Genomic DNA, 91,010 nt, shown 5'->3' on the forward strand with positions numbered 1-91,010 from the left:
AGACCATCCTTATGCATTAAAACTAAAAGAGCGTGCTAATGTTTTTAAAACCGAAGCATTTAAGGACGGTTGGTTCGAGGTACAAGATGCTTCATCACAATTAGTGGCTGATTTCTTGGATGTAAAACCAGGCATGAAAGTTGTAGATGTTTGTGCAGGAGCAGGTGGAAAAACTTTGCATTTAGCAGCTTTAATGGAAAATAAGGGTCAGATTTATGCTATGGATATTTACGAAAGTAAATTAAAGAAGTTAAAGATTAGAGCACGGCGAAATGGAGTCCATAACATTGAAATGAAAGTTATTGACTCTACCAAACCCATTAAGAAACTTTATGGCAAAGCAGATCGCTTATTGATTGATGCACCATGTTCTGGTTTGGGAGTTTTACGAAGAAACCCTGATGCCAAGTGGAAATTGCAACCTGAGTTTATAGAAAATATCAAAAAAACACAGGAAGACGTTTTAGAAAACTATTCTAAGATGCTTAAAGATGGAGGGAAAATGGTATATGCGACTTGTTCTGTTTTACCATCAGAAAATGAAAAACAAATTGAAAAATTTTTAAATTCGGAAGCTGGTAAAAGCTTCAAATTGATAAAGGATAAAAAAATATTGGCTCATAAATCTGGGTTTGACGGATTTTATATGGCTTTATTAGAAAAAAATAATAATTAGGTATGAAACAAATTTACGCTTTACTTTTATTTATAACCTCGATTTCTTTTGCCCAGCAACCCTATTATGATGGTTTTGATTTTAGTCAGACTGGAGACGTTCTAAAAAGCAATCTAGGTCAATTAATAGATAATGATGCCAGTACAACTTATACTTACGGCGACGTGAGAGATGATTTTTTAATTATGGAGTTAGATCCTAATGACAATACTGACTCAAATGTATTGCTTACCTACGGTTATGTAAATACTTTAAGCTGCACTTCTGGTCAAACTGACCGCAGAATTAGAGATAAAAATGATTTTGGTGGAAACACATGCGAGTATAACAGAGAGCATGTTTTTGCGAGATCTAATGCAGATCCAACGATGGGAGATGTCAGTAACGGAGATACAGGGATTGCAGCAGATCCACATAACTTAAGGGCTACTGATGTTCAACGCAACGGAGAAAGAGGTAGCAGAAAATTTGGAGAAGACACCAATGACCCTAGTGCATCAGGTGTTTTGGGTAATGGTGATTACTACCCAGGCAATGAATGGAAAGGCGACATAGCGCGCATAATGATGTATATGTACACAAGGTATGGTGATCGTTGTCTGCCGGAACTTAACGCCAATGGTGCTAAACAAGGAACTACAGATATGCTACAAATTTTGTTAGAATGGAATGCTGAAGATCCTGTTTCACCTATTGAAGATGCTAGGAATAATCAATTAGAGATTGTTTACGAAAACAGAAATCCTTTTATTGACAATCCTTACTTAGCTACTGTTATTTGGGGTGGACCTGCCGCTGAAGACCGCTGGGGAACACTCTCTAGCACTTCAAACGAGCTGAATCAATTCAATATTTACCCAAATCCAACACAATCTGATGTTACTGTACAATTAAAATCGCCACAAAGAACAACGATTGAAGTTTATGATATTCTTGGTAAAAAAGTACTTCAAAAAGTCATTTATAATTCAGGAAAAATTGAAACGAGCAGATTAAAGTCAGGGGTCTATATTCTAAAAATAAGGCAGGGCACTTCTGAAGTCAATAAGAGATTGGTAAAACGATAAAAAAAGGAATTCTGAAAAGTGTCATTCTGAATGAAATGAAGAATCTCAATAATAATAAAGCTTTCTAGTTTTGAAAGACAAGATTCTTCGTCCGATCATGATATCTATCGAGATCGGGTCTCTGAATGACAAAATTAAACTTTTAGAATATTACTTTTTTGTTTAAAACCTGTTGAATAACTCTATGATTTGTATGCTTTTTTTAGAGTCTAAATCTCTAAAATCGATTACCTTTGTGTTTTCATTTTTTACAATAAATACAGCATTAAAATGATCCACTTCTTCGGAAACGTAAACAAAACGGTTTTCGCCGTTCAAACAGTAGAAGAACTATCCACCGAAAGCATTTCAAAATTAGTATGGCTATTTGCCGACCAGCCTAAACTAGAACAAGCATCAATCGATGCTTTTTTTGTTGGCCCACGCGCAGCCATGATTACACCTTGGAGTACAAATGCCGTTGAGATTACTCAAAATATGGGCGTTAGTGGAATTTTGAGAATTGAAGAATTCCAAAGTGTTGCTGAAGACTTTAAGGATTACGACCCCATGATTTCAGAAAAATTTAAGGGTCTTAGCCAAGATATTTTTACTATAAATATTCAACCTGAGGATATTTTAAATATTGAAGATATTGCTGCTTACAATCAACAAGAAGGCTTAGCGCTCAGCGACGAAGAAGTTAAGTACTTAGAAGGTGTTTCGGAACGTATTGGCAGACCTTTGACAGACTCAGAAGTTTTTGGGTTTTCTCAGGTAAACTCTGAACACTGTCGCCATAAAATCTTTAACGGAACGTTTATTATTGATGGAGAAGAAAAACCGTCTTCACTTTTCAAACTTATTAAAAAAACATCAGCTGAAAATCCTAACTCTATTGTGTCTGCATACAAGGACAATGTTGCATTTATTGAAGGTCCAAAAGTAGAGCAATTTGCACCAAAGCGTGCTGATATTCCAGATTACTATACTACAGAGGATTTTGAATCTGTGATTTCACTTAAAGCAGAGACTCATAATTTCCCAACAACTGTTGAGCCATTCAACGGTGCCGCAACAGGTTCTGGTGGAGAAATTCGGGATCGTTTAGCGGGTGGAAAAGGATCTTTGCCATTGGCAGGTACAGCGGTTTATATGACCTCATATTCTCGTTTAGAGAAAGATCGTCCTTGGGAAAAAGCATTTGAAGCGCGTAAATGGTTATATCAAACCCCTATGGATATTTTAATTAAAGCATCTAACGGAGCTTCCGACTTTGGTAATAAATTTGGGCAACCTCTCATTTGCGGTTCTGTATTAACGTTTGAACACAAAGAAGACGACTATAAAATAGGTTTTGACAAAGTCATCATGCAAGCTGGTGGTATCGGCTATGGCAAAGCCGACCAAGCCATAAAGGAGACACCAAAAGAAGGTGATAACATTGTGGTATTAGGTGGTGATAATTATCGTATTGGCATGGGTGGTGCAGCCGTGTCTTCAGCAGATACAGGCGAGTTCGATTCTGGTATAGAATTAAATGCTGTACAACGTTCTAATCCAGAAATGCAAAAACGCGCAGCCAATGTCGTTAGAGGCATGGTAGAAAGTGATGAAAATCATATCATTTCAATTCACGATCATGGCGCTGGAGGTCATTTGAATTGCCTGTCGGAATTAATCGAAGATACTGGCGGTAAAATTGATTTAGATAAGTTACCAGTTGGTGACCCTACACTTTCTGATAAAGAGATTATCGGAAACGAATCCCAAGAACGAATGGGCCTTCTAATTGCAGAACAGCATTTTGACACTATGGGAAAAATTGCAGAAAGAGAGCGTTCTCCATATTATGCTGTTGGTAAAGTGACTGACGATAAACGCTTTTGTTTTGAGTCTAACACTAGCGGCAATAAGCCAATGGACCTTGCTCTTATAGATATGTTTGGCAGTTCTCCTAAAACAGTGATGACAGACAAAACAGTAAATCGTCAATACGATGGTATTTTATACGATACTGATAAATTCTACGATTATTTAGACCAAGTATTACAGTTAGAAGCTGTGGCATGTAAGGATTGGTTGACTAACAAAGTTGATCGCTGTGTCGGAGGAAAGGTAGCAAAACAACAATGTACAGGTCCTTTGCAACTCCCTTTAAATAATGTCGCCGTAATGGCACTAGATTATAAAGGAAAGGAAGGAGTAGCTACGTCTATTGGTCATGCTCCAATATCTGGATTAATTAATGCTGCCGCAGGAAGTAAAAATGCGATTACAGAAGCATTGACCAATATTCTTTGGGCTCCATTAAAAGATGGACTAAAAAGTGTTTCTCTTTCCGCCAACTGGATGTGGCCATGTAAAAATGAAGGTGAAGATGCGAGGTTATACGAGGCTGTAGAAGCAGTTTCAGAATTTTCTATCGACCTTGGTATTAACGTACCAACTGGGAAAGACTCCTTATCTATGAAACAAAAATACCCAGATGGAGATGTTATCTCTCCTGGTACGGTAGTAATTTCTGCTGCAGGACACTGTAATTCCATTTCTAAGGTGGTTGAACCTGTTTTGAAAAAGAACAAAGGCAGTATTTATTATATCAATGTTTCCAAAGATGCGTTTGAATTAGGCGGTAGTTCTTTTGCTCAAATCAACAATAAAATTGGAAACGCTACACCAACGGTTAAAGACGCCTCTTACGTTAAGACCGTTTTCAATACAATTCAAAATTTAATAAAAGAAGATAAAATTGTTGCAGGACATGATGTAGCTTCTGGTGGATTGATAACAACCTTATTGGAATTATGTTTTGCCGATGTCAATATTGGCGCTGAATTAGACATAACTTGCCTATCAGAATCTGATTCTTTTAAAGTGTTGTTTTCAGAAAACGCAGGAATTGTTTTTCAGTCTGAAGACGATTCTGTTGAAGGTATTTTGTCGGAAGCAAATATAGAATTCCACAACATTGGTAACGTTACAGACAGTGATGTGCTATCAATTATCAATGGTTCAGATGTATTTACAATGACAGTATCACGATTACGCGATATGTGGTACAAAACATCTTACTTATTAGACCAGAAGCAAACTGCTAATGAATTAGCTACTGCTCGTTTTGAAAACTATAAGTACCAACCATTACACTATAAATTTCCCCAGCATTTTACGGGGAAGCTACCAGAAGTAAGAACTGGCGAGGCAAGACCCAAAGCAGCTATCCTTAGGGAAAAAGGAAGTAATTCTGAGCGCGAAATGGCCAATGCTATGTATTTAGCAGGATTTGATGTTAAAGATGTCCACATGACGGATCTCATTTCTGGACGTGAAGACTTAAAAGACATTCAGTTTTTAGGAGCTGTTGGTGGATTTAGCAACTCTGATGTTCTGGGATCAGCAAAAGGATGGGCAGGTGCTATTAAATATAACGACAGAGCCAATAAAGTCATCAAAGACTTTTTTGAACGAGAAGATACACTTTCAGTAGGTATCTGTAATGGCGCACAACTTTGGATGGAATTAGATTTAGTAAATCCGGAACATGATGTACATGGAAAACTAACATATAATGATTCCCATAAACACGAAAGTGCCTTTACTTCAGTTAAAATCCAAGAGAATAACTCTGTAATGCTCTCCGCTTTAGCAGGGAGTACTTTGGGAGTTTGGATTTCGCATGGTGAAGGTAAATTTAGTTTACCTCTGTCAGAAGACAAATACAACATCGTTGCTAAATATGGGTATGCACAATATCCTGCAAACCCAAATGGTTCGGATTTTAATACAGCAATGCTTTGTGATACAACTGGACGTCATTTAGTGACCATGCCACATATTGAGCGTTCTACATTTCAATGGAATTGGGCACATTATCCTGAAGGTAGAAAAGATGAAGTCTCACCATGGTTAGAAGCTTTTGTTAATGCTAAGAGGTGGATTGAGAAAAATTAATTTCTTCATTAATTACTTAAAGTAAAAACCAATTCAACAAACCCATCGTAATTAACCGTCGTACCTTCGGAAGTTAAAACGTTTCCAATATCTCCTACACGTTGATTTGATAATTGAAATATTATATTTTCACCATCAATTACTCCTTCATCACCTTCTATTTCAACTGAAGAGCCATTATCGTTAACAGAATAACTTGGCACTCCAACATAATCAAAGATTATACAAGATGTTTGTTGAATAGTATTATCAACATCTAATACTAGACTATATTCTAATACAAAAGCAGCTGAACCATCATTAAATGACAACTGGTTAGCGTTGATACATTCGACAGGCTCCTCTAATAAAAGATTAGTGGAAAATTCTCCATCATCGTTGAGATCTGCAGGAATAGCAATATTAAATTCAGTAAGGTTATAAGTACGACCTTCTAAAACACTATTTGGAGCGTTGTCATCTGAGGAGCAAGAACAACAGATTATAATAAGCATCAAGTATGGAGCAATAGTTTTCATTAATCAATTTTTTCTAAAATTAGCAATAACAAGTTTAGTCTTGCAAACATTAGTTAAATAATATGATATAATTATAATTTTCCTATTTTCGCAAATATTCCATTCAATTTTTGAAGATTTAGTTATGACAGAGGTTACAAGACTTTTTGATTTTCCCTATTACCAATTAAAAAATAATCCATCCAATTCAACATTTGTAACCAAATATGACGGAAAATGGACTCCCATCTCTACCCAAGAGTATGTCGATAAAGCAAATGCCGTAAGTCGAGCGCTATTGAAACTTGGAATTAAAAAGAATGATAAAATTGCCGTTATATCCTCTACAAACCGAACAGAATGGAATATTATGGATATTGGCATTCTTCAAACAGGTGCTCAAAACATCCCCATCTATCCTACAATTTGTGCCGAAGATTATGAGTATGTCTTAAACCACAGTGAATCTATTTATTGTTTTGTTTCGGACGAAGAGGTACTGGCGAAAGTCAATGCGATAAAATCTAAAACACAGCTCAAAGAAGTCTATTCTTTTAATCATATTGAAGGCTGTAAACACTATTCGGAATTATTTGAATTAGGTAAGGATGAATCCAATCAACCTGATGTTGAAACTAGAAAAAATGCAGTAAAGCCTCATGACTTGGCTACTATTATCTACACCTCTGGCACAACAGGAAAACCAAAAGGTGTGATGCTTTCGCATTGGAACATCACAAGTAATGCCTTAGATAGTGTGGATAGGCTTCCTGTTAAAGGAAATGATGTAAGAATATTGAGTTTTCTTCCGATATGCCACATTTTTGAGCGCGTTTTAATTTATATCTACCAGTACGCTGGTGTTAATATCTATTTTGCTGAAGGATTAGATAAAATTGGTGACAACGCCAAGGAAATTAATCCTCATTTAATGAGTGTAGTACCAAGGCTGCTAGAGAAGGTTTATGATAAGATTATGCTAAAAGCCGAGGATCTATCAGGTATAAAGAAGAAATTATTCTTTTGGGCCGTTGAACTTGGTGAAGAGTGGGAACCTTATGGAGCAAATGGTGCTTGGTATGAATTTAAATTAAGTATTGCAAGAAAATTAATATTCAGTAAATGGAAAGCTGCTCTTGGTGGCGAATTGCACACCATGGTTTCGGGTAGTGCTGCTTTACAGCCACGGTTATCCCGAATTTTCTGTGCTGCTGGGATGCAGGTCATGGAAGGTTATGGATTGACTGAGACCTCACCAGTTGTTTCTGTTGGAAAGTATGACAACCATATGTTCAGAGTAGGCTCAGTAGGAAAAGCCATTCCTAATGTAGAAATTAAGATTGCAGACGATGGTGAAATTTTGATAAAAGGCCCTAATGTAATGATGGGTTATTACAAAGACCCAGAAAAAACGGCAGAAGTGATGTCTGGTGATTATTTCCACACTGGTGATAAAGGTGAAGTTGACGCTGATGGGTTTTTGAAAATTACAGGACGTAAAAAAGAAATGTTCAAAACCTCTGGTGGAAAATACATCATCCCTACCCTATTAGAAAACGAACTAAAACAGTCACGATTCATAGAACAAGTTATGGTCGTTGGAGAAGGTGAGAAAATGCCTGGAGCCATAATTCAGCCAAATTTTGAATACATAAGGGATTGGATAGAACATAAAGGCAAAGACATCGGCAACTCTGAAACTGAGATTGCCACTTCAGAAATTATTATTAAACGTATTCAAAAGGAAGTGGATAAATGCAATAGTCATTTTGGTAAGTGGGAACAAATTAAGCGCTTTGAGCTGACCCCAGAAGCATGGACTATAGATGCAGGTCATTTAACCCCTACTATGAAAATGAAACGATCTGTGGTCTTAGATATGTACCAGGATCTTTATGATAAAATCTATCGTCAGTAGTACTATATTTACTATTTTTTGTGTTTTAATATGAATGATTCATATTTATAATGTTAAAATATTATATATTTAACATCACTAACTAATACAATCTTTTTTATGAACACAAAAACTTTTATTGTCGCTGGCATCGTCGGCGGTATTGTTAACTGGTTACTGGGCTGGTTATTTTATGGTATTTTACTGGCAGATTTCTTCCCTCAACCAGAAGAATCTACACAGATGATGGTATTTATCTTGCTAGGGTGTTTAACATACGGTTTATTCCTATCCTACATTTATAACCGGTGGGCACAAATTTCAACCGCAGCAACAGGCGCCAAAGCTGGTGCCGTGATCGGCTTGTTTATGAGCATATTTTACAATTGCTTTAATATGGCTATGACACCAGAAATGACTTATGAAATGTTTGGAGTCGATGTCATTGTTACTATCATAATGACTGCTATTACAGGCGCCGTTATTGGTGCTATTAGCGGTAAAATGGCATAAAAAGACCATCTTAAAAATTTAAGCGTTTCAGAAATGGAACGCTTTTTTTATTGTATAAATATTTTTAATAATTTACTATGCACGCATAGTATTTTTTTGTATATTTGACAATCAATTTCATCTCTTATGAAAGACAAAACCATTGATTACGTTTTAAGAACCACCTGGTTAGCCGTTAACAAGATGTATAATGAGGAAGCTTCAAAATTTGAAACTACAATGGCCACAGGATTTGCATTGCTCAGTATAGACCCAGAAAAAGGAACACCTTCCACATCTTTAGGACCTAAAATGGGTATGGAAGCAACAAGCCTTTCCCGAACTTTAAAAACCATGGAAGAGAAAGGGTTAATAGAACGTAAGCCAAATCCCGAAGACGGACGTGGAGTCTTAATTTATTTAACAGAGTTTGGACGAGAGAAAAGAGCATATTCAAGGGAGCGCGTACTAATATTTAATGACGCCATTAAAAATAATGTAGATGAAGAAAAACTACAACACTTCTTTGAAGTGACAGAGGTCATTAATAACATGATTTCTAACAAACAGATTTACAATCAAAAAGAACACATTTTAAAATAAGATGAGTAAACGAAGAATAAACAAAATAGCCATCGTTGGATCAGGTATAATGGGAAGCGGTATCGCTTGTCATTTTGCCAATATTGGAGTTGAAGTACTCCTATTGGATATTGTACCTAGAGAATTAAATGATAAAGAAAAAGCAAAAGGATTAACTCTAGAAGATAAGTCCGTAAGAAACAGGATTGTGAATGAAGCTTTAACTTCAGCCATTAAATCTAAGCCTGCACCACTCTATCACTCTTCTTTTGCGGATAGAATAACAACTGGTAATCTTGAAGATGACATTTCTAAAGTCAAAAATGTCGATTGGATTATGGAGGTTGTCGTTGAAAGACTTGACATAAAAAAACAGGTTTTCGAAAAGCTTGAAAAGCATAGAACACCTGGCACTCTTATTACTTCAAATACCTCTGGTATTCCTATTAAGTTTATGAGTGAGGGACGTTCTGAAGATTTCCAAAAACACTTCTGTGGAACACACTTCTTTAATCCAGCGCGTTATTTAAAGTTGTTTGAAATCATTCCTGGTCCAAAAACAGATGATGCCGTATTAGATTTTCTAAATGAGTATGGTGAGAAATTCCTTGGTAAAACATCAGTTGTTGCTAAAGACACTCCTGCTTTTATAGGGAATAGAATCGGAATATTTAGCATTATGAGTTTATTTCATGCTGTTAAGGATTTAGATTTAACGATTGAGGAAGTTGATAAACTAACTGGTCCAGTCATTGGACGACCGAAGTCAGCCACTTTTAGAACAGTCGATGTTGTTGGGTTAGATACCTTAGTTCACGTGGCAAACGGCATCTACGACAATTGCCCAGATGATGAACGTCATGATTTATTTAAGCTTCCAGACTTCATCAATACTATGATGGAAAACAAATGGTTGGGAAGTAAAACCGGGCAAGGATTCTACAAAAAAGTACGCAAAGATGACGGTTCCTCCGAAATTTTATCATTGGATCTAAACACATTAGACTACAGAGAAAAACAACGTGCTAAGTTTGCAACACTAGAATTGACTAAAACTATAGACAAGGTTGTTGACCGTTTCAAAGTTTTAGTTGGTGGAAAAGATAAAGCAGGTGATTTTTATCGTAAGAGTTTTGCAGCTTTATTTGCTTATGTTTCAAACCGTATTCCTGAAATCACAGACGATTTATACAAAATCGATGATGCCATGAAAGCAGGATTTGGATGGGAACACGGTCCTTTCCAAATTTGGGATGCCATTGGTGTAGAGAAAGGTATCGACATCATGAAAGCTGAAGGTCTAGAACCTAATGCTTGGGTAACAGAAATGCTTGAGTCAGGGAGTTCTTCTTTCTACACAGTCAAGGACGGAGCAACTTACGCCTATGATATCCCTAAAAAATCTCAAGAAAAAATTCCTGGGCAGGATAGCTTTATCATTTTAGATAATATTAGAACATCTAATGAAGTATTTAAAAACTCAGGTGTTGTTGTTGAAGATTTAGGTGATGGTATCCTGAATGTTGAGTTTCAATCAAAAATGAATACCATCGGAGGTGATGTACTCGCAGGGTTAAACAAAGCTATTGACATTGCAGAAAAAGATTTTGCTGGATTGGTTGTTGGTAATCAAGCAGCGAATTTTTCAGTTGGTGCCAACATCGGTATGATTTTTATGATGGCCGCAGAACAAGAGTATGATGAGCTCAATGGCGCCATAAAATATTTCCAGGACACGATGATGCGCATGCGCTACTCTTCCATTCCAACTATAGCCGCACCTCACGGTATGGCGTTAGGTGGAGGTTGTGAGTTATCTATGCACGCTGACAAGGTTGTCGCAGCTGCTGAAACTTATATCGGTCTTGTCGAGTTCGGAGTTGGAGTCATACCTGGCGGTGGTGGTTCTAAAGAAATGGCACTGAGAGCACAAGATACGTTTAGAAAAGGTGATGTAGAGTTAAACGTTTTACAAGAATACTTTCTAACTATTGGTATGGCCAAAGTGGCGACTTCTGCTTATGAAGCGTATGACTTAGGCATTCTTCAAAAAGGAAAGGATATTGTAGTAGTTAATAAAGATAGACAGATTGCCATGGCTAAATCACATGCCGTACTAATGGCAAATGCTGGTTATACACAACCACCAAAACGAAAAGACATTAAGGTTCTTGGAAAACAAGCTTTAGGTATGTTCTTAGTAGGAACGGACTCAATGGAGGCCAGTCACTACATTAGTGAACACGATCAAAAAATTGCAAATAAGTTAGCCTATGTTATGGCTGGTGGCGACTTATCTGAGCCTACACATGTGACGGAGCAATATCTTCTGGATTTAGAACGAGAAGCGTTTTTATCGCTTTGTACCGAAAGAAAGACATTGGAGAGAATTCAACACATGTTAAAAACTGGGAAACCTTTACGTAATTAAAAGCCCATCCCAACCTTCCCCAAGGGAAGGAGGCACAAGAGACTAAAAAATATGAATAATAAATAAAAAATACCCGTAATAATTTCTTCCCCTCTGGGGAAGTTAGAAGGGGCTTATTATGAAACAAGCATATATAGTAAAAGCATACAGAACAGCAGTCGGAAAGGCTCCAAAAGGGGTGTTCCGATTTAAAAGAGCTGATGAATTAGGAGCTGAAACCATTCAGCACATGATGAAAGAACTGCCTAACCTCGATGTAAAACGTATCGACGATGTCATTGTAGGTAATGCAATGCCAGAAGGTTCACAAGGTTTAAATATGGCGCGATTTATTTCTTTGATAGGTCTAAATAGCGTTGATGTACCTGGTGTAACCGTAAACCGTTTTTGTTCTTCAGGGATTGAAACGATTGGAATTGCCACAGCAAAAATACAAGCCGGAATGGCAGATTGTATTATTGCTGGCGGGTCTGAAAGCATGAGCTCTGTTCCAATGACAGGATTTAAACCTGAATTGAATTACGATACTGTAAAAGCAGGGCATGAAGAATATTATTGGGGCATGGGAAATACCGCTGAGGCAGTAGCAAATCAGTTCAACGTATCACGTGAAGATCAAGATGAGTTTGCTTACAACTCTCACATGAAAGCGCTTAAAGCACAAGCTGAAAACCGTTTTCAAGACCAAATTGTGCCAATTACTGTAGATCAGACGTATATCGACGAGAATGGTAAAAAAGCAACAAAGTCTTACACAGTTACTAAAGATGAAGGTCCTAGAAAAGGTACCAGTAAGGAAGCGTTGGCAAAACTAAGAGCTGTATTTGCCCAAGGAGGAAGTGTTACAGCAGGTAATTCGTCCCAAATGAGTGACGGTGCAGCTTTTGTTATGGTAATGAGTGAAGATTTAGTGAAAGAATTAAATATTGAGCCAATAGCACGTTTGGTTAGTTATGCTGCTGCAGGTGTTGAGCCTCGCATCATGGGAATTGGCCCTGTAAAAGCCATTCCAAAAGCACTAGAACAAGCTGGCTTAAAACAAGATGATCTTGGGTTAATCGAGCTAAATGAAGCTTTCGCATCGCAATCTCTAGCTGTCATACGTGAATTAGGCTTAAATCCAGATATCATAAACGTCAATGGTGGTGCCATTGCATTAGGACATCCACTAGGCTGTACAGGTGCTAAACTCTCTGTGCAATTGTTTGATGAAATGCGTAAGCGCAACATGAAAGGAAAATATGGCGCTGTAACCATGTGCGTTGGTACAGGTCAAGGTGCATGTGGAATTTTTGAGTTTCTTTCTTAAAAGAGATTAGAAATTAGAAGTTAGAGATTAGAGCTGAAAAAATAAATGAGTAGTAGAAAACGACATAACCATCGTAATTTAAAAATTTGGCAATTAGGCACAGAAATCATGAAAGACGTATATGATTTAACTGCCGTTTTTCCGAAGAGAGAAGATTACAGATTAACTTCTCAATTAACGAGTTGCGCGGTTTCAATGCCATCAAATATTGCCGAAGGGTCAGCAAGAACCGATAAAGCATTTAGCACATTTTTAGATTATTCATTGGGTTCTTCTTTCGAATTAGGAACTCAACTAATTGCCGCTCATCACGCTAAATATATTTCAGAAGAACAATTTGAAAAAATAAATAATAAAAACAACGAATTTCAAAGAATGACGATAGGTTTTATGGGAAAGCTATAGAAGTCTAACTTCTAACCTCTCACATCTTATTTCCCTTTAAGAAATTCAATAAAAAAGAAATAAAACTTTAATAGCTATGGCAGAAACAGAAAATAAATATATTCTACGAGGTGGTCAATTCTTAGTTAAAGAAACCAACTGTCAAGACGTTTTTACTCCTGAAGATTTTTCAGAAGAACAACGAATGATGAAGGAAGCGGTTATGGAATTTAACGACCGTGAAATCATTGCGCACAAAGATCGATTTGAAGCAAAGGACTATGCACTTACCGAAGAGGTAATGCGTAAGGCTGGTGAACTTGGGTTCTTGGGAGTAGCTGTACCTGAAGCCTATGGTGGATTAGGAATGGGATTTGTATCTACCTGCTTAACCTGTGACTATATATCTTCCGGAACTGGTTCTTTCAGTACTGCTTTTGGTGCACATACCGGTATTGGCACAATGCCAATCACACTTTATGGTACCGAAGAACAAAAACAAAAATATGTACCAAAATTAGCTACTGGCGAATGGTTTGGTGCGTACTGTTTAACAGAACCAGACGCAGGATCTGATGCTAACTCAGGAAAAACGACAGCTGAATTATCAGCAGACGGAAAGTCTTATAAGATCAACGGACAAAAAATGTGGATTTCAAACGCAGGGTTCTGTAGTTTAATGATCGTTTTTGCACGTATTGAAGATGATAAAAATATTACTGGGTTTATTGTAGAATACGATCCAGAAAATCCAAACGGAATTACTCTTGGTGAGGAAGAACATAAACTAGGTATTAGAGCAAGTTCAACGCGTCAGGTGTTTTTTAACGACACTGTTGTACCAGTAGAAAATATGTTGGCTGGTCGTGGAGAAGGTTTTAAAATTGCAATGAATGCTCTAAACGTTGGGCGTATAAAATTGGCTGCGGCATGTTTAGATTCTCAAAGAAGAATTTTAACTACTGCCGTTCAATATGCTAATGAGCGTAAACAATTCAAAACTCCTATTGCAGATTTCGGTGCCATAAAAATGAAGTTAGCTAAAATGGCATCTGATGCTTATGCTGGTGAATCTGCAACATACCGAGCTGCTAAAAATATTGAAGACCGCATTGCACTTAGGGAAGCCGCAGGAAATTCTCACCAAGAAGCAGAACTTAAAGGAGTTGAGGAATATGCTATAGAATGTTCAATTCTTAAGGTAGCTGTGTCTGAGGACGTTCAGAATTGTGCAGATGAAGGTATCCAGATTTTTGGTGGTATGGGCTTCTCTGAAGAAACGCCTATGGAAGCCGCATGGAGAGATGCACGTATTGCAAGAATCTACGAAGGAACTAACGAAATCAATAGAATGTTGTCTGTTGGTATGCTAGTGAAAAAAGCAATGAAGGGTCATGTTGACTTATTAGGCCCAGCACAAGCTGTACAAGAAGAATTGTTAGGCATTCCTTCATTTGAAACTCCTGACTATTCAGAATTATTTTCAGAAGAAAAAGCCATGATAGCCAAAATGAAGAAAGTCTTTTTAATGGTTGCTGGAGCGGCTGTTCAAAAATTTGGAACAGAACTAGAGAAGCATCAACAGTTGCTTATCGCTGCTGCTGATATATTAATTGAAATCTATATGGCTGAGTCTGCAATTTTAAGAACTGAGAAGAATGCTAAGCGTTTTGGTGAAGATGCACAGTCTGTACAAATAGCAATGTCTAAATTATATTTATACAACGCGTTAAACACGGTTGAAGACAAAGGAAGAGAAAGTATTATTTCTTTTGCTGAAGGTGATGAACAGCGCATGATGCTCATGGGTCTTAAACGTTATACGAAATATCAGAACTACCCTGATATTGTAGATTTAAGAAATGAGATTGCAGAAAAAGTTAAAGCTGAAAACAAATATTGTTTTTAGTTTACACCCTAAATTAATAGCAACTAAAAATCCGACACTTTTAAAAGCGTCGGATTTTTTTTTCACTATATTAGACTAAATTAATCCAACCGTATGAAAACCAAACTCATAGCACTGCTTCTCCCTTTAAGTCTTTTAGCAGTGGCACAGCCCGATACTGAAGTTTACCTTTTCGAAATAAAGGTCAATAATAGCCAACCTGAATTACGAAATGGCAAAAACATTTCCAACAATGCTGGCTATGATAATCAGCCTAACTTTTACAGTGATGATATTATTTTATTTGCTTCCACTAGAAATGGGCAAACTGATATTGCATCTTATACAATCAAAAGTGGTAAACTAGATTACATTTCTAACACAAAAAAAGGTGGAGAATATTCCCCTCAGAAAATTCCAAAAAAATTCGCCATCTCTGCTGTCAGATTAGATGATGATGGCAAGCAACGTCTTTATGAATATACATGGAGCGACGGTACATCAACTGAACTTATAAAGGACTTAGTCGTTGCGTATTATACTTGGTCTGATGAAAACACGGTAGTTTCAGCAGTTATTGAAGATGAAAACTTAAACTTATATGCATCCAATATTTCAAATGGCACTAACAGAAAATATGCTACCAAGGTCGGCAGGTCTTTCCATATTATTCCAGGGTCTAATTTAGTGAGTTACATTTCAAAACAAAATGATGCGCAATGGCAAATACGGTCTGTGGATCCAAGTACAGGTAATACCAGACTTTTGGCAAATACATTGAAAGATGTTGAAGATATATGTTGGTTAGACAATAGAACGATACTTTCTGCTAAAGGAAGCATAGTATACAAATTGACCTTGCAACAAGATAACAATTGGAAAAAAGTAGCTGATTTATCTTCACAAGGGATTAGCACCATCTCTCGACTCGCCGTTAACGGTAATTCTACACAATTGGCATTGGCTGCGGAAACGAATATTGATGAAAACACCTCAACTTCGAACACAAGCCAGTCCTCCACCCCATCGGAGGCGGAAGCCATCGTCCAGAAACAGTTAGACGCCTATAATGCTAGAGACATTGATGCGTTTATGGCGACTTACACCAATAATGTAAAGATTTTTAACTTTCCAAATACCTTGATGTCTGAAGGCCAAGCTGCCATGCGACCCGGATATGAAACCTTTTTTAAAAACACACCCGACTTACACTGTGAGATTTTAGAGCGCATTGTTATTGGCAATAAAGTTATTGACCACGAGTATGTTACAGTTAATGGTAACACGTTTAAGGCTGTTGCTATTTATGAGGTTGAAAATGGATTGATAGCTAAGGTTACCTTTATCCGCTAAGATTTGTGATTAAATTCTTCCTCCATATTTGTCAATCACATTCTCTAAGAAAAACAAGCTTTTTACTTCTTGTTTTATTAACACATAACATTTTCTCTCAAGAGCTTTCAGAAAATTATAAAGAGTTTAGTTACGCTGAATTTTTTAAAATGATTGAGGCAGAAAAAGATACCATCTTTAAGCTTAAGGATGCCATTATTAGGTATAATGTTAAAACAGATTCTCTTTTAACGACAGCCAAATATTCCTTTATGGATATAAGCCTCTTAGATCCTAAAAAAGAGAAAATGGTAATAGACAAGCATATTGAATTAAACAATATCCTTTTTTCAAATAAAAAAAGAACTAAACTTAACGAAAACGATCCCAATGAAACTGTATATTTCAGTGGATACTTGTTAAATATTCATTTTAAAAAAACAGTACGCTTCAGTAACGTTGGTGGAGCTGAAATATACCATTGTCGTTTTGATGAAGGACTACGGATCTTAAATTATGAAATTTTTGATTTAGAAGAAAAATTCACTAGAGAGAAAAAAGTTCAATTATCGATAGTCTTAGGTCATAATGCATTTTATAAAATGTGTAATGTCTCATTACGGAATAATAAAGAAAATATCTCATGGGATGGCTTAGAAGTATTTAGAAACACATTTTACACCAACTATGTTGAAGGTAACAGATCATTTCAATTTACAAACTTCAGTCTTTATAGTGTTCGTGGATCGACCATTTACAATAATCATTTTTTAGGAAATGGGTTTATTACATTAAATCTTAATAAACTTAAGTATATAATAATGGAAGGTAATACGTTCGTAAGCCCAAGAGTTACTTTGCGTGTTGATTTGCAGCATGAATCCTTAGTTATAAAACAAAACGATTTCATTAACGGGTTAAAATTGACCCTCAATAATTTAAATTCATCTGACTTAGTAGAATGGAAACAGTTTAACAACAAAATTTACTCCGACAATGCTTTCATGAATTATACAAACATGTTACCAGATGAAGAATTTGTAAAAATAAATACGGATTCATTTAATTCCTTTTACAAGGAAAAATTACGTTTTCAAAATGCAGAAGTATATGCCGGAGAAGCAGCACTTAGAGGCGGGTTATACCGACATTATCGAGATAATTTTGACATGGTAAGTGCCAACAAAGTGTATATGAATCTGAAAGATTTTGAAACCAAACGTTTGGAATATTTGTTTGACTCCAATCCCAGCTTTGATAGCTTTTTTCAATGGAAAGTGAATCAATTTTTAAAAGTGTTTTCAGATTATGGCACCAAACCTTCCAAAGCCATAACCTTTTCCGTGTATGTTATTTTTGTATTTGCCTTGATTTATCTATTCTTTCCTAATTCCTGGGACCGACATGGTAAAAACAGAATTCTAAACAGATACAGCTTCTTCTTAAAATACATGAATAAGCAGGCGGGTATACACGAAGTATATTTGTCCGACCAGAAAGAAGAATTGATGGGCTATGATGAGTATAGAAAACTCATTAAATCATCCGATAAAAAAGTACCAAAATTCTTCACCTCAACAGCTCTTCCAATATATAAATGGTCTATTTCTGGTACTAAACTATCTGCTGCCTTTTTAAGCAAGATTGATATAATGCAAGGCACTTGGAGTGAGTTGCCACACCATAAACGTTTTTGGAAATCCGTACTTTTAGTTGGTGCTTTCTTAGTATCTATAACCTATGACATATTTATAAAGATAATTAACGCCCTAATGCTCTCCATAAACACCTTTACTACTTTAGGTTTTGGAGAAATCCCAATTAAAGGTTTACCACGTTATTTAGCTATTATTCAGGGTTTTATCGGGTGGTTTATGCTCACTATTTTTTCTGTTTCTCTTATTTCTCAATTGCTTAACTAATATGATTAAATTCTTTAGACAAATACGCTACAATCTTATGGAACAGAACAAAACAGGTCGCTACTTTAAATACGCCATTGGCGAAATAATCCTTGTGGTAATTGGGATTTTGATTGCATTGCAGATCAACACCTGGAATACCACTAGACTAAACAACAATAAGGAGAAAGAATATTTAAACAATATTCTCGAAGATGTTAAGGCGCAGCAAGAGCTCGTAGAAGATCAAGTGATTCACAATACTCTAATGCGTCTAAAATGTGAAAAAGCCATAAAACACCTAAACTCCAATAACATAAATGCCGATAGTATTAATTATTATCTTACTGATATAACTCGTAAAACTTTTGTCGTTAGCGACCCGACGTTTCAGGATTTAAAAAGTTCTGGAAACATTCTACTCATAAAAAATAGCGGTTTAAGAAAAAAGATTCTTAAGTTTTACCAATACCTAGATTATAGTGCTTTGGTGATACAAATAAGCAATGAGAAAACGATAGCAGAATTTAGAGATTTGTTAGTAAAAGAGAATATCGTTGATATGAATTATACTGATAGCCTTACAGTAGCTGGTGGTGTTGACTTTTCTTTAAAAGCCACACCAATTCCTTGGGCCAAAAAATTACAAGAAGATAAATTTAAAAATAAAGACTTTTTGTTTATGGTTTTAAATCATATTGGACATAGAGGAAGAACAAGTAGTGTCAATTTAGATTTAATGGAAAGAATGGAACTTAGTATTAAAAATATGCAAGATGATATAGAAAACTATCTAAACCAATGATTAAATTCTTCAGACATATCAGAAAAAATCTTTTGGAACAAAACAAAACAGGTCGCTACTTTAAATACGCCATAGGCGAAATTATCCTGGTAGTTATTGGGATTTTAATTGCACTACAGATTAACAATTGGAATGAAAAATCCAAGACCGTAAGTTCAGCAAGGGAGCAACTTAGAATTTTAACTGAAAATGTATCTGATGATCTCATTCAACTAAAAGAACTAAATGCATCTATAAAAAATAAGATATCCGCTGCAGAACATTTGTCCGATCAATTTCAAGAAATAAAACCTTATGACAGTTTAACAACTAGTTACATTGTCGAAATGCTATTTGAGCAAAATTTTTACATCAACAGAACCGCCTATGACAAACTAATGCAAAGTGGAGAGTATTCTGTAATACCAACGGAATTACAGAACCACATATCTGAATATTATAGTTTGCTAGGCCGAGTAAAGGAACGTGAAGAGATTTCAAATTCCTTTATAAAAAAAGAATTAGAGCCTCATTACTTTGATACCTATAGTAAATATAACCGAAAAGGAAATTTACACCCCTTAATTAAGGATTATTATAAAATGGATAATAGGCCAACTTTGACCCCAGATATGGAAAAAATTAAGAATGATAGTAAAATGGAGGCAATGAATTTTGGAAGTCTTTACCAATCTCGCACCCAGCAAGAATTTTATAAGAAAGCTATCGAAAAAGGTAAACTTATTACGGAATTAATAGATGAGTATTTTAATGCTAATTCATAAATAGAGATGATTAAGTTCTTCCGCCAAATACGCTACAACCTCATGGAACAAAATAAAACTGGTCGATACCTCAAATACGCCATTGGCGAAATCATCCTTGTAGTCATTGGTATTCTGATTGCGTTACAGTTTAACAACTGGAATACCGACATGCAAACCAAGGAGGTACAAATAAAGTATCTCAATGAAATTGCCAATAATTTAAAAGCAGATTTAAAAGATGTAAGATTTAATATAGGTTTTAATGAAACAAGGCTTAATGCAAGTCGAATTGTTTTAAATAGTCTTGATCACAATGTTACATATTCAGATTCATTAGATGTCTATTATGGGAGTTTACTTTATACAACAAGATCTGTGGTTAACTATAGTGCCTATGAAACGTTAAAATCTAAGGGGTTAGAAATAGTTACTAATGACAATTTAAGAAAAGCAATTACAAAACTTTATTCTTTCTATTACCAAAATGTAATTGACTTTGAAACCCAAGATGACCATGCTATGCAATATCAGATTGTAATGCCAACTGTTTTAAGCAGAATTGAGGTCAGAAAAAAAGATAATAATGCCATAGCTGGCGAACAGTTAGGAAAACCAATCAATTTTGAGACACTTAAAAATGATGTAGAATTCAAAAATGCCATTGTAATGAATGAAGACCTGAGAGTCTATATGCTTAAAAACTATAGGCAGTTAGAGCAAAATATACTAGAATGTACTGCGCTAATCAATGATGAATTAGAAAATTTAAGATGATAAAATTCTTCCGCCATATACGTCAATCTATGATAAATCAAAACAGAACCAAAAAATATCTGCTCTACGCCATTGGCGAAATCATCCTAGTGGTCATTGGGATTCTCATTGCGCTTCAGATTAATAATTGGAACGAAGAAAGAAATACAAATGTCAATTTAAATAAAGCACTCAAAGCTTTAAAAACCGATTTGGTTCAAGATTCACTATTAATTACCAATCATCTACCAGACGTAAACTATCAATATCAGCTCAATGAATCGCTTAGAGAGCGCATAGCAAAGCCCAAAGCAACGGTTGATACACTGTTGCGAATTACCCGAAACGAATTCAACCCAAACTGGAACAATCCCATTTTCTATAATACCAACGCCTATAAAAGTTTAAACGATACAGGGCTCATTGATGTTATGAATGATTCTCTTAAAGCCCATATAAAAGATTATTACAATGGTAAGTTTTACCGCGAAGGAATGGTTGAAAGCGTTTCTAAAGATTACCGGGAAAAACTGGCGCAATATGTCGACACTTACACATTTGGTTCTACATCGCTTCACGATCAAGGTAAGCTTATTGATTCCTTAGTTTGGAAAGATATTGACTTAGCCCATTTGGCTGCAGCATTTCAAGGTATTAGCAATTTTAAGCGTATTCTTTTTAGACTGACCAAAGACGAAATGGAATATTCCTTAAGTCACTCAAAAGGGCTAATTCAACATATTGATCAAAACCTAGATGCTAATGATTAAGTTTTTTCGTAAAATAAGACAATCCATGATTAATCAGAACAGAACCAAAAAATACCTGCTTTACGCTATTGGTGAAATTATCCTTGTAGTTATCGGTATTTTGATTGCACTACAAGTCAATAATTGGAATGAAGAGCGCAAGAAAAAAACTCAAATCGATCAATTATTATTAGATATTGAAAAAGACTTAATAAGTAACTATAAGACCACCAACTACACATTAGATTTTTATCGCAAACAAGACTCTCTTGTGCGCCTTATAGCAGCTAAAAAGCTAACTGAAGAAGATTATAACGCTAATTATAATCTCAGGTATTTAGTGTCTAATTGGGAATATCTAATCCCTAAAGAAAAAAATATTAATCAGTTTGTAGAATCAGAAAAGATAATTAATGCAGAATATAAACCTATAATAGAAGCGATAAAGGATATACAGTATAATAAGTTTGCATTAGACGATACATGGTCTAACCTAGACGAAAATATTGAAAATAACGGAAAAACGTTATTTGTTTTTAATTGGTTTGTTAAAAATGACGCGATATCTAACGCAAAGGCCATAGACTATTTTCTTAATGATGAAAGTTATGAAGCACTAGCTTTAGCTTACTGGGCAAAAGTTCAAAATTATTACGACAAGGTAACACGCTACAGAGCACAAACTATGGCGGCGCTTGCAACCATTAAAAGAGTTAAATACGGTTATAGTAATAAAGCTATTATCGAGTTATTTCAGCAATTCAATATGCAACCTTTTGTAAACTATCGTTGTGATGTAGAGGCAGCTAAACTCATGGATCTAAAGAAACGTCGTGCTAGTGAATTGTATGCCAATTTTACAAACGAGACTCTGTATTTAAACATTACCAACAATTTCAGCCAACCTGTTGCTATTTTAGAAATTACACCAAATACCTTTAGAACCATCCCATCTTCAGGCTATTTTGGTCTAGATGGTGATAATAATAATCTCGTTAAAGTAATAGATGAAAGTGGTCATTGTATAAATGCATATGGCGCTGTAGAAAATGGTTATATGATAATTGAATAAAAATATAATGATAAAACTCTTCAGAAAAATTAGATATAACCTCATGGAACAAAACAAAACAGGCAAATATTTTAAATACGCCATTGGCGAGATATTATTGGTCGTTATTGGTATTCTCATTGCCTTGCAGATCAATAATTGGAATCAAAAACGTTTAGAGCGTATTGAAGAGAAATTGATATTGACTAATCTCAAAGAGGATTTTGAGAAAGCTATCACAGAGTTTGAATTTTTAAACGATATCCGAAATAATATAATTTCGGCTGCTACAATTATATATAACAAACAGCCAGAGGAGGTTACAAACTACAGTTCAAAAGATTTAGACAGTTTATTCTTCAGAACGATGAGTGCGCCAACTTATAATAACCAAGCTGGTTCTTTAAATCTGCTTTTAACCTCTGGTAAAATTAATCTAATTGCTAAAGAAAATCTTAAAAAGAAATTAATTCAATGGCCAGGAGATGTGGCTGATATGATAGAAGATGAAGTTGCTCATTTTGATTTGTATCTGCAATATTCAGCAATTTTAGATAACTACATTTGTTGGGACGACGTATTTAAGACGAAATTAGCTAATGATGTCGGACTTCGTTTTGGGGCAGAAAGAATTAAAAGCTTAAGCGAGGGAGATAGACTCACAAGCGATTATAAGGCTATACTAGAAAACAAAGTTTTTTTAAACATGTTAAACAGAAGAGCTGTTTTTTGCCAATTAACTAAAAGTGAAACTATAGAACTTATAAAAAAGGCTCAAGACATAATTTCTATAATAGACAAAGAACTTTCTAAATGATTAAATTATTCCGTCATATTCGTCGCTCACTAATTAACCAAAACAAAATGGGTAAATACTTTAAATACGCCATTGGCGAGATTATCCTTGTAGTCATTGGGATTTTGATAGCGCTTTGGATTAATAATCTAAATATAGCAAATCAACAAAACAAGGAAAGATCTATATTAATATCAAATCTTAAACAAGAACTTAACGAAAATTTAGATCAATTTAATAGAAGGACAAATCATCTCGCGATAACAAATAAAAACCTTATTGAAGTTTTAAATTTTTCTGCTAGTGCTAACACAAAAAAGTCTCTAGATAGTCTAAGGTCTTATGTCACAGATGCATTAGTTTTTGAAGTGGCAATACTTAATAACTCGAGATTAAGCAGTGCTAAATCATCAGGTAAATTCAGTTTATTATCCGAAGATATTACAACAGCACTTACGGATTACGAAACTTCAATTACTAATTACATTGAATTTATAAATCTTACAAACGCAACCTTTCAAAAAGACTGGTCGCAGTTAGTCATTAAATTTAATTCTTTAGAGAATTTTCACAACATGTCCTATCCAGATACCGATCTTGCCACGCACTCGGATTTCATTTTAGATGATGAAGCATTAGCTAAGTATTTAAAAGAGCCTGAAACTTATAAACTGCTTCATGAATATTATACAAAGTATATGGTGGAGAAGCTTTGGTTAAGAGAATTAAAATCTACAATTGAATCTGCTCTTGTAGCTATAGAAAGTAATAGTCATGATTAAATTCTTCCGTCAAATACGTTATAAACTTATGGAACAGAACAAAACGGGTCGGTACTTCAAATACGCCATTGGTGAAATTATCCTTGTTGTAATAGGAATTCTTATTGCGCTACAGATTAATAATTGGAATGAACAGCGGAAATTAAAACATCAAGAAGGTACGTATTACTGTAAAATATTTGAAGATCTTAGAGCAGATATTAATAATGTAGATAGTACTATTGTTTCTTTAGACAAACGGCAAGTCGCTGCTAAAAGGCTTCTTACTAATTTATTAAAAATACAAGACGATAAAGCAGTATTATTAGCTGACTATGTAGCTGCACTACGGTCGATTAAGTTTTTCCCAACAAAAGCGGCTATAAATGATATTACCTCATCAGGTAAGCTCGAAAACTTAAAAAACGAAAACCTAAAAAACGCTATTTTAGACTTCTATACCAATCAAAACTATGCCTTAGGTGTTGTTGATAGCAATAATCAAGAATTATCGGAGAAGGTTTTTAATAATCAAAATTATACAGAATTTGGTCTTCAAGAATTACCATTATACAAAGATATTTTTGGAGAGGAACTTCAAAAACTTTTAAAAAGTACTGAGTGGCAAAAAGACCCAAATAGTTTTTTATTTCATCATTTAAAAGATCATATGAATATGACAATAATTATCTGTGAAAGAGAAAAAGACTTACTACGGAGTATTCAAAAATCAGCTGTTGAACTTAGTCGTCTTATAAAACCATTTTGTAAAACCAAATGATTAAATTTTTCAGACAAATACGCTACAATCTTATGGAAACAGGAAAGACTGGAAAGTACTTAAAATACGCCATTGGCGAAATAATCCTCGTAGTAATTGGGATTTTAATTGCGCTACAGATTAACAATTGGAATGAAAATCAAAAAAAGTCTGCTTATCAAAAGAACCAGTTATCGAATTTACGTACTGAAATAATGGCAATGAGCGATTTTTTAAAAACTCAGATAGGTTATTTTGAGAAAGCCAAACTGGGAACCAAAAGTTATTTGAGCATTGCAGAATCAGAAACCCCATTAACAATTACACCCGACTCAGTAGGTACCCTTTTCAATTATGCATTAAATACAGATCTGGTAACTAGTGAAAGATTGCGTTTTGAAACTAAAATAGACTTTAAATCACTACCGAAGCAATCTTACCATAACCTTGAACAAAAATTAATAGATTGGCGACATTTTGCTGAAAAAATTGGAGCGGATTTTCAACATATTGAAAATAACAGGGAGAATAACCTTCAAAGGGCAATGTTGAATGCAGGTGTACCTGGGTGGCACACGCTTTATAATAGTTATGAGCCTCCCAACTTTCCGATTGATTATGACGCATTACTAAAAAATAGAGAGGTATATGCAGAAATGTATTATAGACACGGACGCATGTCGGGAATTGTAAGAGAAATAAATCTTGGTATTGACGACCTAAATACCATGCTTGTAGAAATTGACAAAGTATTGAACCCTTCTAAAACGAATTAAAAGCATGATAAAATTCTTTCGTCATATACGTTATAAACTTATGAATGAAAACAAAACTGGCCGCTACTTTAAATATGCCATTGGAGAAATTATTTTGGTCGTTATAGGTATTTTGATTGCCCTGCAGATTAATAACTGGAATGAACTTAACAAGACAAGACATACCGAAGTACAGTTACTTAAAGAACTTAAAGAGGACCTAGAAGAAACCAAACTCGATTTAATTACAGATATAGCTAAAGCAAAAAAGATACTTTTGATAACAGACACACTCTACAGAAAAATCACTGATGAAAACTATAACAATCCAATAAAAATTTCTACAAGTTATTTATTAGAAACATCAATGCTATTCCCAAAACTAAGTGCTTATGAAGCCCTACAATCCATAGGTATTACCATAGTATCTAATACACAACTAAGGAAAAATATAACCGACTTGTACCAATTACATTTAACAAGAATTACCGCGAGCGAATTATATACTGAAGATTTAAACCAAAATGTAATTAAGCCTTATTTAATAAGCAATTCAAAATTTGGGTCTAATTGTACTGATTGTAAAGATCTATTTTCACTCTATGGAACTCTTGAAAATAGGCGAAATAATTTTTATATAGTTTCTAACCCCGATGATAGATTAGTTCATCTTTTAAAAGAAAAGTTTGATTTATTTTATGAATTGAATAAAAGATATGAAGGCTTAGCATTGCGGATGGATGAAATTATAGCATTAATTGATAAAGAAATTAAAGCCTAAATATGATTAAATTCTTCCGTAATATCCGCAAAAACTTACTTATGCAAGATAAAACATCTAAATACTTTAAATACGCCATTGGCGAAATCATCTTGGTCGTTATTGGGATTTTGATTGCATTGCAGATAAATAACTGGAATGAAAACCAAACCATTAAAGGAAAGAATGCGATAATTCTGCAAAATTTAAATGATGAGTTTAATGAGAACCTCACAGAAATAAATAATGATATACAAAGATTAGATACTGTTATTGTAGCAATTAAGGAAGTGATGTCTATAATGACAGACAGTGAAGCCGAAATAACTCAAAAAGAATTCGATTTACTTTTAAGTAGAACCTTTACAACACCTTCTTGGTCACCAAGCTCATTTGTGCTCATAGAGCTTAAAAACTCTGGAGCATTAACCCAATTAAATGATAATGCTCTAAAAAAATTATTGTTCAAATGGGAAAGACAGTATAGTAAAATGAAACAAGTACAGGACGACTATGACCTTTATAGTGCAGAGTATATTGAATTTATTACTAAATACGGATCCGTAAGAAATCTGGATGCATTAATGGGCACTATAAAAACCTTGGAGCCATCATCAATAGCCATCAATCCCATTAGTTTTTTAAATAATCGAGAATTTGAGAACCGCTTAGAAAATTTTTATTTCTTGGCGTATAGACTCAGAAACGATTATAAAAGTCTAACACTTCTGATGAATGAAATAATTAAAGCAACAGAAACAAATGATTAAATTCTTTAGACATATTCGTCAATCCTTAATTATGAAAAACCAAAGTGGAAAATACTTTAAATATGCCATTGGCGAAATTCTCCTTGTTGTAATTGGTATTCTTATTGCCTTGCAGATAAATAATTGGAATGAAGAAAGAAAAGAAAACATTAAATTAAAAACGGCAATTCAGTCTGTATATATTGATTTAATATCTGACAGTTTGCTTATTAATAAAGAATTACCTCTTGTTTATGAAAGAAATGCTATAATTCCTAATTTATTGAGAAGATCTTATGCAACAGAAGCAAATCTCGACACTTTAGTTAAGATAATGAAAAATGAGTTTCCAATAAGATGGTATTCTTCACCAGCCTACAATACCAATACCTTTTCTAATTTAAAATCTACTGGAGCTTTTGATATTTTGCCAGCTAAGATTAAAAACCCATTATCAAACTATTATACGGTTATGGCATCCAATCAAGATTTAGTTGAAAAAACACTAGATCAATATCGAATCCATTTAGATGATTTTGTAAAGCAGTACAATATTATAGGCAGATTGTATGATGAAAATTATAATAATAGTTATTTATATAATCATACATGGACAAATATTGATAGCAAAGATTTTACGCCTAGAGTGGCCGTAATGCTAGCAGCTTATAATGTTTTATACAGAGCTGCAAAATCAGAATTAGAATCAAATCAGCAGAATATACGAGAAATGCTTCCGTTATTACAACCTTATTTAGACTAATACTAATGATTAAATTCTTTTCTCAAATAAACCAAAACCTAGTTATGAAAAATAAAATCTTTAGTGCTTGTTTACTCTCACTTCTTTTACTAAAATTTAATTGCAAAAACAAAGAAGAAAGCAATGCTATGGAAACTATAGGAAATGAAACAACTAAAACGGAAAAACAGTTAATTACTATAAATAAAGCCAAAGACATCATAACCATCGATGGTATAGCTGATGAACCTGTATGGCAAAAAGCTACTTGGCAACCTTTAGATCAAGTTTGGTTGGGAGACTCACTAACTTCTGATGATTTTTCGGGACGCTATAAACTAACTTGGGACAAAGACACACTTTATTTACTAGCAGAAATACAAGATGATACTTTAATAGACATATACAAAGACCCATTAAAGCAATGGTGGGACGACGATTGCCTCGAAGTGTTTATTGACGAGGATAATAGTGGCGGAGAGCATCAATTTAACCACAATGCTTTTGCTTATCATATTGCATTAGATGGCAATGTTGTGGATATGTCAACAGAACAAGAAGGTAAACTCTACAATAGCCATGTGGAATCTAAACGTATTACTGAAAATAATACCTCTACATGGGAGGTTAAAATTTATTTATACGATGATAGTTATGATGATGCTAATAATTTAAATGAGCCCGTCAAATTAACATTAAATAAAAAGATTGGGTTTGCACTCGCCTATTGTGATAACGACCACAGTGAAACCCGAGAACACTTTATCGGTTCAATACCCGTAGAAGGAGCCGATAAAAATCGTGGTTGGATTGATGCTGATATTTTTGGGACCTTATTATTGAAAGGAGATTAAACCTCAAAAAAAACGAGCTGACGAATTTTATGTCAACCTGCACACATACAAATTCAATTGTTTGATATAGTCTCTTTAACCTTTTCTTCTCGCGTCACATTAGATAGGTTAATAGCAGTTTCAATCAATGCCAAATGAGAATATGCCTGTGGAAAATTCCCAAGCAAGCGTTTGGTCTTAAAGTCTATATCCTCACTGAATAAACCTAAATGGTTACTATAAGATAAGAGTTTATCAAACTGCTTTGCAGCCTTCTGCTCCTCTCCTATTTTGTACAGACTATTGATAAACCAAAACGTACATATCGTAAACGATGATGATGGCAGACCAAAATCGTCTTTATTTTTATAACGGTACAATAAACCATCATAACACAGCTCGCGTTCAATCGCTTTCACAGTGCTTACAAATTTAGGGTGTTTGGCTTCAATAAATCCATAGGCCTCCATAAGCAATACTGAAGCGTCTAAATCCTTAGAGCCATAGGACTGTGTAAAGGCCTGTACGTCATCATTCCAAGCATTGGTCATAATATCTTCCCTAATCGTTGCCTCTAACAATTGCCATCGTGCCATTTTAGACGTTTTACCTAAAAGTTTTGCCACTTTTATGGCCTTGTCCACAGCAGTCCAACACAACACCTTAGAAAAGGTAAAATGCTGATCTCCTTCTCTAAACTCCCAAATACCCTTATCGGGCTCTTGCCAGTGATTTTTAACGACCCAAACAATCCCTTTGGTCATGGTCCACAGTTCCTCACCATGCTCAACATCATTTTTAAAGTTGACTAAAAGCTGATGAATTACATCCATTAAGATCCCATAAATATCATTCTGGCGTTGCTTGTAAGCAGCATTACCAACCCTAACAGGGCTTGAGTTTTTATAACCCGATAGATGGTCTAGAGTTTCTTCAGTCAGTTTTTTTTCACCATTAATGCCATACATTATTTGAAGCTTCTCGTCCTTATCTGGCATTAGGTTTATTATGAATTGTAAATAGCGTCGTGCAATATTTTTATGCCCTAATTGAGACATCACTTTTATGACCATAGAGGCATCTCTAATCCAACAAAAACGATAATCCCAATTACGTACTTCGCCAATAGTTTCTGGCAAAGAGGTTGTTGCTGCAGCTAAAACCGCACCTGTTTTATCATAGCTTAACAGCTTTAGAGTTATTGCACTTCTGGCAATGTAATCGTTATAACGGTTAAACGTTGGTGTACGCTCCATCCAATTTAACCAATACACCTTAGTACGCTCGTACTCTAACTTAGCGGATTTAATATTTGGTTGAAATAGCTTTTCATTATATCCAACCCAGAAATAGCAATCGGATGTTAATGTTACAGTATCGCCATTGACAACTTTAGCTTTATCTAAATTGGTATATAAAAACAACGTGTCATAGGTATCTTCATCATTGAGGCTTACAATAAATTCACTTTTAATATAGGTAAAGGTTTCTCCTTTGGCGTATTCAAGTTTAGGATCGTATTGTATTTTAAAAGTGGGTTTGCCAGAAATGTATTTTATATAGCGAATAAATTCTGGTGGAGAATTGTATCCACCATTCATTTTATAGTAGCGGGGCATAAAGTCAATAACTTCAAACACATCCAGGCCATTACTAAATCGTGTTTTTAAAATGGCCGTGCTCTGCATATATTCTTGTTTAATCGTATAGCTATCGTCAACATTAAACCCAAAAGAGCCACCATTATGTTCATCTAATAGTTTTGCAAATACTGAAGCAGAATCAAACTTAGGCAGGCAACACCAATCCATCGAACCCTTTTTTGATATTAAAGCGGCACTTTTACAATTACCAATTATGCCATAATGTAAATTATTCATTAAATTTTGATTTAAAATGAGGGTAAAACCTCTAATTTCTTTAAATTAACGAAAATCTTAAATCCCTACCAAGATTATATTATGAATAAAACAATAATTGTTTCTAATCGATTACCATTACAAATTTCAATCGAAGAGAATGATGAACTTAAAGTCGTTCCAAGTGTAGGTGGATTGGCTACAGGAATGAAATCCGTTCATGCAGATGGCAATGGCATCTGGATTGGCTGGTCTGGTATTACCGATGAAGATTTGGATGAAAGTCTCGAAAAAAAAGTTAATTCAAAAATAAAAGAAGCTAAATGTCGTGCTGTAGGATTGACGGAAAAAGATATTGAAGATTATTATCTAGGCTTTAGCAACCGCACCTTATGGCCTCTTTTTCATTACTTTACAGAATACACGGACTTTGAAAAAACGCATTGGGAAGCTTATAGGCGCGTCAATCAAAAATTTGCAGACGTGGTTGTTGATACCATCGAAGATGGCGATACAGTTTGGGTGCACGATTACCAATTATTATTGCTCCCTGCAATGATAAAAGCACAAAAACCAAATGTTACTATTGGCTTTTTTCTACACATCCCTTTTCCGTCTTACGAAATTTTCAGAACCTTTCCGTGGCGTGAGGAATTATTGACTGGTATGTTGGGTTCTGATCTTTTAGGCTTTCACACCTATGATTACGAGCGTCATTTTTTAAGCTCCGTAAAAAGGATCCTAAGGTTAGATGTTAAGTTTAATGAAATTTCATACTACGACCGCATTATCAAGGTAGACTCCTTCCCCATGGGAATCGATTATGAAAAATTCTATAATGCAGCACTTCAACACAATGATCCTAAAACGGAAAAGTCCGAACTACAAAAACGACTAGACACACACCTTAATGAAAAAGATGATAAAAAATTTATACTGTCTATAGACCGTTTAGATTATACCAAAGGTATTCCCAACCGTATAAGGGCTTTTGAATATTTCTTAAACGCCTATCCAGAATATAAGGAAAAAGTAAGGTTGGTCATGCTGGCAGTTCCTTCCAGGTCTGGTGTCCCTCAGTATCAAAAATTAAAACGCGAAACAGATGAATTGGTCGGACGAATTAACGGTCAATTTTCTACCGTAAGCTGGACTCCGATTTGGTATTTTTACAGATCACTCCCTTTTGAAAATCTAATCGATTTATACACGTCTTCAGATGTAGCCCTTATTACACCCGTTAGGGATGGCATGAATTTGGTAGCTAAAGAATACGTTGCTACACGGACCAACCAAGATGGAGTTCTTATTTTAAGCGAAATGGCTGGTGCTTCAAAAGAGTTAAATGACGCACTTTTAATTAACCCAAATAGCTTTGACGATTTTGCTACAGCACTAAATCGTGCATTGACCATGCCTTTGGAAGAGCAGAAAAGTAGAATGAAAATTTTACAAAAACGCCTGAAGCGTTACACGGTTGAAAAATGGGCAGAAGAATTCTTTAAATCTCTAGAGGCGACCAATCAAGTACAAGAGGTTGTGGTATCAAAAAAGTTTAATGTCACAGTTGAAAATCAGTTAATTACAGATTTCAAAAAAGCAAAAAACAGATTGATTTTGTTAGATTATGATGGTACCTTAGTTGGCTTTAAGGACAATCCACAAGATGCCAAACCAGATAAAGAACTTTATAGTCTTTTAGACGGTTTTGAAGAACAGGAAAACACTAACTTGTGCCTCATAAGTGGACGTGATAAAGAAACATTTGAAAACTGGTTTGGAAACAAAACATACGATTTAATAACGGATCATGGAGTATGGATGCGTCAAAAGAATGAATGGGAAGCTTTAGAGCGCTTAAAAACAGATTGGATGGAAAACATTAAACCCATTCTAATGAGTTTTGTGGATCGTACACCAGGAACATTCATTGAAATAAAGAAATACTCCCTGGCGTGGCATTACAGAACGGCAGATCCAGAACTGGCACAAGTTAGGACCATGGAGCTCAATACCGTTTTAACAAGTATGGTATCTAATAACGAGCTATCCGTGCTACAAGGCAATAAAGTCATAGAAATAAAGAGCAGTAACGTTAATAAGGGGCGAGCTGCCAACCAATTGTTTGTAAAAAACGATTATGATTTTATCCTAATTATGGGTGACGACTGGACCGATGAATACATGTTTGAAGCCGCACCAGAAATGGCATACACCTTAAAAGTCGGCTATGTTAAAACCAAAGCAAAATATCAAATTAAAGGACCTGAAAAGGTTAGAGAATTACTTCAAAAACTAAAATAAAAATGCAAAAATTATTATTAAGTCTCGGACTTGTATTAACCATGAGCCTATCTGCTCAAGTCGATCCTAAAATTTACGATATCATAGATGCTGTGTCAGAAGATAGGATTAGACATGATGTTAAAACTTTAGCTGATTTTGGTACACGACATACGCTAAGTGATACTATCTCTGAAACCAGAGGAATTGGTGCTGCCCGTCGTTGGATAAAATCGGAATTCGACAACATTTCAAAAGAATGCAACAACTGTTTAGAGGTCTTTTTTCAAAGTAATCTTATAGAAAAAGGCACTAATCAACGTATCGTCAAAGACGTTAATGTGGTCAATGTGGTGGCCATTCAGCGTGGTACAAAATTTCCCAATCGCTTTATTATCATGAGTGGGGACATTGACTCTCGTGTATCTAATCCAACAGACTTTACATCAGATTCGCCAGGTGCCAATGATAATGCTTCTGGTATGGCAGGAGCTATTGAAGCAGCAAGAGTACTTTCTAAATACACCTTTGAAAGTAGTGTGGTTTACCTTGGACTCTCTGGTGAAGAACAAGGTTTGTTCGGTGGGCAAGGGATGGCAAAATATGCGCAGGATAACAATTGGGAAATCATCGGAGTATTGAATAATGATATGATTGGTAACATTAAAGGAGTCGATGGCGTCATTGACAACCGAACCTTTAGAATTTTCTCAGAACCGATTACAACTGCCGAAAACGACCCTGAACAATTAGCAAGACAAGCGAGAGCACGTCGTTTTTATGGTGGTGAAGTCGATGGTATCTCAAGGCAATTGGCACGTTATGTACATAAAACAACCCAAACCTATATGCCCGAGATGAATCCTATGATGGTCTATCGTCTCGATCGTTTTGGGCGCGGAGGACATCACAGACCATTTAATGATGTTGGTTTTGCAGGAATCAGAATTATGGAAGCTCACGAAAACTACACGCAACAACATCAAGACATTAGAACCGAAAATGGCATCAACTATGGAGACACCTTTGAGCATGTTAACTTTGGCTACGCAAAAAAACTGACTGCTGTAAATGCCATTACTATGGCTAACCTTGCTTCTGCTCCACCTGCTCCAACTAATGTTGGCATTGGTGGTATTGTTGAGCCTTCTGCCAAATTGCAATGGAATAAATCTGATGGTGCAAAAGGCTATAAAATTTATTGGCGAGACACCACCTCACCAACTTGGGATCATAGTCGTTATGTCGGTGATGTTTCTGAGTTCACATTAGAAGGAATCGTTATCGATAATTTCTTTTTTGGCGTTGCAGCTGTAGGTGAAGACGGTCATGAAAGCATGGTTGTTTTTCCTAGTAGAATTGTAAGATAGTTGCCACATAAGAGGATGGTAAAACGTCTTTATTTAGTGTTTTTTATATGCACCTTGAGTTGTTCCAAGGATGTGAATAAACCTGGGTTTATTGAATTTGAAGAAACACCAGATTCACTCTTAGTTATTTATAAGAATAAATTATTCTGTCCGGTTTATGCTAAAATTAAACATAAGTCAACTCAAAATATTGAATATGTTCAGGTAAATCCTAAAAGTGATACGCAGATATTATCGTTTTTAAAATCAGAAAACGACACATTAAACATCTTGAAAAATTATCAATTTTCCGGGCATTATGGACTGTATGATTTTAAAACTTATGATACAACCTATAACTATGCGCTGCCATTTTTAAAGGATTATAAATCAAGTATCATTCAAGGATACAACGGTCAATTTTCGCATAAAGGACAATTTTCTTCAAAAACGTTGGACTTTAGCATGGATATTGGTGACACTATTGTTGCTGCAAGAGATGGAGTTGTTATATCGACCATAGTAAACCATAATAAACAAGGTACAACAGAAGACTTCCGTAAATATGGCAATTACATAATGGTTTACCATGATGACAATACATTTTCTCAGTACGTACATTTAAAACAAAATGGTAATTTAGTGGCGGTGGGAGACTCCATTAAACGAAATCAGCCTATTGCACTATCTGGGTTTACAGGATTAACCACGACTCCTCATTTACATTTTGGAGTGTACAAACCAACCCATACCGGGTTTGAATCTATTGATATAATTATCGATTCGATTCCAGCGAAAGAATTAAAAAGAGGACAAATTATCATAAAAGATTAAAAATGAAATTAAAACAGTTAATGAGTGTACTTGTACTACTATTTGTAGCAAGTGAAGGTATAGCACAAGAACTTATAGAAGAGAAAAAATTCACACGTCAGGACACGCTTCGAGGGAGTATTACTCCCGAACGAGAATGGTGGGATTTAACCTATTACCACCTCGATATTGAAGTAAAACCAGATGAGAAATTCATATCTGGTAAAAACACAATCCACTATAAAGTGTTAAAAGCTCATCAGGTCATGCAGATTGATTTACAAGAACCTATGCTCATTACTAAAGTGCTTCAAAACGGAAAAGAACTAGACGTAAAACATGAAGGCAATGCCCATTTCATTACTTTAAAAGACAATCAAAAAATCGGTGAAATCAATTCTTTAGATGTGCATTATAAGGGACATCCGCGCGAAGCCAAAAGAGCTCCTTGGGATGGAGGATTTTCTTGGAAAAAAGACAAAAACGAAAATCACTTTATTGCGACATCTTGTCAAGGTTTAGGTGCCAGTGTCTGGTGGCCAAACAAAGACCACATGTATGACGAAGTGGATAGTATGCTCATCAGTGTAACACATCCAAAAGGCTTAATGAATGTCTCTAACGGACGATTACGAAAGCTTGAAAAGCATGAAAAAACTGTGACATCGTACTGGTATGTTGATAATCCCATCAATAATTATGGAGTCAATGTTAATATCGGGGATTATGTTAATTTTTCTGAAGTGTACGAAGGTGAAAATGGTAAACTAGATTTAGACTATTGGGTGCTCTCATACAATTTAGAAAAAGCTAAAGAACATTTTAAAGACACGCCAAAAATGATGAAAGCCTTTGAACATTGGTTCGGTCCCTATCCGTTTTACGAAGATAGTTTTAAGTTGGTTGAAGTGCCTTACTTGGGGATGGAACACCAAAGTTCCGTGACCTATGGCAATCAGTATATGAAAGGGTATTTAGGCAATGATTTATCACGTACTGGCTGGGGATTAAAGTTCGATTTTATTATTATACATGAAGCTGGGCACGAGTGGTTTGCTAATAATATTACCTATAAAGATGCGGCGGACATGTGGATTCACGAAGGTTTTACGGCCTATTCTGAAAATCTGTTTTTAGACTACCATTACGGAACAGAAGCATCTGCCGATTATGTCATAGGTACACGAGCAAACATTCGAAACGACAAGCCGATTATCGGTCAATACCACGTTAATAATGAAGGTTCAGGCGACATGTATTACAAAGGTGCAAATATGCTGCACACGCTTCGCCAACTTATTGAAGACGATGAGTTGTGGCGAGATATTTTACGTGGGTTGAACAAAGAATTTTACCATGAAACTGTAACGACACAACAGATTGAAGATTATATCAGCAAAAAAACCGAGAAAGATTTAAGCGCATTTTTCAATCAGTATTTAAGGACCTCACAAATTCCGACTTTAGAATACAATTTTGAAGCTGGTCAACTTAAATTCCGCTATGTAGATATTGTAAAAGATTTTGATATGCCAATAGAAGTAAAAATTGGCGATAAAAGGGATTGGATATTTCCGAGTGCAGCGTGGAAATCCATAGAAACGGATGCGACTACATTAGAAGTCGATCGGGATTTTTATATACACTCGAAAAGAGTAAAAAATTAAATCGGAATTGTCATTCCTGCGAAGGCAGGAATCTTGTTAAGAATGCATAAAACAATCCATCAATATTATCTGTACATTATTACTAATAAGAAAAATGGTGTTGTTTATATAGGAGTTACAAATGATTTAGAAAGAAGAATGTTCGAGCATAAAAACAAGTTAGTTAAGGGATTTTCTTCAAAATACAATCTTGATAAATTAATGTATTTTGAAACTTTTCAATATATAAATGATGCCATTACAAGAGAAAAGAATATGAAAAAATGGAAGCGTGATTGGAAAATAAGATTAATTGAAGAAGATAACCATGACTGGAGTGATTTATCAAGTGATTGGTTGCATAAATGAGATTCCTGCCTTAGCAGGAATGACAAACAAAAAACTTAAATGACAGACCTACCAGAACTATACTTTAAATCCGATACCGAGTGGCGCAAGTGGTTACACGATAATCACAATAAAAGTTCTGGTGTACACCTTATCTTTTATAAAGTAGATCATCCTAGAGAATCCATGCGTTGGGAGGAGGCTGTTAGGGTGGCATTATGTTACGGTTGGATTGACTCTACTGTAAAAAGCCTTGGCGATGGCAAAAGGCGTCAATATTTCTGTCCAAGAAAGCCTAAAAGTGCGTGGAGTGCCGTTAATAAAAAGCATATTAAAGAACTGAAAAAAGAAGGTCTTATGCACACAAGTGGATTAGCTTCAATTAAAATTGCCAAGGCTAATGGCAGTTGGACAGACTTAGACGATGTTGAAAATGGTGTTATCCCAGAAGACCTAAAAGTGGCTTTTGATAAAAACCCTCTAGCTTTCGATAATTATAACGGGTTTGCAAAAGGCTATCAAAAAAGCTACCTCTATTGGTTACATAGTGCAAAGCGGGAAGCAACACGTCAAAAACGAATTGAAGAAATTATAAAGCTTTGCAAGGCTAATGTTAAAAGTCGTAATAACAGGTAAACAATATGCTGTCATTCCGAACAAAGTGAGTAATCTTATCAAAAGATGTCATCCTCATCGTAAAACAATTACATCCTACAGTCCACTAATAAAACTGCCATAAGGATCCTTAAACTGTAACCCTTCAGAATAGCGGTACTTACTTAACTTTTTAAATTGCACCAGACCCCAAAGGATAAACTCTTTTTCAAAATAGACATCTTGCTTATCAATATCTGGTTGATAATCTGCTAATAATGCATCTAAAGGTGTCACTTCATCTAGCTTAGCTTTATATGTGGCATCATCGAAATCATCTAATAACTCAAAACCTTCCCCATTAAAAAACCAAGAGATTAAATCATCGTAAGGAGTGTCTTCGCCTTGCTTTTCTAATTTTTCAATTTTTGGAAAGTACTTAGGGAATAATGTTTTAATGGCATTATTCAACAACTCGTTTGCCACAAAATCCGCTCCTTCTTGTTCACCCTCGTACACCAACTCAACTTTACCTGTAATTGCGGGAATAACCCCAATAAAATCCGAAAGCCTTACAGTTGTTTTATCATCACCAGCTATTAAAGCACGTCGTTCTGCTGTGCTTAATAAATTCTCATAAGCCGTAATACTCATACGGGCACTTACACCACTTTTTATATCCACATATTCACTGTCACGAGCCTCAAAGCTGATTTGCTCTAATAAATCTTTCGCCAAATCTGGAACATACACTGAACTGGATTGTTCCTCTACTAGTTTTGCTTCTTGAGAAGTAATGGTTCTGGCCGTGTCAATAGTTTCAGGATAGTGGGTTAAAATCTGAGAACCTATTCTATCCTTTAAAGGGGTAACGATGCTTCCTCTGTTGGTATAATCTTCAGGATTTGCAGTAAAGACAAACTGCATATCTAAAGGCAACCGCAATTTAAATCCACGAATCTGAATATCTCCTTCCTGCAAAATATTGAATAGAGCTACCTGAATCCGCGCTTGTAAATCTGGCAATTCATTAATAACAAAAATACAGCGGTTGGCTCGTGGAATCATTCCATAATGAATGACGCGATCATCCGCATAACTCAACTTTAAATTTGCTGCTTTTATAGGGTCAACATCTCCAATAATATCCGCCACAGTAACATCGGGAGTGGCTAATTTTTCTGCAAAACGGTCATGACGATGCAACCATGTAATTGGTGTATCGTCACCTTTTTCTGCAATTAATTCTTTGGTATATCTCGAAATAGGCTCTAATGGATCATCATTTATTTCTGAACCTTCTACCACAGGAATATATTCATCCAACAAATTCACCATCATACGTGCCAAACGTGTTTTTGCCTGACCTCTCAATCCTAATAAATTAATATTATGTCTTGATAAAATGGCACGTTCCAATTCAGGGATTACAGTATTCTCATAACCGTGAATGCCTTCGAATGTCTTCTTTTTGTTTTTTATGTTTTCTATCAAATTACCCCTTAATTCATCTTTTATAGATTTAGGTTGATAACCAGATTCTTTTAATTCTCTTAGTGTATTTATTTCTTTCATTTTCTAGCTTTTGGCTTTTGGCTTTTGGCTATTAGCTAACTCAACTTGAGCTAAAGGCTAAAAGCTAATAGCTTTTGTTTATCCTTTAATTCTTCTTTTTCTATTATTTTCGTAATCTTCAAATATCATTTCTCCCAAACCTTTTAACCCAGTAAAAAATGCCTTGCCCCTATTGGCTTGCGTAAATTCCTGAACAAATCGCATCAAATATGGATCTTCTGCAATCATAAATGTCGTTATAGGAATATGCAGACGTCTTGCCTGCTGTGCCATAGCATAACACTTATTTGTAATAAACGGGTCTAAACCATTACTGTTTTTATAATATTGACCATCTGGCATCCTTAAACAACTTGGTTTACCATCAGTAATCATAAATATCTGCTTATTGGTATTACGTTTACGTCGTAACATATCCATTGCCAATTGCAATCCTGCAACCGTATTGGTATGATAAGGCCCGACTTTTAAATACGGTAAATCTTTTATTTTTATAGGCCAAGCATCGTTTCCAAACACTAAAATCTCTAAAGTGTCTTTTGGATAGCGCGTGGTTATTAATTCTGATAATGCCATGGCGACTTTCTTGGCAGGTGTAATTCTATCTTCACCATACAAAATCATACTGTGGCTAATATCTATCATCAATACCGTACTCATTTGGCTTTTGTGAAGAGTTTCTTCCACAACCAAGTCATCTTCGGTTAAGTTAAAATTTCCTACCCCATGGTTGATCTGTGCATTTTTCAAACTCTCTGTGATAGACACCTTTTCTAATGCATCACCAAATTGATAAGCTCTAAACTCACCAGTATGCTCATCGCCCAATCCAACTCCTTTACTTCTATGGCTCCCTGAACCACTGCGTTTTATTTTTCCAAATATATGGTCTAAGGCCTGTTTACGGATGGCACGTTCAGTTTTAGCAGTAATGGTCGTTTTTCCTTTACCACCACCATTACCTGTTGGGTCAATCTCTTCTCGGATATACCCTTTATTTTTTAGGTCTTCAATAAAATCGTCTATGGTGTAATCTGGAGTGGTCAATTCATACTCTTTGTCCAATTGACGCAACCAATCAATCGCTTCATCAAAATCACCAGATGTATAGGTAATCAATTCCTTAAAAATCTCAAAGAGCTTTTCAAAAGGAGACTGGTTAGGAGCCTCGTAGGTTTTAAAAACAAATCCCGAAGGTCTTTTTTTCTTTGTCATAGCTGTATAAAAATACTCCTTTTTAAGCACACCCTAAAAGCATTAACATCTCTTTTAGAAATGGCTCATAAGTTTTAGTTATTTTTATACTTTATATTAACTAACCAATAATACAATGAAGAAATTTTTCTCCTTTGTTATGCTATTCTGTATAACATTTTTATCTGCACAAGAGTTTTCAATGGATATGGTCAAAAATATGACCCCGAGGAATATTGGTCCTGGAGGGATGTCCGGACGTGTTACTGCCATTGATGTTGTCATAGACAATCCTGACGTTATGTATGTCGGGACGGCATCTGGTGGTCTTTGGAAATCAACATCAGGAGGTATAACATGGGAGCCCATATTTGATGAAGAACTAACAGCCTCAATTGGAGCTGTGGAAATTCAGCAGTCTAACCCAAGTGTGATTTGGGTAGGCACAGGTGAAGGTAACCCAAGAAATTCATTGAATGGTGGCTATGGTGTTTATAAGTCGCTTGATGGTGGAAAATCATGGATGGCCATGGGTCTAGAAAAGACCAGACACATCCATAGAATTATTGTTGATCCGACCAATCCCGATGTGGTATATGTCGGTGCCATTGGTTCGCCCTGGGGAGAACACCCTGAGCGTGGTGTTTTTAAAACTACGGATGGAGGAAAAACTTGGAACAAAATCTTATTCGCAAATAATAAAACCGGAGTTGCAGATCTGATTATGGACCCTACGAACCCCAACAAGTTAATGGCAGCCATGTGGGAACACAAACGTGACCCTTGGTTCTTTAACTCAGGTGGAGAAGGATCTGGTTTACATATTACACATGATGGTGGTAACACTTGGAAAAAAGTCACTGAAGAGGATGGTTTTCCAAAAGGAAACCTCGGTAGAATTGGTATAGCTATAGCACCAGGTAAGCCAAATATTGTCTACGCATTGGTTGAAGCTAAAAAGAATGCTTTGTATAAATCTGAAGACGGTGGATTTAAATGGAAAAAAATCAATGATAAAAGTGATATTGGTAATCGACCATTCTACTATTCTGAAATTTATGTAGATCCACAAAATGAGAATAGAGTCTATTCAGTATTTACCTATGTTAATGTCTCTGAAGATGGAGGAAAGAATTTTGAACAGTTAATGCCAGCCTACGGTGTGGATAATGGGGTTCACCCGGACCATCATGCATGGTGGATACATCCAGATGATGGTAGTTTTATGATTGATGGAAATGATGGAGGTATGAATATTACCAAAGACGGCGGAAAAACGTGGCGTTTTATAGGAAACCTCCCCGTAGCTCAATTTTATCACATAGCAGTTGATAATGAATATCCATACAATGTCTATGGCGGTATGCAAGACAATGGGTCTTGGAGAGGTCCTGCTTATGTATGGAGGTCACAAGGCATTAGGAATAGTTATTGGCAAGAAATTAGTTTTGGTGACGGTTTTGACGTGGTACCAGATAGAGACGACAGTCGTTACGGATGGTCCATGAGCCAGCAAGGTTTTGTCAGTCGTTATGATTGGCAAACTGGAAATAATTACGGTGTGCGCCCAACACATCCAGACCCGGATGTTCAATTGCGTTTTAATTGGAATTCTGCCATAAATATTGACCCTTTTGATAATAGTACCATATACTTCGGAAGTCAGTTTGTACATAAGTCAACGGATAAAGGTGAAACTTGGACTGTTATCTCACCAGATCTCACTACAAACGACCCAGAAAAACAGAAACAATCCGAAAGTGGTGGTTTAACTATGGATGCTACGGGAGCAGAAAACCACACTACCATTTTAGTTATTGAACCTTCGCCAGTGGAGCGCAATATGCTTTGGGTAGGTACAGATGATGGCCGTGTTCATTATTCGCAAAATGGAGGAGCCAATTGGACAGACGTTTCAAAAAACTTAAAAGGCTTGCCAGAAGGCAGTTGGATTGCTCAAATAAAGGCATCAAATAAAAATAAAGGAGAGGCGCTTTTAATCGCCAATGATTATCGCCGCTTTAATTATACTCCGTATGCGTATCGTACTAAAAACTATGGTAAAACCTGGGAACGTATTGTCGACGGCAACGATGTTGAAAGTTACACCTTGGCAATTGTAGAAGATTTAGAAGAACCTAATTTAATGTTTTTAGGAACTGATGATGGTTTATATATTTCACTTAATGCAGGACAAAAATGGACCAAGTGGACGGAAGGTTTCCCTACCACCTCTGTTAAGGACTTAGTCATTCATCCTAGAGAGCACGATTTGGTTATCGGAACTTTTGGTCGTGCGGCATGGGTCTTGGATGATATTAGACCACTGCGAGAAATGGCGAAGAATCAGTCTGTGATGGATTCTAATATAAAATTATTTGATCCACCAACAGCTATTCAGGCGGCGTATCAACAACCAACAGGCAGTCGCTTTGGAGCTGATGCCATGTATCATGGAGAAAACCGTGGTGGTGGTGCGAGATTTACATATCTCTTTAATAAAAAGGATATGCCTAAGAAAGATGAGTCTGATGAAGACGAGGCTTCGAGTACCTCAGCCTCCGACGATGGTGATGATAAAGTTCAGGATGACAGCAAGAAAGCTGTCAAATGGGATTCACTTCAACTTAAAATCTATGATGGTGATCGTTTAATACGGACTTTGAAGCGTAAAGTACCAAAAGAAAACGGGTTGCAAAAATGGACTTGGTATATGGATGAAGCTGGAGTAGAGCGCCCTTCGAGACGTAATCGCGATCGTAATTTTGAGCCTAGTGGAGTTTCAGTAAAACCTGGAACTTATAAAGCGGTGTTACATTATGGCGATTTAATGTCTGAAACAACTGTAACGGTAGAATCTGATCCGAGATTAAATGTTTCTCAAAAGAATATCGAAGAAGTTTATGCAGCTGCTAAAAAATTAGAAGGCTATCAAGAAACCGCTGCTAAAGCCGCAAAACAATTGGTCACGAGCAAAGAGATTGCCGACAAATTCAAAAAAGACTTGACAACTTTGGATAAAGAAGCTTACAAAGAGCAAATAAAAGCATCCAAAGAAATTTCAAAATCCATAGATAGTCTTTTGGATAAATATTTTGGGAAGCGAGACGAACGCCAAGGTATTACAAGAAACCCGGAAGTGACTCCTTTACAACGTTTAGGTTTGGCCAATAACTATGTCTTTAACAGTCAAAGTGGATTAACCTCAACAGAAACAACTTTGATTAAAAATGCTAAAGATGCATTGAGTGAATTATTAAATGAAACCAATGCCTTTTTTATTGATGAGTGGCCAGAGTACAAAACTAAAATGGATGCACTTAAATTAGATCCTTTTAAAGAGACTGAAACATTTAAAATTGATTAGCTAAACCTTTTTGAAACAAAATAAGCAAAGAAGCATTAACATTATGTTTGCACGATTGTATTTATCTGCTTAACTTTAAGCAAAATAGAAAAATTATTATGAAATATTTTAAAATTGCAACATCTGTATTGTGCATTATGGCACTAACAGCTTGTAAAAATGATAACAAAGAAAAGGAAGTTGAAAAAGAAATAGAGGTCGAAGAAGTGGTTGAAAAACCAGACAGTATGGATGCTCAAAAACTCGAAATCACTTTAGAACCAAAAAGTGATACCGAAGTTTCAGGTACTGTGACCTTTAAAGAGACTAATGGCAAAGTCTATATGATGGCTAATTTAACAGGTCTGGATGAAGGAGATCACGCTATCCACATCCATGAAACAGCTGACTGCTCTTCCGCAGATGGCACTTCAACTGGTGGCCATTGGAACCCTACCGCGCAACCTCATGGTAAATGGGGAGCCGCCGAAGGATACCATAAAGGCGATATAGGTAACTTTACTGCAGATGCAAATGGTAATGGTGAAATTAGTATGAATACTACAGAATGGTGTATTGGTTGTGATGATGAAAACAAAAATATTTTGGGTAAAGCCATTATTGTACATCAAGGTACAGACGACTTTACCTCACAACCTTCAGGCGCAGCAGGAACACGTATTAGCTGCGGAGGCATTATTCAATAATATTATCTATATTCGTTTATCTTATAGACTCAAATCATAGACAATTATATGTCATTAGAAACTTTATTGCCAAAATTTAAAAACAAAGACGAAAAAGCCTTTGGTGAACTTTACTCTATGTACAGTGATAGTATCCATGGTGTTGTTTATAATATCGTCAGAGATACAGATATTGCCACAGAGGTGATGCAAGATGTCTTTATAAAAGCGTGGCACAAATCCGATACTTACTCTTCAAAAAAAGGGAGGTTCTTTACTTGGATTTTAAATATTGCACGCAATGCAGCCATAGATAAAACGAGATCTAAAGCTTTTAAGAACTCAAAGAAAAACCTCAACAGCGATTATTTCGTAGATATAATTGAGAGCAATGATAATCTGGATAATAGCACTGATGCTATTGGAATTAAAAAGTTTGTTTCCAAATTAGGCAAAAAGTGCAAAGCCGTTATTGAGCTCTTATATTTTAAAGGATTTACTCAAAAAGAAACCTCTGAAGAATTAGATATGCCGATTGGTACAGTTAAAACACGAAACAGAAACTGTATTAAGGAATTAAGAGAAATGGTATTATAGAATATGGATTTAAACGCCTACATAGAATCTGGAATTTTGGAACTGTACGTTGCAGGGCAACTCTCTGAAAAAGAAAATGAGGAGATATACGAATTGCTACAGCAGCATCCCGAATTGCTAAAAGAAGTTTTAGACATTGAAGCAGCCGTTATTAAATTAACAGCGTCTGTGTCTCCACATGCCGTAGATTTTAGTTCTTTCTCTGGCCGATTGACCAAGGACACTAAAGTGGTAGACCTCAAACCTAAGAAACCGAATTGGATATCTTACACAGGTTGGGCAGCTTCTATTTTATTAGCTGGTGGTCTTATTTGGACCATGAACAAAAATAAAGAGTTAGAAGCCGACCTCGAAGTTGTTAAAATGGACGCTATTGAGCTCGAATACGAAATTGAGAAGACCAGAAACAACCTTGAAGATGCCAATAGCGTATTAGCAGTAATGCGAGATAATAATGTAACTAAGGTGCCATTAGCAGGTCAAGGTAATTTTGAAGACACCTATGCCAATGTGTATTGGGACAAGGACAATAACCGTGTACTAATTGATGCTGATGGATTACCAGAAGCTCCAGAAGGTAAAGTTTACCAGGTTTGGTCTTTAACCTTAAATCCATTGACACCGACAAGCTTAGGTACTATTGATGACTTTAATACGGATGACAATAAGATATTTGCCATTGCCAACGCTAATGAGAGTGAGGCATTCGGTATTACTCTAGAGCCAGCTGGTGGTAGTGAAACTCCAACAATGGAACAATTACATACATTAGGTGTCGTTTCTACTGCACCGTAGTAAAAAACACAAAATAATGACAAAAAGCCATTTCAAATTGAAATGGCTTTTTTTATGCCTTGATTTTATGAGAGTTATATTTTTTATATTTACTATATGTCTTGAGCATAAAGACAATATTTGAATAATACATTTCTTTAAATAAAAACCAATAAAATAATAATCTCATGAAAACATTAGTAGTATTGATGATAAGCCTTCTAACATTGGGGGCTCAAGCTCAGAGCCTGATTGGAGCTTGGGAACGTAATTACACATCCGAAGATGGAGAGCAATTAAAAAGTGTCGTCATTATCTCAGATGGTTATCAAGTTTTAACGACCTATAATTCTGAAACAGGAGCGTTTATTCATTCCAATGGAGGTACTTGGAGTTTAGACGGAGATACTATGACCGAAACAGTAGAATTCCACACTGACAATTCTGAAATGGTAGGACAAGAGTTTAATTTTAAAATAATTCTAACAGACTCAGAATTAAAAGTTGTTGGTGATGGTGAGGGGATGAAATTTAGTAGAATTGATAATGGCAACCCCGGAAAACTAAATGGTGCATGGTTAATGTCTGAGAGAATGAGAAATGGGGAACTTCAATCCCGAGACACCAGCAGACCAAGAAAAACTATGAAAATTCTGTCTGGCACCCGTTTTCAATGGATAGCTTATAATACAGAAACCAAACAGTTTATGGGTACAGGAGGTGGAACCTACACAACTATCGATGGAACTTACACTGAAAACATAGAGTTCTTTTCAAGAGATAATACCAGAGTTGGAGCAAGTTTAGAGTTTGATTATAGCTTAGAAGATGGCGATTGGCATCATAAGGGCTTTTCTAGTAAAGGGGATCCATTATATGAGATATGGAGTATTAGAAAATAAGTTCCGGTTACAGACAATTAGATACAATTACTGTATCTACAGGTTGTAATTATAATTCATAAAACTATAGAGTAAAGTAACAAAAGTGTAGCCTATTCGTCATAAGGTAAAGCATAAAATTCACCATAATGACGACCAGTAAAACAAACCCAAGTAAAGCTAAAACTTTAGTTGTATTTATTCTTACCGTTATCATTGGTTATGGCCTATTTATTTTACCCGATATTTTCTTTGGCGTTACCAAACTCAACGGCGGTAAAATTGGGATAAACCTATTATTTATAGGGTTATTTCAGTTTGTTACAGTGTCACTATTGCTTCTTGTAGCACTAAAAATTTTACAAAAAGACTTTAAGGATATTGGTTTACAATTCTTAAATGTAAGAACAGATGCTCTTTTAGGCCTGTTATGTGGTGCGCTTTGGACTTTTGCACAATTTGCTATACTTATACCAAATACTGGTGGTAATGAAAGAGCTGACATAACTGGAATGCTTACACTATATGACGGAAGCATTACTGGTACCCTATCCTTTATTGCTCTGGGAGTCATTGGTGGAGGACTCACAGAAGAGCTATTTAACAGAGGGTTTTTTATTTCTATTCTTAAAGATGTTTTTAGTAATCCTAAAATAGGTCTTTGGGCTTCGGCAGTTCTTTCAATACTTATTTTTTCATTAGGTCATTTACCAACCAATACATTAGAGTGGTTCGATATTTTAATACCAACAATAATTTACACCTTATTATTTATTAAAACAAAACGATTGACTGCTTCCATAGTAGCCCACGGTTTGTATAATATGCTAGCCATTCTACTCACATACTATTTTTACTACTCATAAATTAAAAACGCCCATCCAATTAAGGACGGGCGTTTCACTAACAAAAAAACTCAAAATATATCGTGCTATACACGACATCAATCAACCAAAAAATCAATTGTCTTGCTAGTAATCATCAGTATCATTTGCTTCCCTCAAAATCAACTGATTTCTTTTAAAATCTATACGACACATTCCCCTTTATAAAAAATGGAGTCCCTGGCGTAAAGTGTATTTCTTCTACAGAATTAGCTTCGTTTTGTAAGCGCGATTCTGTTGCAAATTGTGTTTCGTTCCAATCAACATCAAATAGGTTTTCGATGGCAAACCCTATTGTCATGTTATTTTTAAATTCATAATTCATATTGAAGTCAAAAACCGTGTAGCCTTCAGCAACTATGCTATTATCTTCATTCGCTGGTCTATCATCCAAATAGCGGTAGCGGATGCCACCAGAAAACCCATTAAGATTGGTTACAGACAAACCACCGGCAATGGTCAAGTCTGGAGCTAACGGAATATAATCTTCACCTTCTGGGTCGTCAATACTACGAGCCTTTGTAAGTGTTGCATCTGTATCGGCGAATAACCAATCTGTAAATTGATAACGCAAGCCTAAATCTATACCGTAACGCTCTGTTTTTCCACTTGGCTCAACAATACCGGCATCACCCACATAGACAAACTCCTGTTCTAAAAATAGGTACCACAACGCTGTGTTTATGACCATTTTTGAGCTGGGTTTCCAAAGTGTACCAACATCGACTCCATAGCTTCGAGGCAAGGTCTTGTTTTCACTATTGACCACTACCCTTGCATCGTTGGAGTGAAATCCTAATCCAGATTTAACAAACAGTTGTATGTTATAATCCAAGTCGTAAAACAAGTTGAGTTTAGGACTTAGAATCGTTTGGGTTTTGGACTGCCGTTCATACGTTTCCTGCAATTGGTCTTGGTATAAAAATTTAAAATAATCTAATCGCAATCCAGGCACCAACTTAAAATCACCAAATTCAAATGCAGCATTAGCGAAACTATAGCCATTGGTCTGATTAATATCTCCAAGTTGAATATTTTCAAGCGTTGTTTGTCTATTTAAGGTTCTGGATAATTCCACATCATCAATAACATCGTATCGAAACCCTATTCCTGTTGAAATATCTACCGGTGTATCGCCCAAATTAGTTTCATAGTGCCATTTGGTGTTGACCCCAAAAATATCGCGTTGTTCTTGTTGCATGATCTGATCCCCATTAACGGGATCTTCTAAAAAGAAGGTAAAGTTTGAAAATAGTTTGAAATCATAATGAGAATAGAATACATTAGAACTGAAAGTTGCTCTATCAGAAATCACCTTATCGAACGCTACATTAACATTGGTACGTTGGGTATCGCCTCCTTCGGTGTCATCGATGGCACCAAATCTTGAAATATTTCCATTGTCCACCTCACGCTGTGGAATTTGACCTGAAGCATCCCAACGGCTTGTAAAGTGTGAAGCTGTTAACGAAAACTTTCCATCACCAGGAACAAACTTCACATATTTTCCGAAAAGATTGAGACGGCTAAAATTTTGAGGAGACTCAAAAGGACCATCGCTTTCTAAATGTTCAACGGCCACATAAGCACTTTGATTTTTAGTTTTACCTAGAAGATTAAACATACCGACAGTTCTCAAGGTATTAAACTGCCCAACAGATAAACTAATAGTGTTGTCGTTTATAAAATCCTTTGTGTTAAAATCTACATACCCTGCCGTATTAAAATCACCCTTATCAGCATAGTAAGCTCCTTTACCAAAGTCTATGGCTTTAATCGTTTCAGGGATAACGAAATGTAAGTCACTATACCCTTGTCCATGGGCATGAGACACCATATTAACTGGCATACCATCAACGTCAATAGTTACGTCGGTACCGTGGTCTACGTCAAAACCTCTAAGAAAGATCTGTTCTGCTTTACCTCCACCAGCATGTTGCCCGATAAATAATCCAGGTACTTTTCTCAAGACATCTTGAGAGGAATTCACTGGTGTAACGTTTAAGTCAAGACGACTTATGGTATTTAGGGCATTAAGACTTTCTTCTATAACCAATTCCTCTAGTTGAAAGATTTTCTCTTCTAAAGTTATTTTAAGTGCTGTGCTTATGTCCTCTACGATTAGGTGTTTAGGCGTATAACCTAATAAACCTATCCTAATGGAATCTCCGCGCTTCGTTTTATCGATAATAAAGTATCCAGAAGTATTTGTGTGCGCATGACTCCCAGAACTTGCGTTATACACATAAACACCTTCTAAAGGTTGGTTACGTTCATTAAGTACATTGCCTTTTAGACTTTGGGAATACATTTGTGTGCCTATTAGCAAAAATAGTATGCAATAAGAAATAGTATATTGAGAAATCCTGAACATATTATAGTGCCTTAATTTGGGCATCCATTGTTGGACCTAACTCATATAAACTAGACAACAATTCTTCTTTTAGAGGAGCCACTTTATCCTTAACACCATTAGCTTTATAAATCTCTGCGATATGATACAGCACGTCTGGTTCTGAGGTGTGTCCTATCACATTCTTTTCTAAGATTTCCAAGGCTTGTTTTGCATTACCTTTTTTGTAAACACTCCACGCCAAAAGATCGTAAGATTCTGGTGTTGGTCTATTATTTACTTCCTTTTGTGCAATAGCTAAAGCTTCATCCACATTGACCATGGCATCGGTATATAACAACACGTTATATTTATTGTACATATCACCGTAATGCTCATTTTCTACATGATTTCTATAGCTTTCTAAAGATTTTGATTTTAGACTTTGGTCTCCCATATAGTCTGCTATATCTGCTTTTAGCAAATCGTAATCTGGAGCATAGTAATACGTATTAATATCATCTAGTATGACTAAGGCTGCTTCGGGGTTTTTCTCGTAAGAGTATACTATCCAAGCAATGCCTTTTTTAGCATAGGCATTATCAGGATCTAATTCCAGTGCCTTTAAATAATGTTCGTAAGATTTTTTAATTTGCCCATCATGGCCATAAAAATCAGCCAAGTTGGTATAGGCCCAGATTTTTGTTGGCTTAAGATTAGAGGATTCGGCAATTGCGGTTGCTTTTTCCATGTTTTCTATAGCACCTTCAAGATTGCCCTGGTGGTCTTCCCACTTTGCCAAACGGATGAGATAGTCAAAATCACTAGTGTTTTTAACCTCATCTAAGTAACTTTTGGCGTAGATGTAATTCCCCAATTCTAAATGAACATCAAAAAGCATTTTTTTTGTGCCTTTTAAATTTTCACCATTCTCCTCGGCTTTTTTTAATAACTCTAAAGCTTCTTGAAATCGGTGTTGGGATATATAGTTAGATGCCAAAGCTTTTAAATAGCCTGCTTTGTCGTAGTTTGTGGCTTCATTGGCCGCAATTAAATCTTTTTCAGCAGCAATTAAATGGCTGATATCTCCTGTGGTATCAAAAACCTCACTATGAGCTCCTGCTCTTTTTACTAAATAAGGGAATTGATTTGGAGTGGCTTCTAACTTCTTAGTCCAGAAGTCAACGTCTGCCATTAATTCTGTTTGGTCTATTTCAGTGCCTAAATATGCACTGTAGTCTTTTGTGTGTGTCACCTTGTCATTATTGCAACTAAACAATAGAGCTACAAAAACAAGGGGGAAGAGTTTTTTTACTAACATGGTTAATACGTTTTTAATTAATTATTTGAGTTTTTTTAGTTAAAAATCTGAAGTGAACTTAATCTCTAAGTCCACTCCAGAATATTGGTTAATAGCCTACCAAGGTTGTGCCAGGTAAGGGAACGATGTTAAAAATGCTGTATCGTTACCATCTACATTATCATCTGTAAGACTTGGATTTTCAGTACCGTCTTCACCTCCGAATATCAAAAGTAATTCTACTGAAATAACATCATCAGCTAAGGCTCTACCAGTCAATACATTTGTACCATCAAAGAAGGTTGTAGTACCTTCTAAGGACACTGATAATACATCCGTTGCCAACAAGCCTGAAAAGGTTGCAGCATCTAATCCTAAAGCATTAGTGTCCGAAGGATCATTATATGCTGGGCTTACCGCCATTAGATTTGTTTGAAACATCGATTGAAAAGCAGCTCCTTGATTTGAAGGAGTTGTTGTATTAAATTGATCTTTACTTCCTGAGGATACAAATACTGTATTTACAGCTGGTCTAGCCATCTGATCTTGTTGTGCATAAGTTCCTGTAAAGTTAGGTCCTGTAGGACCTGTAGGTCTGTCATCGTCATTGCTACATGTAAAAGCCGTTAAAGAGGCCAACATGGCAATTGCTATAAGTTTTATTGAATTAAATTTCATCTTTATTAAATATTTTTAAGTTTATTGTTTTCTTTTAGATTCTACCCAAGTATTGATGTTACCCGATCCGCCAATCATGGCTTTTGGTACTTCTACTACAATAGACATTACATTAGTCCCTGCAAAAGTATCGACACCTGGATCGTTGAATCCTGGGGCATCACCAGCAATGATTTCATTATAACGTGTAAAATCCATAAAGAATGGATCATCTCGTGGTCCTGCGAAGAAGCTCATGCCATTGGCTGTGCCAACATTGGCTGAAGATCCATAAGCAGTAATATCAACTGTTCCCTGTGCTGCTGCACTGGTCATAATTGTACTGTTTAAGCCTGGACTCGCCGGGGCAGTTGGACCAAAGAAATACATCACTCCATCTCTAGGAGTCGCCTGTATCACTAAGTCTTCAACATTATCAGCATTGGTATCAATATTAAACTCTACCAATACGTCTTCATCGAAGGTTGCATTTCCTGTAGCTCCGGGACTTAGTAATCCTTGTAGGTTTGCCACAAAAACAATGTTGTTGGTGTTTTCGCCCTGAAAGGCATAAAAATCAGTGATATCACTTGTACCACCACTAACTGCTGGGGCATCAATATGATCCGCAGCGATTGCAACAAATGTTGCTATACCTAGTACAGCTGTTGCAATTAAGATTCTTGTTTTTTTCATAATAGTTGAGATTTTTGTTTAAATTTTTGGTTCTCACTTCTACTTACGCAATTGTCCGGAGGTCGGTTTTATTTTTTTGCTATTTTTTTTAAATTTTATGCATTTCACCCCATAAAAAGTATCTTTGAACCTTATACTCAATCTATGAACCCTTCTGCAAAAGGCTGGATAAAAAAGCTATTTAAGATACTTCCGGAGTCATTTTTTAATGACATGGACGATGATGGGTTCTATACAGCGCTGAAAGAAACAGGGTTTATATATGGTAGCAACCTTAGTATTTTAAAAGGTGCCGTTGCGTCAAAAGATTTTACTGAAGAAGAATGTTGCAAGGTCAATTTAATCTTAGCCCTGTATTACATCCACACAAAAAAGGAGTCTCAATTTGATTTTATAAAAACAGTCAGTGATTTTTACGCCACAACCGAAGACTATAAATCATCCTTTATTTCTGAGGTTTTTGGTTTTGGTAGTTCTAAGCCATCTTTAGAGGATATTATCCATAGAAGAATCCATATAGACGATAATATTATCACAAAGCATTTTAATTCCTTCTTAATAAACGCGTTACTTTTTGTAGATGTTTTGGCATACCAGCATTTTTTAGATGGTGACAAAAACCTAAAAGGCTATATCCTTAAGGTGGAAGCTATTATTGAAACGATAACTGTGTCTATATTAAGTTCTAAAAAACATAAGGCCGAATATGAAGCTCAATTGTTAAAATTGTTTGAAGCATCTTTGAGACACAAAGACAATAGCAAGTTAGAGATGAGTGACTTTACAAAGACCATTTCAACCGATTTTGAAAAGAAATATCTTATAGACACGACATGTATGGCGTCTTGGACAGATAAACATATCGATGATGAAGAATATGGATACTTAAAAAAGTTACAAAGTAACCTACAATTAGATCCGAAAATTATTACAGAGTCCATAGATGACCTAAATACATTCTATAAAACCAATAAGGATAAGATTGCTTTTTTAAGCGATAATACCTTGGCACAAAATTTTTACGAAAACAACAGTAAGCTCGTTATACGTCTTATAAAACGCAACAGCAAACGCCTTTTTAAGGAACTAACAGAAAGTAAAGAGGCCATGGTGTTATTGACCAAGTCCACACAGCGGAATTTAACGGACGAAGAACAAAAGAAAGTACAAGAGCAACTTCTAGATATTTTTAAGTCCATCCCAAGTCTAGCTATTTTTATGCTTCCAGGAGGAATGTTGCTGTTACCTCTATTTATTAAGTTTATTCCAAAGCTATTACCGTCCGCTTTTGATGATAATAGAATCGAGGAGTAATTTTAATCCAACCAATTCTTAAAATCCTTTACCCGCTCACGAGCCACAATAATGTCCTCTTCATCATAATGTTTTAAAATAATTTTAAGTCGTGAGTTTGTATAACTGATAATGTCCTTAATAGCATTTATATTGATAAAAAACTTACGGTTGACCCTAAAAAACACCTGTGGCTCTAGTTCATCTTCTAGCTGATCTAAAGTGAGGTCTAAAAGGTAGTTGCGTTTATCAGTAGTAAAAAGATAAGTGCCTTTGTTTTCGCTATAGACACATTCAATATCTTCAATAGGAATCAGTTTAATGTGCTGTCCGACCTTTACCGAAAAGCGTTTTTTATACTCACGCTCTATTGGGTTGACTAGCAACTTCTTTATATCTTCAAAATTGAGTGTAACGTCTTGTTTCTGGGGATTTCGTCCTTTAAACTTATCAATAGCGTTCTTTAAATCGTCCTCATCGATTGGTTTTAGGAGATAGTCAATACTGTTTAATTTAAAAGCTTGAAGCGCATACTCATCGTAAGCCGTAGTAAAGATAACTGCAGATTTTATATCAATAGCTTCAAATATTTCGAAGGACAATCCATCACTCAATTGAATATCCAAAAATATAAGGTCTGGGTGCTCATTATTTTGAAACCATTCAATAGATTCTTCCACAGAATGTAGCATGGTATTGGCTTCAAAATCCAAGGCAGTTAACATACGTTGCAATCGCCTAGCTGATGGTTTTTCGTCTTCTATTATTATAATATTCATAATCTTCTAGAATAATCTTGTGCATATTTAAAATTCTACTCCCAGGTCTTGTTTTTTTTACCCAAGAATTCCTCAAGCTTTTTGGCTTCCCATTTTTTACTAAAAAATAAGCGCTCTTTAAACGTATTAATGGCGTGAAAGACTATAAAAAACCCCCATATAAATATCGTTGAGTAATTTATTGCTAAAATGGAATCCGTATATGCTGTATCTTCAATGATGATAAGATTCCATATAACCAATCCTAAAACCACAACGTAGCCTGCTAGATGTATATAAAACCATCTTAGCTTATGGACTTTTTTCTGGGCCTCAATATAGAAGAATTCTTCTTTTTCCTTATCAGTCATAACTGTTATATTTTTGATCTTTTTGGCGTTCTTTTTCCATAAACTCTTCCATCTTTCTTTGCTCCCAGTTTTTACCCAAAATAAAGTTAAATCCAAAAACACCAATAAAATGAAATGCCAGTCCTATTCCCCAAAAGAAAGCAGTAGCATAAGGTCCAAAGCCTCTGAATCCAGTACTGGTATTCATAGCAATAATTAGAATTAAAAATATATTGACTATGATGTACGAGGTTAAATGCCAATAAAAACCAGAAATGGCTTCAACACGCTTCTTGGCACGCAAGTATGCTTCTTCTTTTCTGTAATCTCTTTCAAGAGGTTCGTTGTCTTGATATGGTTCTATATTATATTTTTCCATGATGTTATTTTTTACTATTAAGTTCATCCTGCATAAATCTTTCAATTTTACGTTCTTCCCAATCATAACCGAGTAATCTTGGCAAAACAAAAACGGCAAAAGCATGAATACATAATATAGAACCCCAAACTACAAGTGTACTTAGTGTATTAAAAGTTAATAGTTCTGAAACAAAACTGTCCCAACTATCTAAGCTACCCCACACTTTAAATCCTATAATTGTTACATTGATAATCGCAAAAATCGATAGGTGAGAATAAAAACCCTTTAAACGTTCTACTTTTCTCTTGGCACGATTATATTTCGAAATTGATTTTTGATGTTCCATGACTTTATTATTTAATTCCAACGGTTATTTTTTTCTTCCTTTTGCATAAACTCTCTGATTTTGCGTTCTTCCCAATTTGCTCCTAGTGCAGCATTATCAAAAAACACGCGATACGCTTGGAAACATAAGCTTAATCCCCAACCAATAATCGGAAACCAAAACCATTGAATGGTATCACTCGTGTATCTATGCCATATAAACACTAAGAACGGTATAACTAAGCAGTAGGAAACCAAACTACCATAAAAGGCTTTTAATTCCTCCAGACGTTTACGAGCCTTAACATAGCTCTCGTCTAATCTATTGTCTGGTAATTGAGATGTTCTCATAATTGATACTTGTTTTGTGAGCATTGGTATCCCAACAGCGAAATCCTCTGCTCGTTGATTGATGATGACTTTTTTATTGGTTAACAACTTATAGCGTTGCTTAATATTTTCTAAACCTACACCACTACTCTTTTTTACGATTTGTTTTATTTGCAGATTATTCAGGACTACGAGATAACCGCCATCTTCATAAATTTTAATATGCAGTGGTTTACTCGTGGTCACCATGTTATGTTTCACTGCATTTTCTAATAATAACTGTAACGATAGTGGTACGACTTTACTTTCGGGATTTTTTGCTTTATCAGGAATTTCGAAAATGATACTATCCTCAAAGCGCATTTTTAATAGCGACATATACGTCCGAGCGAAATCCAGTTCTTCATCTACTGTAACCAGTTCTTTATTTTTTTGCTCTAAAACGTAGCGATATACCTTAGATAAAGACGTTGTGAATTTTTGAGCATTCTTCGGATTTTCCTCAATAAGGCTCGTCAACACATTTAAACTGTTGAATAGAAAATGAGGATCTAATTGGTTTTTTAGAGCATCAAATCGTGCACTTGCTGCACCAGCTATAACTTTTTGCTCTTTAATTTTGTTTTTTTGATAGCGGTTATAAAAGAAGATGATATGAAACACTGATACTATAGTCAAAGTAATCCATACACCAAATGAATACCCGCTCCAAGTTTCATTCCCCAAAAACGTCTTCACAGGGACATTATATATAAATACTGATATGCAAAATCTAAGAACAAAAAGACCTATCAGGGTTATAATCGTCGTACCAATAATTCCATAAACAATTCTCTTAATCGTATCCCCCTTTTTCCAATTCCTCTTCTCCATATAGCTAAAAAAGGCCATATTAGAATACCCCAACACAAAAGAATACAGCTGGTAATAGAAAAAATCCCTTAAAAAATCATTGACATCTTTAAAGTCAAAACCACCGCCTAGAAAATTTCCGATTACAAAAATGATGCAACCAATAATAAAGGTGATAATGATATTTCTAACAGATTCTTTCATAAAATGAGTTTAAGAGCTTAGGCTTTACAAGATTCTAAAACTTGTTGTGCACGTTCAGTTCCCCAATTTGGGCTATACGTTTTTTCTGGTTTAAAGTTAGCAAAAAGTTCTATGGCGCGTTCTATATCCTTACAATACGGTGACGTATCTTTTCCAAAAAATTTGGCACTACCCATATCCCACTCTGCCTTACCGAAAACCACTCTAGGGTTATTTGGAGCAATCGCATATGCTTTTTGGTACAGTTCTGATATTTTTGGTGACAATGTCATACCGTACTTCATACCGTCAAAGGCAACCCAATTGGTATATACATAAGCTTGCATAACCAATAATTCAGGGTTATTGTCACTTAGTTTAAAAGCTTCATCGAGATGTGATTGTGCTTTATCCAGTTGTACCTTTAAAATGGCTTCATCCTTGATGTTCCAACTTTTCATGCTATTAATAAATGCCACATAGTAATGCGGAAGCCAAGATTCTGAATCTGCATTGGCAATGCGTTCAAATACATTTTCTGCCTCGTTCAACTGATTATTTTCCATAAGTTCAAAGGCTTTGGTCATACCCCTATCGAAGGCTGAATCAGTCTGTGCCCAGGAAGAAGTAATAGTGATGACCAAAAGGACAAATAATTTTGCGAGTGTGTTCATAATGCTATATTGATTTAAGTTTGAAGCAAATATCACATAGAGATACTGTCTTCTATAATTAATCTCACTGAACTGTCATTTTCTATGACTGAACTGTAAACTTTTTAATATTGAAGTAAAAGCGTAACTTTTCACTGTCCTTTTAGACCTATAGTTTTATAACCAAAACCAATCACAGATGAAACGATTTCTCCCTCTTTTAGCCCTTCTATTTACTTGTTTACTATTCGCACAAACTGATAAGCGTTTAAAAGGCATCAATGAAGAACTTCAAAAAATCTTAGAAGTTACAAAGGCACCTGGGTTTGCAGTTGCTGTTGTAGATAGCAGCAAAGTCCTTTATGCAAAAGGGTTTGGTTATCGGGATTATGAAAATAAGATTCCGGTTGATGCCAACACGCTATTTGCTATTGGCTCTTCTACCAAAGCATTTACTTCTGCTGTTTTAGGAGTACTTCGCGAAGACGAACAATTAGACTTTGATGATAATCCGAGAAAGTATATTCCTGAACTCGAATTTTATAATGGTGACCTCAACAATAACCTAATTATTAAAGACCTAATGCGGCATAGTACAGGGATTCCTCGTCATGATGGGGCTTGGTACTTTTTCCCATCCCATGACAAAGACAGCCTCATTGCAAGAATTAAATACCAAGAACCATTTACAGGCATCCGCCAACAATGGTACTACAATAATTTTATGTTCCTAGCGCAAGGCGTCATTGCAGAGAAAATCACTGGTAAATCTTGGGAGGAGAACATCCAAGATCTATTCTTAAAACCATTGGGGATGAATAGAAGTAATGTAGATATTGCAGCAATGAAATCAGCCGATAACGCTGCTTTTGGGTATGAATTAAAAGATGATGTCATTTCTAAAATGGATTATTATGACATTGCAGCAATGAGTCCTGCAGGCAGCATCAATAGCAGTGTCAATGATATGAGTAAATGGTTGATGATGTGGATTAATGACGGAAAGTATAATGAAAAAGAGATTTTACCGGCCAATTATATCAAAGAAGCTATGAGCTCGCAGATGGTCGTTGGTGCCAATACACCCGATGATAAATTCCCCGATATTCACTTTGCTAATTATGGCTATGGCTGGTTTTTACAATCGTACAAAGGGCATTACCGTGTTGAGCATGGAGGAAACATCGATGGCTTTTCAGCCAACGCTGCCTTTTTCCCATCAGATGGTATTGGCATTGTGGTATTAACCAATCAAAATGGTTCTGCTGTACCATCACTCGTGAGAAATACAGTGGCCGATTACGTGTTAGAATTAAAAAAATCCGATTGGGCTGAAAGACACAAAGAAAATCTTGAAAAAGCTAAAAAAGCACAAGAAGAAGCTGAGGAAGAGTCAGAATCATCCAATGTAAAAAACACTAAACCATCACATATTTTGTTAGATTATACAGGCTCATATAGTAATGATGGTTATGGGGAATTTCCTATTATGGTAGAAAACGACTCCCTTTTTGCACAATTTAAACTTCAAAAGCAATTTCTGAAACATGTCCACTATGATACGTTTGAACTTTTAGATATTAAAAATGGAAAAGTCGATACAACAGCAATAGGCAACAGTCTTAAAGTAACGTTCAACACAAATTCAGCAGGTGATATTGTTGAACTGACCACGGATATAGAACCAACATTAGACGCAATTGTATTTAACAGAACGCCAAATACCATTGATGTCGATACCGAAATTATGAACGCTTATGTTGGAGACTATGAATTGGCTGGTACTACAGTAAAGGTTTACATTAAAAATGAAAATACGCTCTATGTATTTGTGCCTGGTCAGCCAGAATACGAATTATTACCAACGGCAAAACACAGGTTCTCATTTAAGGCATTGGAAGGCTTTAAAGTTGAATTTATAGAAGATGATGATTTAAGCATAAATAAAGTGAAGTTTATTCAGCCAAATGGCACTTTTATTGCCAACAAAAAATAACATTGAGTTTAGGAAAAAAGGACATACACGTCAGCGACACGGCCTTTGTAACCTGTGGCTTTAGAAGACTTAATGAAAAGTTAAGTCAAGACATCTATGCCAAATTATGGCGGAACGACAAAGCGGAACTATTACTCAAAGACTATACAAAACATGTTTCCACAGAAGAAATAGAAACACATTGCATTAGAAATCGCTATTTTTTGGAATCATTGAGGCTATTAATTGAAAAAAATCAGATTGAAACCCTTATCAATTTTGGGGCAGGATTTAGTATGTATCCATATCTATTGGATGGCCACATCACACATATAGAAATTGACAAGCCAGAGGTTGTGGATTATAAGTCCAGTGTAACTAAAGAGTGGATTAAGGAAGGTGTTTTGCCGCACCGAAATATTGATTACATCGGGGTGGATTTTAGTACCGATTATCAGAATAGTGTATTGAATAAGATTCAAAATATTCAGAAGGATACATCGTGTTTTATATTAATTGAAGGGGTTCTGTTCTTTTTAAACAGAAAAGAAACCGAGTCTATTTTTGACTTTTTTGATACCATTCAATCCCAAGGAGATTTTATTGGTAGTGTGTCTTACACTGATGAAATTCTTGGCACAAGAGCCTATGATAGGCTTATTGATTATGCAAGTAAAGGTTTGGATGATGCCAGCGAAGGAGGGCTTCAATGTATAGAGAATAGTTTCTATGAGGGATTAGATCATTATAAGCTCATTGACCATCAGGACTATTTTTCGTGTTCAAAACAGTTTAACCATTCCCCAAAGTCTGACCCAACGGACATTCTGAATGAACATTTTTACATTCTTCAAAAAAAGTAATTATTCTTCCTTTTGTGAATACGCCTCTATATAAGCCTTAGCCCTATCGTTCCCTGTATTGAGTTCATACGCTTTTACATAGTTACTGTATGCTTTGGCACTATCACCACTTCTAAGATAAGCGTCTGCCAAACTATCATACACATTGTCGCTTTCAGGGAACAATGCCACATTCATTTTAAAAACACTGATGGCGTCATCGTATTTTTTATCCCTTAGGTATCGGTAACCTCTAGAGTTAAACTCACGTTCGTTAAAAAGCGTCGTTGTAGAATCTTTTGCTTTTATGGCTAAGAAACCTTCTTGTGCCTTAGCAAAGTTACCTTCTTTTAGATACGTACTAGGTGTTTTATAGTCATTAGAAACTTTAAGATAATCGTAGCGAATACTATCCGGGTTTTCTTTCGGAATTATAGAAAGGTACCGCTCACCAGTTTCTGGATGCTGCACAAAACGAAGTTTATCGTACATGTCAGCGACAAAAAACTCATTAGTATCGACAACTACAGGCTCCATAGTTCCACCACGCCATTTTAGGAATGGCTGATTATCGGTATAATACACTTCTATAACATCATCCATATTATAAAGGTACTTGCCTGAAGTTTGGTCTTTAAATTCTTCTGAAAATTCCACACTATTGGCACAACCTAAAATGCAAACACATAAAATGCTGAAAATATAAATCGTTCTCTTCATATCCTTAAAAATAAAAAAGTCTCATTACAAATGAGACGATTTTATATCAACTATGTTACGAAAAATATAACTTTCTATTTAATAGCCATAAGTTCAACATCAAATACGAGTGTAGCACCCCCAGGAATTACACCACCAGCTCCTGCATTGCCATATCCTAAATCACTTGGAATCACCAAACGCGCTTTGTCACCAACGTTTAATAAGCAAATACCTTCATCCCACCCTGCAATAACTTGGCCGACTCCAACCTGAAAGTCCAACGGTTGATTTCTTTTGTATGAAGAATCGAAAACTGTACCATCAGCTAGCTGACCTTTATAATGTACCGACACCATATCACCTTTATTGGCTTTTTTCCCATCACCTTTTTGGATGATTTGGTAACGTAAGCCGCTTTCAGTTTCTTCGAACCCTGCAGATAATTTTTCTAATTCTGCTTTGGCAGCTTCGCGTTCTGCAGCTACACGTTTTTCTCGTGCTCCCTCAAAGGTTCTAAAGGCTTCCACTGCATTAAAGTTTTCGGCTGCATCTCCTTGTCTTATAATTTCTAAGCTCTCAATGGTATCCCCTTGGGCTACAGCGTCAACGACATCTTGGCCTTCAACAACATCCCCAAACACAGTGTGCTTACCATCTAACCATGGGGTCTCTATATGTGTGATAAAAAATTGGCTTCCGTTAGTTCCCGGGCCAGCGTTTGCCATGGATAATTTCCCTGGAGCATCGTGCTTTAAATCTGGGTGGATTTCGTCATCAAACTTATAACCAGGATTTCCTGTACCTGTACCTTGAGGACAACCACCTTGAATCATAAAATCCGGGATAACACGGTGAAATTTTAACCCATCATAATAAGGTGTGCCTTGGGGCTTAGCAGAATTCTCTAAGTTACCTTCTGCCAAGGCGACGAAGTTACCTACTGTCCCCGGTGTTTTTTCGAATTCTAAATTGACTAATATGTCTCCTTTTGAAGTATTGAATTTTGCGTATAATCCGTCTTGCATTGCTTTATATTTTTATTTAAGGCTGCAAAGATAAGGATAAAGTTGGAAGTGGGAGGAGTATTTAGTGGACAGTATGAAGTATGAAGTATGCAGTGGGAAGTGGGAAGTGGGAAGTGGGAAGTGGGAAGTGTGAAGTTTGAAGTATAGTGAGTAAAATCCTAAATAAAATATAATTGCTCTTGTAAAAGATAGCATTTTAAAATTTATAATTCCAGATAACTGATTCTATTAAACCATATATCATATTTACTTTTATGACAGTAACCTAAGACAAAGTTTTTAGTAATTAAGTAGCTCAAAAGTATTTTTCAATGCTTGGTCTAAATCTTCTTGACTTCGTATAAGGGAATTCTGAAATCCATTCATTATACTAATTACAGAATAAAACTGACTATCTGGAATAAATTTTTCAGCTGTATTTATCGTTTTTTGTTGCATATATATTCCTACACCCGAACTATTAAAAAAATCAATAGCTGTGCCATTCCAATAAGCATCTACATAATTCATTGTTTTCTCAAGTCTATCGTAATTGAGTTTTAAAACTCGAAGCTGATCTAAATGTTTATCATCAGATATTAAAGCTCTTGAATTTGTCCCAAGAATTTCATTTAAAATAGAATTATCAATCCTATTACCCGTATAGCAAAATAACCCAATTATATCAGATGCTTTAGTTTCAAAATTAGAATTAGAAGATCCTTCTTTTATAATTGAGTTAGACCTTTCTGCACATAATTTATTAACCGATAGTGCTTCTTCTAATTTTTCAATATTACTTTCAATTTCCTTTGTTATTGCTGCAATAAGCTTCTGTTCCTCCTTTTTAAGTTTCTTTTCTTCATTCCAATTATTAATCGATAATGCAATCAAAATTCCAATGACCACGAGAATAATCTCTCCAATAGCGTATTTAAAGTACTTTCCTGCCCGCCCGACCGAGTCATTCGGGCTGGTTTTTCCCTCTGAAAGTAATCGCTTTCGAACATTTCTAAAAAACTTAATCATAGTTTCTGTTTTTTCCGTCCCGACGTTTACTGTCGGGAGCTATCTCAAATGGTATCCAAATAATCATTGATTAAAGATAGAGTTAACTTTATTTCTACTATAGTTTGGTTAAGCGAAAAGAGATTATCTTTTTTGACAAGAGCTAAGTAATCTAGAAGAATATCAAACTCGTCGTCAGATTTCATTGCCTCAAAATCCCGTGGTGTATAATATGCTAAGGCAGCATTAGATCCGTCAATGGATTTCATACTCTTAAAATACGATATGTATCTAGGACTAAAATATTCGTAGGTCCTCTGCTCAGCAAGTTCTTCTCTTTCTTTTAAAAATGAATATTCAGAGGAATACAAATCTGTTATGGATTTTCTAAGGCTATCATTTGATACTATTTGGAAACCTAGATTTCTAAGATTATCAAATCCACTTGTTTTAATGGTGTAGGTTGTATTGAAATCCAAACCTCCAAAATGAATGGCAAGTGAGTCGTTATAGGCTTGGTCACCGTTTAATGCATCGCGAATTATAGAAATTCTTTTGAGACCCCTAAGATTAAGCGCTATGTCATGTTCAAGCGATAATACATCGTATTGCAAGTCTGAAGCAATCTCTTTTAATGCCTCAATTTCTAGTACATCTATTTTATTTTGTTCGTTCCAATTATTGATCTGAAGTGCAATTAATATTCCAATAACAACTAGCACAATTTCACCCACAGCATAGAGAAAATATTTTGAAAACCGGTTTTCTTTAATCGTATTTTGCCGAATTTTACGGAAGAATTTTATCATATTCTATTTCCCGAGAAAGCGGGAATCTTATTAGTTGGTCATAGTTTCTATTCCAAAGCTTTAGCGTAGGAATAATAAATCACAACGTGTTTGGCTATGGTTTCGTTGCGTGAAAATCCGCGAGGATTTTCCGCCGTAAACCGAAGACAGCAAATTTGCGAGGACTTTCCGCGAGGAAAGTCAGAAGCAATGAACTATAGCCGGTGTTGTACAACGTTTTTTATCAAGGGTTTTACTTTTATTATATTCCTCTTTCTATTTCGTGTGTTTATTTTGAGGTTATTCCACATCACAGTCATTTTTCTACCCAATTTATCCATTGGCATTGGAATATCTTGTTCAGCATCTGACTTTAATTCAATTCTATGAGTTGCATTCTCAATTTTAACAATTATGAGATAGGCAAAATCTTTATAGCTTAATGTTTCTTCCGTCCATCCTTTAGTAAATAGACTGTCCAAAAATCTGTTTAATTTTTCTACGTTAGCCTTGTCATAAGTCAGAACGTAGTTTACATTTTCGTCAATCTCAAATAGTCTTTGTTTAACTTTAGTAAAATTCGGTGCGCTATTGTCAAACAAGATTTTATAGTCGCTGAATATTCCGTTATTATATGTCCCAAGTTCTACTTTATTAATAGTAGTCGAGTCTAAAAACTCTACAGTCAAATAAGATTCTTTGAAATAATAAGTTCGTGAAAATTTAGATTCAGCCTCTCGATTCTCAACATCCGTTGGATTCAATAGAGTTTGTTTTTGTTCCAAATATTTAAGCCAATTTTCGGTCATCTCAAATGTTGTACAACTAGTTATATCGCATTAAAAATTTACTTTATCCCATACCAATCCCAGGATAACAAAAGTCTTTATAGTTTTCGGAAAATAATGGCATGCATCAATTAGCCACCTCGCTCATAAACTTTATACGGTATAAACGGAGTTCTTCTTCTTCATAGTCGCCATCAAATTCGTCAATGGCAGCATCAATTTTATCGGTTTCAGAGTCCATAAAGTACTCATGGATTTCTTCTTGCTGATCTTCATCTAACATATCATCAATCCAATAATTGATATTCAATTTGGTGCCAGAAAAAACAATGGCTTCCATTTCTTTAACCAAATCGGTCATCTCCATACCTTTAGAATTGGCGATGTCCGTTAGTGGTAATTTTCTGTCCACATTCTGAATGATGTACAGTTTAATAGCAGAGTTAGATCCCGTGGATTTTACAACAAAATCATCGGGCCGCATCACATCATTGTCTTCAACATACTCGCTAATCAAGGCCACAAAGTCCTTACCGTATTTGCGGGCTTTACTTTCCCCAACTCCATGAACATTAGAGAGTTCATCAATAGTTATAGGGTATTTTAATGCCATATCCTCTAACGAAGGATCTTGAAAAATCACAAATGGTGGTACTCCTAATGTTTTGGCATTACGTTTTCTTAAGTCCTTAAGCATCTTCATCAGCTGTTCATCTGCCGATGCTCCACCTCCTTTGGTATTGGTGATAATATTATCGTCCGAATCCAAATCATAGACATGATCTTCGGTCATCATAAACGAAGATGGTGAGGCTATAAAGTCTCGACCTGCGTCGGTTAAACGCAAAACACCATAGGTTTCAATATCCTTTTTTAGTAGTTTGGCGACCAATACTTGGCGAATTAATGCCATCCAATAGCGCGGTTCCTTGGCTTTTCCTATTCCAAAAAACGGTAAAGTATCTGTCTTATGCGACCCGATAAGGGCATTGGATTTACCAACGATAACCTGCACCAAATCTTTGGGTTTGTACTTTTCGTTGGTTTTATCGACAACATCTAAAATAATCTTAACATCATCCTTGGCTTCAACCTGCTTTTTGGGGTTACGCACATTATCATCCATATCGCCACCTTCGCCAGTTTCATTATCGAATTCTTCTCCAAAATAATGTAGGATAAACTTCCGTCGAGACACCGAGGTTTCTGCAAAAGCAACGACTTCCTGTAAGAGGGCATTACCGATCTCCTGCTCTGCCACAGGTTTACCGGACATAAATTTTTCTAACTTTTCGATATCCTTATAAGCGTAGTACGCCAGACAATGACCTTCGCCTCCATCTCGACCAGCACGGCCTGTTTCTTGGTAATAACTTTCAATACTTTTTGGGATATCATGATGAATGACGAATCGCACATCAGGTTTGTCAATACCCATACCAAAGGCGATTGTGGCTACGACCACATCGCAATCCTCCATCAAAAACATGTCTTGATGTTTTACACGGGTTTTGGCATCCAAGCCTGCATGGTACGGCACGGCTTTTACTCCATTAACCTGAAGGACTTGCGCCAGTTCCTCTACCCGCTTTCGACTTAAACAATAAATAATACCAGATTTGCCTTCATTCTGTTTTACAAAACGGGTAATATCAGCATCAACATTTTTGGTCTTAGGACGTACTTCGTAAAATAAATTAGGACGATTAAAAGATGCTTTAAAGGTTACAGCATCCGTCATCCCCAAACTTTTCAATATATCTTCCTGTACTTTTGGCGTCGCAGTTGCAGTTAAGCCTATAATAGGGATGTCATCGCCAATACGCTTTATAATATGTCTAAGATTTCGATATTCTGGTCTAAAGTCGTGTCCCCATTCACTAATACAGTGGGCTTCATCAACCGCCATAAAGGAAATGGTTACGGTCCGTAAAAACTCAACATAGTCCTCTTTAGTCAAGGATTCTGGTGCTACATACAATAACTTGGTAATACCATTGGTAATATCTTCTTTAACCTTTTTGACCTCGGTTTTATTGAGTGACGAATTTAAAACATGGGCCACACCCTCGTGATCCGAAACACTTCTAATAGCGTCTACCTGATTCTTCATTAAGGCAATTAATGGAGACACCACAATGGCTGTTCCTTCTTTTATTAAAGCTGGTAATTGGTAGCAGAGTGATTTTCCACCACCTGTGGGCATAATGACAAAGGTATTATTACCTTCTATAACATTTTTTATAACCTCCTCTTGTAATCCCTTGAATTGGGAAAATCCAAAGTATTTTTTTAGTTCAGCGTGTAAGTCAATTTCCTGGTGACGCATTAATCCCTATTCCTATTTTATATTTACATTTGCAATCAGTTTAAAGATAACAATTTCTTTAAACTAGGAAAACACAATACAGCACAAGTTTTGAACACTTCAAAAAGCATATTAGACCTCGCAAAAAGTACAATAGCATTAGAAAGCGAAGCCATTTCACATTTAGCTGATTTACTAACAGATGACTTTAGTAATGCTACCGAACTCATTTATAAGTCTAAGGGTCGCGTGATTATTACAGGTATTGGGAAGAGTGCCATTATCGCCAATAAAATAGTAGCAACATTAAATTCGACTGGAACTCCAGCCGTTTTTATGCATGCAGCGGACGCAATTCATGGGGATTTAGGTCTCATACTTAAGGACGATGTGGTCATCTGTATCTCTAAAAGTGGCAACACTCCAGAAATTAAAGTGTTGGTACCCCTTATTAAGAACGCCAATAATAAGATGATTGCCATTACAGGTAATCCTGATTCATTTCTTGGGCAACAAGCCGATTATGTGCTTAACACCTATGTGGCACAAGAAGCTTGTCCTAATAATTTAGCACCCACCACTAGCACAACAGCGCAATTGGTCATTGGTGATGCTCTGGCAGTTTGTTTGTTAGAATTACGTGGGTTTTCAAGTAAGGATTTTGCAAAATACCATCCAGGCGGTGCTTTGGGCAAGCGTTTGTATTTAAGAGTAAATGATTTATCATCAATGAACCCAAAACCTCAAGTAGCTATAGATGCTTCGTTAAAAGAAGTTATTGTAGAGATCACCGAAAAAATGCTCGGGGTGACTGCAGTTGTCGATAGTGGTAAAATTCTGGGGATTATTACGGATGGTGATTTAAGACGTATGCTCAGTAAAAGTGATGATATTACAGGGCTTACTGCCAAAGATATTATGAGCAGTAATCCTAGACGTATTTCTGAAGCTGCAATGGCTGTTGATGCTAAAGAAATAATGGAAGAACATGGTATCTCTCAGTTGCTGGTTGAGGACAATGGCATATACAGTGGTGTTGTACATCTGCACGACTTAATAAAAGAAGGCATCATCTAATGGCGAAAAGGAATGTAAATGAAATGTCATTCTTAGACCATCTTGAAGATTTAAGATGGCATCTTATTAGAGCAACTTTAGGTGTTTTAATTGCAGCAACCCTAGCCTTTATTTTTAAGACCTTCATTTTCGATGTTATTGTATTAGGGCCGACAAGTATGCAGTTTCCAACGTATCAATGGTTGTGTAAAATGTCTAAAATCGTTGGTGTAGACACGACCTTTTGTGCACAAGAGTTTCCGTTTATCATTCAAAACAGAACGGTAGCCGGACAATTTTCAGCGCATATCTGGACGTCCATCTATGCAGGTCTGGTCATTGCCTTTCCTTATGTATTATACCAACTCTGGACGTTTATTTCGCCAGGCATGAAAACCAATGAGCGAAAAAACAGTAGAGGGTTTCTAGTGATTGCGTCATTTCTGTTTTTTACAGGAGTACTTTTCGGCTATTATATCGTTACCCCATTATCACTGAATTTCTTAGCTAATTATAGCGTGAGTGCAAAGATTTCTAATGAGTTTGATTTAAGCTCCGTCATTGCCATAGTCCGTTCATCAGCTTTAGCCTCGGGAATTGTTTTTGAACTACCAATCGTGATATACTTTTTAACCAAGGTCGGTATTGTCACCCCTAAGATATTGAGAACCTATAGAAAATTTGCACTGGTTATTGTTTTAGTATTAGCAGCAATTATTACACCACCAGATATTGCGAGCCAGGTGATTGTTGCCATCCCCATATTGATTTTGTACCAAGTGAGTATTTATATTTCAGCCATTGTTGTCCGCAATCAAAAAAAGCGACAGAACCCTAAAACATAACTTTAACTTTTAACTTTTTAACCAAGAATGTCAGATATAGTAGATGATTTCAATGCCTACAGGGCAAAAATGAATGATAAGGTATTGGCCGATAACAATAAGATTGTTAAACGAATATTTAACCTAGACACTAATGCCTTTTTAGACGGAGCATTAGATAAAAAAACCAAAGAATTGCTTGGTCTTGTGGCATCCACGGTCTTACGATGTGATGATTGTGTAAAATACCATTTAGAAAGCTCCCATAAAGAAGGACTGACCAAAGCAGAAGTCAGTGAGGCACTTGGTATTGCAACGCTAATAGGTGGTACAATTGTAATCCCGCATTTAAGGAGAGCGCACGAATATTGGGAGGCTTTGGAAAACAAACAAGGTTAAATTTTTAATAAATCCAATACTTAAAAGTCGTTACGCATAGTATTTCTTATATTTTAGCGTTGATTTAATTAGACATGAAGAAATTACGAGCCGAAAATTTAATGAAGTCCTACAGTGGACGTAAAGTGGTTAAGGATGTTTCCCTGGAAGTAAAACAAGGGGAAATCGTTGGGTTGTTAGGACCAAACGGTGCAGGTAAGACCACCTCCTTCTACATGATTGTGGGCATTATTAAACCCAACGGCGGTAATATCTTTTTAGAAGGCACAAACATTACAAAGTACCCGATGTACAAGCGTGCCCAAAATGGCATTGGATATCTGGCGCAAGAGGCATCTGTATTCAGAAAGTTAAGTATTGAGGATAATATTCTAAGCGTACTACAGCTCACAAATCTTAGTAAGAAAGAACAGCATAACAAAATGGAATCTCTAATCGAGGAATTCGGTTTAGGTCATATCCGTAAAAACCGTGGGGATTTATTATCTGGTGGGGAACGACGACGTACAGAAATTGCACGTGCATTAGCCACCGACCCTAATTTTATTCTTTTAGATGAACCCTTTGCTGGAGTTGATCCTGTTGCCGTGGAAGATATTCAGCGAATCATCGCAAAATTGACGGATAAGAATATCGGTATTTTAATCACGGATCACAACGTCCAAGAAACCTTGGCGATTACGGACCGCACCTATTTAATGTTCGAAGGTAGTATCCTAAAAGCTGGTGAACCTGAAGAATTAGCTAACGATGCTATGGTACGTAAAGTGTATTTAGGTCAGAATTTTGAGCTTCGGAAAAAGAAAATCCGTTAACGCTTACTCTTTTACTTCTTCTTTCATTAGTTTTTTCTGGTATCGTCCTTGCACTACATCAACAACGACCAACACAACAATCACAAAATAGAAGGTTGTTTTACTCATAGGTACAATTTCATTACCGAATATCTTTAAATGTGCCAAATGCCCGCCTTCAGTAATCAGCATTATACCGACAATAAAAAGAATAAATAGTCCCAAAACTTCATACATCCTGTTTTTTGCCAAAAAGGTGGATACTTTATCTGCCATTAACAACATCAATAGTCCACTAGCGACAATGGCAATGGCCATAACAATAAAAGCTGTCGTAGAATTTTCTATGTCGTTGGTTAAACCGATCGCTGCCAATATGGAGTCGAATGAAAATACCAAGTTCATAATAACTATGCTTAAAATCACACCATTAGCCGATTTTTTTCTAGACGTATCCACTGCTTCAGAATGTTCTAGGTCTTTAGTAGAAATCATGTGCCATATTTCCTTAATCGCTGTATAAATGATAAACCCACCACCAAGTAAAACGATAATACTATGACCATTAAAAGCAAAGTCCAATACATTTTCAATCTTTCCTGTTAAAAATGAAAAGGGGTCTTGGAAGTATTCTATGACTGACACCAATACAAATAGGAGCACTATACGCAATACAATGGCAATTAAAATGCCGACTTTACGAACACGCTTCTGTTCTGATGCAGGGGCTTTTTTAGATTCTAAGGAAATGTACAAGAGGTTATCAAAGCCTAAAACCGCTTGTAGTATCACAAGCATTAAAAGTGTAAAAATGACTTCTGCCATGGTTAGTGTATATGTTTTTGATTAAATACAGATATAATGATATAGAGAAGGATAATTAAAGGGACTGCCACGAGGTTAAAAATAACCAATAGAACAACTGTTAAAAGTAAAAACCCATAACGCATTTTGTTAGCCTTTAAACTATAAGTCTTAAATTTTAGTGCAAATAACTTAACCCTAGCGTTTAACAGAAAAGCACTCAACACGGTAATCCCTATCAATACCCAAGGATTGTTCAGTAGCGTTTCTGCAATCGGGTAATTACTGTATTCTATAATTAAGGGTAATGCTATTATGAGTAATGCGTTTGCAGGTGTTGGCAACCCTTTAAAATAGGATTGCTGATCTTCATCTACATTAAAATTTGCCAAGCGATAGGCCGATGCAAGGGTAATCAATAACCCAAATAAGGCCAAAGGTTCTATAGACAGGGATAGCCATGAGATATCATCTCCCCAAGATTCTCCCAGAGCGTGCCCACTCCAAGCCATATCTAGCAACTTACACATTACAATACCTGGCACCAAACCACTGGTTACCATATCTGCCAATGAATCTAATTGTAAGCCTAGTTCGCTCTGTACATCTAATGCACGAGCTGCTAAACCATCAAAAAAGTCAAAGAAAATACCTAAGCAGACAAACAGTGCTGCAGCTTCAAATTGGTTTTCAATAGCGTAAAAAACGGCTATGCCGCCCGAAAACAGGTTTAGTAGTGTTAGGAGGTTTGGAAGATGCTGTTTCAGAATTATTGATTTTAGTTCCTGTAAAAATAAAAAAGTAATTGGGTTTGTATGTCCTCCAATACAATAAGTGCTGCACTAAGTAGTTAAATAGTATAGAAATATTATGCATATTTGTAAAAAAATTGCTGCGCTTGAAACTAAACTACACCCTATTATTACTACTGATAGGCTTATCTGTCTTTGGGCAAACCACCAGAAAATATTCTAACGAATTTATGAATATCGGTGTGGATGCTGCTGCTTTGGGTATGAGTAATGCAGTAACTTCTCATACTGGGGACGTGAATTCTGGCTATTGGAACCCTGCAGGCTTGGTACAACTAGAAGATAATGAACTTGCTTTGATGCATTCTAGCTACTTCGCCAATATTGCCAATTACAATTATATCGGTTACGCCATGCCATTAGATGATCGGAGTGCTGTTGGAATTTCCTTAATACGTTTTGGAGTCGATGACATTCTAGATACCACGCAACTTATTGATGAACAAGGTAATATTAATTATGACCGCATCAACCTGTTCTCTACAGCGGATTATGGAGTCACCTTTTCCTATGCCAGACGCTTACCTATTGAAGGTCTGAATTATGGTATAAATGCCAAAGTCATAAGACGTGTCATTGGTGATTTTGCTAATTCCTGGGGTTTTGGGCTAGATGCTGGCATTCAGTTTCAAGCGAATAATGACTGGAAGTTTGGGTTTATGGCTAGAGATATTACAACGACTTATAATGCCTGGTCCATTGATGAAGAAAAGTTTGAACAGATCAGTGGTGCCGTTGAAGGGCAAAATCAAGACTTGCCAGAAACTACTGAGATTACTCTGCCTAAGTTAGAGTTGGGCATTTCCAAATCTTGGGTATTTCATTACGACTATTCCCTGTTAGCTGCAGTCAACCTCAACATGCGCTTTGCAGAGACCAATGATATCTTTTCGTCATCTTTTGCCAGTGTGGCTCCGGCATTGGGGTTTCAATTCGGCTATACGGATATGGTATTTTTAAGAGCGGGCGTCGGCAACTTTCAAAACGAACTGCAAATCGATAATTCTGAGGATTTAACCTTTCAACCGAATTTTGGTGTTGGCTTTCGATACAGAGGTATTCAAATCGATTATGCATTTACCGACATCGGCGATCAAAGTGCAGCCTTATATTCTAATGTCTTCTCATTAAAATTAGACTTCAGTATTTTTAGGTAATCGAGTGCTAAGTTTTATCTTTATGCCTTCAGCAAAACCCATAACATGAAACGCCTCTTATTAGCCATCGCATCAGGATTATTGTTTGCCGTGGGTTGGCCAACCTATGGGTTCCCCTTATTTCTGTTTTTTGCATTTGTACCGCTGTTGGTTATAGAATACCAATTACGTTTAAGCCATACTAGGTACAAAGGCCTAAAGGTATTCGGCTTTGCCTACCTCAGTTTTTTTATATGGAATGTCTGTACCACGAGCTGGTTATGGTACGCTGATCCCTTTGGAGCCAGTTTCGCCATTTTAGTGAACTCGTTATTGATGGCAACTGTATTCCGTATGTACCATGGTATTGCCAAACGAAGCTCGCAACTGAGAGCGTTGGTGTTTTTGGTCGCCCTTTGGTTATCTTTTGAAAAATTACATCTGGGTTGGGAATTTTCCTGGCCATGGCTCAATTTGGGCAATGCCTTTTCCGAATATACAAGCCTCATTCAATGGTATGAATATACTGGAATCTTTGGGGGTTCACTTTGGATATGGCTATCAAATGTTTTGATGTATTCTGCCATTCTGAAGTATAGAAAGGAACGCTCAAATGTTGTGCTCAGAACAACTGGGCTACAATGGGCTGGTCTTTTACTCACCCCTATCATCATTTCTTTAGGTATTGGTTATACGCATCAATTGCCTGAAGAATCTGTTGAAGTTGTTTTACTTCAGCCCAATATTGACCCTTACAGTGAAAAGTACAATACCTCAAATGTAGAGATGGGTCAATTACTTTTAGACTTGGCAAAACCTCAATTAACGGATAGCACCGCTTTTATCATTGCACCAGAAACGGTATTCGCAGAAGGGGTTCGGTTACCTCAGTTTAAGTACAGTCCCGTAAAGACACAACTCGATGGTTTTATATCAGAACATCCAGAGCTAAATATATTGACTGGCATTTCGTTTTATGACACTTTTGTAGATGAGTCCAGAGTACGTTCCGAAACCAATAAACATCCCAATGGGTTTTGGTACGATGATTATAATTCTGCCCTGTTGCTCAATGCCACTAAGGACTATCAAAAATATGATAAGTCTAAGTTGGTGGTTGGAGTAGAAAACTTTCCGTATCAAGGCATATTACAACCTATTATTGGGGATGCCATGATAGATTTAGGGGGAACTGTGGCTATGAAAACCACTCAAGACGAGCGATCAGTGTTTACCGGTGTTGACTCAAATCACAGGGCTGCACCCATTATTTGTTACGAATCCGTTTATGGTGAATTTGTGACAGGCTATGTCCGCAATGGAGCAAACTTTCTGGCCATTATCACCAATGACGCCTGGTGGAACGAAACCCAGGGTCATAAGCAACATTTAAGTTACGCCAGACTAAGAGCTATTGAAACACGTCGGGCTATTGCCAGAAGTGCCAATACTGGGATTTCGGCGATTATTAATTCGAAAGGTGAGGTCATCAAGCGCTTGGGCTATAACAAAAAAGGAGCTTTACGTGGCGACGTAGGTCTTAATGAAGGTATTACGTTTTACAGCATTGCTGGGGATTACATTGCTCGTATTGCCATGTTTGTCGCTTTGTTTGTCTTTTTGATTGTTCGATTTCGGAAGACCCGTATTTAATGTCATTCCCGCGAAAGTGGGAATCTCATCAATAATTTTGATTATGATTTGTGGCTTAGATTCCCGCCTACGCGGGAATGACAAGGTTAATGATTATTTAGGGGATTCTTCAGTCATCCCGATAGCTATCGGGATTCCTTCTGAATGACAAAAATTACTGCCCGCGGTAGTATATCACTGTACTAAACGTCTTTAGTATTATGGATATATCCAAGAAGAAACTACGATGCTTAATATAGTACAAATCGTACTGCAATTTGGTAAGACTGTCCTCAACAGAAGCCCCATAGCGCGTATTCACCTGCGCCCAGCCCGTAAGGCCAGGTTTAATAATATGCCGCGTTTCATAAAACGGTATGGACTGTGACAATTCAGAAACAAAATAAGGGCGTTCAGGACGTGGACCAATCAAGCTCATGTCTCCTTTTAACACATTATAAAATTGTGGAATTTCATCCAAGCGAGAGCGCCTTAAAAACCGACCAAAACGTGTAATTCGGCTATCATTCTTAGTGGCCCACTGCGCTTTGTCACCTTCTGCACCCACCTCCATGGTGCGTAGCTTGTAAATGGTAAAGATGGTACTGTTTCTACCGATGCGTTCTTGGGTATATAATAAAGGTCCTCTATTACATATCAGATTCCCTAGAACGATGAAGGGAATAATCAGTATGCCGAATGCAAGGCCAATAATAGAGAACAAGATATCGAACAAACGATGGAAAAAGCGATACAATTGGTTTTCATTATTACGGCTAAAGGGAAAATACTTGTAAAAGTCCTTCCCTACATATTGAATGGGCACCTTATTGGTTATTTCTTCATACACCTGTGTGTATTCCCGTATTTTGAAACCACGCTCCAAGAGCAGCATTAACTCGTGATACAAGCCAGCTGTAATCTGTTCTACATTGGTGGCCGCAATTAGTATTTCCGATACATTCTCTTCCCTAATGAGTGAGTCTAAATCTGGGATTTGGTATTGCTTTAAGCCATTGTATTTGACTCCCTCCTCCTTTTCAATCTCACAATTAATAAAACCTACTAATTTATAATTGGGGTCGTGTTTTTCTAGTGTAGTGACCACATTAGAAATCTGCTCCAATTCACCTACCAGCAAGACCTTTTTGTAAAAGCGTGGGGAAGCCAACAGGGTGTTATATGCCAATCTCCATAGAAACACAAAACCGATAAGTGCCAAATAAAAGTAAAGGATTTGAATTCGATTTTCAGGTAAAAAGGGGGTCAACACCGGTGTCAACAAGTATAATAAAACAACCGTTGACATACAGAATACAATATTTCTAAAACTAATATCTAAGCGACTGGATTGCTGAAGGTCATAAATTTCGAATACAGTACCAAAAATGGTGATGTAGAGGGCTAGTACAAAAAGTGAAGTGCCATGTTCTGTCGTTAAACTCAAGTAGTCAAAACCAGCATAGCGGCACAATAAGAAAATACCTAGAAAAACGGCCAGAATGTCCACTATACGCAATAGAATCTTACGCTCAGAAATCTCAAAATGGATACCCGCCTTTTGTTTCATTGTAAATTAATAGCCCTTAAATATACTATGCTTAAATAACATAACCCAAGGTTTTAGTTTAAAAGCGTATGCCATAGTTGTTTGACCTTAGACCAGTCGAATTGCTCTACTTTCTGTCTAGCAGCCTTTATTAGCGTCTTCCGAAGTGCATGGTCTTCAACGATCCTTAAAATCCCTTCCGCCATAGCTTCAACAGAGTCGGGCGCTACTAAAAGGCCGTCCGTTCCATCCTCTATTAAATACGGCATACCCCCCACATTGGTGGACACTACTGGTAATCCCAATGCCATGGCTTCCATAACACTGACCGGGGTATTATCAAAATTTGTGGTATTGATAAAGATGTTGTAGTCTTGGGATTGCGCTATCCAAGCTTGTTTTGAGAGCTTCCCTGTAAATACTGTATGTGTCCCCAAACGATCTGCCAAGTCTTTAGCGTCTAATAATGTCCCATCACTATCTGGCCCCACCATACACAAAGTGATCTTAAAGCCTTTTTCCTGAAGGTAATGCTGAACCTTAATCGCCAATACAGGGTTATATATTTTGGCAAAAGAACGCACCCAAAGCAGGTCAATACGCTCATAGGAACGTTGCTGCCATGGATAATGACTCATTTGGATGGAGTTCGGTATATACACCGTTTTAAAACCATGCTTATCGAAGGCCTGTTTTAAATAGAATGAGGGAGCCACATTCACTTTGGCATGTTTAAATATCCAACGCGATTTATGTGGATGAGACGCTAGTCGCAACGGTAGGTTTCCACCATTTAAACAACAGATATAAGGTATGCCTAAGACCCTGCAACATTGACTGACTGCCATGGCATAATAAAAGTTAAGAGTGCTGTAAGTGTCTATCAATACCACATTGGCCCAAGACCTATTCTTAACAACAGCCCAAAGCATTGCCAGCAATCTCAGAGGTTTAGATCGTATCCCAGAACTGTATCTCAATGTATAGCCTTCGGACTCCAATAAGGGCCCTAAGGTCTGTATGGAAGATAGGTTAGTCTGGGGGCTGTTTAAGTTGTTTCCTATGTACAGGACGTTTGTCATTGACGATATTTAAGAGGGCTAACGCATACAACAAAGCCGGAGCCGCAATACGCATCCCTGAATGGTTAATGGTGGCAAACCAAAAAGCTAAAAAGGCAAAGAAAAAGATGTTTTTTCGGTTTGAAGCTCTGTAGCCCAAGGGTTTAAAGAAGAGTATCAATAAAACGATGATTCCTAAAAACCCATGCTCGGACAATAGGCGGCCAATTTCGTTATGTGAGGGTAAATGATGGCCACTTGTCTCAACACGTTTGTTTTTGACGCGACTCGCCCCAATCCCTAAAAACGGAGCACTCAAAAATCCATCTATTTCTTCTTCAAATAGCTGAACTCGACCCGTTGCCAAGTCTTGCTTTTCACGACCCAAGGCATCCTGATTGGCATAGCGCTTGTCTAACAAACCTCGGGTTTGGCTAGAACTGATGTTCCAGGTCATTAACAACGCTATACTCAGTAAGGCTAAGGAACCGATTAACGTTCCTAATTTTCGGGTATTTAAACGTAAGACTATCGTTCCCAAAAATGCCAAGGCTACTACAAAGGCGGCAATTATCCCTCCACGACTAAAGGTGACAAAGGCTCTGAAGGTCATGGCCCCTAAAATGAGGATGTTTATCACTTTTAAACCTAGTGATGGTGATTTTAAGAGCAAACGTACCACGACACAAAACATGCCCAGCCCTAAAATGGTGGAGACCTGGTTCGGCCCGAACCCTCCAGATAAGGCTGCATTGGAAGATGTACCGGTTAATTTATCCTTAATAGAAGGAGTGTATAAAAACAAATAGGTTGTCGTTGATATGATGGGCAAGGCGATGTACAATATGATTCGATGGATTTGTTGATAGGTCACCTTTCGGTCGTAACAAAACAAGGCGGCTATACCCAAACAGACAGGGCCACTTAAGACAAAGGCGATGTTTGTTCTAAACCGTGCGTCAAAGGTTAAGGTAACCGATGCCACAATAATGGATGGTACCAGCAAAATAAGATAAATAAAATAAGGATAGCCTTTCCCTGATACGCCCTTGTAAAACATGCCCATCAACACAAATAAGATGACCAAATATTTAGACGCTTCATAGGCGATGCCCCCCTTGGTCATCCTGAATAAGATCTCTGCCCCTGCGAAATAAGCACAGCCCAATAGGACATTGATGACCACTTTTTTTGGTGGTGACAACACTATTTTAATGAGAAAGTAGCCCATAATGGCTAAGAAGAATACTTTTGCAAAGGGCTTAAAGGCATATAACAGTGCTCCTAAACCAATGTGCATCACTACCTGTTGCAAGTAAGGATCAGATTCTTGTATGCGTTTTTTTAGGGACACGGGTGCTTAGGGCTTTAAAATATCATTTGTAATACGCTCATTGTAATGGCTAAAACTAAAGGCCTTTACAAATGTATGTCTTTTATCTAGTATCTCCTTGTGCGTTATTGGGTCTTCGCTTAGACAGGCAGACAAGGTTAGGGCTAAGCACTCAGCAGTAGGGGTCTCTAGAAGGTATCCTGTGGCTTTGTGTTTCATATAATGGCCAATCGCTGAAATATTTGACACTATGGGGATGCACCCAAAATTATAGGCTTCAGCGATGACCTTTGGGAAGCCTTCTGACGCGGTGGTTGGCATCACAAAATAATGACACCTCTTGTATATGTCAAACACTTCTTGCCGTGGTAAAAAGCCGTAAAATTGAACAGGAATAGAAATCTTTTTAGCTAGAGCCTCAAAATGAGTACGTTCTGGCCCATCTCCTATGAGGTGTAGCCTTTTAATTTTATGAGCTACAGTAGCATCAAGGTGCTTCAAGCTGTCGATAATCCGTCCGACTCCCTTGGGAGATTCCAATCGGCCAACATAGCATAGTTCAATGTCTTCGTCCCATGATTTTTGCTGGGCACTATAGGCTCCTGCTTCTACATCTTTGGACGTTAAACAGGGGTTTTCAAAGCTTAAACAGTGCTTTGGTTGATTTGGCCAATGTCCATTAATCGTCACTGTTCGGCTTTGTCGTTTTAATAACCAACGCTGAAGGCAATACCCGAGTGGTGGCTGTTTTTGGTTCCAATTGCCCGCATATTTAAACCAGCCTTTTGTCTTTGTATATAAGACCAAATAGGGAATGACATAGACTCCAATACCTGTTGGTGCTCTAAACTGGAAGACATCAGTCCTTTTCAATGCTTTTCTAATGATTTTTAGTGTTTGTGGAGCGTTTAACAAGATATTTACTTTGTCTCTAAAACCAGATCCACCAACACTAGGTATTGGTGTAAATTGAATGTTGTTTGACCTGTAGGCTAAGGCAGAAGGTGGAGCTGCCCCTTCCTTGAGCATGGCGATATGTTCAATAGCATCAAATATCTGGGTTAAATGGTTGATTTCAGTAACCGTTGGTCCCCAGCCTACAATGTCTCCATCGACAGTTTTGTAATGTTCGGTATGTGATATGATGAGTAACTTCATGCTTCAATAGTTCGGGTATACGCCTTTATGCTATGTTGCCACTGGTGTTGACTTGCCCATGCTTTTGCCCCTTGCGTATAACGCTGCTTATTGGCCAAAATTTTATGGATAGCCTCCTTAAATGCCACAGCATTGTGGGGCTCAATCAATTCGCCTGATACCCCTTCAGAAATGGCATCTTCAATGCCACAGCCTTTTGACCCTACTGTAGGTATGCCATAATGATTGGCTTCTAACAATGCAATACCAAAGCCTTCCACATCGCCGGTTGCCGTAGTTTGACTCAGCATTACTGCTATATCCATGTGTTGATAGAGTTGCTCTAAGGTCTCATGGGATAACATGCCATGAAAGGTGATATGGGATTCAATGTCTAATGCTTTAGCTAATTGTTGGCATGCTTCAGTGTCTTGTGGTAATCCCACACAATGGTAATGGATGGTGGGATAGGCTTCCATAAGGCTAGGTAAATGTTTAATGACGTTGCGTTGGCCTTTGCGCTCAGAGACCCGCCCCACAGTAATGAGCTGGGGACCGGTATCAATCCTATTCTGTTTGGTCATATGAGAAGACCAATGATCGGGGTCATAGCCATTAGGAATGACCACTATCTCTTTTAAAGGTAAATGAGAGACCAAACCTTTGGTAAACTGAGACACAGCCACAACGGCATCAAACCGCACTAAGGCCCAATCTATACTTTGGCGCAATAGTAGCGATTTAAAGTTGACCTCAGTGCCATGAATGATGGCAATGGTCTTTAGGTTATAAAATGAACTCACCAAAGCTCCTAGCCATAATGAAAACTTCCCGGTGGCGATAAGCACATCAGCGCTTCTCAACACAGCAATTAAGCGGCGTAGTCTTTCAAAATACATCACAAAACGAGCGCTCGTCTTTGGGATACGTTTCACGGTAAATGACAGCTTGTTGTCGAATAGGGCTTCGTCTTCTAGGTCCCCACGTTGATCTGTAATCACCGTGACCTCAGCATACTCCAAAGCCAAGTATTTGGCTAAATGATAAGCCTGATTGCCTATGCCTCCAGGCAATGGCGGAAATTCAGAACTTAATATCACAATGTGTTTTGATGTTGTCATGGTTTACAATGGCTCAATTAAGGGCCCTTCTTTCAATTTTTGAGACGCCAGATGCCAGGATCGTGCTACCTGAAACACCACTATAGGCCAAATAAACACCAAAAGCAATAGACCTGCAAACGTTATGACCGCATTTCCTTTATACTTGTATGGCATTATAGCCAGTGGCACAGTCTTTAGAATTGCTAGTACCGTCCGCTTTTTGCCATAATAGCGTCTAAAATAATATAATACACTGGGGATGGGTCGTGGTTGCCATAGGTATTTGGTTCTAAAGGCATCCCAGGCTCCCATGCTTCGTAAACCGCCGCTGCCCACTTTGAGATGTAAACGCTGCGCGTGGGGATTGGACACATTTCTATAGCCGTGCAGATAGGCGCGACAGCCAAACTCTCCATCTCCCATCCGTTGCATTTCAAATTGGCGGTCGAATAATCCAATAGTTTTAAACACCTCTTTTTTAATCAGTACGTTGCCCGTATCTAATTGGTCACTGATTTTAAAATAGGCATAGTGCTTTGGCACGTTATCCCCTACTTGCGATATGGAGACTCCCGAGGAAATGTCTGCCTTAAAATAATCCAGTGCTTTGAGATGTTCGGATATCCAATTGGAGGCGACTCTGCTGTCATCATCAAAAAACAACAGATATTCCCCTTTTGCTTGTTTAATAGCCGTATTACGTGCTAACCATAAGGCCTTTTCCTCTTGGCGGACGAGCTGAATCTCTGTTTTAAATTGATCATAAAACTGAGGGTTAAACGGCTCGGATTGATCGACCACAATGAGTTCAATGTTCTTATAGTCTTGGGCATCGATATCATGCAGCACATCCTTTAGGTACTGATAGCGATTTAAGGTGGGGATGATAATGGATACAAGCGGCGGTGTATTTATCAGTGTGGATGTATAGTCCTCATAGTCCGGATGCTGTATTGGGTGTTTATACAGGTCTTGACGTTTGATGCCTCGTGAACGCCTAAAGGCTTTTAATTCTTTTATCGGATGATGCCAAGACAATAGTCTGAGCAGATAGGTATAGACAACCCATATTGGGTGGACTTGCGTCCTCAGAAAGCGGTATTCATCCTCCAATGGTACTTCTGAAATTTCGCTTATGGTCGGTACATCACCAATATAGCCCTGATACAGTGCCTTCCAGGATTGGTCATAGGCTTGTGCTTCGGAAGACCGAAACTCTGGGGGTTTATGGGGTGCCTTTCGATGAGGCGCTGGTAATTCCTTTGGGTTGGGATATATTGTTGTACCATCAAGACGTTGAATCCCGAAATAGTGGGTCGGTTGCACATATGTTAAAAGTTTGAACAGCACCTTAGGGCATTAGGGTTTTAATTTTGGACGTATCATTAATGGTAAACTGGCCATATGCCTTGCTTTTATCGTACCTGTTTACGGGTTTCAAATTACGGATAAAATTTTGGAGTGCAATGGGTATTGGGTGTTGGGTGTTCATAGTAGGTTGATGTGGCTTAGACTGGAAGGGGATTGGGCTTAGATAGGGAGGAGAGTGGTTATAGAGGGTGGATCTTTAGATTCTTCATTGCGACTTCGATAGGCTCAGCCTGACAGCTCTGAATGACAAGCCAATTCTGAATGACGAAGCATGATGTGATGTCATTCAGAAGGAATCCCGATAGCTATCGGGATGACTGAAGAATCTATAAAAAAGCATTAACCTTGTCATTGACGCTATGGAAACTATGCCTTTAATTGTTACCAGACTATTTTTGAGATTCCCGCTTTACTCCTTCGTTAAAACTTCGGTAGCACAAAGCGCGGGAATGACAGTAAGATTCTTCGCTGCGACTTCGACCACTTCGAGTGCCTCAGTGACCAAAGCTCTAGGTTAGTCAAACTCTCCGTCTTCGGCTATTTCCGAATCCACCCCTCTTTGTCTAAAGCGGGGAGCTATTCATAGTCGCATTTGTAAAAAGAACTATTGTTTAAATCTTTCCGTCGTTTAATAAAGTTTTTTCTTATGCGGGAATGACAGTGAGATTCTTCGCTTTGACTTCGAGCGCTTCGGGTGCCTCAGCGATCCAACCTCAGCGCCCGAACCTCAGCCTAACAGCTCTGAATGACTACAGGGATGTTGGTTTTATTTTTCAAAACACCAAGCGACGTGAATATCTACCAATCCGTATTCTGATTTTATGCTTTGGTTAATGTGTCTTACATCTATAGTATCCACTGTTTTAAAGCCAGCTTCTTCAAATCGCTTATAGTAGTCGTATCCGCATGCGCGACAATGGTCGTAATGCCCATAGGTCTCCTTGTAATCTTTGTATGCTACTGATGGATCTTCAACAGTTGTTGGGTTGTAAATTGGGTAAATCGGTACACTAACCAACAGTTTTGCCCCTAGTTTTAATACCCTATATAATTCTGAAATCGCTTTGATGTCCTCAGGAATATGTTCTAGGACATGCCAAATGATGCTACTGTCATAAAAGTTAGACCTTAAACCTGTATCGGTTAATGAGGCCGCTACATTAATTTGTTTTCTTTCTTTTATATCCAAACGATCATAGGTCTTTAGACCTATAAACGTTGAAGACACATATTTGAACTCAGCCATGTTCGGTGCAATATGCAACACTTTTTCACTATCGCTTAGGTTATGCTTTTCCACTCCATACCCTAACAACCTTAATCTTGGAATACTTCCACAATTAGGGCAATTGTGATTTACAAAATACTTACCCTGCCATTGGCACATAGGACAATACACCTTATCCCCCCTTAGGGTTATGGTCATAATCTTAGACTTTATTTTTTGTCTAAATTTAATATAATAGAGGCTGGAATTTTTAAATATCTTGGTGATTAGCATGTACCGTGATTAGTTAGAGTAAAAATCCATAAACTGTTTAATTTGATCATGTATGTCAAAATCATTGTTCACTCTCCTTATGGCATTTAAGACCAGTTTTCGCTTGTCATCATCATTACGTTTTAAAAGTTCATCTATTGCATTTGCTAACTGTTTTGGCTTCCCTTTAGGCACCACTATACCGGTTTGGTTGTGCAGTACATTTTCGGGTAATGCACCACCATCTGAGACTATACACAAACAGCCCATCGCTTGTGCTTCGAGCACGGCATTACAAAAACCTTCGGAGTGGCTGTACTGCACATAAATATCTGTGTTCTGCAACTGGTTTTGGATTACTTCTGGTTTTAGCTGCCCCAATAGTTTTACATGTCCTGTCAGCCCTAACTGATCAATTGCAAAGCTTAATGCTTCGTATTGTGGCCCCGAACCAATAATGTGATATTGAAAGTCAGTACCTTTCTTTTTAAGTTCTGCCATGGCTTCAATGGACTCTAGTAGTCCTTTAATCCAGTGTAACCGTGCAATAGTCGTGATCTGAATTGTTTTTGACTTCTCAACAGGGTTGCTTATCTCCCAGGCATTACTATCTATGGCTGGAGTAATGATCTTAATAGCAGTTGTTGAACGCATTCCATTTTCCAAGGCTTTTTGTTTCATATAGTTGGATATGGCATGTACCTTATCTACATTTTGCCACACTAAATCATAAGGGTTGTTATGTTTTATAGGAAATACATCCATATCGTAACCCCGGCAACTGACAACCATCTTCGCCCCAATAGCTTTTGCGACATGCTCACTTTGGAGGGCTAAAGTGGTAAACCCAAAATGTAGCCAATCCACCTTAGCTTTTAGCAAATGGGCATTGGTCAATAGGTTTTTAAACTGTTGCTTTGTGGAACGCCCTGCTTGTTTTTCTAATTTTAAAAATCCTAAAGTCGCTTTTAAGTGTGGTATAAGTGTAAGCATAACTTTAAGTGATTGCAACACTTGTAAGCCCTTATTCTTATAGACTTTTGAAGCAGGCAGCACTTTGCACTTTTTATAGGTATTGGAGTTTTTTTGAACAAATAGGGTTACGTCTACCCCACTATCAATTAATCCCTTAATCTTTAAATTAAAAAAGATCTCAGAGTAGCTTGGTGGTTGGGATAAAACGATGCCGATACGCATAAAATTTTATAATTTTTCTAGTATATCATGAAATAAAAGCTCACTAAATACTTTAATGCCATAGTTATTTAAATGATCTGAGTTTTGAAAATAATTGGGATTATTCGATATTGTTGGTGTCTTTGAATAATTTAAATATTTTACATTATGCCTTAAAGCTAAGGAATCCATAGCTTTAAAATAATTAAAATTTAACCACTCTTTACCAAAACCATCATTGTAATCCCTATAATAAGGTACTGTAAGCAATATTGGCACAAAATCATCTTTAATAATAGTAGAGATTAGTGTGTCTAGATATTTATAATTTCTTTCCTTAAACACCCCTTGTTTTTTGTGGCGTTTAACTCTTAAAACCGCATGCTTTTTTAGTTCATTAGCGTTTAGTTGTTTAGTATCTAAGCTTTGTTTTTTTAAATCTGGCCCAAACACTAAAAATTTTAGATTGTCTATGATTTTAAATCTATACGTCATCAGATGCTTTTTAAGCGAGTAATTATATATGGCATGTGCTGGTAGGTATTCATAAAAATCATAATCAAAAGTAGTATGGAAACCGGTATCTCGTCGATTCTCATCTTGTCCAAACGAAAAATAAGACACCGGAATTATAACTATGGCCTTGTCCTTTAATTTGTTTTTGATGAATTGGTAATTCTGATAATCATAATACAAAGTGTTTCCAGATTTATTAAAGCGTACTCCCTCTTCACTGATTAAAGAGTAATCAAAGAGGCTTCCATGCGAGGTTCCGAAATTAATTATGCCGTAATATGTGTCCATTGATTTCACCTTAGCTATGTAATGATTGTCATGGCTTTTAAACAAAAGAAAACCAAGCAGAAATAAAACAGTAAAAAAAACAAAACAATTAAAGATAAATGGCTTCATGCTTTAGAACTGAAAGTATATAAATGGCGTTTCCTCTGTCTTCATATATATAAAAATAACTAATACCAAGACCATATAAAACGACCAGCGTACTATTCTGTATTGCCTTAATAACATGGTTTCAATGGCATACTTTTGAGTCCTACCTCTCCATTCTATGAGCATAAATAGTATCAGTAAAACCAGTATGTCCGTAGGTCTTATGGCTGGAACGCTAAATATCTCTTTAATAAACAAGCCTTTAAAATAAAGCATCGCATCAGCAATTGATGGCGCCCTAAAAAAGACCCATGCCAGTGTTGTGAGGATAAACGTCACTACTAGTTGTACTGTTTCCTTTATAGAAGGCAACCATCGCCCTTCTGCAATGGTATCGGTATATCTCCTATTTCTTTTAGACAGTAACAGGGGTATAAAAAATAATGCATGTAGCCCACCCCAGGCTATAAAGGTCCAATTAGCACCATGCCAAAACCCACTGACCAAAAATACAATTAAGACGTTACGGATTACTTTTAGTGTACTACTTCTCGATCCTCCTAATGGGATATACAGATAATCCCTAAACCATGTCGATAAGGATATGTGCCATCGTCGCCAAAACTCCCCTATGTTTCTTGAAAAGTAGGGAAATGCAAAGTTCTGTCTTAAATCGAACCCAAATAAGCGCGCCGTACCAATAGCAATATCAGAGTATCCCGCAAAATCTCCATAGATTTGAAAGGCAAAAAAGACCGCCCCTAATACTAGGGTACTTCCTGAATACTCTTGGTAATTATTAAAAATCTCATTGGCATAAACAGCACAATTATCGGCTATGACCATTTTTTTAAAAAAGCCCCATAAGATTTGCCGACAGCCATCCACTGCTTTTGAGTAATGAAATTTGCGTTGCCTATAAAACTGTGGCAATAGATGTGTTGCACGTTCAATAGGACCTGCCACCAATTGTGGAAAGAAGCTCACAAAAGCCCCAAATGCCAAAGGATCCTTAGTCGGTGTGAGTTTTTGACGGTATACATCGATGGTATAACTCAGCGTCTGAAACGTGTAGAAACTAATCCCAACCGGCAATATAATATGTAGTGTATTCGGTTGTATGGGTTGCCCAAACCACGAAAAGGCCGTCACAAAATTGTCAACAAAAAAGTTGTAGTATTTAAAAAAGCCCAAAAGCCCAATATTGACGATGACACTCGTCCAAAGAAGCATTTTACGTTTTTTTGCTGTCTCTGTACCCGCTAATTTTTTTCCAATGGTATAATCTACTACAGTGCTAAAGATTATTAATGCAAGAAAGCGATAATCCCACCAGCCATAAAAGGTATAGCTTGCCAATACAATCACCGCGTTTTGTGTCATTACGCCTTGACGTTTTAGAATCCAGAAAACCGCAAACACTATCGGTAAAAAAATGGCAAAATCCAGTGAATTAAACAGCATACTTAATTAATTATAATATTTTTTTAAGATCCTCAACGAGTTGTAAACTAAACCTCTCAGCACCAGTTTTATTTAGATGTAAGGTATTGTAAAAGTTTTCTCGGTTTGTTGAGATAAGACCATCAGAATAATCTAGAAAAGGCAAATTATATTCATTGGTGATATCTCTAAAAAGATTAATAATATCAGATCTATTGCTAACATAATCCCTGCCTTTTATTTCTTCAGGGGAATACACAAAAATCAATTCAATATTCGACGATTTACATTCTTGAATAAACTGATGTAACAACTTAAGTGAAGGGTAATGGATTTTTGATTTAATTGACTCAAATTTACTCTTTGCCTTATATAAGTCATTATTCCACTTTTGATTCCTAGTCAAGAACCCTTTATACCTTGTATGCCTTATATTATACTTTATGTTTCGAATAAGCGTATCCTTTTTGCCACAAAATCTAAGCAATGGTAAATTATGCACATAAAAGTTATAGCCATTATAACCTCTGAGATAGGTATTCATCTCTAAATCCCTGCTAAACGGTAAAAATTGAAATGAATTATAAAGGTCACTTCTCTTACCAATAGCAAAGGGACCTACAGATAAAACAATATACTTTGGCTTTATGTTATTATCTAAAACTTTTCTATGTCTTAAGTATTGGAGCCAAAAATTGTGTCCATCTATTCCTAAACTATAAGTATCTAAACCTAAACTGTCAGAAATTATTTTAGTGTTAAAATTTGTCATGGCTCTCGATGAGCCATAAATCAACACATCTTTATTCATGTTACCGTCTATTATCTCAGACCAAATATGGCTTTCGCCTACTGCAAAATGTTTATAGTCCAATATCTTATGAGATAACCAAATATCCAAAGGATAGCTTACAATGCAAAAAAATAATATTCCCGATGCTATATTTATTAGAAATTTTTGCATCAAATTATAATTCTTTTTTTTAAATTAATGTATAATTTTTCATGTGCTTTTATACTCGCCTTTATGTTGTATTTTTTTTGAGCATATTCAGTCATCTTGTCACTAATGGATTGCCGTTGACTTAAAGGCATTTGTAATACTTTTTTTATTGTATTAGACAGATCAATGCTGTCGTTAGGTTTAAATAATTGTTCCTTAAATTCATCTAACACGTCTTTAATTCCCGCAATATCAGCGCCAATTACCATTCGATTACACAGCATGGCCTCGACTGGGGCGATTGGTTGGCCTTCTTTACGCCCTTCATTTTTAGTAGGAATGACAAATAAGTCAGACAGTTCTAGATAAGGTATTACATCTTGTATCTTACCCGTGAACCTAATATTATCGTTTTTATACTTTAATTTAAGTTGTTGTGCGTAATCTGATGAGTCATCACCAATAATCAGTACTTTTATATTTGGGTTATTGATTATTTTAACGGCTTCCAAAAGCAATTCTATTCCCTTTACAGGCACTAAGTTAGCCACAGAAACAATTATAAAGTCTGATTGTTTGTAATTTTCACCATTAGGAGTTACATAAGATTTTATTATTGGTTTATATTTTTCAATATCTACACCAATTGGAATTTGTAATACTTTATACTCCATTCCTTTAAAGAACTTAAGCATATCATCATTTATTGTAATGATATGGGTGCTTAATTGAGAGCGCCATCGCCAAGCCTTATTGCCCCAGCCCATTGCTTTCTTAGTATATACAAAGGGAATGCCAGCCATTCTTGCTGCTAGGGGTTCGGAAACGTCCGAACTCCAGTGCCAGGAATGTATAAGGTCGAATTGGTATTTTTTTAGAAACCGTGATAGTTTCCACACCCTATAAGGAAAACTCCAATAAGGCCTGTAAGGTGTTGTTATTGGTCTTATATGTATAGGTACTTCTAAGGCTTGTACTGTTTTAAAAAAGTCTCCCCTGTTATGTGTACAGGCAATATGGGGTTCAAACTTGGTTTTGTCTAGGTGTTTTACCAAATCATAGACCACTTTACCACTACCTGCTGTATCGAAATTGGGGATGGTGTATAGCACTTTGATTCTATTTTTGGTTTGTACACTGCTTTCTGTCACGCTTCTATTGTTCATGTATTTTTGAGTCTATACTACTGAGTTCTCGATACATCCCAACGAAAATGTCGGGACACTCGAACTGACGTGTTTGTTTATTTCTGTTGATCTAGATGTTTTCTGCATTTTCAAGACCATTGTTTTTCATAACATTTCGCTAATACCAAAAGCATATTTAATCCATGAGCGGCTTCCAGTGGTTCTTGGTCATAAAACTGTTTGGTGTAGGTCTCTACAATTTCAGATCCTATCCAATTTTTTATTTTCGTGTTTTCAAACACTGTTTCTAACTCCTTTTTATTGTGTTGCCCTTTCAGTTGCAACTCCCAATTCCGTTGTACATAGGCTTGCCCCATAAGCCCTTTCAATTCTCGTTTTAATTTATTCCCTATTCGGTATGGTAGGTTATAAGGTATTTTATTTTTATGATTGTTGTAAAGATTAAATGGACGATGATCCTGCCAGGATATTTTTGCCAACTCTGGGTTGCGTTTTTTTATATACCCAATTTGTAATTGTCGATTTGCTAAATAGGTTTCAGGCACGGTACAAATCCATTCACACATTCTATTATCATAATAGGGTAAGGTGATGGGGTGATAGGCTTCAAAGATGGATAAATTGACCGAAGTCCAGCGTGGTGCCCAATATTTGGATTTAAATGCTCTTAATTTTGCATTGGTATCTTCAATATCTATCGTTTTTAAGAGTTCTTGAAGACGTGCTGTAAAATAGCTTTCAAAATCTCCTTCCAAAGCCCAATAGTTCCAAAGGGTTTCTGCTAACTGTAGGCCTCCGCGTTTTAGTAATTTGCTTTTTAAAAACTGGACTTCCTCTTCCTCTGATAATTTTTGCAGACCATAATTATCAAATAACACGTCCCCCCAGTGTCCTAAAGAAAACACCTCTCCCATACCATCAAACTCATCGACTATAGCCATTTGCCTTGGACTTGTAAAATCAGAGTGACACTGATTTAGCTCAGCCAACTGATCCAATGTACTCCATAGGTCCCCTTTTTTTATGGTATAGCTTTTAAACTGAAAGTGACAGGCTTGTGCAATCTCTTTTGCGATTTTAGTTTCTGGATAGCCATGTTCAAATTCATAGCTATAGGACTGTACTTGTGCTCCAATATGTCTTAAAGCCGTTGCCTGGGTACGACTGTCCAAACCACCAGACAAAGGCAGTATCACCTTTTTAGTGTTAGTCTGTTCTGAGATAATGCTTTCAAAAAGGTCTGTAAATTCCTCTAAAGCCTGCTCAAAACTAATGTCTCGGGGTGTATAATGCCATTTAAAATAGGGCTTAGAGGTCTCTAATTGCCCATTCGCGTTAAACGTATTTAGACTCGCTGGAGGTACTACTTTTTTATGTGTCCAATAGGTATCGGTATCTAAAAAAAAACCAATAGCCGTGAATGTACAGATGGCTTTTAAGTCCAGTTCTTTCTCAGCATCGACAGGCACTTCGAGGATACGATTTGGAATTATGGGTTGTTTTATCTGCTTCATGGTAACAAGGCTCTAAGATATAAGATTGATTCTAAAAAACGTACTGTGCGTTTAAAAAGGCTATTAATTTGTTGTAGATTCTTTAGTTGCTACACTTCTTCTTAATGACATTATGATTTGTTTTGTCATTCAGAGCGATAGCGAAGAATCTTTTTGTTTTAACGTAAGAGTTATAACTACATAGGGAAAGATTCTTCAGTCGCTGCGCTTCTTCTGAATGACATTGCATCTTGTTTTGTCATTCAGAGCTGTTAGGCTGAGCCTGTCGAAGTCGCAGCGAAGAATCTTACTATAAAAATAAGCACAATCAAAAGCTCCCCTCCTTAAACAAGACGTCTAAATTGTATCGAGAAAAGGCACCTATAAATACTTCTCGATACACCACGCTTTTTTGCGTGGCACTCGAAGTGACGTTTATAGAA

80 protein-coding genes and 1 pseudogene (1 of these 81 running past the window's edge) are annotated in these 91,010 nt (G+C 36.6%); 46 read left to right on the forward strand and 35 right to left on the reverse strand.

Translation table 11 applies throughout. From position 1 onward, the window contains the following. From ACFEMA_RS05540 to purL, 3 genes are all read left to right on the forward strand, one after another. A protein-coding gene (locus ACFEMA_RS05540) for an RsmB/NOP family class I SAM-dependent RNA methyltransferase (RefSeq protein WP_411767055.1) crosses the window boundary here: on the forward strand, positions 1 to 676 show its 3' portion. The gene continues 542 nt to the left of window position 1, outside the view; the window shows 676 of its 1,218 coding nt (coding positions 543-1,218); its start codon lies beyond the left edge, outside the window; the stop codon is at positions 674 to 676. A 2-nt stretch (positions 677 to 678) separates the two neighbouring features. After that, a complete protein-coding gene (locus ACFEMA_RS05545) occupies positions 679 to 1,743 on the forward strand; it encodes an endonuclease (RefSeq protein WP_411767056.1) in 1,065 nt (354 codons plus the stop codon). A gap of 270 nt (positions 1,744 to 2,013) precedes the next feature. Beyond that, complete coding sequence (gene purL / locus ACFEMA_RS05550; RefSeq protein ID WP_411767057.1) at positions 2,014 to 5,676, forward strand: phosphoribosylformylglycinamidine synthase; 3,663 nt, start codon at positions 2,014 to 2,016, stop codon at positions 5,674 to 5,676. Positions 5,677 to 5,684: 8 nt separating this feature from the next. Here the strand turns inward: purL and ACFEMA_RS05555 are convergent, their stop codons facing one another. Continuing rightward, positions 5,685 to 6,194 carry a hypothetical protein gene (locus ACFEMA_RS05555; protein ID WP_411767059.1) on the reverse strand — a complete coding sequence of 170 codons (510 nt, stop codon included), beginning with the start codon at positions 6,192 to 6,194 and terminating at the stop codon, positions 5,685 to 5,687. Positions 6,195 to 6,318: 124 nt separating this feature from the next. Here ACFEMA_RS05555 and ACFEMA_RS05560 point away from each other — a divergent pair, with 124 nt between their 5' ends. The 22 genes from ACFEMA_RS05560 to ACFEMA_RS05665 all read left to right on the forward strand — a co-directional run bounded on the left by ACFEMA_RS05560 (position 6,319) and on the right by ACFEMA_RS05665 (position 28,670). Further along, positions 6,319 to 8,091, forward strand: coding sequence for an AMP-dependent synthetase/ligase (locus tag ACFEMA_RS05560; RefSeq protein WP_411767060.1), 1,773 nt, complete (start codon positions 6,319 to 6,321; stop codon positions 8,089 to 8,091). Between the two features lie 99 nt (positions 8,092 to 8,190). Further along, positions 8,191 to 8,583 (forward strand): hypothetical protein, encoded by a 393-nt coding sequence (locus tag ACFEMA_RS05565; RefSeq protein WP_411767062.1) that lies wholly within the window; start codon positions 8,191 to 8,193, stop codon positions 8,581 to 8,583. A 126-nt stretch (positions 8,584 to 8,709) separates the two neighbouring features. Further along, the gene (locus ACFEMA_RS05570; RefSeq protein WP_411767063.1) at positions 8,710 to 9,165 is read left to right on the forward strand and encodes a MarR family winged helix-turn-helix transcriptional regulator; all 456 of its coding nucleotides are present in this window, start codon (positions 8,710 to 8,712) and stop codon (positions 9,163 to 9,165) included. Between the two features lies 1 nt (position 9,166). Further along, the gene (locus ACFEMA_RS05575) at positions 9,167 to 11,575 is read left to right on the forward strand and encodes a 3-hydroxyacyl-CoA dehydrogenase NAD-binding domain-containing protein (RefSeq protein ID WP_411767064.1); all 2,409 of its coding nucleotides are present in this window, start codon (positions 9,167 to 9,169) and stop codon (positions 11,573 to 11,575) included. Between the two features lie 118 nt (positions 11,576 to 11,693). Further along, a complete protein-coding gene (locus ACFEMA_RS05580) occupies positions 11,694 to 12,884 on the forward strand; it encodes an acetyl-CoA C-acyltransferase (RefSeq protein ID WP_411767066.1) in 1,191 nt (396 codons plus the stop codon). A gap of 45 nt (positions 12,885 to 12,929) precedes the next feature. After that, positions 12,930 to 13,289 (forward strand): four helix bundle protein, encoded by a 360-nt coding sequence (locus tag ACFEMA_RS05585; protein ID WP_411767067.1) that lies wholly within the window; start codon positions 12,930 to 12,932, stop codon positions 13,287 to 13,289. 76 nt (positions 13,290 to 13,365) lie between these two features. After that, positions 13,366 to 15,177 carry an acyl-CoA dehydrogenase family protein gene (locus tag ACFEMA_RS05590; RefSeq protein WP_411767068.1) on the forward strand — a complete coding sequence of 604 codons (1,812 nt, stop codon included), beginning with the start codon at positions 13,366 to 13,368 and terminating at the stop codon, positions 15,175 to 15,177. A gap of 93 nt (positions 15,178 to 15,270) precedes the next feature. Next, on the forward strand, positions 15,271 to 16,509 hold the full coding sequence (locus ACFEMA_RS05595; RefSeq protein ID WP_411767069.1) for a nuclear transport factor 2 family protein: 1,239 nt from the start codon (positions 15,271 to 15,273) through the stop codon (positions 16,507 to 16,509). A 5-nt stretch (positions 16,510 to 16,514) separates the two neighbouring features. Then, on the forward strand, positions 16,515 to 18,410 hold the full coding sequence (locus tag ACFEMA_RS05600) for a hypothetical protein (protein ID WP_411767070.1): 1,896 nt from the start codon (positions 16,515 to 16,517) through the stop codon (positions 18,408 to 18,410). 1 nt (position 18,411) lies between these two features. Continuing rightward, complete coding sequence (locus tag ACFEMA_RS05605; protein ID WP_411767071.1) at positions 18,412 to 19,194, forward strand: DUF6090 family protein; 783 nt, start codon at positions 18,412 to 18,414, stop codon at positions 19,192 to 19,194. Then, on the forward strand, positions 19,191 to 19,958 hold the full coding sequence (locus ACFEMA_RS05610; RefSeq protein WP_411767072.1) for a DUF6090 family protein: 768 nt from the start codon (positions 19,191 to 19,193) through the stop codon (positions 19,956 to 19,958). Before ACFEMA_RS05605 ends, ACFEMA_RS05610 begins: the two co-directional genes overlap by 4 nt. 6 nt (positions 19,959 to 19,964) lie before the next feature. Continuing rightward, positions 19,965 to 20,714 carry a DUF6090 family protein gene (locus ACFEMA_RS05615; RefSeq protein ID WP_411767073.1) on the forward strand — a complete coding sequence of 250 codons (750 nt, stop codon included), beginning with the start codon at positions 19,965 to 19,967 and terminating at the stop codon, positions 20,712 to 20,714. Beyond that, complete coding sequence (locus ACFEMA_RS05620; protein WP_411767074.1) at positions 20,711 to 21,463, forward strand: DUF6090 family protein; 753 nt, start codon at positions 20,711 to 20,713, stop codon at positions 21,461 to 21,463. Before ACFEMA_RS05615 ends, ACFEMA_RS05620 begins: the two co-directional genes overlap by 4 nt. After that, on the forward strand, positions 21,456 to 22,514 hold the full coding sequence (locus ACFEMA_RS05625) for a DUF6090 family protein (protein WP_411767075.1): 1,059 nt from the start codon (positions 21,456 to 21,458) through the stop codon (positions 22,512 to 22,514). The genes ACFEMA_RS05620 and ACFEMA_RS05625 overlap by 8 nt, the downstream gene beginning before the upstream one ends. A 7-nt stretch (positions 22,515 to 22,521) precedes the next feature. Beyond that, on the forward strand, positions 22,522 to 23,310 hold the full coding sequence (locus tag ACFEMA_RS05630) for a DUF6090 family protein (protein ID WP_411767076.1): 789 nt from the start codon (positions 22,522 to 22,524) through the stop codon (positions 23,308 to 23,310). A 47-nt stretch (positions 23,311 to 23,357) separates the two neighbouring features. Beyond that, the gene (locus ACFEMA_RS05635; RefSeq protein ID WP_411767077.1) at positions 23,358 to 24,071 is read left to right on the forward strand and encodes a DUF6090 family protein; all 714 of its coding nucleotides are present in this window, start codon (positions 23,358 to 23,360) and stop codon (positions 24,069 to 24,071) included. Continuing rightward, the gene (locus tag ACFEMA_RS05640; protein ID WP_411767078.1) at positions 24,064 to 24,831 is read left to right on the forward strand and encodes a DUF6090 family protein; all 768 of its coding nucleotides are present in this window, start codon (positions 24,064 to 24,066) and stop codon (positions 24,829 to 24,831) included. Before ACFEMA_RS05635 ends, ACFEMA_RS05640 begins: the two co-directional genes overlap by 8 nt. Continuing rightward, on the forward strand, positions 24,828 to 25,586 hold the full coding sequence (locus ACFEMA_RS05645; RefSeq protein ID WP_411767079.1) for a DUF6090 family protein: 759 nt from the start codon (positions 24,828 to 24,830) through the stop codon (positions 25,584 to 25,586). The genes ACFEMA_RS05640 and ACFEMA_RS05645 overlap by 4 nt, the downstream gene beginning before the upstream one ends. A gap of 4 nt (positions 25,587 to 25,590) precedes the next feature. Beyond that, positions 25,591 to 26,346, forward strand: a complete 756-nt coding sequence (locus tag ACFEMA_RS05650) for a DUF6090 family protein (RefSeq protein WP_411767080.1) — start codon at positions 25,591 to 25,593, stop codon at positions 26,344 to 26,346. A 2-nt stretch (positions 26,347 to 26,348) separates the two neighbouring features. Continuing rightward, positions 26,349 to 27,095 carry a DUF6090 family protein gene (locus ACFEMA_RS05655; protein WP_411767081.1) on the forward strand — a complete coding sequence of 249 codons (747 nt, stop codon included), beginning with the start codon at positions 26,349 to 26,351 and terminating at the stop codon, positions 27,093 to 27,095. After that, positions 27,088 to 27,837 (forward strand): DUF6090 family protein, encoded by a 750-nt coding sequence (locus ACFEMA_RS05660; protein WP_411767082.1) that lies wholly within the window; start codon positions 27,088 to 27,090, stop codon positions 27,835 to 27,837. Before ACFEMA_RS05655 ends, ACFEMA_RS05660 begins: the two co-directional genes overlap by 8 nt. Positions 27,838 to 27,881: 44 nt before the next feature. Then, positions 27,882 to 28,670, forward strand: a complete 789-nt coding sequence (locus ACFEMA_RS05665; RefSeq protein WP_411767083.1) for a CBM9 family sugar-binding protein — start codon at positions 27,882 to 27,884, stop codon at positions 28,668 to 28,670. Between the two features lie 53 nt (positions 28,671 to 28,723). Here the strand turns inward: ACFEMA_RS05665 and ACFEMA_RS05670 are convergent, their stop codons facing one another. Beyond that, entirely contained in the window at positions 28,724 to 30,529 is a 1,806-nt protein-coding gene (locus tag ACFEMA_RS05670) for a glycoside hydrolase family 15 protein (protein WP_411767084.1), read from the reverse strand. A gap of 81 nt (positions 30,530 to 30,610) precedes the next feature. Between ACFEMA_RS05670 and ACFEMA_RS05675 the strand changes: the two genes are divergently transcribed. From ACFEMA_RS05675 to ACFEMA_RS05700, 6 genes are read left to right on the forward strand one after another with little or no spacing between them, the layout of a single operon-like run. Beyond that, positions 30,611 to 32,812 (forward strand): bifunctional alpha,alpha-trehalose-phosphate synthase (UDP-forming)/trehalose-phosphatase, encoded by a 2,202-nt coding sequence (locus tag ACFEMA_RS05675; RefSeq protein ID WP_411767085.1) that lies wholly within the window; start codon positions 30,611 to 30,613, stop codon positions 32,810 to 32,812. A gap of 2 nt (positions 32,813 to 32,814) precedes the next feature. Then, the gene (locus tag ACFEMA_RS05680) at positions 32,815 to 34,161 is read left to right on the forward strand and encodes a M28 family peptidase (RefSeq protein ID WP_411767086.1); all 1,347 of its coding nucleotides are present in this window, start codon (positions 32,815 to 32,817) and stop codon (positions 34,159 to 34,161) included. Positions 34,162 to 34,215: 54 nt separating this feature from the next. Then, positions 34,216 to 34,974, forward strand: coding sequence for a M23 family metallopeptidase (locus ACFEMA_RS05685; protein ID WP_411767087.1), 759 nt, complete (start codon positions 34,216 to 34,218; stop codon positions 34,972 to 34,974). Between the two features lie 2 nt (positions 34,975 to 34,976). After that, on the forward strand, positions 34,977 to 36,620 hold the full coding sequence (locus ACFEMA_RS05690) for a M1 family metallopeptidase (RefSeq protein ID WP_411767088.1): 1,644 nt from the start codon (positions 34,977 to 34,979) through the stop codon (positions 36,618 to 36,620). Between the two features lie 42 nt (positions 36,621 to 36,662). Further along, positions 36,663 to 36,968, forward strand: coding sequence for a GIY-YIG nuclease family protein (locus ACFEMA_RS05695; protein WP_411767089.1), 306 nt, complete (start codon positions 36,663 to 36,665; stop codon positions 36,966 to 36,968). Positions 36,969 to 37,007: 39 nt separating this feature from the next. Then, a complete protein-coding gene (locus ACFEMA_RS05700) occupies positions 37,008 to 37,583 on the forward strand; it encodes a YdeI/OmpD-associated family protein (protein WP_411767090.1) in 576 nt (191 codons plus the stop codon). A gap of 75 nt (positions 37,584 to 37,658) precedes the next feature. On the opposite strand, the gene ACFEMA_RS05705 is transcribed toward ACFEMA_RS05700, so the two are convergent. Together ACFEMA_RS05705 and ACFEMA_RS05710 are read right to left on the reverse strand one after the other, a co-directional pair. Then, positions 37,659 to 39,116: a magnesium chelatase gene (locus ACFEMA_RS05705; protein WP_411767091.1), complete on the reverse strand. Its 1,458-nt coding sequence runs from the start codon at positions 39,114 to 39,116 to the stop codon at positions 37,659 to 37,661. 78 nt (positions 39,117 to 39,194) lie between these two features. After that, positions 39,195 to 40,331 carry a vWA domain-containing protein gene (locus ACFEMA_RS05710; RefSeq protein ID WP_411767092.1) on the reverse strand — a complete coding sequence of 379 codons (1,137 nt, stop codon included), beginning with the start codon at positions 40,329 to 40,331 and terminating at the stop codon, positions 39,195 to 39,197. A 115-nt stretch (positions 40,332 to 40,446) separates the two neighbouring features. Between ACFEMA_RS05710 and ACFEMA_RS05715 the strand changes: the two genes are divergently transcribed. The 6 genes from ACFEMA_RS05715 (at position 40,447) to ACFEMA_RS05740 (ending at position 47,460) form a co-directional block, all read left to right on the forward strand. Then, positions 40,447 to 43,677: a WD40/YVTN/BNR-like repeat-containing protein gene (locus ACFEMA_RS05715; RefSeq protein WP_411767093.1), complete on the forward strand. Its 3,231-nt coding sequence runs from the start codon at positions 40,447 to 40,449 to the stop codon at positions 43,675 to 43,677. A 98-nt stretch (positions 43,678 to 43,775) separates the two neighbouring features. After that, a complete protein-coding gene (locus ACFEMA_RS05720; RefSeq protein ID WP_411767094.1) occupies positions 43,776 to 44,363 on the forward strand; it encodes a superoxide dismutase family protein in 588 nt (195 codons plus the stop codon). A gap of 48 nt (positions 44,364 to 44,411) precedes the next feature. After that, entirely contained in the window at positions 44,412 to 44,939 is a 528-nt protein-coding gene (locus ACFEMA_RS05725) for an RNA polymerase sigma factor (RefSeq protein ID WP_411767095.1), read from the forward strand. A gap of 3 nt (positions 44,940 to 44,942) precedes the next feature. After that, on the forward strand, positions 44,943 to 45,734 hold the full coding sequence (locus ACFEMA_RS05730; protein WP_411767096.1) for an anti-sigma factor domain-containing protein: 792 nt from the start codon (positions 44,943 to 44,945) through the stop codon (positions 45,732 to 45,734). Between the two features lie 167 nt (positions 45,735 to 45,901). After that, on the forward strand, positions 45,902 to 46,615 hold the full coding sequence (locus tag ACFEMA_RS05735; protein ID WP_411767097.1) for a membrane or secreted protein: 714 nt from the start codon (positions 45,902 to 45,904) through the stop codon (positions 46,613 to 46,615). 128 nt (positions 46,616 to 46,743) lie between these two features. Next, positions 46,744 to 47,460 carry a lysostaphin resistance A-like protein gene (locus ACFEMA_RS05740; protein WP_411767098.1) on the forward strand — a complete coding sequence of 239 codons (717 nt, stop codon included), beginning with the start codon at positions 46,744 to 46,746 and terminating at the stop codon, positions 47,458 to 47,460. Positions 47,461 to 47,614: 154 nt separating this feature from the next. Here ACFEMA_RS05740 and ACFEMA_RS05745 read toward each other — a convergent pair whose 3' ends face one another. The 4 genes and pseudogenes from ACFEMA_RS05745 to ACFEMA_RS05760 all read right to left on the reverse strand — a co-directional run. Further along, on the reverse strand, positions 47,615 to 49,789 hold the full coding sequence (locus ACFEMA_RS05745) for a TonB-dependent receptor (protein WP_411767099.1): 2,175 nt from the start codon (positions 49,787 to 49,789) through the stop codon (positions 47,615 to 47,617). 64 nt (positions 49,790 to 49,853) lie between these two features. Next, positions 49,854 to 51,131 carry a tetratricopeptide repeat protein gene (locus ACFEMA_RS05750; protein WP_411767100.1) on the reverse strand — a complete coding sequence of 426 codons (1,278 nt, stop codon included), beginning with the start codon at positions 51,129 to 51,131 and terminating at the stop codon, positions 49,854 to 49,856. Positions 51,132 to 51,227: 96 nt separating this feature from the next. Continuing rightward, a complete protein-coding gene (locus ACFEMA_RS05755; RefSeq protein ID WP_411767143.1) occupies positions 51,228 to 51,551 on the reverse strand; it encodes a DUF4331 family protein in 324 nt (107 codons plus the stop codon). Beyond that, positions 51,531 to 52,463: pseudogene (locus ACFEMA_RS05760) on the reverse strand (DUF4331 family protein); the annotation flags it as partial. The gene ACFEMA_RS05755 and the pseudogene ACFEMA_RS05760, both read right to left, overlap by 21 nt. Positions 52,464 to 52,607: 144 nt before the next feature. Here ACFEMA_RS05760 and ACFEMA_RS05765 point away from each other — a divergent pair. After that, the gene (locus ACFEMA_RS05765; protein ID WP_411767102.1) at positions 52,608 to 53,777 is read left to right on the forward strand and encodes an LETM1-related biofilm-associated protein; all 1,170 of its coding nucleotides are present in this window, start codon (positions 52,608 to 52,610) and stop codon (positions 53,775 to 53,777) included. A 2-nt stretch (positions 53,778 to 53,779) separates the two neighbouring features. On the opposite strand, the gene ACFEMA_RS05770 is transcribed toward ACFEMA_RS05765, so the two are convergent. The 6 genes from ACFEMA_RS05770 to ACFEMA_RS05795 are packed head-to-tail and all read right to left on the reverse strand — an operon-like array spanning position 53,780 to position 57,588. Next, positions 53,780 to 54,535, reverse strand: a complete 756-nt coding sequence (locus ACFEMA_RS05770; protein ID WP_411767103.1) for a LytR/AlgR family response regulator transcription factor — start codon at positions 54,533 to 54,535, stop codon at positions 53,780 to 53,782. A 35-nt stretch (positions 54,536 to 54,570) separates the two neighbouring features. Continuing rightward, positions 54,571 to 54,885 (reverse strand): 2TM domain-containing protein, encoded by a 315-nt coding sequence (locus tag ACFEMA_RS05775; RefSeq protein ID WP_411767104.1) that lies wholly within the window; start codon positions 54,883 to 54,885, stop codon positions 54,571 to 54,573. Then, a complete protein-coding gene (locus tag ACFEMA_RS05780) occupies positions 54,878 to 55,243 on the reverse strand; it encodes a 2TM domain-containing protein (RefSeq protein WP_411767106.1) in 366 nt (121 codons plus the stop codon). Before ACFEMA_RS05780 ends, ACFEMA_RS05775 begins: the two co-directional genes overlap by 8 nt. Positions 55,244 to 55,247: 4 nt before the next feature. Continuing rightward, the gene (locus tag ACFEMA_RS05785) at positions 55,248 to 55,571 is read right to left on the reverse strand and encodes a 2TM domain-containing protein (RefSeq protein WP_411767109.1); all 324 of its coding nucleotides are present in this window, start codon (positions 55,569 to 55,571) and stop codon (positions 55,248 to 55,250) included. 11 nt (positions 55,572 to 55,582) lie between these two features. Beyond that, complete coding sequence (locus ACFEMA_RS05790) at positions 55,583 to 56,935, reverse strand: histidine kinase (RefSeq protein ID WP_411767110.1); 1,353 nt, start codon at positions 56,933 to 56,935, stop codon at positions 55,583 to 55,585. 17 nt (positions 56,936 to 56,952) lie between these two features. Continuing rightward, positions 56,953 to 57,588, reverse strand: a complete 636-nt coding sequence (locus ACFEMA_RS05795; protein WP_411767111.1) for a tetratricopeptide repeat protein — start codon at positions 57,586 to 57,588, stop codon at positions 56,953 to 56,955. Positions 57,589 to 57,766: 178 nt separating this feature from the next. Between ACFEMA_RS05795 and ACFEMA_RS05800 the strand changes: the two genes are divergently transcribed. Both ACFEMA_RS05800 and ACFEMA_RS05805 read left to right on the forward strand, forming a co-directional pair. Beyond that, the gene (locus ACFEMA_RS05800) at positions 57,767 to 59,563 is read left to right on the forward strand and encodes a serine hydrolase (RefSeq protein WP_411767112.1); all 1,797 of its coding nucleotides are present in this window, start codon (positions 57,767 to 57,769) and stop codon (positions 59,561 to 59,563) included. A 2-nt stretch (positions 59,564 to 59,565) separates the two neighbouring features. Next, entirely contained in the window at positions 59,566 to 60,405 is an 840-nt protein-coding gene (locus ACFEMA_RS05805) for a class I SAM-dependent methyltransferase (protein WP_411767113.1), read from the forward strand. Here the strand turns inward: ACFEMA_RS05805 and ACFEMA_RS05810 are convergent, their stop codons facing one another. The 6 genes from ACFEMA_RS05810 to recQ all read right to left on the reverse strand — a co-directional run bounded on the left by ACFEMA_RS05810 (position 60,406) and on the right by recQ (position 67,003). Then, positions 60,406 to 61,104 (reverse strand): tetratricopeptide repeat protein, encoded by a 699-nt coding sequence (locus ACFEMA_RS05810; RefSeq protein WP_411767114.1) that lies wholly within the window; start codon positions 61,102 to 61,104, stop codon positions 60,406 to 60,408. Positions 61,105 to 61,178: 74 nt separating this feature from the next. After that, positions 61,179 to 62,111, reverse strand: coding sequence for a peptidylprolyl isomerase (locus tag ACFEMA_RS05815; RefSeq protein ID WP_411767115.1), 933 nt, complete (start codon positions 62,109 to 62,111; stop codon positions 61,179 to 61,181). Between the two features lie 279 nt (positions 62,112 to 62,390). After that, a complete protein-coding gene (locus ACFEMA_RS05820) occupies positions 62,391 to 63,119 on the reverse strand; it encodes a DUF6090 family protein (RefSeq protein ID WP_411767116.1) in 729 nt (242 codons plus the stop codon). A 44-nt stretch (positions 63,120 to 63,163) separates the two neighbouring features. After that, on the reverse strand, positions 63,164 to 63,907 hold the full coding sequence (locus ACFEMA_RS05825) for a DUF6090 family protein (protein ID WP_411767117.1): 744 nt from the start codon (positions 63,905 to 63,907) through the stop codon (positions 63,164 to 63,166). A gap of 194 nt (positions 63,908 to 64,101) precedes the next feature. Continuing rightward, positions 64,102 to 64,695, reverse strand: coding sequence for a hypothetical protein (locus tag ACFEMA_RS05830; protein ID WP_411767118.1), 594 nt, complete (start codon positions 64,693 to 64,695; stop codon positions 64,102 to 64,104). A gap of 106 nt (positions 64,696 to 64,801) precedes the next feature. After that, positions 64,802 to 67,003 (reverse strand): DNA helicase RecQ, encoded by a 2,202-nt coding sequence (recQ, locus tag ACFEMA_RS05835; RefSeq protein ID WP_411767119.1) that lies wholly within the window; start codon positions 67,001 to 67,003, stop codon positions 64,802 to 64,804. A gap of 90 nt (positions 67,004 to 67,093) precedes the next feature. On the opposite strand from recQ, the gene ACFEMA_RS05840 reads away from it, so the two are divergent. The 4 genes from ACFEMA_RS05840 to lptB all read left to right on the forward strand — a co-directional run bounded on the left by ACFEMA_RS05840 (position 67,094) and on the right by lptB (position 70,076). Beyond that, positions 67,094 to 68,059, forward strand: coding sequence for an SIS domain-containing protein (locus tag ACFEMA_RS05840; RefSeq protein WP_411767120.1), 966 nt, complete (start codon positions 67,094 to 67,096; stop codon positions 68,057 to 68,059). Further along, a complete protein-coding gene (tatC, locus tag ACFEMA_RS05845) occupies positions 68,059 to 68,883 on the forward strand; it encodes a twin-arginine translocase subunit TatC (protein ID WP_411767121.1) in 825 nt (274 codons plus the stop codon). Before ACFEMA_RS05840 ends, tatC begins: the two co-directional genes overlap by 1 nt. Positions 68,884 to 68,910: 27 nt before the next feature. Next, on the forward strand, positions 68,911 to 69,261 hold the full coding sequence (locus ACFEMA_RS05850; RefSeq protein ID WP_411767122.1) for a carboxymuconolactone decarboxylase family protein: 351 nt from the start codon (positions 68,911 to 68,913) through the stop codon (positions 69,259 to 69,261). Between the two features lie 74 nt (positions 69,262 to 69,335). After that, positions 69,336 to 70,076, forward strand: coding sequence for an LPS export ABC transporter ATP-binding protein (gene lptB, locus ACFEMA_RS05855; protein ID WP_411767123.1), 741 nt, complete (start codon positions 69,336 to 69,338; stop codon positions 70,074 to 70,076). A gap of 3 nt (positions 70,077 to 70,079) precedes the next feature. Here the strand turns inward: lptB and ACFEMA_RS05860 are convergent, their stop codons facing one another. Both ACFEMA_RS05860 and ACFEMA_RS05865 read right to left on the reverse strand, forming a co-directional pair. After that, on the reverse strand, positions 70,080 to 70,880 hold the full coding sequence (locus tag ACFEMA_RS05860) for a TerC family protein (RefSeq protein ID WP_411767124.1): 801 nt from the start codon (positions 70,878 to 70,880) through the stop codon (positions 70,080 to 70,082). 2 nt (positions 70,881 to 70,882) lie between these two features. Beyond that, complete coding sequence (locus ACFEMA_RS05865; protein ID WP_411767145.1) at positions 70,883 to 71,686, reverse strand: CDP-alcohol phosphatidyltransferase family protein; 804 nt, start codon at positions 71,684 to 71,686, stop codon at positions 70,883 to 70,885. A 71-nt stretch (positions 71,687 to 71,757) separates the two neighbouring features. Here ACFEMA_RS05865 and ACFEMA_RS05870 point away from each other — a divergent pair, with 71 nt between their 5' ends. Then, positions 71,758 to 72,828, forward strand: a complete 1,071-nt coding sequence (locus ACFEMA_RS05870; protein WP_411767125.1) for a PorV/PorQ family protein — start codon at positions 71,758 to 71,760, stop codon at positions 72,826 to 72,828. 45 nt (positions 72,829 to 72,873) lie between these two features. Beyond that, positions 72,874 to 74,460: an apolipoprotein N-acyltransferase gene (gene lnt, locus ACFEMA_RS05875; RefSeq protein WP_411767126.1), complete on the forward strand. Its 1,587-nt coding sequence runs from the start codon at positions 72,874 to 72,876 to the stop codon at positions 74,458 to 74,460. Between the two features lie 154 nt (positions 74,461 to 74,614). Here lnt and ACFEMA_RS05880 read toward each other — a convergent pair whose 3' ends face one another. The 13 genes from ACFEMA_RS05880 to ACFEMA_RS05940 form a co-directional block, all read right to left on the reverse strand. Further along, positions 74,615 to 76,009 (reverse strand): sugar transferase, encoded by a 1,395-nt coding sequence (locus ACFEMA_RS05880; protein ID WP_411767127.1) that lies wholly within the window; start codon positions 76,007 to 76,009, stop codon positions 74,615 to 74,617. 53 nt (positions 76,010 to 76,062) lie between these two features. Next, positions 76,063 to 77,070 carry a glycosyltransferase family 4 protein gene (locus tag ACFEMA_RS05885; protein WP_411767128.1) on the reverse strand — a complete coding sequence of 336 codons (1,008 nt, stop codon included), beginning with the start codon at positions 77,068 to 77,070 and terminating at the stop codon, positions 76,063 to 76,065. Further along, entirely contained in the window at positions 77,021 to 78,403 is a 1,383-nt protein-coding gene (locus ACFEMA_RS05890; RefSeq protein WP_411767129.1) for an O-antigen ligase family protein, read from the reverse strand. The genes ACFEMA_RS05885 and ACFEMA_RS05890 overlap by 50 nt, the downstream gene beginning before the upstream one ends. 6 nt (positions 78,404 to 78,409) lie before the next feature. Then, the gene (locus ACFEMA_RS05895; protein WP_411767130.1) at positions 78,410 to 79,540 is read right to left on the reverse strand and encodes a glycosyltransferase; all 1,131 of its coding nucleotides are present in this window, start codon (positions 79,538 to 79,540) and stop codon (positions 78,410 to 78,412) included. After that, on the reverse strand, positions 79,537 to 80,640 hold the full coding sequence (locus ACFEMA_RS05900) for a glycosyltransferase family 4 protein (protein ID WP_411767131.1): 1,104 nt from the start codon (positions 80,638 to 80,640) through the stop codon (positions 79,537 to 79,539). Before ACFEMA_RS05900 ends, ACFEMA_RS05895 begins: the two co-directional genes overlap by 4 nt. A gap of 3 nt (positions 80,641 to 80,643) precedes the next feature. After that, positions 80,644 to 81,972, reverse strand: a complete 1,329-nt coding sequence (locus ACFEMA_RS05905) for a glycosyltransferase family 2 protein (protein WP_411767132.1) — start codon at positions 81,970 to 81,972, stop codon at positions 80,644 to 80,646. 787 nt (positions 81,973 to 82,759) lie between these two features. Then, complete coding sequence (locus tag ACFEMA_RS05910) at positions 82,760 to 83,419, reverse strand: methyltransferase domain-containing protein (RefSeq protein ID WP_411767133.1); 660 nt, start codon at positions 83,417 to 83,419, stop codon at positions 82,760 to 82,762. A gap of 84 nt (positions 83,420 to 83,503) precedes the next feature. Further along, positions 83,504 to 84,670, reverse strand: a complete 1,167-nt coding sequence (locus ACFEMA_RS05915; RefSeq protein ID WP_411767134.1) for a glycosyltransferase family 4 protein — start codon at positions 84,668 to 84,670, stop codon at positions 83,504 to 83,506. 6 nt (positions 84,671 to 84,676) lie between these two features. Then, positions 84,677 to 85,453: a hypothetical protein gene (locus ACFEMA_RS05920; RefSeq protein ID WP_411767135.1), complete on the reverse strand. Its 777-nt coding sequence runs from the start codon at positions 85,451 to 85,453 to the stop codon at positions 84,677 to 84,679. Positions 85,454 to 85,564: 111 nt separating this feature from the next. After that, the gene (locus tag ACFEMA_RS05925; protein WP_411767136.1) at positions 85,565 to 87,004 is read right to left on the reverse strand and encodes an MBOAT family O-acyltransferase; all 1,440 of its coding nucleotides are present in this window, start codon (positions 87,002 to 87,004) and stop codon (positions 85,565 to 85,567) included. Between the two features lie 10 nt (positions 87,005 to 87,014). Further along, positions 87,015 to 87,947, reverse strand: coding sequence for a hypothetical protein (locus ACFEMA_RS05930; protein ID WP_411767137.1), 933 nt, complete (start codon positions 87,945 to 87,947; stop codon positions 87,015 to 87,017). Then, positions 87,947 to 89,092: a glycosyltransferase gene (locus ACFEMA_RS05935; RefSeq protein ID WP_411767138.1), complete on the reverse strand. Its 1,146-nt coding sequence runs from the start codon at positions 89,090 to 89,092 to the stop codon at positions 87,947 to 87,949. The genes ACFEMA_RS05930 and ACFEMA_RS05935 overlap by 1 nt, the downstream gene beginning before the upstream one ends. 110 nt (positions 89,093 to 89,202) lie before the next feature. Next, positions 89,203 to 90,588, reverse strand: a complete 1,386-nt coding sequence (locus ACFEMA_RS05940; protein ID WP_411767139.1) for an asparagine synthase-related protein — start codon at positions 90,586 to 90,588, stop codon at positions 89,203 to 89,205. Positions 90,589 to 91,010 lie beyond the last annotated feature (422 nt).

The sequence above is a fragment of the Winogradskyella sp. A3E31 genome, from assembly GCF_046720935.1.
Lineage (GTDB): Bacteria > Bacteroidota > Bacteroidia > Flavobacteriales > Flavobacteriaceae > Winogradskyella.

What these genes read in the sequence shown, in the direction of transcription:
- ACFEMA_RS05715 (WP_411767093.1), top strand. Translation starts at nt 40,447, where the DNA reads ATGAAGAAATTTTTCTCCTTTGTTATGCTATTCTGTATAACATTTTTA.
- ACFEMA_RS05690 (WP_411767088.1), top strand. Translation starts at nt 34,977, where the DNA reads ATGAAATTAAAACAGTTAATGAGTGTACTTGTACTACTATTTGTAGCA.
- ACFEMA_RS05625 (WP_411767075.1), top strand. Translation starts at nt 21,456, where the DNA reads ATGATTAAGTTTTTTCGTAAAATAAGACAATCCATGATTAATCAGAAC.
- ACFEMA_RS05670 (WP_411767084.1), bottom strand. Translation starts at nt 30,529, where the DNA reads ATGAATAATTTACATTATGGCATAATTGGTAATTGTAAAAGTGCCGCT.
- ACFEMA_RS05580 (WP_411767066.1), top strand. Translation starts at nt 11,694, where the DNA reads ATGAAACAAGCATATATAGTAAAAGCATACAGAACAGCAGTCGGAAAG.
- ACFEMA_RS05900 (WP_411767131.1), bottom strand. Translation starts at nt 80,640, where the DNA reads ATGACAACATCAAAACACATTGTGATATTAAGTTCTGAATTTCCGCCA.
- ACFEMA_RS05740 (WP_411767098.1), top strand. Translation starts at nt 46,744, where the DNA reads ATGACGACCAGTAAAACAAACCCAAGTAAAGCTAAAACTTTAGTTGTA.
- ACFEMA_RS05930 (WP_411767137.1), bottom strand. Translation starts at nt 87,947, where the DNA reads ATGCAAAAATTTCTAATAAATATAGCATCGGGAATATTATTTTTTTGC.
- ACFEMA_RS05665 (WP_411767083.1), top strand. Translation starts at nt 27,882, where the DNA reads ATGAAAAATAAAATCTTTAGTGCTTGTTTACTCTCACTTCTTTTACTA.
- tatC (WP_411767121.1), top strand. Translation starts at nt 68,059, where the DNA reads ATGGCGAAAAGGAATGTAAATGAAATGTCATTCTTAGACCATCTTGAA.
- ACFEMA_RS05925 (WP_411767136.1), bottom strand. Translation starts at nt 87,004, where the DNA reads ATGCTGTTTAATTCACTGGATTTTGCCATTTTTTTACCGATAGTGTTT.
- ACFEMA_RS05830 (WP_411767118.1), bottom strand. Translation starts at nt 64,695, where the DNA reads ATGACCGAAAATTGGCTTAAATATTTGGAACAAAAACAAACTCTATTG.
- ACFEMA_RS05730 (WP_411767096.1), top strand. Translation starts at nt 44,943, where the DNA reads ATGGATTTAAACGCCTACATAGAATCTGGAATTTTGGAACTGTACGTT.
- ACFEMA_RS05640 (WP_411767078.1), top strand. Translation starts at nt 24,064, where the DNA reads ATGATTAAATTCTTCCGTCAAATACGTTATAAACTTATGGAACAGAAC.
- ACFEMA_RS05595 (WP_411767069.1), top strand. Translation starts at nt 15,271, where the DNA reads ATGAAAACCAAACTCATAGCACTGCTTCTCCCTTTAAGTCTTTTAGCA.
- ACFEMA_RS05615 (WP_411767073.1), top strand. Translation starts at nt 19,965, where the DNA reads ATGATTAAGTTCTTCCGCCAAATACGCTACAACCTCATGGAACAAAAT.
- ACFEMA_RS05570 (WP_411767063.1), top strand. Translation starts at nt 8,710, where the DNA reads ATGAAAGACAAAACCATTGATTACGTTTTAAGAACCACCTGGTTAGCC.
- ACFEMA_RS05720 (WP_411767094.1), top strand. Translation starts at nt 43,776, where the DNA reads ATGAAATATTTTAAAATTGCAACATCTGTATTGTGCATTATGGCACTA.
- ACFEMA_RS05895 (WP_411767130.1), bottom strand. Translation starts at nt 79,540, where the DNA reads ATGAAGTTACTCATCATATCACATACCGAACATTACAAAACTGTCGAT.
- ACFEMA_RS05815 (WP_411767115.1), bottom strand. Translation starts at nt 62,111, where the DNA reads ATGCAAGACGGATTATACGCAAAATTCAATACTTCAAAAGGAGACATA.
- ACFEMA_RS05935 (WP_411767138.1), bottom strand. Translation starts at nt 89,092, where the DNA reads ATGAACAATAGAAGCGTGACAGAAAGCAGTGTACAAACCAAAAATAGA.
- ACFEMA_RS05605 (WP_411767071.1), top strand. Translation starts at nt 18,412, where the DNA reads ATGATTAAATTCTTTAGACAAATACGCTACAATCTTATGGAACAGAAC.
- ACFEMA_RS05725 (WP_411767095.1), top strand. Translation starts at nt 44,412, where the DNA reads ATGTCATTAGAAACTTTATTGCCAAAATTTAAAAACAAAGACGAAAAA.
- ACFEMA_RS05700 (WP_411767090.1), top strand. Translation starts at nt 37,008, where the DNA reads ATGACAGACCTACCAGAACTATACTTTAAATCCGATACCGAGTGGCGC.
- ACFEMA_RS05680 (WP_411767086.1), top strand. Translation starts at nt 32,815, where the DNA reads ATGCAAAAATTATTATTAAGTCTCGGACTTGTATTAACCATGAGCCTA.
- ACFEMA_RS05920 (WP_411767135.1), bottom strand. Translation starts at nt 85,453, where the DNA reads ATGGACACATATTACGGCATAATTAATTTCGGAACCTCGCATGGAAGC.
- ACFEMA_RS05810 (WP_411767114.1), bottom strand. Translation starts at nt 61,104, where the DNA reads ATGAAGAGAACGATTTATATTTTCAGCATTTTATGTGTTTGCATTTTA.
- ACFEMA_RS05610 (WP_411767072.1), top strand. Translation starts at nt 19,191, where the DNA reads ATGATTAAATTCTTCAGACATATCAGAAAAAATCTTTTGGAACAAAAC.
- ACFEMA_RS05795 (WP_411767111.1), bottom strand. Translation starts at nt 57,588, where the DNA reads ATGAACACACTCGCAAAATTATTTGTCCTTTTGGTCATCACTATTACT.
- purL (WP_411767057.1), top strand. Translation starts at nt 2,014, where the DNA reads ATGATCCACTTCTTCGGAAACGTAAACAAAACGGTTTTCGCCGTTCAA.
- ACFEMA_RS05620 (WP_411767074.1), top strand. Translation starts at nt 20,711, where the DNA reads ATGATAAAATTCTTCCGCCATATACGTCAATCTATGATAAATCAAAAC.
- ACFEMA_RS05585 (WP_411767067.1), top strand. Translation starts at nt 12,930, where the DNA reads ATGAGTAGTAGAAAACGACATAACCATCGTAATTTAAAAATTTGGCAA.
- ACFEMA_RS05765 (WP_411767102.1), top strand. Translation starts at nt 52,608, where the DNA reads ATGAACCCTTCTGCAAAAGGCTGGATAAAAAAGCTATTTAAGATACTT.
- ACFEMA_RS05565 (WP_411767062.1), top strand. Translation starts at nt 8,191, where the DNA reads ATGAACACAAAAACTTTTATTGTCGCTGGCATCGTCGGCGGTATTGTT.
- lptB (WP_411767123.1), top strand. Translation starts at nt 69,336, where the DNA reads ATGAAGAAATTACGAGCCGAAAATTTAATGAAGTCCTACAGTGGACGT.
- ACFEMA_RS05575 (WP_411767064.1), top strand. Translation starts at nt 9,167, where the DNA reads ATGAGTAAACGAAGAATAAACAAAATAGCCATCGTTGGATCAGGTATA.
- ACFEMA_RS05660 (WP_411767082.1), top strand. Translation starts at nt 27,088, where the DNA reads ATGATTAAATTCTTTAGACATATTCGTCAATCCTTAATTATGAAAAAC.
- ACFEMA_RS05885 (WP_411767128.1), bottom strand. Translation starts at nt 77,070, where the DNA reads ATGACAAACGTCCTGTACATAGGAAACAACTTAAACAGCCCCCAGACT.
- ACFEMA_RS05745 (WP_411767099.1), bottom strand. Translation starts at nt 49,789, where the DNA reads ATGTATTCCCAAAGTCTAAAAGGCAATGTACTTAATGAACGTAACCAA.
- ACFEMA_RS05650 (WP_411767080.1), top strand. Translation starts at nt 25,591, where the DNA reads ATGATAAAATTCTTTCGTCATATACGTTATAAACTTATGAATGAAAAC.
- ACFEMA_RS05655 (WP_411767081.1), top strand. Translation starts at nt 26,349, where the DNA reads ATGATTAAATTCTTCCGTAATATCCGCAAAAACTTACTTATGCAAGAT.
- ACFEMA_RS05780 (WP_411767106.1), bottom strand. Translation starts at nt 55,243, where the DNA reads ATGGAAAAATATAATATAGAACCATATCAAGACAACGAACCTCTTGAA.
- ACFEMA_RS05710 (WP_411767092.1), bottom strand. Translation starts at nt 40,331, where the DNA reads ATGACAAAGAAAAAAAGACCTTCGGGATTTGTTTTTAAAACCTACGAG.
- recQ (WP_411767119.1), bottom strand. Translation starts at nt 67,003, where the DNA reads ATGCGTCACCAGGAAATTGACTTACACGCTGAACTAAAAAAATACTTT.
- ACFEMA_RS05560 (WP_411767060.1), top strand. Translation starts at nt 6,319, where the DNA reads ATGACAGAGGTTACAAGACTTTTTGATTTTCCCTATTACCAATTAAAA.
- ACFEMA_RS05675 (WP_411767085.1), top strand. Translation starts at nt 30,611, where the DNA reads ATGAATAAAACAATAATTGTTTCTAATCGATTACCATTACAAATTTCA.
- ACFEMA_RS05825 (WP_411767117.1), bottom strand. Translation starts at nt 63,907, where the DNA reads ATGATAAAATTCTTCCGTAAAATTCGGCAAAATACGATTAAAGAAAAC.
- ACFEMA_RS05770 (WP_411767103.1), bottom strand. Translation starts at nt 54,535, where the DNA reads ATGAATATTATAATAATAGAAGACGAAAAACCATCAGCTAGGCGATTG.
- ACFEMA_RS05790 (WP_411767110.1), bottom strand. Translation starts at nt 56,935, where the DNA reads ATGAAAGAATCTGTTAGAAATATCATTATCACCTTTATTATTGGTTGC.
- ACFEMA_RS05635 (WP_411767077.1), top strand. Translation starts at nt 23,358, where the DNA reads ATGGGTAAATACTTTAAATACGCCATTGGCGAGATTATCCTTGTAGTC.
- ACFEMA_RS05820 (WP_411767116.1), bottom strand. Translation starts at nt 63,119, where the DNA reads ATGATTAAGTTTTTTAGAAATGTTCGAAAGCGATTACTTTCAGAGGGA.
- ACFEMA_RS05915 (WP_411767134.1), bottom strand. Translation starts at nt 84,670, where the DNA reads ATGCGTATCGGCATCGTTTTATCCCAACCACCAAGCTACTCTGAGATC.
- ACFEMA_RS05785 (WP_411767109.1), bottom strand. Translation starts at nt 55,571, where the DNA reads ATGGAACATCAAAAATCAATTTCGAAATATAATCGTGCCAAGAGAAAA.
- ACFEMA_RS05645 (WP_411767079.1), top strand. Translation starts at nt 24,828, where the DNA reads ATGATTAAATTTTTCAGACAAATACGCTACAATCTTATGGAAACAGGA.
- ACFEMA_RS05735 (WP_411767097.1), top strand. Translation starts at nt 45,902, where the DNA reads ATGAAAACATTAGTAGTATTGATGATAAGCCTTCTAACATTGGGGGCT.
- ACFEMA_RS05590 (WP_411767068.1), top strand. Translation starts at nt 13,366, where the DNA reads ATGGCAGAAACAGAAAATAAATATATTCTACGAGGTGGTCAATTCTTA.
- ACFEMA_RS05800 (WP_411767112.1), top strand. Translation starts at nt 57,767, where the DNA reads ATGAAACGATTTCTCCCTCTTTTAGCCCTTCTATTTACTTGTTTACTA.
- ACFEMA_RS05750 (WP_411767100.1), bottom strand. Translation starts at nt 51,131, where the DNA reads ATGTTAGTAAAAAAACTCTTCCCCCTTGTTTTTGTAGCTCTATTGTTT.
- ACFEMA_RS05880 (WP_411767127.1), bottom strand. Translation starts at nt 76,009, where the DNA reads ATGAAACAAAAGGCGGGTATCCATTTTGAGATTTCTGAGCGTAAGATT.
- ACFEMA_RS05695 (WP_411767089.1), top strand. Translation starts at nt 36,663, where the DNA reads ATGCATAAAACAATCCATCAATATTATCTGTACATTATTACTAATAAG.
- ACFEMA_RS05545 (WP_411767056.1), top strand. Translation starts at nt 679, where the DNA reads ATGAAACAAATTTACGCTTTACTTTTATTTATAACCTCGATTTCTTTT.
- ACFEMA_RS05555 (WP_411767059.1), bottom strand. Translation starts at nt 6,194, where the DNA reads ATGAAAACTATTGCTCCATACTTGATGCTTATTATAATCTGTTGTTCT.
- ACFEMA_RS05775 (WP_411767104.1), bottom strand. Translation starts at nt 54,885, where the DNA reads ATGACTGATAAGGAAAAAGAAGAATTCTTCTATATTGAGGCCCAGAAA.
- ACFEMA_RS05705 (WP_411767091.1), bottom strand. Translation starts at nt 39,116, where the DNA reads ATGAAAGAAATAAATACACTAAGAGAATTAAAAGAATCTGGTTATCAA.
- ACFEMA_RS05910 (WP_411767133.1), bottom strand. Translation starts at nt 83,419, where the DNA reads ATGACCATAACCCTAAGGGGGGATAAGGTGTATTGTCCTATGTGCCAA.
- ACFEMA_RS05940 (WP_411767139.1), bottom strand. Translation starts at nt 90,588, where the DNA reads ATGAAGCAGATAAAACAACCCATAATTCCAAATCGTATCCTCGAAGTG.
- ACFEMA_RS05860 (WP_411767124.1), bottom strand. Translation starts at nt 70,880, where the DNA reads ATGGCAGAAGTCATTTTTACACTTTTAATGCTTGTGATACTACAAGCG.
- ACFEMA_RS05630 (WP_411767076.1), top strand. Translation starts at nt 22,522, where the DNA reads ATGATAAAACTCTTCAGAAAAATTAGATATAACCTCATGGAACAAAAC.
- lnt (WP_411767126.1), top strand. Translation starts at nt 72,874, where the DNA reads ATGAAACGCCTCTTATTAGCCATCGCATCAGGATTATTGTTTGCCGTG.
- ACFEMA_RS05850 (WP_411767122.1), top strand. Translation starts at nt 68,911, where the DNA reads ATGTCAGATATAGTAGATGATTTCAATGCCTACAGGGCAAAAATGAAT.
- ACFEMA_RS05755 (WP_411767143.1), bottom strand. Translation starts at nt 51,551, where the DNA reads ATGTTTCAAACAAATCTAATGGCGGTAAGCCCAGCATATAATGATCCT.